General features: G+C 65.1%; 104 protein-coding genes, 2 tRNA genes, 1 other RNA gene, 3 pseudogenes and 1 riboswitch (1 of these 111 running past the window's edge). Of the genes and pseudogenes, 50 read left to right on the forward strand and 60 right to left on the reverse strand.

Translation table 11 applies throughout. The features are described 5' to 3' along the window. Window positions 1-137 carry the end of a hypothetical protein gene (locus AC5V87_RS37420; RefSeq protein WP_495369455.1) on the forward strand. 190 nt of this gene lie to the left of the window's left edge, so the window shows 137 of its 327 coding nt (coding positions 191-327); the start codon falls outside the window, past its left edge; the stop codon is at window positions 135-137. Between the two features lie 65 nt (window positions 138-202). On the opposite strand, the gene AC5V87_RS37425 is transcribed toward AC5V87_RS37420, so the two are convergent. From AC5V87_RS37425 to AC5V87_RS37435, 3 genes and pseudogenes are all read right to left on the reverse strand, one after another. After that, window positions 203-562: a hypothetical protein gene (locus AC5V87_RS37425; RefSeq protein ID WP_495369456.1), complete on the reverse strand. Its 360-nt coding sequence runs from the start codon at window positions 560-562 to the stop codon at window positions 203-205. Further along, the gene (locus tag AC5V87_RS37430) at window positions 555-932 is read right to left on the reverse strand and encodes an acetate--CoA ligase family protein (protein ID WP_495369457.1); all 378 of its coding nucleotides are present in this window, start codon (window positions 930-932) and stop codon (window positions 555-557) included. Before AC5V87_RS37430 ends, AC5V87_RS37425 begins: the two co-directional genes overlap by 8 nt. A 107-nt stretch (window positions 933-1,039) precedes the next feature. Further along, a pseudogene (locus AC5V87_RS37435) lies at window positions 1,040-1,729 on the reverse strand (acetate--CoA ligase family protein); the annotation flags it as partial. Between the two features lie 14 nt (window positions 1,730-1,743). Here AC5V87_RS37435 and AC5V87_RS37440 point away from each other — a divergent pair. Then, window positions 1,744-2,184, forward strand: a complete 441-nt coding sequence (locus AC5V87_RS37440) for a hypothetical protein (RefSeq protein ID WP_495369458.1) — start codon at window positions 1,744-1,746, stop codon at window positions 2,182-2,184. On the opposite strand, the gene AC5V87_RS37445 is transcribed toward AC5V87_RS37440, so the two are convergent. After that, on the reverse strand, window positions 2,181-2,963 hold the full coding sequence (locus tag AC5V87_RS37445) for an alpha/beta fold hydrolase (protein ID WP_495369459.1): 783 nt from the start codon (window positions 2,961-2,963) through the stop codon (window positions 2,181-2,183). The genes AC5V87_RS37440 and AC5V87_RS37445 overlap by 4 nt on opposite strands. 497 nt (window positions 2,964-3,460) lie before the next feature. Here AC5V87_RS37445 and AC5V87_RS37450 point away from each other — a divergent pair, with 497 nt between their 5' ends. Both AC5V87_RS37450 and AC5V87_RS37455 read left to right on the forward strand, forming a co-directional pair. Then, window positions 3,461-8,284: an NAD-glutamate dehydrogenase gene (locus AC5V87_RS37450; protein WP_495369460.1), complete on the forward strand. Its 4,824-nt coding sequence runs from the start codon at window positions 3,461-3,463 to the stop codon at window positions 8,282-8,284. 157 nt (window positions 8,285-8,441) lie between these two features. Then, complete coding sequence (locus AC5V87_RS37455; RefSeq protein ID WP_456842143.1) at window positions 8,442-8,762, forward strand: hypothetical protein; 321 nt, start codon at window positions 8,442-8,444, stop codon at window positions 8,760-8,762. A gap of 61 nt (window positions 8,763-8,823) precedes the next feature. On the opposite strand, the gene AC5V87_RS37460 is transcribed toward AC5V87_RS37455, so the two are convergent. After that, window positions 8,824-8,900 (reverse strand) — tRNA-Arg (locus tag AC5V87_RS37460). Window positions 8,901-9,164: 264 nt separating this feature from the next. Next, entirely contained in the window at window positions 9,165-10,664 is a 1,500-nt protein-coding gene (locus tag AC5V87_RS37465; protein WP_456842142.1) for an ATP-binding protein, read from the reverse strand. Between the two features lie 380 nt (window positions 10,665-11,044). On the opposite strand from AC5V87_RS37465, the gene rpmH reads away from it, so the two are divergent. From rpmH to dapE, 10 genes are all read left to right on the forward strand, one after another. Further along, window positions 11,045-11,179 (forward strand): 50S ribosomal protein L34, encoded by a 135-nt coding sequence (gene rpmH, locus AC5V87_RS37470; RefSeq protein WP_008542748.1) that lies wholly within the window; start codon window positions 11,045-11,047, stop codon window positions 11,177-11,179. Window positions 11,180-11,206: 27 nt separating this feature from the next. Then, on the forward strand, window positions 11,207-11,605 hold the full coding sequence (gene rnpA / locus AC5V87_RS37475) for a ribonuclease P protein component (protein ID WP_495369461.1): 399 nt from the start codon (window positions 11,207-11,209) through the stop codon (window positions 11,603-11,605). Window positions 11,606-11,621: 16 nt separating this feature from the next. Then, on the forward strand, window positions 11,622-13,487 hold the full coding sequence (gene yidC / locus AC5V87_RS37480; protein ID WP_495369462.1) for a membrane protein insertase YidC: 1,866 nt from the start codon (window positions 11,622-11,624) through the stop codon (window positions 13,485-13,487). A gap of 134 nt (window positions 13,488-13,621) precedes the next feature. Beyond that, complete coding sequence (gene yihA, locus AC5V87_RS37485; RefSeq protein WP_495369463.1) at window positions 13,622-14,275, forward strand: ribosome biogenesis GTP-binding protein YihA/YsxC; 654 nt, start codon at window positions 13,622-13,624, stop codon at window positions 14,273-14,275. After that, window positions 14,275-14,640: a DUF423 domain-containing protein gene (locus tag AC5V87_RS37490; RefSeq protein ID WP_495372009.1), complete on the forward strand. Its 366-nt coding sequence runs from the start codon at window positions 14,275-14,277 to the stop codon at window positions 14,638-14,640. The genes yihA and AC5V87_RS37490 overlap by 1 nt, the downstream gene beginning before the upstream one ends. 207 nt (window positions 14,641-14,847) lie before the next feature. Beyond that, complete coding sequence (gene argB, locus AC5V87_RS37495) at window positions 14,848-15,735, forward strand: acetylglutamate kinase (protein WP_235541610.1); 888 nt, start codon at window positions 14,848-14,850, stop codon at window positions 15,733-15,735. A gap of 155 nt (window positions 15,736-15,890) precedes the next feature. Continuing rightward, window positions 15,891-16,877, forward strand: coding sequence for a DUF1036 domain-containing protein (locus AC5V87_RS37500; protein WP_495372010.1), 987 nt, complete (start codon window positions 15,891-15,893; stop codon window positions 16,875-16,877). 233 nt (window positions 16,878-17,110) lie between these two features. Beyond that, on the forward strand, window positions 17,111-17,806 hold the full coding sequence (locus tag AC5V87_RS37505; protein WP_495369464.1) for a pyrimidine 5'-nucleotidase: 696 nt from the start codon (window positions 17,111-17,113) through the stop codon (window positions 17,804-17,806). Between the two features lie 187 nt (window positions 17,807-17,993). Beyond that, window positions 17,994-18,839: a 2,3,4,5-tetrahydropyridine-2,6-dicarboxylate N-succinyltransferase gene (dapD, locus tag AC5V87_RS37510; protein ID WP_495369465.1), complete on the forward strand. Its 846-nt coding sequence runs from the start codon at window positions 17,994-17,996 to the stop codon at window positions 18,837-18,839. Between the two features lie 205 nt (window positions 18,840-19,044). After that, window positions 19,045-20,211, forward strand: coding sequence for a succinyl-diaminopimelate desuccinylase (dapE, locus tag AC5V87_RS37515; protein WP_495369466.1), 1,167 nt, complete (start codon window positions 19,045-19,047; stop codon window positions 20,209-20,211). Window positions 20,212-20,368: 157 nt separating this feature from the next. Here the strand turns inward: dapE and truA are convergent, their stop codons facing one another. From truA to def, 3 genes are all read right to left on the reverse strand, one after another. Next, window positions 20,369-21,106: a tRNA pseudouridine(38-40) synthase TruA gene (gene truA, locus AC5V87_RS37520; RefSeq protein ID WP_495369467.1), complete on the reverse strand. Its 738-nt coding sequence runs from the start codon at window positions 21,104-21,106 to the stop codon at window positions 20,369-20,371. Window positions 21,107-21,224: 118 nt separating this feature from the next. Continuing rightward, entirely contained in the window at window positions 21,225-22,160 is a 936-nt protein-coding gene (fmt, locus tag AC5V87_RS37525) for a methionyl-tRNA formyltransferase (protein ID WP_456842135.1), read from the reverse strand. Window positions 22,161-22,283: 123 nt separating this feature from the next. Beyond that, a complete protein-coding gene (gene def / locus AC5V87_RS37530; protein ID WP_456842134.1) occupies window positions 22,284-22,811 on the reverse strand; it encodes a peptide deformylase in 528 nt (175 codons plus the stop codon). 171 nt (window positions 22,812-22,982) lie between these two features. On the opposite strand from def, the gene AC5V87_RS37535 reads away from it, so the two are divergent. From AC5V87_RS37535 to AC5V87_RS37545, 3 genes and pseudogenes are all read left to right on the forward strand, one after another. Beyond that, entirely contained in the window at window positions 22,983-24,182 is a 1,200-nt protein-coding gene (locus tag AC5V87_RS37535; protein ID WP_495369468.1) for a DNA recombination protein RmuC, read from the forward strand. Between the two features lie 135 nt (window positions 24,183-24,317). Beyond that, a pseudogene (locus AC5V87_RS37540) lies at window positions 24,318-24,619 on the forward strand (GIY-YIG nuclease family protein). A 167-nt stretch (window positions 24,620-24,786) separates the two neighbouring features. Next, a complete protein-coding gene (locus tag AC5V87_RS37545) occupies window positions 24,787-26,151 on the forward strand; it encodes an AmpG family muropeptide MFS transporter (RefSeq protein WP_495369469.1) in 1,365 nt (454 codons plus the stop codon). A 129-nt stretch (window positions 26,152-26,280) separates the two neighbouring features. On the opposite strand, the gene AC5V87_RS37550 is transcribed toward AC5V87_RS37545, so the two are convergent. From AC5V87_RS37550 to ffs, 5 genes are all read right to left on the reverse strand, one after another. Continuing rightward, complete coding sequence (locus AC5V87_RS37550; RefSeq protein WP_495369470.1) at window positions 26,281-26,718, reverse strand: hypothetical protein; 438 nt, start codon at window positions 26,716-26,718, stop codon at window positions 26,281-26,283. Between the two features lie 27 nt (window positions 26,719-26,745). Continuing rightward, window positions 26,746-27,348: a recombination mediator RecR gene (gene recR / locus AC5V87_RS37555; RefSeq protein ID WP_027561562.1), complete on the reverse strand. Its 603-nt coding sequence runs from the start codon at window positions 27,346-27,348 to the stop codon at window positions 26,746-26,748. Between the two features lies 1 nt (window position 27,349). Then, complete coding sequence (locus tag AC5V87_RS37560; RefSeq protein WP_027561563.1) at window positions 27,350-27,670, reverse strand: YbaB/EbfC family nucleoid-associated protein; 321 nt, start codon at window positions 27,668-27,670, stop codon at window positions 27,350-27,352. A gap of 122 nt (window positions 27,671-27,792) precedes the next feature. Further along, entirely contained in the window at window positions 27,793-29,631 is a 1,839-nt protein-coding gene (locus tag AC5V87_RS37565) for a DNA polymerase III subunit gamma/tau (RefSeq protein WP_495369471.1), read from the reverse strand. Between the two features lie 96 nt (window positions 29,632-29,727). Further along, an RNA gene (gene ffs, locus AC5V87_RS37570) (signal recognition particle sRNA small type) lies at window positions 29,728-29,824 on the reverse strand. A 183-nt stretch (window positions 29,825-30,007) separates the two neighbouring features. Between ffs and AC5V87_RS37575 the strand changes: the two genes are divergently transcribed. The 9 genes and pseudogenes from AC5V87_RS37575 to AC5V87_RS37615 all read left to right on the forward strand — a co-directional run bounded on the left by AC5V87_RS37575 (window position 30,008) and on the right by AC5V87_RS37615 (window position 36,756). Next, on the forward strand, window positions 30,008-30,856 hold the full coding sequence (locus AC5V87_RS37575; RefSeq protein ID WP_495369472.1) for a transporter substrate-binding domain-containing protein: 849 nt from the start codon (window positions 30,008-30,010) through the stop codon (window positions 30,854-30,856). Window positions 30,857-30,971: 115 nt separating this feature from the next. Beyond that, window positions 30,972-31,634 carry an amino acid ABC transporter permease gene (locus AC5V87_RS37580; protein WP_495369473.1) on the forward strand — a complete coding sequence of 221 codons (663 nt, stop codon included), beginning with the start codon at window positions 30,972-30,974 and terminating at the stop codon, window positions 31,632-31,634. Continuing rightward, window positions 31,631-32,425 carry an amino acid ABC transporter ATP-binding protein gene (locus AC5V87_RS37585; protein ID WP_495369474.1) on the forward strand — a complete coding sequence of 265 codons (795 nt, stop codon included), beginning with the start codon at window positions 31,631-31,633 and terminating at the stop codon, window positions 32,423-32,425. Before AC5V87_RS37580 ends, AC5V87_RS37585 begins: the two co-directional genes overlap by 4 nt. Continuing rightward, window positions 32,425-33,180 carry an SDR family NAD(P)-dependent oxidoreductase gene (locus AC5V87_RS37590; protein ID WP_495369475.1) on the forward strand — a complete coding sequence of 252 codons (756 nt, stop codon included), beginning with the start codon at window positions 32,425-32,427 and terminating at the stop codon, window positions 33,178-33,180. The genes AC5V87_RS37585 and AC5V87_RS37590 overlap by 1 nt, the downstream gene beginning before the upstream one ends. Continuing rightward, window positions 33,177-34,304 (forward strand): muconate cycloisomerase family protein, encoded by a 1,128-nt coding sequence (locus tag AC5V87_RS37595; protein ID WP_495369476.1) that lies wholly within the window; start codon window positions 33,177-33,179, stop codon window positions 34,302-34,304. The genes AC5V87_RS37590 and AC5V87_RS37595 overlap by 4 nt, the downstream gene beginning before the upstream one ends. A gap of 171 nt (window positions 34,305-34,475) precedes the next feature. Next, window positions 34,476-34,895, forward strand: a complete 420-nt coding sequence (locus AC5V87_RS37600; protein WP_027561570.1) for an HIT domain-containing protein — start codon at window positions 34,476-34,478, stop codon at window positions 34,893-34,895. Window positions 34,896-34,905: 10 nt separating this feature from the next. Further along, a complete protein-coding gene (gene nudC / locus AC5V87_RS37605; protein WP_495369477.1) occupies window positions 34,906-35,844 on the forward strand; it encodes an NAD(+) diphosphatase in 939 nt (312 codons plus the stop codon). A 45-nt stretch (window positions 35,845-35,889) separates the two neighbouring features. Continuing rightward, window positions 35,890-36,149 (forward strand): annotated as a pseudogene (locus AC5V87_RS37610) (PfkB family carbohydrate kinase); the annotation flags it as partial. A 97-nt stretch (window positions 36,150-36,246) separates the two neighbouring features. Continuing rightward, a complete protein-coding gene (locus AC5V87_RS37615; protein WP_456842123.1) occupies window positions 36,247-36,756 on the forward strand; it encodes an Lrp/AsnC family transcriptional regulator in 510 nt (169 codons plus the stop codon). 171 nt (window positions 36,757-36,927) lie between these two features. Here the strand turns inward: AC5V87_RS37615 and AC5V87_RS37620 are convergent, their stop codons facing one another. Then, window positions 36,928-38,427 (reverse strand): phosphomannomutase/phosphoglucomutase, encoded by a 1,500-nt coding sequence (locus AC5V87_RS37620; protein WP_495369478.1) that lies wholly within the window; start codon window positions 38,425-38,427, stop codon window positions 36,928-36,930. A 400-nt stretch (window positions 38,428-38,827) separates the two neighbouring features. Here AC5V87_RS37620 and AC5V87_RS37625 point away from each other — a divergent pair, with 400 nt between their 5' ends. Then, complete coding sequence (locus tag AC5V87_RS37625; protein WP_495369479.1) at window positions 38,828-39,454, forward strand: transglutaminase-like cysteine peptidase; 627 nt, start codon at window positions 38,828-38,830, stop codon at window positions 39,452-39,454. Window positions 39,455-39,690: 236 nt separating this feature from the next. Here the strand turns inward: AC5V87_RS37625 and AC5V87_RS37630 are convergent, their stop codons facing one another. From AC5V87_RS37630 to AC5V87_RS37640, 3 genes are all read right to left on the reverse strand, one after another. Then, a complete protein-coding gene (locus AC5V87_RS37630; protein ID WP_495369480.1) occupies window positions 39,691-40,203 on the reverse strand; it encodes a TIGR02281 family clan AA aspartic protease in 513 nt (170 codons plus the stop codon). A 165-nt stretch (window positions 40,204-40,368) separates the two neighbouring features. Continuing rightward, window positions 40,369-42,843, reverse strand: coding sequence for an ATP-dependent helicase HrpB (hrpB, locus tag AC5V87_RS37635; RefSeq protein WP_495369481.1), 2,475 nt, complete (start codon window positions 42,841-42,843; stop codon window positions 40,369-40,371). A gap of 121 nt (window positions 42,844-42,964) precedes the next feature. Beyond that, complete coding sequence (locus AC5V87_RS37640; protein WP_495369482.1) at window positions 42,965-44,281, reverse strand: UDP-glucose dehydrogenase family protein; 1,317 nt, start codon at window positions 44,279-44,281, stop codon at window positions 42,965-42,967. Between the two features lie 193 nt (window positions 44,282-44,474). On the opposite strand from AC5V87_RS37640, the gene AC5V87_RS37645 reads away from it, so the two are divergent. The 3 genes from AC5V87_RS37645 (at window position 44,475) to AC5V87_RS37655 (ending at window position 49,644) form a co-directional block, all read left to right on the forward strand. Then, complete coding sequence (locus AC5V87_RS37645; RefSeq protein ID WP_495369483.1) at window positions 44,475-45,542, forward strand: acyltransferase family protein; 1,068 nt, start codon at window positions 44,475-44,477, stop codon at window positions 45,540-45,542. A gap of 195 nt (window positions 45,543-45,737) precedes the next feature. Then, window positions 45,738-48,863: a DNA polymerase I gene (gene polA / locus AC5V87_RS37650; protein WP_495369484.1), complete on the forward strand. Its 3,126-nt coding sequence runs from the start codon at window positions 45,738-45,740 to the stop codon at window positions 48,861-48,863. Window positions 48,864-49,008: 145 nt separating this feature from the next. Beyond that, a complete protein-coding gene (locus AC5V87_RS37655) occupies window positions 49,009-49,644 on the forward strand; it encodes a LysE family translocator (RefSeq protein WP_456842115.1) in 636 nt (211 codons plus the stop codon). A 181-nt stretch (window positions 49,645-49,825) separates the two neighbouring features. Here the strand turns inward: AC5V87_RS37655 and AC5V87_RS37660 are convergent, their stop codons facing one another. Next, the gene (locus AC5V87_RS37660) at window positions 49,826-50,452 is read right to left on the reverse strand and encodes a glutathione S-transferase family protein (protein WP_456842114.1); all 627 of its coding nucleotides are present in this window, start codon (window positions 50,450-50,452) and stop codon (window positions 49,826-49,828) included. Window positions 50,453-50,637: 185 nt separating this feature from the next. On the opposite strand from AC5V87_RS37660, the gene pyrE reads away from it, so the two are divergent. Both pyrE and AC5V87_RS37670 read left to right on the forward strand, forming a co-directional pair. Further along, on the forward strand, window positions 50,638-51,201 hold the full coding sequence (gene pyrE, locus AC5V87_RS37665) for an orotate phosphoribosyltransferase (protein WP_220014271.1): 564 nt from the start codon (window positions 50,638-50,640) through the stop codon (window positions 51,199-51,201). Between the two features lie 249 nt (window positions 51,202-51,450). Further along, complete coding sequence (locus tag AC5V87_RS37670; RefSeq protein ID WP_456842113.1) at window positions 51,451-52,227, forward strand: DUF2865 domain-containing protein; 777 nt, start codon at window positions 51,451-51,453, stop codon at window positions 52,225-52,227. Between the two features lie 117 nt (window positions 52,228-52,344). Here AC5V87_RS37670 and AC5V87_RS37675 read toward each other — a convergent pair whose 3' ends face one another. From AC5V87_RS37675 to AC5V87_RS37695, 5 genes are all read right to left on the reverse strand, one after another. Further along, entirely contained in the window at window positions 52,345-52,776 is a 432-nt protein-coding gene (locus AC5V87_RS37675) for a hypothetical protein (protein WP_456842112.1), read from the reverse strand. A gap of 341 nt (window positions 52,777-53,117) precedes the next feature. Next, the gene (gene pdeM, locus AC5V87_RS37680; RefSeq protein WP_495369485.1) at window positions 53,118-53,816 is read right to left on the reverse strand and encodes a ligase-associated DNA damage response endonuclease PdeM; all 699 of its coding nucleotides are present in this window, start codon (window positions 53,814-53,816) and stop codon (window positions 53,118-53,120) included. Window positions 53,817-53,969: 153 nt separating this feature from the next. Continuing rightward, window positions 53,970-56,546: a ligase-associated DNA damage response DEXH box helicase gene (locus AC5V87_RS37685; RefSeq protein WP_456842111.1), complete on the reverse strand. Its 2,577-nt coding sequence runs from the start codon at window positions 56,544-56,546 to the stop codon at window positions 53,970-53,972. A gap of 271 nt (window positions 56,547-56,817) precedes the next feature. Then, complete coding sequence (locus AC5V87_RS37690) at window positions 56,818-58,047, reverse strand: ABC transporter substrate-binding protein (protein ID WP_456842110.1); 1,230 nt, start codon at window positions 58,045-58,047, stop codon at window positions 56,818-56,820. 116 nt (window positions 58,048-58,163) lie between these two features. Further along, window positions 58,164-59,090: a class I SAM-dependent DNA methyltransferase gene (locus AC5V87_RS37695; protein ID WP_456842109.1), complete on the reverse strand. Its 927-nt coding sequence runs from the start codon at window positions 59,088-59,090 to the stop codon at window positions 58,164-58,166. A gap of 201 nt (window positions 59,091-59,291) precedes the next feature. Between AC5V87_RS37695 and AC5V87_RS37700 the strand changes: the two genes are divergently transcribed. From AC5V87_RS37700 to AC5V87_RS37720, 5 genes are all read left to right on the forward strand, one after another. Continuing rightward, entirely contained in the window at window positions 59,292-60,329 is a 1,038-nt protein-coding gene (locus tag AC5V87_RS37700) for a ligase-associated DNA damage response exonuclease (RefSeq protein WP_495369486.1), read from the forward strand. Further along, window positions 60,326-61,987: an ATP-dependent DNA ligase gene (locus AC5V87_RS37705; RefSeq protein ID WP_456842107.1), complete on the forward strand. Its 1,662-nt coding sequence runs from the start codon at window positions 60,326-60,328 to the stop codon at window positions 61,985-61,987. Before AC5V87_RS37700 ends, AC5V87_RS37705 begins: the two co-directional genes overlap by 4 nt. Before the next feature lie 225 nt (window positions 61,988-62,212). Further along, the gene (locus AC5V87_RS37710) at window positions 62,213-62,518 is read left to right on the forward strand and encodes a DUF6460 domain-containing protein (RefSeq protein WP_495369487.1); all 306 of its coding nucleotides are present in this window, start codon (window positions 62,213-62,215) and stop codon (window positions 62,516-62,518) included. A 27-nt stretch (window positions 62,519-62,545) separates the two neighbouring features. Continuing rightward, on the forward strand, window positions 62,546-63,280 hold the full coding sequence (locus AC5V87_RS37715; protein WP_495369488.1) for an MBL fold metallo-hydrolase: 735 nt from the start codon (window positions 62,546-62,548) through the stop codon (window positions 63,278-63,280). Window position 63,281: 1 nt separating this feature from the next. Continuing rightward, window positions 63,282-64,607, forward strand: coding sequence for an MATE family efflux transporter (locus tag AC5V87_RS37720; RefSeq protein ID WP_456842104.1), 1,326 nt, complete (start codon window positions 63,282-63,284; stop codon window positions 64,605-64,607). Between the two features lie 130 nt (window positions 64,608-64,737). Here the strand turns inward: AC5V87_RS37720 and AC5V87_RS37725 are convergent, their stop codons facing one another. Further along, window positions 64,738-65,835 (reverse strand): quinone-dependent dihydroorotate dehydrogenase, encoded by a 1,098-nt coding sequence (locus AC5V87_RS37725; RefSeq protein WP_456842103.1) that lies wholly within the window; start codon window positions 65,833-65,835, stop codon window positions 64,738-64,740. Then, window positions 65,832-66,176, reverse strand: coding sequence for a DUF952 domain-containing protein (locus AC5V87_RS37730; protein WP_495369489.1), 345 nt, complete (start codon window positions 66,174-66,176; stop codon window positions 65,832-65,834). Before AC5V87_RS37730 ends, AC5V87_RS37725 begins: the two co-directional genes overlap by 4 nt. Before the next feature lie 191 nt (window positions 66,177-66,367). On the opposite strand from AC5V87_RS37730, the gene AC5V87_RS37735 reads away from it, so the two are divergent. Together AC5V87_RS37735 and AC5V87_RS37740 are read left to right on the forward strand one after the other, a co-directional pair. Next, complete coding sequence (locus tag AC5V87_RS37735; protein ID WP_456842101.1) at window positions 66,368-67,021, forward strand: S24 family peptidase; 654 nt, start codon at window positions 66,368-66,370, stop codon at window positions 67,019-67,021. A gap of 119 nt (window positions 67,022-67,140) precedes the next feature. Further along, window positions 67,141-67,893 (forward strand): carbonic anhydrase, encoded by a 753-nt coding sequence (locus tag AC5V87_RS37740; protein ID WP_495369490.1) that lies wholly within the window; start codon window positions 67,141-67,143, stop codon window positions 67,891-67,893. 63 nt (window positions 67,894-67,956) lie between these two features. Here AC5V87_RS37740 and AC5V87_RS37745 read toward each other — a convergent pair whose 3' ends face one another. The 4 genes from AC5V87_RS37745 to AC5V87_RS37760 all read right to left on the reverse strand — a co-directional run bounded on the left by AC5V87_RS37745 (window position 67,957) and on the right by AC5V87_RS37760 (window position 72,389). After that, window positions 67,957-69,597, reverse strand: coding sequence for a lysine--tRNA ligase (locus AC5V87_RS37745; RefSeq protein ID WP_456842099.1), 1,641 nt, complete (start codon window positions 69,595-69,597; stop codon window positions 67,957-67,959). A gap of 208 nt (window positions 69,598-69,805) precedes the next feature. After that, the gene (locus AC5V87_RS37750) at window positions 69,806-70,717 is read right to left on the reverse strand and encodes an ABC transporter substrate-binding protein (RefSeq protein WP_456843513.1); all 912 of its coding nucleotides are present in this window, start codon (window positions 70,715-70,717) and stop codon (window positions 69,806-69,808) included. 179 nt (window positions 70,718-70,896) lie between these two features. Continuing rightward, window positions 70,897-71,487 carry an SCO family protein gene (locus AC5V87_RS37755; RefSeq protein ID WP_456842098.1) on the reverse strand — a complete coding sequence of 197 codons (591 nt, stop codon included), beginning with the start codon at window positions 71,485-71,487 and terminating at the stop codon, window positions 70,897-70,899. A 380-nt stretch (window positions 71,488-71,867) separates the two neighbouring features. After that, entirely contained in the window at window positions 71,868-72,389 is a 522-nt protein-coding gene (locus AC5V87_RS37760; protein ID WP_456842097.1) for a hypothetical protein, read from the reverse strand. A 264-nt stretch (window positions 72,390-72,653) separates the two neighbouring features. On the opposite strand from AC5V87_RS37760, the gene AC5V87_RS37765 reads away from it, so the two are divergent. The 4 genes from AC5V87_RS37765 (at window position 72,654) to AC5V87_RS37780 (ending at window position 76,173) form a co-directional block, all read left to right on the forward strand. After that, the gene (locus AC5V87_RS37765; RefSeq protein WP_495369491.1) at window positions 72,654-74,312 is read left to right on the forward strand and encodes an FAD-binding dehydrogenase; all 1,659 of its coding nucleotides are present in this window, start codon (window positions 72,654-72,656) and stop codon (window positions 74,310-74,312) included. Beyond that, entirely contained in the window at window positions 74,313-75,230 is a 918-nt protein-coding gene (locus tag AC5V87_RS37770) for a CE1 family esterase (RefSeq protein ID WP_495369492.1), read from the forward strand. It abuts the gene before it with no gap. Window positions 75,231-75,344: 114 nt separating this feature from the next. Continuing rightward, window positions 75,345-75,695 (forward strand): RidA family protein, encoded by a 351-nt coding sequence (locus AC5V87_RS37775; protein WP_011083946.1) that lies wholly within the window; start codon window positions 75,345-75,347, stop codon window positions 75,693-75,695. A gap of 112 nt (window positions 75,696-75,807) precedes the next feature. Further along, window positions 75,808-76,173 carry a nuclear transport factor 2 family protein gene (locus tag AC5V87_RS37780; protein WP_456842094.1) on the forward strand — a complete coding sequence of 122 codons (366 nt, stop codon included), beginning with the start codon at window positions 75,808-75,810 and terminating at the stop codon, window positions 76,171-76,173. Between the two features lie 201 nt (window positions 76,174-76,374). Here the strand turns inward: AC5V87_RS37780 and AC5V87_RS37785 are convergent, their stop codons facing one another. From AC5V87_RS37785 to AC5V87_RS37840, 12 genes are all read right to left on the reverse strand, one after another. Next, a complete protein-coding gene (locus AC5V87_RS37785) occupies window positions 76,375-77,217 on the reverse strand; it encodes an amidohydrolase family protein (protein WP_495369493.1) in 843 nt (280 codons plus the stop codon). Between the two features lie 3 nt (window positions 77,218-77,220). Further along, window positions 77,221-78,198: an aldo/keto reductase gene (locus tag AC5V87_RS37790; protein ID WP_456842092.1), complete on the reverse strand. Its 978-nt coding sequence runs from the start codon at window positions 78,196-78,198 to the stop codon at window positions 77,221-77,223. Window positions 78,199-78,300: 102 nt separating this feature from the next. Continuing rightward, window positions 78,301-79,233 carry a sugar-binding protein gene (locus AC5V87_RS37795; RefSeq protein ID WP_456842091.1) on the reverse strand — a complete coding sequence of 311 codons (933 nt, stop codon included), beginning with the start codon at window positions 79,231-79,233 and terminating at the stop codon, window positions 78,301-78,303. Between the two features lie 94 nt (window positions 79,234-79,327). Continuing rightward, entirely contained in the window at window positions 79,328-80,398 is a 1,071-nt protein-coding gene (locus AC5V87_RS37800; RefSeq protein ID WP_495369494.1) for an ABC transporter permease, read from the reverse strand. After that, window positions 80,398-81,156, reverse strand: a complete 759-nt coding sequence (locus tag AC5V87_RS37805) for an ATP-binding cassette domain-containing protein (RefSeq protein WP_456842089.1) — start codon at window positions 81,154-81,156, stop codon at window positions 80,398-80,400. Before AC5V87_RS37805 ends, AC5V87_RS37800 begins: the two co-directional genes overlap by 1 nt. A gap of 12 nt (window positions 81,157-81,168) precedes the next feature. Further along, a complete protein-coding gene (gene xylA, locus AC5V87_RS37810) occupies window positions 81,169-82,491 on the reverse strand; it encodes a xylose isomerase (protein WP_495369495.1) in 1,323 nt (440 codons plus the stop codon). Continuing rightward, the gene (gene xylB, locus AC5V87_RS37815; RefSeq protein WP_495369496.1) at window positions 82,492-83,946 is read right to left on the reverse strand and encodes a xylulokinase; all 1,455 of its coding nucleotides are present in this window, start codon (window positions 83,944-83,946) and stop codon (window positions 82,492-82,494) included. Window positions 83,947-84,031: 85 nt separating this feature from the next. After that, window positions 84,032-85,075 (reverse strand): LacI family DNA-binding transcriptional regulator, encoded by a 1,044-nt coding sequence (locus AC5V87_RS37820; protein ID WP_495369497.1) that lies wholly within the window; start codon window positions 85,073-85,075, stop codon window positions 84,032-84,034. Window positions 85,076-85,164: 89 nt separating this feature from the next. Then, entirely contained in the window at window positions 85,165-85,629 is a 465-nt protein-coding gene (locus AC5V87_RS37825) for a GNAT family N-acetyltransferase (protein WP_456843512.1), read from the reverse strand. A gap of 2 nt (window positions 85,630-85,631) precedes the next feature. Further along, window positions 85,632-86,144, reverse strand: coding sequence for a GNAT family N-acetyltransferase (locus AC5V87_RS37830; RefSeq protein WP_495369498.1), 513 nt, complete (start codon window positions 86,142-86,144; stop codon window positions 85,632-85,634). Further along, window positions 86,144-86,725 carry a helix-turn-helix domain-containing protein gene (locus tag AC5V87_RS37835; RefSeq protein ID WP_495369499.1) on the reverse strand — a complete coding sequence of 194 codons (582 nt, stop codon included), beginning with the start codon at window positions 86,723-86,725 and terminating at the stop codon, window positions 86,144-86,146. Before AC5V87_RS37835 ends, AC5V87_RS37830 begins: the two co-directional genes overlap by 1 nt. A 334-nt stretch (window positions 86,726-87,059) precedes the next feature. Next, window positions 87,060-87,133, reverse strand: a tRNA-Gly gene (locus AC5V87_RS37840). 348 nt (window positions 87,134-87,481) lie between these two features. Between AC5V87_RS37840 and AC5V87_RS37845 the strand changes: the two genes are divergently transcribed. From AC5V87_RS37845 to AC5V87_RS37860, 4 genes are all read left to right on the forward strand, one after another. Next, window positions 87,482-88,321: a helix-turn-helix transcriptional regulator gene (locus tag AC5V87_RS37845; protein WP_495369500.1), complete on the forward strand. Its 840-nt coding sequence runs from the start codon at window positions 87,482-87,484 to the stop codon at window positions 88,319-88,321. A 55-nt stretch (window positions 88,322-88,376) separates the two neighbouring features. After that, a complete protein-coding gene (locus AC5V87_RS37850) occupies window positions 88,377-88,736 on the forward strand; it encodes a VOC family protein (RefSeq protein ID WP_495369501.1) in 360 nt (119 codons plus the stop codon). A 128-nt stretch (window positions 88,737-88,864) separates the two neighbouring features. Beyond that, complete coding sequence (locus AC5V87_RS37855; RefSeq protein WP_495369502.1) at window positions 88,865-89,263, forward strand: SRPBCC family protein; 399 nt, start codon at window positions 88,865-88,867, stop codon at window positions 89,261-89,263. A gap of 111 nt (window positions 89,264-89,374) precedes the next feature. Further along, entirely contained in the window at window positions 89,375-89,863 is a 489-nt protein-coding gene (locus AC5V87_RS37860; RefSeq protein ID WP_495369503.1) for a hypothetical protein, read from the forward strand. Here the strand turns inward: AC5V87_RS37860 and AC5V87_RS37865 are convergent. The 4 genes from AC5V87_RS37865 to AC5V87_RS37880 all read right to left on the reverse strand — a co-directional run bounded on the left by AC5V87_RS37865 (window position 89,860) and on the right by AC5V87_RS37880 (window position 94,399). Next, window positions 89,860-91,305 carry an MATE family efflux transporter gene (locus tag AC5V87_RS37865; RefSeq protein ID WP_495369504.1) on the reverse strand — a complete coding sequence of 482 codons (1,446 nt, stop codon included), beginning with the start codon at window positions 91,303-91,305 and terminating at the stop codon, window positions 89,860-89,862. The genes AC5V87_RS37860 and AC5V87_RS37865 overlap by 4 nt on opposite strands. 224 nt (window positions 91,306-91,529) lie before the next feature. After that, complete coding sequence (locus AC5V87_RS37870) at window positions 91,530-92,582, reverse strand: hypothetical protein (protein WP_495369505.1); 1,053 nt, start codon at window positions 92,580-92,582, stop codon at window positions 91,530-91,532. 105 nt (window positions 92,583-92,687) lie between these two features. Beyond that, window positions 92,688-93,101 carry a PAS domain S-box protein gene (locus tag AC5V87_RS37875; RefSeq protein WP_456842079.1) on the reverse strand — a complete coding sequence of 138 codons (414 nt, stop codon included), beginning with the start codon at window positions 93,099-93,101 and terminating at the stop codon, window positions 92,688-92,690. A 161-nt stretch (window positions 93,102-93,262) separates the two neighbouring features. Next, entirely contained in the window at window positions 93,263-94,399 is a 1,137-nt protein-coding gene (locus AC5V87_RS37880) for a 2'-deoxycytidine 5'-triphosphate deaminase (protein WP_495369506.1), read from the reverse strand. 80 nt (window positions 94,400-94,479) lie between these two features. Continuing rightward, a riboswitch (SAM riboswitch) is annotated at window positions 94,480-94,559 on the forward strand. A gap of 74 nt (window positions 94,560-94,633) precedes the next feature. Between AC5V87_RS37880 and AC5V87_RS37885 the strand changes: the two genes are divergently transcribed. Beyond that, a complete protein-coding gene (locus AC5V87_RS37885) occupies window positions 94,634-95,821 on the forward strand; it encodes an O-succinylhomoserine sulfhydrylase (protein WP_456842078.1) in 1,188 nt (395 codons plus the stop codon). Window positions 95,822-95,887: 66 nt separating this feature from the next. Here the strand turns inward: AC5V87_RS37885 and AC5V87_RS37890 are convergent, their stop codons facing one another. Genes AC5V87_RS37890 through AC5V87_RS37900 form a run of 3 tightly spaced genes read right to left on the reverse strand, consistent with a single transcriptional unit; the run spans window position 95,888 to window position 98,907 of the window. Then, the gene (locus tag AC5V87_RS37890; protein WP_495369507.1) at window positions 95,888-96,880 is read right to left on the reverse strand and encodes an SGNH/GDSL hydrolase family protein; all 993 of its coding nucleotides are present in this window, start codon (window positions 96,878-96,880) and stop codon (window positions 95,888-95,890) included. 12 nt (window positions 96,881-96,892) lie between these two features. Continuing rightward, complete coding sequence (locus AC5V87_RS37895; RefSeq protein WP_495369508.1) at window positions 96,893-97,675, reverse strand: SGNH/GDSL hydrolase family protein; 783 nt, start codon at window positions 97,673-97,675, stop codon at window positions 96,893-96,895. Next, entirely contained in the window at window positions 97,675-98,907 is a 1,233-nt protein-coding gene (locus AC5V87_RS37900; protein WP_456842075.1) for an OpgC domain-containing protein, read from the reverse strand. The genes AC5V87_RS37895 and AC5V87_RS37900 overlap by 1 nt, the downstream gene beginning before the upstream one ends. Window positions 98,908-99,077: 170 nt before the next feature. On the opposite strand from AC5V87_RS37900, the gene apaG reads away from it, so the two are divergent. Continuing rightward, on the forward strand, window positions 99,078-99,482 hold the full coding sequence (gene apaG / locus AC5V87_RS37905; protein WP_456842074.1) for a Co2+/Mg2+ efflux facilitator ApaG/CorD: 405 nt from the start codon (window positions 99,078-99,080) through the stop codon (window positions 99,480-99,482). 166 nt (window positions 99,483-99,648) lie between these two features. Here apaG and AC5V87_RS37910 read toward each other — a convergent pair whose 3' ends face one another. From AC5V87_RS37910 to AC5V87_RS37920, 3 genes are all read right to left on the reverse strand, one after another. After that, window positions 99,649-100,656: an Hsp33 family molecular chaperone gene (locus AC5V87_RS37910; protein WP_456842073.1), complete on the reverse strand. Its 1,008-nt coding sequence runs from the start codon at window positions 100,654-100,656 to the stop codon at window positions 99,649-99,651. A 303-nt stretch (window positions 100,657-100,959) separates the two neighbouring features. Next, entirely contained in the window at window positions 100,960-101,883 is a 924-nt protein-coding gene (argF, locus tag AC5V87_RS37915; RefSeq protein WP_495369509.1) for an ornithine carbamoyltransferase, read from the reverse strand. Continuing rightward, on the reverse strand, window positions 101,883-103,085 hold the full coding sequence (locus AC5V87_RS37920) for an aspartate aminotransferase family protein (RefSeq protein ID WP_495369510.1): 1,203 nt from the start codon (window positions 103,083-103,085) through the stop codon (window positions 101,883-101,885). The genes argF and AC5V87_RS37920 overlap by 1 nt, the downstream gene beginning before the upstream one ends. Window positions 103,086-103,541: 456 nt before the next feature. On the opposite strand from AC5V87_RS37920, the gene AC5V87_RS37925 reads away from it, so the two are divergent. Then, window positions 103,542-104,054, forward strand: coding sequence for a GcrA family cell cycle regulator (locus AC5V87_RS37925; protein WP_027564820.1), 513 nt, complete (start codon window positions 103,542-103,544; stop codon window positions 104,052-104,054). Window positions 104,055-104,155: 101 nt separating this feature from the next. On the opposite strand, the gene phoB is transcribed toward AC5V87_RS37925, so the two are convergent. The 8 genes from phoB to AC5V87_RS37965 all read right to left on the reverse strand — a co-directional run bounded on the left by phoB (window position 104,156) and on the right by AC5V87_RS37965 (window position 111,931). Next, window positions 104,156-104,863 carry a phosphate regulon transcriptional regulator PhoB gene (phoB, locus tag AC5V87_RS37930; RefSeq protein WP_008143479.1) on the reverse strand — a complete coding sequence of 236 codons (708 nt, stop codon included), beginning with the start codon at window positions 104,861-104,863 and terminating at the stop codon, window positions 104,156-104,158. A 22-nt stretch (window positions 104,864-104,885) separates the two neighbouring features. Then, window positions 104,886-105,602, reverse strand: a complete 717-nt coding sequence (gene phoU, locus AC5V87_RS37935; RefSeq protein ID WP_456842070.1) for a phosphate signaling complex protein PhoU — start codon at window positions 105,600-105,602, stop codon at window positions 104,886-104,888. Window positions 105,603-105,613: 11 nt separating this feature from the next. After that, the gene (gene pstB / locus AC5V87_RS37940) at window positions 105,614-106,432 is read right to left on the reverse strand and encodes a phosphate ABC transporter ATP-binding protein PstB (RefSeq protein WP_456842069.1); all 819 of its coding nucleotides are present in this window, start codon (window positions 106,430-106,432) and stop codon (window positions 105,614-105,616) included. Continuing rightward, entirely contained in the window at window positions 106,429-107,274 is an 846-nt protein-coding gene (pstA, locus tag AC5V87_RS37945; protein WP_456842068.1) for a phosphate ABC transporter permease PstA, read from the reverse strand. Before pstA ends, pstB begins: the two co-directional genes overlap by 4 nt. A 1-nt stretch (window position 107,275) precedes the next feature. Then, entirely contained in the window at window positions 107,276-108,265 is a 990-nt protein-coding gene (gene pstC / locus AC5V87_RS37950; protein ID WP_456843511.1) for a phosphate ABC transporter permease subunit PstC, read from the reverse strand. A 120-nt stretch (window positions 108,266-108,385) separates the two neighbouring features. Further along, window positions 108,386-109,399 carry a phosphate ABC transporter substrate-binding protein PstS gene (gene pstS / locus AC5V87_RS37955; protein ID WP_456842067.1) on the reverse strand — a complete coding sequence of 338 codons (1,014 nt, stop codon included), beginning with the start codon at window positions 109,397-109,399 and terminating at the stop codon, window positions 108,386-108,388. 144 nt (window positions 109,400-109,543) lie between these two features. Beyond that, window positions 109,544-110,842 (reverse strand): ATP-binding protein, encoded by a 1,299-nt coding sequence (locus tag AC5V87_RS37960; protein WP_456842066.1) that lies wholly within the window; start codon window positions 110,840-110,842, stop codon window positions 109,544-109,546. 33 nt (window positions 110,843-110,875) lie between these two features. Further along, window positions 110,876-111,931 (reverse strand): putative bifunctional lysylphosphatidylglycerol flippase/synthetase, encoded by a 1,056-nt coding sequence (locus tag AC5V87_RS37965; RefSeq protein ID WP_456842065.1) that lies wholly within the window; start codon window positions 111,929-111,931, stop codon window positions 110,876-110,878. Window positions 111,932-112,343 lie beyond the last annotated feature (412 nt).

Genomic DNA, 112,343 nt, shown 5'->3' on the forward strand with positions numbered 1-112,343 from the left:
TCGCGGCCATGGCCGCCTTCACCAAAGGCGAGCCGAACAAGGTGCATCATCTCGCGCGCGATCCGGAATTCCTGATCGAGCTGCCGGCGCGCATCGAGATCCATCGCATTCTCATCGACGAACAGGGTCTGCGCTGAACGCCAGCGACGGCGTGGAGCTGACCCGCGCCGCCGCAGCGAGTCTCCGGCCCGGAGTGCCGAACCTATTGCACCTCGATGTTCGCGTCCTTGACCAGCTTGCGCCAGCGCTCCTCCTCCTGCGCGACGTAGCGATCGAGCTCTTGCGGAGCGCTTCCGATCATGATCAGCTCCTGCGCCGTCGTTCGCGCGATGATGTCGGTGCCGCCGCCGGCCGCGAAGGGCACCACGATCTTGATGATCTTCTCGGGAAATTCGGCCCGCGCCGGCGCCGCACCAACCCCCGCCGCGACCGGCAGGACGGCACAGGCGAGGATGGCGAGGTTCAGCCAGCGCCGCACGGCGAAACCCTTCCCGCGAGCGCCGTCGTGATTGGTGAGTTCGCCAAAGGCCATCTGGAGCTCCATCCGATCTTGTTCAGACATTGAGAACAACCAATCCATCGGCTGCCTTCACGCCCTGGCCCGCCGGCAGCACGAAGACCGGATTGATCTCGGCTTCCGCGAGGCGCTCGCCGAGCTGCGCAACCATGCGCGAGAAAGCGACGATCGTTGCGGCGAGCGCTTCGACATCGCATTTCGGCCGGCCCCGAAAACCGTCCAGCAGCGGCCATGTGACGAGATCGCGCGCTATCGCTCGCGCCTCGGCGAGGCTGAGACCGCCTTCCGGCGGAAGCAGACGCATCGTCGTGTCCTTGAACAGTTCGGCGGTGACGCCGCCCGTTCCGAGCAGGATCGCGGTGCCCAGGGGATCGCGATGCATGCCGAGAATGATCTCGACGCCGCTCGACACCATCTCCTGAACCAGGAAGCGTTCAGGCCGCTTGCCGGCTCTTGCCTCGACTCGTCAGCCATCGCCAGCAGGCGGGCGCCAATCGTCTCGACCGTCACATTGACCGCGACGCCGCCGACGTCGCTCTTGTGCGCGATCTCGCGCGAGAGAATCTTGAGCACGACCCGGCCACTGAGGTCGCGCGCCGCCTGCTCGGCTTCGCCTGGTGTTGCTATCACCTTCTCTGCAACGACCGGAATACCGAAGCGGGCGAAGAGTGCTTTCGCCTGCGCCTCATCCAGCGATCCCGCCGGAAAGTCGCTGATATCGGACGTCGCCGCGATCGAGCCGGATGTCTGGATCTCGTTCGGCATTCCAGCCTGCAAAAGCCCGTCGAGTGCAGCGGCGCAGCTCTCGGCGGAGGTGTAGGCCGGGACACCGCGCCGGGTGAGGACGGAGACCACGTCGGGCGCGTAGGGGCTCACATAGGCAATGACGGGCTTGTCGCTGAGCGGCAGGCAATCGTGGATAGCATCAGCCATCAGAGCCGGCGATCCCACCGCCGACGACCCGGCAATGACCGCCAGCGCGTCGTAGGAGGGACTTGCGAGCAGGATCTTGATCGCGGCGCGCAGCAGGTCCGGCTGCAGGCCGGCCAGGGTCACGTCGATCGGGTTGCGATCGAGCGCGGCATGCGATCCTGACTGCAATGCGCGCAATTGCGCGGCCGTTTCCACATCGGGGGCGGGCGTTGCGAAGCCTGCGACGCCGAGGCCTGTGGTCGCCTTGCCACATGAGCAGGCGCGTTGGTCCGGCAGCATGGTCGCATCTGGCCGTGTTTGAAACGCCAGCCGCTTCCGATTGGAAGTCACTATCAAAGGCCCTTGAATGCCGCGCAATTTCCTGCGGCAAGTGGGCGCCGGGATATCTCACTCTCAATGGAGCGATCGTTGGTTATTGGCGACGAATTGATTGCGTTGGAGCTTTCCAGCTCGGCGTCGCCGAACGAGACAGGACCGACGCCTTTCACGAGGTCTATGGCCGCGAAATTCTGAAGCTGGACATCGAACCTCTGCCCGAGACGACGCTCCAGGTCGACATGAACCTGCGCGCGTTACCCGGAATGTCCGTAGCTATGGCGACCGTTTCGCCGATCGTCTGTCGCCATACCAAGTCGATGATCGACAACGTTGATCCGGTGATAGTGCTTAATCTCGAGGGGACTGCGAACGGACGATTTCGTAGTCTGTCGAACGGCTGCCGCGACGAAGCTTAGCCGGGTCTTCGCACGTAGAGCGAGATAAACCGGTCGATCATCGGGTTGATCTGCTCCGGCACTTCCAGCGACAGGAAATGCCCGGAGCCGACGGCTTTGGCCGTGACCAGTTGCGGGCACAGCGCCGCAAAACGATCCAGATCCGCGAGCCGATGGGCCGCTTCGATGTAGAGCACCGGGACCCGGCACGCCTGCGCGCACTCACGCGCGCGATGCACATCCCAAGGGAACAGACTTGTAAACGTGGATACCAGCACGTGCTGCGGCGTCGCCAGAAAGGTCTGTTCGACATGGGCGCGGCATCTGTCGGTCGGCAGACAGGAGTCCTCCACGATTTTCCGGACCTCGTCCGCAAAATCCGCACCCTTCAAGCCCTCCAGATACCCTGTAAAGACCGCTCCTGCCGAGGCCGGGAAGAGCACCCCTGAATCGAGCAGCACCAGGCCCGCAGGAAAGTCCGGATAGCGGGCGGCGATTTCGAGCGCCATGTTGCCACCCATGCTTTGACCCACGATGACCGGCCTTGTGATCTGCTGTCGGTTGCACAGAAAGACGAGATCATCGGCGAAGCCTTCGATTGAATACGCCTGTTGCGGCTTGTCGCTCTCGCCATGTCCCCGCAGCTCGGCGTTCAACGCCCGACCTTGACGGGCGAAATATTCCATCTGCGGCGCAAAATGCGTGCGATCCCCGCCCAGGCCATGGACGAACAGGAATTCAAGCGGTCCCGCCCCGGCGATGTCGAAGGCCAACCGGATGCCGTCATGCACGACTTTCATGGGTCATCTCCGTATTCACCGATATGCCCAGACGTCTCTCTGGCGAATACCTAGTCTAAGTGACGGACCCCGGCCGATAAAGACGGCACCACGGGTTCGCCGCTGTGCCATGATGCTGTGGCCGACCAAGCGTTCCGGTCGCGGTTACGAATAGTGAGCAGCCGTGCGACGATATCGTCCGGCGCAGAAATTCTGGGGTGCCCAGTTTTGGACTGAAATGGCGCGCCCCTGAGAATGCAATCACGAACTCATACACAATTGAAATTCCTCGTCATTTTGCAAGGCACCCAACGGCGCGATGGTCGTCGGCACCGGCTTTCCGCCCCAAAGCGCGCCTCGCAACTCCGCGCGCCATGACGGCTGCGGAATGCTAATATCGTCGAAGCCGCAAGACCGATGATTTCGCCGAGGCGATTGAAATGCGGTCGAGAAGATGCGCTCGAAGAGGCGCACTCAAGAAGAACGCCCGACCGTAGTTGCGGTTCGTCGGCTGGGACATGGAGGACGCTATGGCATGGCGTGACGACAAGGCCCGGGCAACTCTGATCCGCGAGGCAGCCGGAAGCGTGCAGCCGGGCAAGGCCCCCGCAAGCTTTGCCGAGCTTCTGTTCGCCTTCACCAATGTCGAGGATCTCGCCAGTCACGATGCCTCCTCACTTGCCTTCCTGGCCGAGCAAGCCTGGGAGCATGTGCAGCGGCGCACGGCAGGGCGTGCCGATATCCGCGTCGTCAATCCGCTGATGCCGGACGGGCGCGAGATCTCCGTGCTCGAAATCCTCAACGACAACATGCCCTTCCTGTTCGATTCCACCATGGCGGAGCTCACCGAGCAGGGTATCGAAGTCACCCTCGTCGCTCACCCCATCATCGCGGTGGAGCGCGATGACCAGGGCAGGCTCCTGCGCTTCTACGGCGAGGCACTGCCGGAAGGGGCAAAGGGCGCTCGAGAGAGCCTGATACACCTCCACATCACCCGCCTGGACGCCGACGCGGACCGCGAGAGGCTGATTGACGGCCTCACCAGGACGTTGAGCGACGTGCGCGCCTGCGTCGCGGACTGGCGCGCCATGCGCGACCGCGTCGAGGACGCGGTCAAGACGTTCTCGTCCAATCCGCCGCCGCTGCCGATCGACGAGGTCGCCGAGGCCAACCAGTTCCTGCAATGGCTGTGCGCGGACAATTTCACCTTTCTCGGCGTGCGCGAATATCGCTTCTTGCCCGGCCGCGATGCGTCGGACGACGTCGCGACCGGCGAGGGCCTCGGCATCCTCCGCGATCCCGACGTGAAGGTCCTGCGCCGCGGCAGCGAAATGGTGGTGATGACGTCGGAGATTCGCGAGTTCATGCGCGAGCCGACCCTGCTCATCGTCATCAAGGCCAATGTGAGCAGCCGCGTTCATCGCCGCATCCGGATGGATTATGTCGGCATCAAGCTCTATACGCCCGACGGCCGGCTCGAGGGTGAATTGCGAGTCGTCGGCCTGTTCACCTCGGGTGCCTATACGCGCTCGGCACGACAGATCCCCTATGTTCGCCACAAGGTATCGCGGGTGCTCCAGCGCGCCGGCTTCGACCCGAACAGCCATTCCGGCAAGGCTCTCCAGCATATTCTCGAAGAATATCCGCGCGACGAGCTATTCCAGATCGACGTCGATACCCTCTTCGACTTCGTTATGGAGATCCTGATCCTCTATGAGCGTCCCCGCGTCCGGGCGCTGGCGCGGGTCGACAAGTTCGACCGCTTCGTTTCGATCCTCGTGTTCATTCCGCGCGACAAATACGACACCAACGTGCGCATGCGCGTCGGCACCTTCCTGTCGCAGCGCTACAAGGGGACACTGTCGGCCTCCTACGTGTCCTTCCCCGAAGGAGCATTGGCGCGCGTCCACTACATCATCGGACGCTATGAAGGTAAGACTCCCGCCGTCGAGCGCGCTACGCTGGAAGCCGGGATCAGCGCCATTGCCGCGACCTGGGCCGACAAGCTGAAGGCGGCGCTGGCTGCGTCTACCGACGGCATGCGGGCGCGCATGCTCGCAAATCGCTACGCTCAAGCCTTCAGCGGCGGCTATACCGAGGTTGCCACGGCAGAACAGGCAATCGCCGATATCGCCACCGTCGAGAAGCTCACGCCGGCCCGCCCGGTGACGATCTCGGTTCATCGCTTCGAGGAGGACGATCCCAGGCGCTTCGGGCTCAAGGTGTTTTCGGATGCCGCCCCGCTGTCGCTGTCCTACCGCGTGCCGGTGATCGAAAATCACGGCCTGCGCGTGGTCAACGAACGCACCTATCAGATCGTGCCCGGCAACAGACCCGAGCCGGTCTGGCTGCACGACATGACGATCGAGACCAGCGATGGCCTGCCGATCGAGATCAATCCGGACTTCAGCCATCGCCTGGAGGCCTCGATCATGGCTGTGGTCACGGATCGCGCCGAGTCCGACGGGTACAATGCCTTGATCCTGCGCACGGCCCTGGGCTGGCGGGAAGTCTCGACCATCCGGGCGCTGTCGCGCTATTTGCACCAGATCCGCGCACCGTTCACCCAGGACTATATGTGGGAGACCTTGCGCAAGAACGCCGCGATCACGGCCAACCTCGTCGCGCTGTTCCAGGCCCGCCGCGATCCGCGCCTCGTCCTGACCGATCGCGAGCGTTCGGCGCGCGAGATCACTCTCCTTGCCGAGATCCAGGAACAGCTCAAATCCGTCGCCTCGCTCGATGAAGACCGCATCCTGCGCCGTTTCACCAATCTGGTGCAGTCGACCATCCGCACCAATTTGTGGCAAGTCGGCCCGGACGGACATCCGCGCCCGGTGATCTCCTTCAAGTTCGACGCGCGCAAGATCGAGGATCTGCCCGCTCCCCGACCGCTCTACGAGATTTTCGTCTATTCACCGCGCGTCGAAGGCATTCACCTGCGCTTCGGCAAGGTTGCGCGCGGCGGCTTGCGCTGGTCCGACCGGCCGCAGGATTTCCGCACCGAGATCCTCGGCCTCGTGAAAGCGCAGCAAGTCAAGAACGCCGTGATCGTGCCGGTCGGCGCCAAGGGCGGCTTCGTGCCCAAGCGCCTGCCGCCGCCCTCCGATCGCGAGGCGTGGCTCGCGGAGGGCACCGAAGCCTATCGCATCTTCGTGCGTTCCCTGCTCGAACTCACCGACAATCTCGACGGCGACATCGTGGTGCCACCCGACTTGACCGTGCGGAATGACGGCGACGATCCCTATCTGGTCGTCGCCGCCGACAAGGGCACCGCCACCTTCTCCGACATCGCCAACGCGATCTCGGCCGAGAAGAACCATTGGCTCGGCGATGCCTTCGCCTCCGGCGGCAGCCAGGGCTACGACCACAAGAAGATGGGGATCACGGCGCGCGGCGCCTGGGAGGCGGTCAAGCGCCACTTCCGCGAGCTCGGCACCGACATTCAGACCATGCCTTTCACCGTGGTCGGCGTCGGCGACATGTCCGGCGACGTCTTCGGCAACGGCATGCTGCTCTCGCCGGCGACGAAGCTCGTTGCGGCGTTCGATCACCGCGACATCTTCATCGATCCCTCGCCCGATCCGGCGATCAGCTTCAGCGAACGCAAGCGCCTGTTCGACCTGCCGCGATCGAGCTGGCAGGATTACGACAAATCGCTGATCTCGCAGGGCGGCGGCGTGTTCTCGCGCGCGCTCAAGGCGATCCCGCTCGCGCCGGAAGTACGCAGCCTGCTCGATCTCGACAAGGAGCAGGCAACGCCCTTCGAGGTGATGACGGCGATCCTGAAGGCGCGCGCCGACCTCTTGTGGTTCGGCGGCATCGGCACTTACATCCGGGCGTCGACGGAGAGCGATGATCAGGCCGGCGACCGCGCCAACGATCCGATCCGCATCACCGGGACCGAGGTTCGCGCAAGGGTGATCGGCGAAGGCGCCAATCTCGGCGTCACCCAGCGCGGCCGCATCGAAGCGGCGCAGAAGGGCGTCAAGCTCAACACCGACGCGATCGACAATTCGGCCGGCGTGAACACATCCGACGTCGAGGTCAACATCAAGATCGCATTGGCGCGCCCTGAGCGCGAGGGACGCCTCAGCCCGGCTGACCGCAACACCCTGCTTGCCGCGATGACCGACGAAGTCGGGGCGCTGGTCCTGCGCAACAACTATCTGCAGACGCTGGCGCTCTCGCTCGCCGAACGCAAGGGCATGGCCGAGACGGGCTTCCTCACGCGCCTGATGCAGTCGCTCGAGCAGCGCAGCCTGCTCAGCCGCGCCGTCGAATTCCTGCCTGACGACGCCGCGATCGCCGAACGGACGAGGCGCGGGCAGTCCCTGACACGGCCCGAGCTCGCCGTGCTGCTCGCCTACGCCAAGCTGACGCTCTACAGTGACCTGCTCGAAACCGGCGTGCCTGACGATCCTTATCTCGCCCGCAGGCTGTCCCAGTATTTTCCGCGCGAGGTTCTCGACAAATTCCCGGCCGCGGTCGAGCACCATCGACTCCGACGCGAGATCATCGCGACCAGTCTCGTCAATGCCGTGATCAACCGCGGGGGCCCGGCATGTATCGTGCGCCTGACCGACGAGACCGACGCCGATATCTCGATCATCGTCATGGCCCAGGTGGCGGTGGACGCGATCTACGAGCTCAGGCGACTCAATGACGCGATCGACGCGCTCGACAACCGAATCGACGGGCAGTTGCAGCTCAGCCTCTACGCGGCGGTCCAGGACCTCCTGCTTTCCCGCATGGTCTGGTATGTGCGCAATGTCGATTTCAGGGATGGCTTGAGCGCCGTCATTGCCCGGTTTGGCCCTGCCGTCCGCGAGATCGCGGCCTCGCTCGACAATGCCCTGCCAGCGGACTTGCAGGCCGCACGCAGCAAGCGCCGCCAGGACCTGATCGATGCCGGCGTCCCGTCCGACCTTGCCGGCGACCTGGCCGATCTCGATGCTCTGGTCCCGGCGCCTGACATCGTGACGGTCGCCGAGCGCACCAGCCGCAGCATCGGTGATGCCGCCGCGACGTTCTATGCCGCCGAGGCCAATTTTCGTCTCGACCGCATCACCGCGGCCGCGCGCAAAGTGCCGGCCGGCGATCATTTCGAGCGTCTCGCCATCGACCGCGCCATCGACCTGATCGCCGCTGCCGAAAGACGCCTGGCCGCGGACATGCTGACGATCGGCCAATCCGGTCAGCAGGCTGCGGAGACATGGCTTGCTGCTCATCCCGAGGCGACACGCATCCGCCGTGCGGTCGAGGAGATTGCCGCCGGCGGCCTGACGCTCGCCAAGCTGGTGGTGGCGGCGAACCTGCTGGGGGATCTGGTCAAAGCCTGAGGGCGTGCGAGACGGCGATGCAAGACGTGCAATGCTAAAGCGCGATCCGGAAAAGTGCGCCGCGCCTTTCCGAAAAGATCATGCTCAAACAACAACCTAAAGCGCGATGACGATTCCTCCTGATCCCATCGCGCTTTAGCGCAGGACGGGGGAACCAATGATCCACGCCACTTGCCACACCGCCGACAATGTCCGCTGCATCGAGTTCGATGCCACGCCGTGGTTCAGCGAGGCGGATGATCCGAGCATTATCGATTTGGCCCAGCGAGGATGGACCAGCACGGCGATTGCAGAGTCCCTCGAGCACCGACGAGGATACGAAGGCTTGCACGATCTCGTCGAGTACGCGGCGAAGCGACTGCAATCGGAGTCCCTGGAGGACCCGACCTGGGAAACCTTCGCGTGCGTCGTCGATGGACCTGAGGCCGTCGCCTGGCTCAAGCAGAACCGGCCCAACGTCGCGGCAAGAATCCCGTAAGCCACGGAAAGCGCAGCAAAGGCCACCATTGATTGGCGGTGTAGCAAGCGAAAGCGGAAAATGGCGCGCCCGGAACGATTCGAACGTCCGACCCTCAGATTCGTAGTCTGATGCTCTATCCAGCTGAGCTACGGGCGCGTTTTTCGCGAACGGTGCGGGCAGGACCCGCAGGCAGCCTCCGGACAGCGCCGGAGGGGTGCGAAAGAGCGCTCTGACTAGCCGCTCTTGTCCCGATTGGCAAGGTCCGGGATGGGGAGATTTTGCAGGGAGATGACGATCTCCACCTGGTCGTTCCGGGGCTCGCGCAACGAGAACCCGGAATCTCGAGCCTGAAACCTCGGGATTCCGGGTTCGGCGCTTTGCGCCGCCCCGGAATGACATCCAGCTCGGCCTCTGGCCGAGTTACGCCCGCTGCCGCTCGTTGCGAATGGAGAGGAGTTCCACGGGACGGTCGGGGATGACGATGCGGAAGGTGGCGCCGATCGTGCCTTCCACCAGGTGAATGTCGCCGCCATGGGCGCGGACCAGCTCGGCGGCGATTGCCAAACCAAGGCCGCTGCCGCCAGGGCGGCCGGAGGTCTGGAACGCCTCGAACAGGTGCTCCTTCGTCTTCTGCGGCACGCCTGGACCGGTATCGGAGACCTCCAGGATTGCGACGGCGCCTTCGCGCTTTCCCGTGATCCGGATCTGTTGCACGCCGCCATCGCCCGAGGAATGGCTCTCCAGCGCCTGGGCGGCGTTGCGGACGAGGTTGAGCAGAACGCGGAACAGTTGATCGGGATCGGCATCGACGGCGAGCCCGCGCTCGATCGCGGCGACCCAGGCGATCGAGGCGTCGTTGGCAAGCCCTGCCGTCTCGCGCACCTCGAGCACCACCGGCTCGATCAGGATCATGCGGCGGTCGGGCGCGGCCTCCTGGGCGCGGCCATAAGAAAGCGTCGACTGGCAGAACGCGATAGCGCGCTCGAGCGAGCGCACCAGTTTGGGCGCAAAGCGCTGCACCCGGGGATCGGGCACGCTGGCGAGCTGGTCGGAGAGCAGCTGCGCGGAGGCAAGCAGATTGCGCAGATCGTGGTTGATCTTGGAGACGGCGAGGCCGAGCGCGGCAAGCCGGCTCTTCTGATTCAGCATCGACATCAGATCGCGCTGCATGTCGGACAATTCGCGCTCGGCGACGCCGATCTCGTCACTGCGCTGGCTCGGCACGATGATGCGGGCCGAGCTTTCCGGATTCTCGTGGAAGCCGACCAGGCTCGCGGTCAGCCGCCGCATCGGCCGTACGAACAGATAATGCAGCGCCAGATAGACGAGGCCCGCGGTGAGCACGCCGATGATAAGCGCCACCACCACGACGTTGCGGGAGAAGCGGTACATCGACTGCCGCAGCGGCAATTCGTCGGTCACGATCTCGACGAACTGGGCATTGCCGACGCCGGGCCCGACGATGCGGATCGGCTGGTTGCCGGTCTCCAGCATCATCTGGAACGAGCCGGTGATCGCCTCCCACACGCTCATGTCGCGCAGGTCGACGTCATGCTCGATCGTGGCAGGAAGATTGTCGCTGGCGAGCAGGCGGCGCTGCTGGCCCATCTTGATGGCGACGGCGCGGGCATTGATGCTCTTGAGGATCTCGCGCGAGAGCGAATCGGGGACCATGCCGAGCGGGGCCGCATCCAGCACCAGCGCCGCCGTATTCGCCGCGGCGACGCGATCGTTGAGGCGGTTGACCCAGAAGTTGGCGATGGCGGGCACGTAGAGCAGGATGGCCGCGATCATCACCAGGGGCACGGTGAGCAGCAGCAGCTTGCCCGACAGCCCAAGCCCGTCGGGTCCCCGCGGCCGCGCCGCCGCCGGGTCCCGCTGATCCGCATCCTGGATCGGCTGGAGGTCTGTCGCTGCCACGAAATTCGTCCTCGCTGCCTTGCCCGGTGAACGACTTGCTTGGTGAACGATCTGGCTGAGGAAGGATGCGGTCCGCCCCCGGCCCGGTCAAATTACAGATCGCTAATCTGCCGATGTGGGATCTAATCACGGACGTGGCGAGTCGCTACCTCAAGGGTTAAAAACCCCGCACAAACAGCGATATTCACCGGAACAGCGCGCTCTTGCGGCGTTGACGAAAACAAGACGCTCCCTTATAAGCCGCGCGAATTGTCCGCGATGACCCGGTGTGACGCCGGGAGCGGCTCTCTTGGGGCCGAAAAGGGCCCGTTTTGGGCCGCATCTTCCGGACTTTACCATCAATTCTACAGGCAAATTGCCCGGTCAGCGGAGAAAAACCCGTGAAGCGGACTTATCAACCCAGCAAACTGGTGCGCAAGCGCCGTCACGGTTTCCGTGCCCGTCTCGCCACTGCCGGCGGCCGCAAGGTCCTCGCCGCCCGCCGCGCCCGCGGCCGCAAGCGTCTGAGCGCCTGAGCCGGACCCCCATTTTGGGATTTCATCATGGATCGGCTGAGGCAGCGGGCGGATTTCCTCGCCGTTGCCAATGGCGCGCGGGTGAATAGTCCCGCGTTCGTCCTGCAAAGCCGCCGCCGCGACGACCTTGGCCCTGTCAGGATCGGCTTCACCGTCAGCAAAAAGAACGGCAACGCCCCCGAGCGCAATCGCATCCGGCGCCGGCTTCGCGAATTGGTGAAGCGGCTCGATCCGCTGTCGATGCAGCCCCATCATGATTATGTACTGGTCGGCCGAAGGGACGCGCTCTCGCGCGACTTCGCCACCATGCTCGACGATCTGCGCATAGCCTTCTCGAAGCCCGCGCGGCATACGGCCAAAGGCCCCTCGAAGGGACGCGGCCCGAGGCCAGGCGCCAGCGCGCCAGCCAGCCGCAAACCGGATTGATGACGAGACAATAGAGATGACCGACAATCGCAATACCATCCTCGCCGTCATTCTGTCGGGCCTCGTCCTGATCGCCTGGCAATATTTCTACAACGTGCCGCAGATGGAGAAGCAGCGCGCCCAGCAGCAGGCGCAGGCCGAGCTCCAGAAGAACACGCCGCAGCCGACCGCCTCGGCGACGCCAGGTGGCGCGCCGGCAACGCCGGGTTCGACGCCGCAGGCCGGCAATGCGCCCGCGCCCGCCGCGACGCCTGGCAACCAGCAGGCCCAGCCGGTCGTTGCCCGCAGCGCCGCGATCGAAGCCAGCCCGCGCGTCAAGATCGACACGCCGCGCCTCTCCGGCAGCGTCTCGCTGAAGGGCGGCCGCATCGACGACCTCGCGCTGGTGCAATATCGCGAGACGGTCGACCCGAAATCGCCGCCGATCATCCTCTATTCGCCCTCGGGCACGGCTGAACCCTATTACGCCGAATTCGGCTGGGTGGCCGCAACCGGCGTGACCGCCAAGATGCCGGATGCGCAGACCATCTGGCGGCAGGACGGCAGCGGCAGCCTGACGCCGACGACGCCGGTGGTGCTGAAATGGGACAATGGCGAGGGCCTCACTTTCCGCCGCACCATCTCGGTCGACGACCATTATCTCTTCACCATCAAGGACGAGGTGAGCAATGTCGGCAACGCGCCGGTTACGCTCTATCCGTTCGCGCTGATCTCGCGCCACGGCACGCCGCAGGTCTCGGGCTATTACATCCTGCATGAAGGCCTGATCGGCTATCTCGACGGCCTGCAGGAATACGCCTACAAGAAAATCGACGAAGCCAAGTCGGTGAACTTCAAGGCCACCAATGGCTGGCTCGGCATTACCGACAAGTACTGGGCTTCGGCGCTGCTGCCGGACACCAATGCGCAGCTGCAGGCGCGCTTCTCGTCGAACCCGACCGGCAATGTCCACACCTACCAGACCGACTATCTGCTCGATCCCGTCACCGTCGCGATCGGCGGCACAGCCACCGCGAACGCGCGGCTGTTCGCGGGCGCCAAGGAAGCCGGCGTCGTCGGCGTGTTCCCGTTCGCCGGCCTCGGCGGCTACAACAAGGAGCTCGGGCTCAACCATTTCGACCTGTTGATCGACTGGGGCTGGTTCTACTTCATCACCAAGCCGATGTTCCTCGGCCTCGACTTCTTCTACCGCTTCTTCGGCAATTTCGGCATCTCGATCCTGCTCGTGACCGTGATCGTGAAGCTGTTGTTCTTCCCGCTGGCGAACAAGTCCTACGCCTCGATGGCAAAGATGAAGTCGATCCAGCCGCAGCTGCAGGCGCTCAAGGAGCGCTACCCCGACGACAAGGTGAAGCAGCAGCAGGAGATGATGGAGATCTACCGCAAGGAGAAGATCAACCCGGTCGCCGGCTGTCTTCCCGTGGTGATCCAGATCCCGGTGTTCTTCTCGCTCTACAAGGTGCTGTTTGTCACCATCGAAATGCGGCACGCGCCGTTCTACGGCTGGATCAAGGACCTTTCGGCGCCGGATCCGACCAACCTCTTCAATCTGTTCGGGCTGATCCCGTTCGATCCGACCACGATCCCGGTGTTCGGCCATTACCTCGCGCTCGGCATCTGGCCGATCATCATGGGCATCACGATGTGGTTCCAGATGAAGCTGAACCCGACGCCTCCCGATCCGACGCAGCAGATCATCTTCAACTGGATGCCGCTGATCTTCACCTTCATGCTGGCGGGCTTCCCGGCGGGCCTCGTGATCTACTGGGCCTGGAACAATTTGCTCTCGGTGCTCCAGCAGAGCTTCATCATGCGCCGCAACGGCGTGAAGGTGGAGTTATTCGACAATCTCAAGGCGACGTTCGCGAGGAAGGCGACGTAGGTCCCTCTCACACAGTCATTCCGGGATGGTGCGAAGCACCAGACCCGGAATCTCGAGATTCTCAGGCGCGCAATTGCGCACCGGAGTTCGATGCTGCGCATCGCCCCGGAATGACAGGAAGCAAAGAGCTTCGCATGACCGACGACAATGATGCGAAGCTGATCGAGGCCGGGCGAAAACTGTTCGCGCGCGACTGGCAGTTCATCTGGGCCTCGCCGTCGATCCAGACGTTGCCACCGATGGCGGGACTGGAGATCGCCTTTGCCGGGCGCTCCAATGTCGGCAAGTCCAGCCTGATCAATGCGCTCACTGGTCGCAACACGCTGGCCCGCACCTCGCATACGCCGGGCCGCACCCAGGAGCTGATCTTCTTCGAGGTCCCCGGGAAAAGCGATCTGCGCCTCGTCGACATGCCCGGCTACGGCTATGCCAAGGCACCGAAAAGCCAGGTCGCATCCTGGACCGAGCTGATCCACAAATTCCTGCTGGGTCGCGCCTCGCTCGCGCGCGTCTATGTGCTGATCGACGCGCGGCATGGGCTGAAGGACGTCGATCTCGAAGTGCTGAAGACGCTCGATCGCTCGGCGGTCAGCTATCAGATCGTGCTGACCAAGGCCGACCAGGTGAAGGCCTCCGAGCTAGAAGCGCGCATCGCCGAGACCGAGACTGCTCTCGCCAAACATCCGGCCGCGTTCCCGAGCGTGCTCGCGACCTCCTCGCGCAACTCGACCGGCATGGCCGAGTTGCGGGCCGCGATGGCGAAGCTGCTGGAAGAGCGGGCGTCGTGATGGTGGCGCACCGCCTCGCGATTGGGCTTGCCGGTTTGATGGGCGCCGCCGGCGTCGCGCTGGCCGCCGCCTCCGCTCACGGCGCGGATGCCAGCCGCCTCGCCTCCGCCAGTGCCATGCTGCTGTTTGAAGCGACTGCCATATTGGCCGTGATCGCCCTGCTCGCACGTGGGCTCCTGCATGGCGGAATCGGGCTCATTGCTGCATTCGGCTTCGTGATTGGCACCGCGCTTTTCGCGGGGGATCTGACCTTGCGGCAGTATGCCGGGCACTCGCTGTTTCCCATGGCCGCACCGACGGGCGGAACGGTGATGATTTTGGGTTGGCTCGCGGTGACGCTGGCTGCGGTGGTCGCGAGAAAGTAGGTCTCGTGCCCCGGACGCAGCGCAGCGCTTCAGCGGTGCGCTGCTGAGCCGGGGGCCCATGCCGCTTTCTGGGGCCCGGCTCAGCGGCGCGGCACTACGCGCCGCACCGCGTCCGGGACACGAGAGCGGCATGCCAGCAACGCTTTGCGCCGCGCCCGCCAATCGGATAGAACGCGCACCGACAGTCCCGCCAGCGAGATCCGCCCCATGACCGACATCTCTCCGCTCGACCAGGCCCGCATCCTGTCCGAAGCGCTGCCGCACATGCAGCAGTATGACGAGGAAACCATCGTCATCAAATATGGCGGTCATGCCATGGGCGACGAGGAGACCGCGAAGAATTTTGCCCGCGACATCGTGCTGCTGGAGCAGACCGCGATCAATCCGGTGGTCGTGCATGGCGGCGGACCGCAGATCGCGACCATGCTCAAGCGCCTCGGCATCGTCTCGGAATTCGCCGCCGGCCTGCGCATCACCGACAAGGCGACCATCGAGATCGTCGAGATGGTGCTGGCCGGCTCGGTCAACAAGCAGATCGTCGGCTACATCAACGAGGCCGGCGGCAAGGCCGTGGGCCTGTCGGGCAAGGACGGCAACATGGTGAAGGCGTCGAAGACGACGCGCACCATCATCGATCCGGACTCGCATATCGAGAAGGCGGTCGATCTCGGTTTCGTCGGCGACCCCGAGAAGGTCGACCTCACGCTGCTCAACCAGCTGATCGGCTACGAGCTGATTCCGGTGCTGGCGCCGCTCGCGACCTCGCAGGACGGCCAGACCTTGAACATCAACGCCGACACCTTTGCCGGTGCGGTCGCCGGCGCGCTGAAGGCAAAACGCCTCTTACTGCTCACCGACGTGCCCGGCGTGCTCGACAAGTCGAAGAAGCTGATCCCGCAGTTGTCGGTCAAAGACGCGCGAAAATTGATCGCCGACGGCACCATCTCCGGCGGCATGATCCCGAAGGTCGAGACCTGCATCTACGCGCTCGAGCAGGGCGTCGAGGGCGTCGTCATCATCGACGGCAAGATGCAGCACGCGGTGCTGCTCGAGCTCTTCACCAACCAGGGCACGGGCACGCTGATCCACAAGTGAAGAGCGAGCGGACAAAGAAAACCGTCATGGCCGGGCGTGTCCCGGCCATCCACGACCTTTCGTTCCGCGCCAAGAACGTGGATGCCCGGCACAAGGCCGGGCATGACGAGCGGAAGACGAGGCCACACCGCCGCTCCCCACTCACCCGCATCCTGATGACGCTGCCTGCCGCAGCCGTCTCGTTCTTCTTCTCCTCCGCGCCGGCTTTCGCCGACCTCAAGATCTGCAACCGCATGTCCTATGTGGTCGAGGCCGCGATCGGCATCGACGACAAGGCGGCGACCGCGACGCGTGGCTGGTTCAGGATCGATCCCGCCGCCTGCCGCGTGGTGGTGCAGGGCACGCTGACTACCGACCGCATTTTGCTCAACGCGCGCGCGCTCGGCGTCTATGGCGCCTCACCGATCCCGCAGAGCGGCAGCGACATGCTGTGCGTAGCGCAGGACAATTTCGTCATCGCCGCCGCGCGGCAGTGCCGCAGCGGCCAGACACAGGTCCCCTTCACGCAAGTGACGCCGACGCGCGGCGACGACGGCAATGCAGTCGCCTATCTCGCCGAGGATTCCGAATATGACGACGAGCAGGCGCGCCTTGCCGGCATCCAGCGCCTCCTGGTGATCATCGGCTACGACGTCGGCGCCATCGACGGCGTCGACGGGCCGAAGACGCAAGGAGCGCTCGCCGCATTCCTGAAGAGCCGCGGCCTGTCGTCCGACGCCGTATCGTCGCCCAATTTCTTCAAGACCATGGTCGATGCGACGCAGACGCCCTCGTCGAGCGGCCTGACATGGTGCAACGACACGCCGCACAAGGTGATGGCGGCGGTTGCGACCGACGACGGCAAGTCGGTGACGAGCCGCGGCTGGTACCGCATCGATCCCAAGACCTGCCTGCATCCCGACGTGACGGGCACGCCGAAGCGGATCTTCAGCTTTGCGGAAGCCCTCGATGCCGACAACCGTGTTATCAAGCTCAAGGATAAGCCGTTGAACTGGGGCGGCGACAAGCAGCTCTGCACGCGCGAGACCAAGTTCGAGACCGTTGAGCAGACCGATTGCGGCGCGCGGGGGTTTGCGGCGACGGGATTTGGCGCGGTGGACATGTCGAGCGGCGGCAAGACGCTGCGCTTTGCGATGCCGTGATGGTCTTGCTGTGATCAGGTCGTCGTCGCCACAACTACCCCGTCGTCCCTGCGAAAGCAGGGACCCATAGTCCTAGGGAACAGTGTGACCCACGATGGTAGTTGCCAGTCTTCGCCAAACTCGATCCCGTGGTTATGGGTTCCGGATCGGCGCTCCGCTTCGCTGCACTTGTCCGGGACGACAGCAGAGAATGCGGCTACGCTTGGCCGGAACGACGAGTTGAGAATGCCGACATGAAATCTCCCCGCACGTTCACCCATATCGACACCTGGGTGTTCGACCTCGACAACACGCTCTACCCGCATCACGTCAATCTGTGGCAGCAGGTCGATGCACGCATCGGCGAGTTCGTGTGCAACTGGCTGAACGTCGGCCCGGAGGAAGCGCGCAGGATCCAGAAGGATTATTATCTGCGCTTCGGCACCACCATGCGCGGCATGATGACCCTGCACGGCGTGCGTGCGGACGATTACCTCGCCTATGTGCACAAGATCGATCACTCTCCCCTGGAGCCGAATCCGCAGCTTGGCGAAGCCATCGCAAAGCTGCCGGGACGAAAACTGATCCTGACCAATGGCTCGGTCGACCATGTCGATGCCGTGCTGGCGCGGCTCGGCCTCGCCAGCCATTTCGACAGCGTGTTCGACATCATCGCGGCCGGCTTCGAGCCGAAGCCGGCACCGCAGACCTATCGGAAATTTCTGGCCGACCACGCCGTCGATCCGACCCGGGCGGCGATGTTCGAGGACCTCGCCCGCAATCTCACCGTTCCCCACGCGCTCGGCATGACCACCGTGCTGGTGGTGCCTGACGGCACCAAGGAAGTGGTGCGCGAGGATTGGGAGCTGGAGGGACGGGACGCAAACCATGTCGATCACGTCACGGATGATCTGACGGGATTTTTGGCGCGATTGTCCCACCCCCAATAGCCGTTATTCCCCGCGAAAGGGGGGTATCCAGTAATCACCGCCATCTCGGTTTATCACGACGGCCGCGGCGTACTGGATCACCCGCTTTCGCGGGTGATGACAGCGGGCCAAGCTTGACTCTCCCGGCCCAAATCCCGAAAAAGCGCCCCAATCCATCAAAATTCCCTGATCCGAAGAGGAAAGCCCGATGTCCCTGTCCGCCCTCGAATCCACCATCAACAGCGCCTTCGACGCGCGTGACGGCATCTCGACCTCGACCAAGGGCGAGGTACGCGAGGCCGTGGACCAGGCGCTGGAGACGCTGGACAAGGGCGAGGCGCGCGTTGCCGAGCGCGGCGCTGACGGCAAGTGGAAGGTCAATCAGTGGCTGAAGAAGGCGGTGCTGCTGTCCTTCCGCCTCAACGACATGGACGTGATTCCCGGCGGCCCGGGCAAGGCCAGCTGGTGGGACAAGGTGCCCTCGAAGTTCGAAGGCTGGGGCCCGAACCGTTTTCGCGATGCGGGCTTTCGCGCGGTGCCCGGCGCCGTCGTCCGCCGCTCGGCCTTCATCGCCAAGAACGTCGTGCTGATGCCGTCCTTCGTCAATCTCGGCGCTTACGTCGATGAGAGCACCATGGTCGACACCTGGGCGACCGTCGGCTCCTGCGCGCAGATCGGCAAGCGCGTGCACATCTCCGGCGGCGCCGGCATCGGCGGCGTGCTCGAGCCGCTCCAGGCCGAGCCCGTCATCATCGAGGACGACTGCTTCATCGGCGCGCGCAGCGAGGTTGCCGAAGGCGTGATCGTGCGCAAGGGCGCGGTGCTGGCGATGGGCGTGTTCCTGGGCGCCTCGACCAAGATCGTCGACCGCGAGACCGGCGAGGTCTTCATGGGCGAAGTGCCGGAATATTCGGTGGTGGTGCCCGGCGCGCTGCCCGGCAAGCCGATGAAGAACGGCGAGATCGGTCCGAGCACCGCCTGCGCCGTGATCGTCAAGCGCGTCGACGAGCGCACGCGCTCGAAGACCAGCATCAACGAGCTGCTGCGGGATTAAGCGCGCCACGAACGTAAACCTATCACCGTCACCCTGAGGTGGCCGCCTCTTCGGGGGCCCTCGAAGGGCGACGGCCCGGCTGCCGGCTGCATCACGGCCGTTCATCCTCGAGGCTCCCGGCGCGATGCCTTGCATCGCGCCACTCTCACTCAGGCTGACGGGTTTAGTCTAGCCCACCCGGCGGCATGCATGTTAAGCGGAGCGCATGACAGATGCTCTCTCGATTGCCCGCGATCTCATTCGCTGCCCCTCGGTAACCCCTGAAGATGCCGGCGCGCTCGGCGTGCTTGAGAAAGTGCTGGGCACAGCGGGCTTCATTTGCCACCGCGTAACCTTCAGCGAGGAAGGCACCGCCGACGTCGACAATCTCTATGCGCGGATCGGCACAGACGGCCCGCACATCACCTTTGCCGGCCACACCGACGTGGTGCCGCCGGGTGACGAGAGCGCCTGGAGCGTCGGCGCGTTTTCCGGCGAGGTGAAGGACGGTTTTCTGCACGGCCGCGGCGCGGTCGACATGAAGGGCGGCATCGCCTGCTCGGTCGCAGCTGTCCTGGAGCATCTCGCCGCCAATGGGGGCAAGCCGCGCGCGGACGGGACGGGCTCGATTTCGTTCCTGATCACGGGTGACGAGGAAGACGTCTCCATCAACGGTACCATCAAGCTGCTCAAATGGGCCGCCGAGCGCGGCGAAAAATTCGATCATTGCGTGCTCGGGGAGCCCTCCAATGTCGAGACGCTCGGCGACACGATCAAGGTCGGCCGCCGCGGCTCGCAATCGGGCACACTTTACGTCGAAGGCGTGCAGGGCCACGTCGCCTATCCGCACCGCGCCTCCAATCCGGTGCCGGATATTTCCCGCTTGATCGTCGCGATCTCCGACGAGCCGCTCGACCATGGCAGCGCGCAATTCCAGGCCTCCAATCTCGAATTCACCTCAGTCGACGTCGGCAACAAGGCCTACAACGTCATCCCCGGCGAGGCCCGCGCCAAATTCAACATCCGCTACAACGACAACCACACCCAGGCGTCCTTGCGCGAGCTGGTCGAGACGCGGCTCGCCAAAGCCTGCGGCAACCGCATCAAGGCCCGCATCGTCTGGGAGCCGTCGAACTCCAACGTGTTCGTGACCAAGCCCGGCCCGTTCACCGATCTCGCGGTGTCGGCGATCGAGGAGGTGACGGGGCGCAAGCCGGAGCTGTCGACGAGCGGTGGGACGTCGGATGCGCGGTTCATCTCGAGCTATTGCCCGGTGATCGAGTTCGGGCTCGTGGGCCAGACCATGCACCAGATCGACGAGCGCGTGCCGGTGACGGATCTGGAGAAGCTGACGAAGGTGTATCGCGGGATTTTGGCGCGGTATTTTGGGTAGGCGCGGCTGTCGCCCAGCACACCACTGTCATCGCCCGCGAAGGCGCGCAATCCAGTATTCCAAAGGCAGCAGCGATAGAGTCGAGAGGCCGCGGCGTACTGGATGCCCCGCCTTCGCGGGGCAGGACACTGAGCGTGAAGCGGGAGCTCCCACCTCTTCAGTAGTCCACCCTCATCAAATAAAGCCCCTCGGGCGGGGCGACGATGCCGCAGGCGGCGCGATTGCGGGCTTTGAGCGCTGCGGAGAGGTCGTCCGCGGTCCAGCGGCCCTCGCCGACCCAGACCAGCGATCCCACCATCGAGCGGACCTGGCTATGCAGGAACGAGCGTGCCGACGTCACGATGGTGATCTCGCGGCCGTCGCGCAGCACGTCGAGCTGGTCGAGCGTCTTCTCCGGCGACTTGGCCTGGCACTCGGTGTCGCGGAAGGTGGTGAAATCGTGCTTGCCGAGCAGGCGCTGCGCTGCCGCATGCATCGCATCGGCATCGAGCCGGCGCGGCACCCGCCAAGCGTGGCCGACGTCGAGCGCGAGATTGGCGCGGGTGTTGATGACGCGATAGCGGTAGTGGCGCTTCACGGCCGAGAAGCGCGCCTCGAATGTATCAGGGACGATCTCCGCCTCGAGCACCGCGATCGGATGCGGGCGCAGATGCGCATTGAGCCCGTCGCGAAAGCGGCCCGGCGGAAACTGCTTCTCGACATCGACATGCGCGACCTGGCCGCGCGCATGCACACCGGCATCGGTTCGGCCGGCGCCGTGCACGCGCAAATCCGCGCCGGTCATCGCCTTCACGGCCGCTTCCAGCGCGCCCTGCACCGACGGCAGCGTGTCCTGGATCTGCCAGCCGAAGAACGGCGCGCCGTCATATTCGATGGTGAGCTTGTAGCGGGGCATCTCAATCCGGGTGGTGTCATCATCCGCGAAGGCGGATGATCCAGTACTCCGAGACATCTCTGCTCAGGCGAGAAGCCTCGGCGTACTGGATACCCCGCCTTCGCGGCGTATGACAGCCTTAGGTGAATTTGGCTCCCGCCCTCAGCGGCACACCGCGCAGGAAGTCCGCGGCCTGCATGCGGGCCTTGCCTTCGCGCTGCAGCTCGATGATGCGGATCGCGCCCTCCCCGCAGGCGATGGTGAGGAGGTCGTCGAGCACCTCGCCCGGCGCGCCCGAGCCTTTCGCCAGCTCGCAACGCAGGATCTTGACGCGCGCATTGTCGGCTAGGCCGTCAAGTTCGGTCCAGGCGCCGGGGAACGGGGACAGGCCGTGGATGTGGCGGAGCACCGCGCGCGCCGACTTCGTCCAGTCGATCCGCGCCTCGGCCTTGTCGATCTTGGCGGCATAGGTGACGCCGTCCTCGCTCTGCTTTTTGAGCTGGAGCCCGCCGCGTTCGAGCGCGGCCATGGTGCGGACCATCAGATCGGCGCCGAGACGGGAGAGGCGATCGTGCAGGTCGAGCGCGGTCATGGTGTCGGTGATCGGAAGCCTTTCGGCCATCGCGACGTCGCCGGTATCGAGGCCGACATCCATCTTCATCACCATCACGCCGCTTTCGGCGTCGCCGGCCATGATCGCGCGGTTGATCGGCGCGGCGCCGCGCCAGCGCGGCAGGAGCGAGGCGTGCAGATTGTAGCAGCCGAGCTTCGGCGCATCGAGTATCGCCTGCGGCAGGATCATGCCGTAGGCGACGACGACGGCTGCATCGGCGTCGAAGGCGCGAAATTCTTCCAGCGCTTCCGGTGTCCTCAACGTCTTCGGCGTCAGCACGGGCACGCCGAGCTTTCGCGCGGCTTCCTCGACCGGGGTCGGCTGCAGTTGCAAGCCGCGCCGCCCGCCCGGCTTCGGCGCGCGGGTGTAGACCGCCGCGATCTCGTGGCCGTGCGCGACCAGCTCGAGCAGCGTCGGCACGGAGAAATCGGGCGTGCCCATGAAGATGAGGCGGAGGGGCATGGGGAAACCTGCGAACGACGCAAATCCAGTGACGGGTCGTTCCGGGGCGGCTCGAAGAGCCGAACCCGGAATCTCGAGGTTCCGGGTTCGATGCTGCGCATCGCCCCGGAACGACGCAGAGCCCTACTCGCCCGCGCGCTTGGCGGCTTTCTCGAACTTCTTCATCACGCGGTCGCGCTTGAGCTTCGACAGATAATCGACGAACAGCACGCCGTTGAGATGGTCGATCTCGTGCTGGATGCAGGTGGCGTAGAGGCCTTCGGCATCCTCCTCGTGCACCTTGCCGTCGAGATCGGTGAAGCGCACGCGCACCTTCGCGGGGCGCTCGACCTCCTCGTAATATTCGGGGATCGACAGGCAGCCTTCTTCGTAGGTGGACAGCTCCTCGGAGGACGCGATGATCTCGGGGTTGATGAACACGCGCGGTTCCGGCTTGGTCTCGCCGTCCTGGTTGGGCTTGGCGAGGTCCATGGTGATCAGCCGCAGCGGCTGCGCGACCTGGATCGCCGCAAGCCCGATCCCGGGAGCGTCGTACATGGTCTCGAACATGTCGTCGGCAAGCTTGCGGATCTCCGGCGTGACCTTCTCGATCGGCTTGGAGACCAGTCGCAGCTGCTTGTCCGGCAGGATGATGATTTCTCGTAGGGCCATGTCGGCGATTTAAGCCGCGCGCCGGATGCGGTCAATGCGGCCAGGAACCCGGCTCACGCTCCACTCACGATAAAACTTCAGGTTTCGTTAACCATAAAATTTAGGGAGTTCTTTACCAAATACGTTCCCTCTTCGTTCGCGCCTCAATGCGAATCGGCTAGAAGGGCTGGCATGAACGAGATCATTTTCTTGGCTGGCGACTGGCCGGTGCGCACCATCGATGCGCTGATCGGCTTCGGCGCGCTGGTCCTCATCCTGCTGGTTGTGATTGCGGTCGTGATCGCGCGCTCGGGACGGCGCGGCGCGGAACTCGCCACGGCCCAGGCGATCCGGGCCGACGAGCTCGAGGAGCGCCTGGCCCAGGTGCTGCGCGCCCAGGCCGAGGCCTCCGGCCGGGTCGACGCCATGACCCAGGCGCTGGCCGGCCGCCAGGCCGAGATGGCCCGGGCGGTCAATGAGCGGCTGGATTCGGTGACCCACCGCGTCGGCCAGTCCATGGAACACTCGACCCGCAACACCATGGAGAGCCTGCGGGCGCTGCACGAGCGGCTCGGCATCATCGACAACGCGCACAAGAACCTCACCGACCTCACCACGCAGGTGACCACCTTGCGCGACGTGCTCGCCAACAAGCAGTCGCGCGGCGCCTTCGGCCAGGCGCGCATGGAGGCGATCGTCCAGGACGGTCTGCCGAAAGGGTCTTACGAGTTCCAGTTCACGCTTTCGACCGGCAAGCGCCCGGACTGCGTCGTGTTCCTGCCCGACCAGCGCCCGCTCTGCATCGACGCCAAATTCCCGCTGGAGGCGATGACGGCGCTGCACGATGCCCGCACCGACGAGGAGAAGCGCCTCGCCACGCAGCGGCTGCGCGGCGACGTGATGAAGCATGTCAGCGACATCGCGGAGAAATATCTCGTCGCCGGCGAGACCCAGGAGATGGCGCTGATGTTCGTGCCGTCGGAATCGGTCTACGCCGAGATCCATGACGGTTTCGACGACGTGATCCAGAAGGCCTATCGCGCCCGCGTGGTGCTGGTGTCGCCCTCGCTCCTGATGCTCGCGATCCAGGTGATGCAGCAGATCATGAAGGACGCACGCATGCGCGATGCCGCCGACCTGATCCAAACCGAGGTGATCAAGCTCGGCGACGATCTCGGCCGCCTGCGCGAGCGCGTGCTGAAGCTGCAGAAGCATTTCGCCGACGCCAACGAGGACGTCCGCCAGATCCTGATCTCCGCCGACAAGATCGAGAAGCGGGCGGGGCGAATCGAAGAGCTCGATTTCAGCAAGACCGACGCGCCGGAAAGCCCGCGGCTGGTGGCGACGGGCGCGGGCGAGCTGTTTCCGCGGAAGCTCCAGGCGGGGGAGTAGAATTGTAGTACATTGTCACGCCCCGCGAAGGCGGAGGCATCCAATACGTCGCAGCGATTGTGGTTGAACCGAGACGCTGGTGATTACTGGATCGTCCGCCTTCGCGGACGATGACAGCGCAGTGGGAGGCGGCAGATGGGCACACGCCACTACTACGTCTACTTCCTCGCCAGCGGGATTGGCGGTACGCTGTACATCGGCGTGACCAATGACCTCATCCGCCGCGTAGCGCAGCACAAGTCCAAACTCATTGAGAGCTTCACTGAAAAGTACGACGTCGCCCGGCTTGTCTACTTCGAGCAGTTCGACGATCCCGAAAACGCGATCAAGCGGGAGAAGCGGCTGAAGAAGTGGAACAGGGCCTGGAAGGTCCGATTATCGAGCAGCACAATCCGAATTGGGATGATCTCTATCACGAGATAGCCGGGCCGCCATGACGCTGTCATGCCCCGCGAAGGCGGGGCATCCAGTACGCCGCAGCGGGTGTGATTGAGCCGAAATGCTGGTGATTACTGGATCGTTCGCCTTCGCGGACGATGACAAGAGGGGAGTTAAGAGCTCCCGCCTCACTGACCGCCCCTCCAGAATCTGCTAACACCGCCCCATGACCGCACCCGAGGTGACCTCCCCCGCCGCTAGCCCCGCCCCCGCGACCTCATGGCGCGAGAGCCTGGGCGTGTACCTGCAATCGCGGGTACTGATCGTGCTGTTCCTCGGTTTTTCCTCGGGGCTGCCGCTGGCGCTGTCGGGCTCGACGCTGCTGGTGTGGATGCGCGAGGCCGGGGTCGATCTGGAGACGATCGGAAAACTTGCGCTGGTCGGCACGCCCTACACGCTGAAGTTTCTCTGGGCGCCGCTCGTCGATGCGCTCCATGTTCCGATCTTCACCCGCATCTTCGGGCGACGTCGCGGCTGGCTCCTGTTCTCGCAACTACTGCTGATCGTCTCGATCCTGCTGCTTGCAATGACCGATCCTGCGCGCTCGATCCTACTCGTCGCCCTTGCCGCGCTGCTGGTGGCCATGACGTCTGCAACGCAGGACATCGTCGTCGACGCCTTCCGCGTCGAAAGCCTGCCCGAAAGCGAGCAGGCCGCGGGCATGGCCTCCTATGTGGCGGCCTATCGCATCGGCATGCTGGTCTCGACCGCGGGCGCGCTGTTCATCGTATCCGGCTTCGAAGGCACGGGCATCGGGCGGCCCAGCGCCTGGATGTGGGGCTATATGACCATGGCCGCGCTCGTGCTGATTGGCACCATCACCGCGCTGGCCGCAACCGAGCCGGAACAATCGGTCCGGGCGGAAGCAGCATCGAAGTCGGAAGCCGCTTTCAACCGCGTCCTGCATGCAACGATCGGCGCCTTTTCAGAATTTCTGTCACGCAAGGATGCGCTGGCGGCGCTTGCCTTCGTCGTGCTGTTCAAATTCACCGACGCATTCTCCGGGACCATGACTGCGCCGTTCGTGATCGACCTCGGCTTCACCCGCAACGACTACGCGGCGATCGTAAAGGGCGTCGGGCTGGCCGCGACCCTGATCGGCGGCTTTGCCGGCGGCTTCGTTGCACGTCGCTATTCGCTCGCAACGAGCTTGTGGATCGGCGGGGTGGTGCAGGCGATCGCGAACCTCTCCTTCTCGTGGCTCGCACTTATCGGCACCAACCAATGGGCGCTGGCATTCGCCATTACCTGCGAGAACTTCACCAGCGCGATCGGCACCGTGATTTTCGTCGCGTACCTGTCCGCGCTCTGCCAGAACCCGCTGCACACCGCCACGCAATACGCGCTGCTGACGGCGCTTGCCGCGGTGGGGCGGACTTATCTTTCAGCAGGCGCGGGCTATGTGGCCCATGCGACCGGCTGGGCGCTGTTCTTCGTGATCTGCGTGCTGGTGGCGATCCCGAGCCTGGTGCTGCTGGCCTGGCTGCAGAAGCGCGGGCATTTCGAGGCGCTGGGACCGGTCAGGGTTTAGGCCCATCTCTCTCCTTCGTCATTGCGAGGAGCTCTTGCGACGAAGCAATCCAGACTGTTTCCGCGCAGAAAGTCTGGATTGCTTCGCTTCGCTCGCAATGACGACGGAGAGAGAGAGCAATCGCGCCTCCTACTGCTTCCTGATCAGGCTCCATTTCGTGATCACGGCCTCGCTCATCTGGCCGGGATCGCTGGCGCAAGCGACCTCGTCGACCTTGACCGAGATCTCCTTGCCGACGAACGATTTCAGCTGCGCGGCCTGCGCGTCGCTGGAGGTGACGAGCTGGAAGGTCTCGGGCCCGGTCTCGAGATTGCACAGCCCGCTCGGCGGCGGCAGGCGGCGCGGCTCGGAGGCGATCTGGTACATCGCAACCCGCTTGCCGGCGTTCTTGACGTCGCGCACCTTCAGCGCATTCAGCTCGCCCGAGAGCACGTCGCCATTGTTGATCGGCTTGCCGGGCTTGGTCGGCGGCGGCGCCCCGTCGTCCTGCTGAGCGGAGATAGCGGGGGTCACCACCGTCATCATCATCAGGGCCAAAGCCAGCCGTTTGGCGAATCGTTTCGTCATGTCGTCCGTTCCGTGAACTCTGGATTGTTAGAACAGGGTCCGCTGCCGCATGGCGGCCGATAGCGTACCTTCATCGAGATAATCAAGCTCACCGCCGACCGGCACACCGTGCGCGAGTCGGGTTACTTTGACGTTGGCGTCCTGAAGCAGGTCGGTGATGTAATGCGCCGTGGTCTGGCCGTCGACGGTGGCGTTCAGCGCCAGGATGATCTCGTGCACCTCGGCGGCATGCGCCCGCGCCACCAGCGCGTCGATGGTGAGGTCCTGCGGACCGACGCCGTCGAGCGGCGACAAGGTCGCGCCCAGCACGTGATAGCGGCCTTGGGTCGCATTGGCCCGCTCCAGCGCCCAGAGATCGGCGACATCGGCGACAACGACGATGATGGCAGGATCGCGCTTCGGATCGGTGCAGACGGTGCAGGGATTTTGCGTGTCGATGTTGCCGCAGGTCTTGCAGACCTGGACCTTGTCGAGCGCGACCTGCAAGGCCGAGGACAGCGGCATCATCAGCGCTTCGCGCTTCTTGATCAGATGCAGCGCCGCGCGCCGCGCCGAGCGCGGGCCAAGGCCCGGCAGCCGCGCGAGAAGCTGGACCAGCCGCTCGATCTCGGGACCTGCAACCGCGCCCATCTTACTGACCGAACAGCCCCGGCGGCAGGCCGAGCCCGCCGGTCAGCGCCTGCATCTTCTCCTGCATCGCCGTCTCCGCCTTGCGGCGGGCATCGCCAAAGGCGGTGACGAGCAGGTCTTCCAGCACTTCGCGCTCTTCCGCCTTCATCAGCGAGGGATCGATCTTGACGCCCTTGACGTCCATCTTGGCGGTCATGCGCACGGCGACGAGACCGCCCCCGGAGATGCCCTCCACCTCCACGTTGCCGAGCTGCTCCTGCATCTCCTGCATCTTGGATTGCAGCTGCGCTGCCTGCTTCATCATGCCGAGAAAGTCAGCCATGGGTGCTCGTCCTTGTTGGCGCCATCCATCGTCATCGCGCCCTAGCTTGTTGTTTGAGTATGATCTGGTCGGAAAACCGCTTCGCACTTTGCGTTACGCGGCCCTTCGGGTCCGGATCATGCTCAGAGATCGTCGTCGCCGTCGGAATCGTCGGGCGGATCGTCAGTGCCATAGTCGGCATTAATATTGGATTCCGGCGCCTCGGGGGCAAGCCTGCGGACCTCGACGACTTTCGCGCCGGGAAAACGCGACAGCACCTCCTGCACGCGCGGATCGGCCTCCGCGGTGCGGGCATGCTCCTGCTTAGCGGCCTGGTTTACCGAGCGCAGCGTCGGCTGGCCCTGCTCGTTGGAGACGATCACGGTCCAGCGGCGGCCGGTCCAGAGCTCGAATTTCTTCGCAAGCTCTGAGATCATGGTCTTGGAGGCGTTGGGCTCGAGCGCGACCTCGAGCCGGCCCTCCTCGAAACGAACGAGGCGCATGTCGCCCTCGAGCGCGCCCTTGGTCAGGAGGTCGCGCTTCTGCCCGGCAAGCGCGACGAGCTGGGTGAAGCTGGTGATACGAAGCTGAGGCGCCGCACCTTGCGGATTGGGCGCGGGCGCCGCCATCTGCGGCCGGGCAGCGCCGCCGAATGCGGTCGGCGGTGATGTCGGCATGCGCACCGGCGCCGCTGAGGTCACGGGCGCTGCGGAGGCCATTGGTGCAGCCGGCGCACTGCGCGCGCTACTGCCGCCGCTCGCGACTGGTGAGCCGCCGCCATTCTGCTCCAGCATCCTGATCGCCTCGTCCGGCGTCGGCAGGTCGGCGACATAGGCGATGCGCACCAGCACCATCTCGGCGGCCGCGGCGGGCCGCGTCGCAGCCTGCACCTCGGTGATGCCCTTGAGCAGCATCTGCCACGTCCGCGACAGCACCCGCATCGAGATCTTCGCGGCGAAATCCTTCGCGCGGACGCGCTCGGTCTCGCCATAGGCGACGTTGTCAGCAGTCGCCGGCACGATCTTCACCCGGGTGACGAAGTTCACGAACTCAGCGAGATCGGACAGCACGACGATCGGATCGGCCCCGACATCGTACTGGTCGCGGAACTCCTTGAAAGCCGCGGCGATGTCGCCGCGCACCAGCGAATCGAACAGGTCGATGACGCGGGTGCGGTCGGCAAGGCCCAGCATCTGCCTGACCGCATCGGCCTTCACCTGCCCCGCCGCATGCGCGATCGCCTGGTCGAGCAGCGACAGCGAATCGCGCACCGAGCCTTCCGCGGCGCGCGCGATGATGCCGAGCGCCTCCGGCTCGATCTCGACGCTTTCCTTCGCGGCGATGTTGGCGAGGTGCTTCATCAGCACGTCGGCCTCGACGCGGCGCAGGTCGAAGCGCTGGCAGCGCGACAGCACGGTGACCGGAACCTTGCGGATCTCGGTGGTCGCGAACACGAACTTAGCGTGCTCCGGTGGTTCCTCCAGCGTCTTCAGGAAGGCGTTGAACGCCGCCGTCGACAGCATGTGGACTTCGTCGATGATGTAGACCTTGTAGCGGGCGCTGGCCGGCGCATAGCGCACGCTGTCATTGATCTGGCGGACGTCGTCGACGCCGGTATGCGAGGCCGCGTCCATCTCCAGCACGTCCATGTGCCGGCTTTCCATGATCGCCTGGCAATGCACGCCCAAGATTGGCATGTGGATGGTCGGCCCCTTCACCGAGCCATCCGGCATCTCGTAGTTGAGTGCACGCGCGAGGATGCGCGCGGTGGTGGTCTTGCCGACGCCGCGGACGCCGGTGAGAATCCAAGCCTGCGGAATCCGCCCGGTCTCGAACGCGTTGGAGACGGTCCGGACCACGGCCTCCTGGCCGATCAGATCGTCGAACGAGGAGGGGCGGTATTTGCGCGCCAGCACCCGGTAAGGCGCGTTGCCGGCCGGGCCGGCGCTATCGGGATTGGAAGGGGCGCCAGCGTCGATCATCGGTCGATCCGCAATGAAATGTCTCTCGGCCGGCTTTTGCGGAAAGGAGCGCGCGCTGGCGGGAAGCCCGCCGGCGCAATTCGCTCGGAAAAACAGGTAGGAGACTGACGAGCGACCCGATCCGGACCTCGTTAGGGCTGCTTCCTTCCGGACCTGACCCGGTTGGCGAGTGGCTCGTCCACCGCCAATCTCCCGGTCCCTATTTGGGGCCAAAGGAAGCGGAAAGCAAGCGGGTATCGCCCTGAACCGTCTGGGTTTGCCCAGCATCCGGGCAAATCCGGATCTGCCCAGCCGATAGGCTGTGCTTTCACTGATGGGACCACCTTGCTAAGAACGCTGCCGGAACTCCACCCAACCAGAAAAGCGATTGATCCCAATGGTTACACGTCGTGATGTTGCATCGATTGTCGGACTTGGCGCGGTCACCGCAGCCGCGCTGGCCGCCCCAGCCGTGGCCCAGACCGCGGCCGACCCGAACGAATCGACCTTCGCCCGCATCCGTCGCACCAAGAAGATGCGGATCGGCGCGGTCGGCGGCGGCGCGCCCTATTACATGAAGGACCTCGCCACCGGCCAGTGGAAGGGTTTCTACATCGACATCGCCAAGGGGCTCGCCGACGACATGGAGGCCGAGCTCGAGATCACCGAAACCACCTGGGGCAATTCGGTGCTCGACCTGCAGTCCAACAAGATCGACATCTTCTTCGGCCTCAACCCGACGCCGAAGCGCGCGCTGGTGGTCGATTTCTCGGTGCCGGTCTTCAACAACGCGTTCGGCATCCTCTGCAAGAAGGACTTCAAGCCGAAGAGCTGGGCCGAGCTGAACTCGCCCGACGTCAAGATCGCCGTCGACCAGGGCTCCTCGCACGACCAGGTCGTCAGCCGCCTGACGCCGAAGGCGCAGATCTCGCGGCTGAAGACCGCCGACGATGCCACCGCTGCGCTGCAGACCGGCCGCGTCGACGCGCAGTGCCTGATCACCATGCTGTCGCTGACCGTCTTGAAGAAGAACCCGTCGCTCGGCCAGTTCGTGCTGCCGACGCCGATCTTCGCGACCACGTCCAACGCCGGCTTCCGCCGCGAGAACGACAAGACCTTCCGCGACTACGTCAACACCTGGATCGACTTCAACAAGGGCCTCGGCTTCATCCGCAACGCGATCATCACGAATATGGAGCTGGTGGGCGTGACCGAGGCGGACATCCCGCCGGGCGTGTCGCTGTAACATCAGCACCGTCATTCCGGGGCGATGCGCAGCATCGAACCCGGAATCTCGAGATTTCCGGGTTCGCCCTTCGGGCGCCCCGGAATGACAGTACGCACGACGAGCAAAAACACGCATGTATCAGTGGGACTTCGGCATCCTCTGGAGCTATCGCTGGCTCTTTCTCAACGGGCTTGGCGTCACTGTCGGCTTCACCGTGATCATCGTCGTGTGCGGGCTGCTGTTCGGCCTGCTCGGCGCGTTCGGCAGCCTGTCGCGCTTCAAGGCGGTACGGCTCGTCGCGCTCGCCTTTATCGAGGCGTTCCGCTGCACGCCGATCCTGGTGCAGCTGATCTGGTTCTACTACGCGCTGCCGATCCTCGCCGGGGTCGAGATGACGCCGATCACGGCATCCGCGCTGGCGCTCTCACTCTATGGCGGCTCGTTCTATTCGGAGATCATCCGCGGCGGCATCGTCTCGATCGACAGCGGCCAGTCGGAGGCCGGCGCCGCGCTCGGCATGACGTCGAGCCAGACGATGCGGCGCATCGTGCTGCCGCAGGCGATCAAGCGCATGATCCCGGCGCTGATGAACCAGTCGATCATCCAGTTCAAGAACACCTCGCTGGTCTCGGTGCTCGCGGTGCCTGACCTCGTCTATCAGAGCCAGGTCGCCGCCCACGACAGCTATCGGCCGCTCGAGACCTACACGGCGGTCGCGGTCGCCTATGCGGCGATCCTGATTCCGCTCACCATCATCGTCCGCCGCGGCGAGAAGCGACTGGCGGTGAGCGAATGACCGAGACGCCGAAAATCGAGATCCGGGCCTTACGCAAAAGCTTCGGCAGCAACGAGGTTTTGAAGAACATCAATCTCGACGTCGCCAAGGGCGGCGTCGTGGCGCTGATCGGCCCGTCCGGCTCCGGCAAGTCCACGCTGCTCCGCTGCATCAACCTCCTGGTCGTGCCCGACGGCGGCAGCGTCCGTGTCGGCGAGACGCGCTTTGCGTTCGGCGATGGTTCCAAGCTGCCAGACGTGAAGACGCTGGCAAAATTCCGCGCCACCACAGGCATGGTGTTCCAGCACTTCAACCTGTTCCCGCACATGACGACGCTCCAGAACGTGATGGAGGGGCCGGTCACGGTGCGGCGCATGGCCAAGGCGGATGCCGAGAAGCTCGCGCGTGCTCAGCTTGCAAAAGTTGGCCTTGCCGAGAAGGCCGACCAATATCCGGCGACGCTGTCCGGCGGACAGAAGCAGCGCGTCGCGATCGCGCGTGCGCTGGCGATGGAGCCTGACGTCATGCTGTTCGATGAAGCCACCTCGGCGCTCGATCCCGAGCTCGTCGGCGAGGTGCTCAACGTGATGCAGCGCCTCGCCTCCGAAGGCATGACCATGGTGATCGTGACCCACGAGATCGCCTTTGCCCGCGAGGTCGCCGACCGCCTGATCTTCATGCGCGACGGCATCGTCGTCGAAGAAGGTCCGGCGCGGCAGGTGATCGACAATCCGCAGCAGGCCGCGACGCGCGCCTTCCTCAGCCATTTCCACCGCACCGGCGCGTTGCCGCCGGCCACGCCGGCATCGTGATGCAAAATATCCATCGGGTCTATCTCGTCACCGGCGCCGCCAGCGGCATCGGCCGCGCCACCGCAAGACTGCTCGCTGATCCCGGCATCGCGCTCCTGCTGCACACCCGCTCCAACGCCGAAGGTCTCGACGCCACTGCGGCGGAGGCCGAAGCGAAAGGCGCCCTTGTCGCCAAATGCCTTGGCGATCTCGCCGACGAGACTGCTGCCGCCAACGCCGTCGCCGCTGCGCGCGCCGTTTTCGGCCGGCTCGACGGATTGATCCTGGTCGGCGGCCATGCCCGCCGCGGCAGCGCCATCGGCACGCCGGCGGAAGAGTTTCGTAAGGCGATGGACGAATCTGCGCTGGCGTTCACGCGCATGGTCGAGGCCGCGCTGCCACTGTTACGGGCCGGGCAGGACGCGCGGATCGTGGCGGTGTCGTCCTTTGTCGCACACGCGATCCGGCCCGAATTCGCGCCGTTCGCGGCCACCGCCGCAAGCCGTTCCGCGCTGGAAGCGCTGGTGCGGCTGACTGCGATCGAGCTTGCCAAGGACGGCGTCACCGTCAACGCGGTTTCGCCCGGCCTCATCATCAAGGACAAGCCGAGCGAGAGCCGGCTGTCGCCCGAGCAGATCGCGGCTACCGAAGCGCTGATCCCGATGCGCCGCCGTGGGCGGCCGGAGGAAGTCGCCGAGATCATCGCCTTCCTGGCATCCCCGAAAGCATCCTACGTCACCGGCCAGGTCTGGCACGTCAATGGAGGCCTGACATGACCGAAGCAACCATTGCACGTCTGCGCCTGTTCCTGATCGAGAGCCCGATCAAGATGGCGCGCCTGCAGGGCGTCGGCAACGTCAATGGCACCGTGAAGCGCGTGCTGATCGAACTGACCTCGAGTGACGGCATTGTCGGCTGGGGCGAGGCCGCGCCCTGGGAGGTATTCACGGGAACGCCGGAAGCGGCATTCTCCGCGCTCGACATCTATCTGCGACCGATCTTGCGCGGCAAACCCGTGCGCCGCATCCGCGCGCTGATGGCCGAGCTCGACCGCGCGCTGGTCGGGCACGCGGAAGCAAAAGTCGCGATCGAGATGGCGCTGCTCGACATCCTCGGCAAGGCGTCGGGCCTGTCGGTCGCCGACCTCCTCGGCGGCCGCGTGCGCGACACGATCCCCCTGTCGTTCTCCATTGCTGATCCGGATTTCGCTGCCGATCTCGAACGCATGCGAAAGATGGTTCCTGAAGGCAACGTCATCTACAAGGTCAAGACCGGCGTGAAGCCGCATCGCGAGGACCTCGAGCATCTCGAAGAGATCCGAAATGAGTTCGGTGACAAGGTCGATCTGCGCGTCGACTACAACCAGGCGCTGGCGCCATTCGGCGCGATCAAGATCCTGCGCGATGTCCAGGAATTCGCGCCGACCTTCATCGAGCAGCCGGTGCCGCGCAAATTTCTCGACGTGATGGCGCAGCTCGCCGCGGCGCTGGAAACGCCCGTGCTCGCGGATGAGAGCTGCTTCGACCGCCGCGACATGATGGAGGTGGTGCGCCGCGAGGCCGCCGATGCCGTCTCGATCAAGCTGATGAAGGCCGGCGGCCTGTTCGAGGCGCAGGCCATCATGGCAATCGCCGACATTGCCGGCCTGCCCGGCTATGGCGGCACGCTGTGGGAGGGCGGCATTGGCCTTGCCGCCGGCACGCAGCTGATCGCGGCGACGCCAGGCATCTCGCTCGGCTGCGAGTTCTACATGCCGCATCACGTGCTGACCGAGGATGTGCTGGAAGAGCGCGTCGCCAACCGCGGCGGCCACGTCGTGGTGCCCGAGGGCCCCGGCCTCGGCATCCGCGTCAGCGACGCCTCCATCCGCGCCAATGCGCGGGTGCTTGCGGAGGCGTAAGCCACCGGCGCGGCCACAAACTCGGTTGTCGTCCCCGGGCAAGCGTCAGCGCAGACCGGGGACGACGATCGCGTATGCGGCGGCCGCGTAGCGCAATCCTTCCCCTAACGGACCCCATATCGTATGGTCTGAACCAACCAGCCCGCCCGCGCGGGCCATCCGGAAACGCATATGTCTGATCCCGCCTGGTCGCTGCATTCCCGTCTGAAAGAGGACACCATCGACATCGGCGATCTGCCGCTGTCGAAGGTGCTGGTCATCAAGGACGCGCACTATCCCTGGCTGCTGCTGGTGCCGCGGCGGGTCGATGCGGTCGAGATCATCGATCTCGACGAGGTGCAGCAGGCGCAGCTGATGACCGAAATCTCCCGGGTCTCGCGCGCGCTCAAGGAGATCACCAAATGCGACAAGCTCAATGTCGCAGCGCTCGGCAACCTCGTGCCGCAGCTTCACGTCCACATCATCGCGCGCCGCACCAGTGACGCGGCCTGGCCGCGGCCGGTCTGGGGCGTGATGCCGCCGCTGGCACACGATGCTGCCGAGGTTCAGAATTTCATCAGCGCGCTTCGCCGAAAAATCTGGTTGGGTTGAAAGAATAACAATGTCAGCATTCGACGCATTTCCGCTGGGGCAGCCGGCCTTCGTCACCAATGTCCTTAATCGCGCCGCGCATCTGCGCCGCGACGATGAAAAGCTGTTCGCGCTGGAGCAGAAATCCTCATCGCGTGCCTATGTCGTTTACCGCGACTCGCTGCTGGTGAAGCGCGAGGGTGACAAGGTGCGCGCGCAGCTCGGAATCGACGAGGCGCTGAAATGCGACGCCAATCCCGGCACAATCTTCCTGGGGCTGCGCGATGGCGCCGCGATTTTCGGCATGGGTCTATCGCAGGCCGCCGCAGAGAAGCTGATCGGCCGCGAGGATTACACCGTCACCGAGCTGCGCGGCATGGCGATGCAGGGCGTCATCCCGCCCGACGAGCTCTCGGCGATCGCGATGGCGAAGTCGATGGTCGGCTGGCACCAGCGCCACGGCTATTGTGCCAATTGCGGCGCGCGCAGCGCGATGAAGGAAGGCGGCTGGAAGCGGGATTGCCCTGCTTGCAAGGCCGAGCATTTTCCGCGCACTGACCCGGTCGTGATCATGCTGGTGGCGTCCGGCGACAAATGCCTGCTCGGCCGCCAGAAGCAGTTTCCGCCGGGCATGTTCTCGTGCCTCGCCGGCTTCGTCGAGGCCGCCGAGACGATCGAGGATGCGGTGCGCCGTGAGATCCTCGAAGAATCCGGCATCCGCTGCACCGACGTGCAGTATTACATGACGCAGCCCTGGCCCTATCCGTCGTCGCTTATGATCGGCTGCAGCGCGCGGGCGCTGAACGAGGACATCGTCGTCGATCACTCCGAGCTGGAAGACGCGCGCTGGTTCACGCGCGAGGAAGCGGCCAAGATGCTGACGCGGACCCATCCGGACGGACTCGCCGGGCCACACCCCTTCGCCATCGCCCATCATTTGCTCGGCCGCTGGGTGCACGACAAGAGCTGACCGCCGATGGCGCTACCTGCGACCGCGCCGCGCATCCTCTGCATCGGCACCCGCGGCACGATCTGGCCGAACGAGGCGGGCGCGCTGGAGGAGACACCGGCATTCCCGGTGGAGGCGGTCGATACGCTGGGCGCCGGCGACATCTTCACGGCGCCTTGACGCTTCGCCTCGCCGAGCGGGCCGGCGTGCGGCAGGCGCTGCGATTCGCCGCGGCTGCCGCAGCGCTGAAATGCAGCCGCCATGGCGGTGGCCTGGCTGCCCCACAACGTATTGAAATTGAAGAGGTTTTGCGCCGCCTGCCCTAGAGCAATTCCACTGCTACGCCGAGAATATGGGCTTGCTGTGGAAAGATTTTCTCTATATCAGGGAAATCCGCCCCTGAAATGGAACAAAGTTCTTCAAATGACTGACCTCGCCGTCCACCTGCCCGAGACCAGCCGCCGCCTCGACGCCATCGACCGCAAGATCTTGATGGTACTCCAGGAGGATGCCTCCCTCTCGGTCGCCGAGATTGGCGACCGTGTCGGCCTGTCCTCGACCCCCTGCTGGAAACGCATTCAGCGGCTTGAAGCCGACGGCGTGATCCTGAAGCGGGTTGCCCTCGTCGACCAGAACAAGATCGGGCTCGGCATCTCCGTATTCGTCTCGGTCGAGAGCGCCGATCATTCCGACGCCTGGCTGAAGAAATTCGCCGAAGCCGTCAGCGCCATGCCCGAGGTGATGGAATTCTATCGCATGGCCGGCGACGTCGATTACATGCTGCGCGTCGTGGTCGCGGACATGCAGGCCTATGACGTGTTCTACAAGAAGCTGATCAGCGCCGTGCCGCTGAAGAACGTCACCTCGCGCTTCGCCATGGAGAAGATCAAGTCGGTGACCGCGCTGCCGATCCCGGCGGTCGTGGCGGCGTAGAAAGCTCGCGTATCGCCACAGAGTAAACTGTCATCGCCCGGCTTGACCGGGCGATCCAGTACTCCGTGACGCCAGCAATAATATCGAGAGGCCACGGCGTACTGGATCACCCGCCTTCGCGGGTGATGACAGCAGTGAGTGCGGCGAGCGCGAGCGCTCTCCGCTCCCACCTCAAATCTTCTGATTATACTCGCCAACCTCCGGATGGTTGCGCAGCACGCTGTTCACCATCTCGAACATGTCGTGCATACGCTGCTCGGAGACCGGGCTTTCGACCACGACGACGAGCTCGGGCTTGTTGGAGGAGGCGCGCACAAGGCCCCAGCTGCCGTCCTCGACGGTGACGCGTACGCCGTTGACGGTGACGAGATCGCGGATCGCCTGCCCGCCGATCTTCGCGCCCGTGGTCCGCAGATCCTCGAAGTGCTTCACCACCTTGTCGATGACGCCGTATTTGACCTCGTCGGCGCAATGCGGCGACATGGTCGGCGACGACCAGGTTTTTGGCAGCGCATCCTTCAGATCCGCCATCGACTTGCCGGGGGCGCGGTCGAGCATGTCGCAGATCGCGATCGCCGAGACCAGGCCGTCGTCATAGCCGCGGCCGTAGGGCTTGTTGAAGAAGAAGTGGCCCGACTTCTCGAAACCGGCGAGCGCGCCGGTCTCGTTGGTGCGGCGCTTCATGTAGGAATGGCCGGTCTTCCAATAGGCGGTCTTCGCGCCCTGCTTCTGCAGGATGGGATCGGTGACGAACAGGCCGGTCGACTTCACGTCGACGATGAACTGCGCGTCCTTGTGGATCGCCGACATGTCGCGGGCCAGCATCACGCCGACCTTGTCGGCGAAGATCTCCTCGCCGGTGTTGTCGACGACGCCGCAGCGGTCGCCGTCGCCGTCGAAGCCGAGGCCGACATCGGCCTTGTGATGCAGCACCGCGTCGCGGATCGCGTGCAGCATCTCCATGTCTTCGGGATTCGGATTGTATTTCGGGAAGGTGTGATCGAGCTCGGTGTCGAGCGGGATCACCTCGCAGCCGATCGCCTCCAGCACCTGCGGCGCGAACGCGCCGGCGGTGCCGTTGCCGCAGGCGGCGACGACCTTGAGCTTGCGCGTCAGCTTCGGTCGATTGGTGAGATCGGCGATGTACCGCGCCGGATAGTTTTCGTGGAACCGGTAGGAGCCGCCGTCCCTGTTCTTGAATTCGGCATTGAGCACGATTTCCTTCAGCCGCGTCATCTCGTCGGGACCGAAGGTCAGCGGACGGTTGGCGCCCATCTTCACGCCGGTCCAACCATTGTCGTTGTGCGAGGCCGTGACCATGGCAACGCAAGGCACGTCGAGATCGAACTGCGCGAAATAGGCCATCGGCGTCACCGCGAGGCCGATGTCGTGCACCTTGCAGCCCGCCGCCATCAGGCCGGAGATCAGCGCGTATTTGATCGAGGCCGAATAGCCACGGAAATCATGGCCGGTGACGATCTCCTGGCTGACGCCGAGCTCGGCGATCAGCGCGCCCAAGCCCATGCCCAGCGCCTGCACGCCCATCAGGTTGATTTCCTTCTGAAACAGCCAGCGCGCGTCGTATTCACGAAAGCCGGTCGGCTTCACCATCGGCTCGGATTCGAAGCCGTAGGTATTGGGCAAAAGTACGGATTTCGGCTTGGGAAACATTGAGACAATCTCGCGAAGGGCTAGGATTGCCGCAGCTTTAGCGAATGCCGGGCTGCAGCGGAAGGAGGGAATGGCAGCTTATGGCTGATAATTGCGGCAGTTTGGTCACGGGAAAACCTTACTGCTGCTTGGCGATGCGCACGTCGCACGCAAGAATGGCAGGATTCTGCCATGATCGATCACACCCTCAGATGCGCTGTCGCGCCTCACGGTCTCGGATCGAGGGATCGTATTGAAGCCGACCGGGCCGGCCGCGGATGTCCACTCAGGGTTACTCCACCTCGCCCTCTCATTTATCCGCAATCGCCATGGCGCAGCACGCGGCCTGACTGATCAATTGGATCATTAACGGAAGCCTCGTCTCGAGCTCTCTCCCCACGTTACGCGTAGGAGACAAGCGATGCGCACGGCGTCGATCCTGGTCGCAATCGCGGCCGGCACGGCCTTGTCGATCTGCCAAATGATGGCCGCTCATGCGGCCAACGAGAGGCTGTTGGACCGACCGGCCGGCCCTCCGCCGCAACCCCTCAACATCAGGTTTGGCAATCCGACGCTTGGACCGATGGCCCACACCAAATTCTGCTTGCAATATCCCGACGAATGCCGCGCTCGCCTGCCGTTTCGTGGCGGTCCGGTTCACTTGACTGAAGAGCGATGGGCAGATCTGAAGGAGGTTAACGAGGCCGTGAACAAGGCCATCATCCCCGAGCCGAATGAGCTGGGCCTGGAGGGGGAAGTCTGGCTGATCGATCCCGACCGCGGCGACTGCAACGACTACGCCGTCAGCAAGCGCCACAAGCTACTCAGCCGGGGCTGGCCCCAGCGGGCGCTTCTGCTCAGTGAGGTCGTGAGCGTCTGGGGCAAGCACCATCTGGTTCTGGTCGTTCGAACGCGGAGCGGCGATCTGGTGCTGGACAATCTGACGACGCAGATCAGACCGTGGCTGCGCACGCCCTATCGCTGGATTCGAATCCAATCGCCGAGCGAACCGCGATACTGGAACATCGTCGCGCCGCGCATCGTCTAAAGCGCGATGAGATCAGGATAAATCGTCATCGCGCTTTAGCTCGATGTTTGCGCATGATCTTTTCGGAAAACCGCTGCGCACTTTTCCGGATCATGCTTTAAAGCGCGACGAGACTTGGATCAATCGATGCGCGCTCAGGACACCTCTCCCGTAGGGACAGTGAACTACGGACGGCCCGCCGAACCTAGTTCGTCATGCTCTACTGGGCGCATGACCCGCAAGAGCGTGGAGCGAGGCTATTGCTCCAGCATCATCTGGCCGTTGGCGTATTCGAATCGCTTGAGGCGGGAGAGGAAGGAGAGGCCGAGCAGGTTCTCCGACAGCGCCTCGTCCGGGAGCACCATGGCATCGACGTCGCGCACGACGAGGCCGCCCACATCAAGCATGGCGATGCTGGTGCGCGCGGCCTTGATGGTGCCGTTGGCGGTGGAGACCGTAGCGTTGTACTCGCTGCGCGTCGGGCGGAGGCCGAAGCGCGCGGCGGAGGTCTCGTTGAGCGCGACGACGGAAGCGCCGGTGTCGACCATGAAGCCGATGCGCTGGCCCTCGATGCGCCCCTCGGTCTGGAAATGACCGCGGCCGTCGCGCGGGATGTTGAGCGTGCGGCCGCCGGCCGGCGCCGCGGCCGCAAGAGCGACCGTCGTGCGCGGCGCGGAGGTCGCGGAGGCCATGCTCATCTTGTCCGCCATCTGCGCCATGAAGGTGCCGAGGCCGATCATGACGGCCGCGATGATCACAATGTTACGCATCACACCACTTCCGAGCCGGAAAGCCCGATTTCACCACGCCACACGCCCGCCCGCGAGCGAAGCCGCAGGCAGAACGGTGCCATTTTGGCGAAAAGGATGAGCGAACGGTTAATGCGGTGGTGGCTCGACGCTCTCCCGCAAACGCGGGACGAGGGAGAAGACACATCACGTCCCGCGCGGCTTCGCCCGCCTTGTCGGCGCGGCGCTGGCGGGATCGTCCGGCCAGGGATGGCGCGGGTAGCGGCCGCGCAGATCGGAGCGGACCGCGGCGTAGCTGCCGCGCCAGAAGCCGGGGAGATCGCGCGTCACCTGCACCGGGCGCTGCGCCGGCGACAGCAGCTCCAGCACCAGCGGCACCTTGCCCGCGGCAATCGAGGGATGGGTGTTGAGGCCGAACAACTCCTGCAGCCGCACCGCGATGGTCGGCCCCTGCTCCGCCTCATAGTCGATCGCGAGCACGCTGCCGGTCGGCGCCTCGAAATGCGTCGGCGCTTCGCGGTCGAGCCGCGCGCGCATCTCCCAGGGCAATAGCGCCATCAGCGCGTCGGAGAGATCGCCGGCCGAGATGTCCTTGAGCGCGATCTTGTCGTAGAGCGCCGGCATCAGCCAATCGTCGCGCCGCGCGATCAGTCCGTCGTCGGATAGGTCCGGCCAGCTCTCGCCTTCGGCCTTGCGCAGAAACATCACTCGGTCGCGCCATTGTTTTGCGGCCTTCGACCAGGGCAGCCGGTCGAGGCCGGCGGCGATCAGCCCGTCGGCAAGAATGCGCGCAGTGTCCTCCGAAGGCGACACGGCAAGCATGACCTCGGAGAGCGTGATCGCATGCAGCGCGCGCTTGCGTCGTGCACGCAGCGCCATCGCGCCGCGATCGAACGAGATCTCGTCGACGCTCTCGATGTGCTCGGCGAAATGCTGTTCGATCTCGGCCTGTGTGATCTGCGCGGCGAGCAGGATGCGGCCGCTCGCGGCCGTGCCGGTCATCTCGCCGATCGCGATATAGGGCGCGCGGGCGAGCGACGACGTTTGCTCCACCGCAGCGCCACGGCCATTGGCGAGCAGGAAACTGCCATTGCCGCGGTTGCGCGCGACACGGTCCGGGAAGGCATAGGCGAGCATCAGACCGGTGGAGAGATCAACCTGCTCGCGCGCCTTCTCCGACGCCGCCACCTGCGAGGCCCAGCGCCGCGCGAGATCGCGGGCGCTGGCGGCGCGCGGCGAGCGGTCGCGGCGGAACTGGTCGCGCCGGTGCTCGAGATCGACGCTGTCGCCGCCAAGCCCACGCTCGGTAATGATCGCCGCGATCTCGGCGGCGGCTTCACCGCTGCCTGCGCGATGCGAATCCACGATCATGCGTGCGAGCCGCGGCGGCAGCGCCAGCGCGCGCAGGCTCTTGCCCTCTGCAGTGATGCGGCCGTCGCGATCGAGCGCGTTGAGCTCTTGGAGCAGGCTCCTGGCCTCTTTCCAGGCCGGCTGCGGCGGCGGATCCAGGAATGACAGCGCGGCAGGGTCTGCGACGCCCCATTGCGCGAGGTCGAGCACCAGCGAGGACAGGTCGGCGCTGAGGATCTCCGGCTGGGTGTAGGGCGCGAGCGAAGCCGTCTGCGGCTCGTCCCAAAGCCGATAGCAGACGCCGGGCTCGGTACGGCCGGCGCGGCCGCGGCGTTGGTCCACCGCCGCGCGCGCGGCGCGCACGGTTTCGAGCCTGGTCAGGCCGATGTCCGGCTCGTAGCGGGGCACCCGGGCAAGGCCAGAATCGACCACGATGCGGACGCCTTCGATGGTGAGCGACGTCTCCGCGATGGAGGTCGCCAGCACGACCTTGCGCATGTCCTTCGGCGCTGGCGCAATGGCGCGATCCTGCACGGCGGCGTCGAGCGCGCCGAACAGCGGCACGATCTCGATGCTGGCGTCCTGCACGCGCTCGCTGAGGAAATTCTGGGTGCGACGAATTTCGGCAGCGCCCGGCAGGAAGGCCAGCACCGAGCCGCTGTCGGCGCGGAGCGCGGACGCAATCGCATCCGCCATCTGCCGCTCGATCGGCGCGTCGGCCTTGCGGCCGAGATAGCGCGTCTCGACCGGAAACGCCCGGCCTTCGCTCTCGACGACAGGTGCATCGCCGAGCAGCTTTGCGACCCGGGCGCCGTCGAGCGTCGCCGACATTACGAGGATGCGTAAATCTTCGCGCAAGCCGAGTTGTGCGTCCCGCGCCAAAGCGAGGCCCATGTCGGCGTCGAGCGAGCGCTCGTGGAATTCGTCGAACAGGATGGCGGCGACGCCTGAAAGTTCGGGATCGTGGAGGATTTGGCGGGTGAAGATGCCTTCTGTCACGACCTCAATGCGCGTGGCGCGCGAGATCTTCGAGCCGAAACGAACGCGGTAGCCGACGGTTTCGCCGGCGCGCTCGCCGAGCGACTTGGCCATGCGGTCGGCGCTGGCGCGCGCGGCGATGCGGCGCGGCTCCAGCACGATGATCTTCCTGTCTCTGGCCCAGGGTGCATCGAGCAACGCCAGCGGCACGCGCGTGGTCTTGCCGGCGCCGGGAGGGGCGACCAGCACGGCAGCGTTATGCGCCTCCAGCGTGCGCGAGAGGTCGTCGAGCACGGCGTCGATCGGGAGGGGAGTGTCGAAGCTGCGAGGCAAGAAATCATCCGCTCGTCATGTCCGGGCTTGCCCCGGGGCATCCACGTTCTTGGATTAGAAAACAGACGTGGAAGGCCGGGACAAGCCCGGCCATGACGGAATTATGCACTCTCGTGGAGCGTCAGCCCTGCACCGGCGGGCGCCCGACACTCTCGTAGGTGAAGCCTGCGGCTTCCATCTCTTCCGGGCGGTAGATGTTGCGGAGGTCGACGATGACGGGCTGGGCCATGGCGCTCTTCAGCCGGTCGAGATCGAGCGCGCGGAACTGGACCCATTCGGTGACGATGACGACGGCGTCGGCGCCTTGCGCGCAGGAATAGGCGTCCTCGCAATAGGTGATGCTGGGCAGCTCACCCTTCGCCTGCTCCATGCCGACCGGGTCGAAGGCCTTGACGGTCGCGCCCATGTCGATCAGGCCGGTGACCAGCGGGATCGACGGCGCATCGCGCATGTCGTCGGTGTCGGGCTTGAAGGTGAGGCCGAGCACCGCGATGGTCTTGCCGCGCAAGGAGCCGCCGAGCGCCTGGCTGACCTTCCGCGCCATCGCGCGCTTGCGGTTCTCGTTGACCGCCAGCACGGATTCGACGATGCGCAGCTGCACGTCGTGGTCCTGGGCGATCTTGATCAGCGCCTTGGTGTCCTTGGGAAAGCACGAGCCGCCGAAGCCGGGACCGGCATGCAGGAACTTGGTGCCGATGCGGTTGTCCAGGCCAATGCCGCGGGCGACCTCCTGGACGTTGGCGCCGGCCTTCTCCGAGAGATCGGCGATCTCGTTGATGAAGGTGATCTTGGTCGCGAGGAACGCGTTGGCGGCGTATTTGATCATCTCCGCGGTGCGGCGCGCGGTGAACATCAGCGGTGCCTGGTTCAGCGACAGCGGACGATAGAGGTCGCCCATCACCTTGCGGCCGCGCTCGTCGGAGGTGCCGACCACGATGCGGTCGGGGAACTTGAAGTCGCGAATCGCCGCGCCCTCGCGCAGGAACTCGGGGTTGGAGGCGACGACGACGTCGGCGTTAGGATTGGCCTCGCGGATGATGCGCTCGACCTCGTCGCCGGTGCCGACCGGCACGGTCGACTTGGTCACCACCACGGTGAAGCCGGACAGCGCCTGCGCGATCTCCCTCGCGGCGGCGTAGACATAGGACAGATCGGCGTGGCCGTCGCCGCGGCGCGAGGGCGTGCCGACCGCGATGAACACGGCGTCGGCCTCGGCAACCGGCTTCGACAGATCGGTGGTGAAGTCCAGCCGCTTGGCCTTGACGTTGCTGGCAACCAGCTCATCCAGACCGGGCTCGTAGATCGGGATCTCGCCGCGATGAAGGCTGGCGATCTTCTTCTCGTCCTTGTCGACGCACGTGACCTCGTGACCGAAATCCGCAAAGCAGGCCCCGGACACCAGTCCCACATAACCCGTGCCGATCATCGCGATTCGCATGAAAAACCCTGTTCTGGCTGGTTAACAAAACCCCAACTCGGGGCGGTTTAGCACTTTCCGATGGGGAGGGAACAGCCCGCATGCAAAAACCGGCACGCAGCTTGAACCGGTAAAGAAGTCGGAAACCCACTGGGATCCAAACTGCCCCACGCCCATACGGAGCTGGGCGGAACACGCCTCGAAACGGGACATCATGGCATCATCAGGCACAATCGCAGCAAGCAGGAGCCCGAAGGCCCCGAGGGCCGGGCGTGTCGACTGGGTCGATTACGCCAAAGGCATCTGCATCATCATGGTCGTGATGATGCATTCGGTGCTGGGGGTGGAGCTCGCCGCCGGCAAGACCGGTTTCATACATGTCCTGGTGGCCTTTGCAAAGCCGTTCCGGATGCCCGATTTCTTCCTGATCTCGGGCCTGTTCCTGCCACTGGTGATCGATCGCGACTGGCGAACCTATCTCGACCGCAAGGTGGTGCATTTCGCCTATTTCTATGTCGTCTGGGTGACAATCCAGTTCGGCTTCAAGGCGCCCGCCTTCGCCGCGGAATCGAGCTGGCGTGACGCGGGCCTGTTGTATCTGGAATCCTTCATCGAGCCGTTCGGCACGCTGTGGTTCATCTATCTGCTGCCGGTGTTCTTCGTCGTCACAAAACTGACACGGCGAATCCCTCCGCTTGCGATCTGGATCATTGCCGCCGCGCTGGAGACGGCGCGCATCGCGACCGGCTGGACCGCGATCGACGAATTCTGCGCGCGCTTCGTCTACTTCTATTCGGGCTATCTGTTCGCGCCTTACGTGTTCGCGCTGTCGGACCGCGCGCGAAAACATCCCGCGCTGGCACTCGCCGGGCTCGCGACCTGGGCGCTGGTCAATGCCGGCCTCGTCGCTATTGGCGCGAGCGAGTGGAAGATCGTCTCGCTCGGGCTCGGTTTTGCCGGCGCGTGCGCGATCATCACGATGGGCACACTGCTGGCGCGCGCGCATTGGCTCAATTTCTTCCGCTTCTGCGGCGAGCATTCGATCGTGATCTATCTCGCCTTTTTCCTACCGATGGCGGCGACCCGCACGCTGCTTTTGCGCACTGGCATCATTGCCGACATCGGCACGGTGTCGCTGATCGTGACCATCGTCGGCGTGATTGGATCGCTGGCGATCTGGCGGGCCGCGCTGCGCATGGGCGCCCACTTCCTGTTCGAGCGGCCGGATGCGTTCTGGATCGCGCCGAAGAAGGCGGGGCCGGTGCCGCAGGCGGCGGAGTAGCTGCGCTCACGGTGTCGTGGCCCGGCTTGACCGGGCGACCCAGTACGCCGAGACGTCAGTGATGGAGCCGAGAGGCCGCGGCGTACTGGATTCCCCGCTTTCGCGGGGAATGACAGCGGGGGATAGTCGCGCGACCAGCCCAAAATTCGCGCTTCCGAGGCTGTCAAAACCCGCAAAAATTCATACATTGCGGCCATGCCCAAAACATCCCCGAAAACCACCGCCAAAGCTGACACCAAGGCTGCGCGCAAGACTACGGAAGCCGAGGCTACCGAAGCCAAGACTACGGAAGCCAAAGAGGCCGCCGGCAACAAGCCCGCTGCTGCCAAGGCTGCTGCCAAACCGGTTGCGGCGAAGGCGGTTGGGAAGGGCGACCACGTGTTCCTGGTCGACGGTTCCTCCTACATCTTCCGCGCTTATCACGCGCTGCCGCCGCTGAACCGCAAGTCGGACGGCTTGCAGGTCAATGCCGTGCTCGGCTTCTGCAACATGCTGTGGAAGCTCTTGCGCGACATGCCCGAGGACAACCGGCCGACGCATCTGGCGATCGTGTTCGACAAGTCGGAAATCACCTTCCGCAACAAGATCTATCCCGACTACAAGGCGCACCGGCCGCCGGCGCCTGACGACCTGATCCCGCAATTCGCGCTGATCCGCGAGGCCGTGCGCGCCTTCGACCTGCCCTGCCTGGAGCAGGTCGGCTTCGAGGCCGACGATCTGATTGCGACCTATGTGCGGCAGGCCTGCGAGCGCGGCGCGAGCGCAACCATCGTCTCCTCCGACAAGGACCTGATGCAGCTCGTCACCGACTGCGTCACCATGTACGACACCATGAAGGACCGCCGCATCGGCATCCCCGAGGTGATCGAGAAGTTCGGCGTGCCGCCGGAGAAGGTGGTCGAGGTGCAGGCGCTGGCCGGCGATTCCACAGACAACGTGCCTGGAGTCCCCGGCATCGGCATCAAGACCGCCGCGCAGCTGATCGTCGAATATGGCGATCTCGACCAGCTTCTGTTCCGCGCCGGCGAGATCAAGCAGCCGAAGCGGCGCGAGGCGCTGCTCGAGAATGCCGAGAAGGCGCGGATTTCGCGCAAGCTCGTGCTGCTCGACGACAAGGTCGATCTGGACGTGCCGCTCGACGATCTCGCTGTCCACGAGCCCGACGCGCGCAAGCTGATCGCCTTCCTGAAGGCGATGGAATTTTCCACGCTGACGCGCCGCGTCGCCGACTATTCGCAGATCGATCCCGCCAGTGTCGACGCCGATCCCGGCTATGCGAGCGGCGCCAGCGTGTTCTCGCCGCTGCCGCCTTCGGACGTCGTGCCCGCGCCGGGGTCTGGCGCGGCGCCGCAGGCCCGGCCGAACGAGCCCAACAAATCGGCGAGCAAGGAGGACAAGGCCGCGAGCCCGAAGGGCGGGCCGATCTCGCTCGCCGCGGCGCGCGAAGAGGCGCTACGCAAGCTTCCGGTCGAGCGGGCCAGGTATCAGGCGATCAAGTCGCTGAAGGAGCTCAATGCCTTCGTTGCGCGCATCCATGATACCGGCCATGTCGCGATCGAGATCAAGGCGAACTCCATCGACCCGATGCAGGCCGACTTCTGCGGGATCGCGCTGGCCCTGGCGCCGAACGAAGCCTGCTACTTGCCGCTGGCGCACAAACAGGCCGGCGGCGGCGCCGGCCTGTTCGACGCGGGGCTTGCGCCCGACCAGGTCGGGCATGACGACGCCATCGAGGCGCTGCGGCCGGTGCTGGAATCACCGGGCATCCTCAAGATCGGCTTCGACGCCAAGTTCGCCGCCGTGATGCTGGCGCAGCATGGCATCACTCTGCGCAACATCGACGATGCGCTCCTGATCTCCTACGTGCTCGACGCCGGGCGTGGCTCGCATGCGCTGGAATCGCTGTCCGAGCGCTGGTTCGGCCACGCCATGCTGAAGGAAAGCGAGCTGCTCGGCAGCGGCAAGGGCAAGATCACCTTCGACCAGGTGCCGATCGACAAAGCCGCGCCGCTGTCGGCGGAACGCGCCGACTTGGCGCTGCGCGTGTGGCGCGTGCTGAAGCCGCGCCTCGTCGCCGAGCACATGACCGCCGTCTACGAGACGCTGGAACGGCCGCTGGTCCCGGTGCTCGCGCGCATGGAGCGGCGCGGCATCTCGATCGACCGCCAGGTGCTCTCACGCCTGTCGGGCGAGTTCGCCCAGACCGCCGCGCGCGTCGAGGCCGAGATCCAGAAGATCGCGGGCGAGCCGGTCAATGTCGGCAGCCCCAAACAGATCGGCGACATCTTGTTCGGCAAGATGGGATTGCCAGGCGGCAGCAAGACCAAGACCGGCGCGTGGTCGACCACGGCGCAGGTGCTCGACGATCTCGCCGAGCAGGGCTACGACTTCCCGAAAAAGATATTGGAGTGGCGCCAGGTCTCGAAGCTGAAATCGACCTATACCGACGCGCTGCCGACCTACGTCCATCCGCAGACCCATCGCGTGCACACGACTTACGCGCTGGCCGCGACCACGACGGGCCGGCTGTCGTCGAACGAGCCGAACCTGCAGAACATTCCGGTGCGCACCGAGGACGGGCGAAAGATCCGCCGCGCCTTCATCGCAACGCCGGGGCACAAGCTCGTCTCCGCCGACTATTCGCAGATCGAGCTGCGGCTGCTCGCCGAAATCGCCGATATTCCCGTGCTGAAGCAGGCGTTTCGCGACGGGCTCGACATTCACGCCATGACGGCATCGGAGATGTTCGGCGTGCCGATCGAGGGCATGCCGAGCGAGATCCGCCGCCGCGCCAAGGCGATCAATTTCGGCATCATCTACGGCATCTCGGCGTTCGGTCTCGCCAACCAGCTTGGCATCGCCCGCGAGGAAGCCTCGGCCTACATCAAGAAATATTTCGAGCGCTTCCCCGGCATCCGCGCCTATATGGACGAGACCAAGGAGTTCTGCCGGCAGCACGGCTACGTCACCACGCTGTTCGGCCGCAAGTGCCACTACCCCGACATCAAGGCCTCGAACGCTTCGGTGCGCGCCTTCAACGAGCGCGCTGCGATCAACGCGCGTCTCCAGGGCACCGCGGCCGACATCATACGCCGCGCCATGACGCGGGTTGAAGATGCGCTGGCCCAGAAGAAGCTCTCGGCGCAGATGCTGCTCCAGGTGCATGACGAGCTGATCTTCGAGGTGCCGGATGCCGAGGTCGAGGCGACGCTGCCGGTCGTGCAGCACGTGATGCAGGACGCGCCGTTCCCGGCCGTGCTGCTGTCGGTGCCGCTGCATGTCGATGCGCGCGCGGCAAACAATTGGGATGAAGCGCATTGATCTCTCCTCACCTCTCCCCGTGAGAGCGGGGCGAGGGAGCGCACCGCGCGCGTAGCGCGAAACTCAATTGTCCTCCGTGCAATTGCGCGGTGGCCCCGCGCGCCCGCTCATATTAGAACCGTGCCATCACCCGCACCGGTTCACCATGCCCCACGCCTCCGCTCTGCTCAGCTTCGCGCTCGTCTGCCTTGGTCTCGTGCTCACGCCTGGGCCGAACATGATCTATCTGATCTCGCGCTCGATCACGCAGGGGCCGGCCGCAGGCATCGTCTCGCTCGGCGGGGTGGCGCTGGGCTTCGTGTTCTACATGCTGTGCGCGGCGTTCGGCATCACGGCGCTCTTGCTCGCGATCCCCTTTGCCTATGACGCGCTCCGCTTTGCCGGTGCCGGTTACCTGCTCTGGCTCGCCTGGCAGGCGGTGAAGCCGGGCGGGCGCTCGCCGTTCCAGGTGAAGACGCTTGCCATCGACAGCCCGCGCAAACTGTTCGCGATGGGCTTCGTCACCAACCTGCTCAACCCGAAGATCGCGATGCTGTATCTGGCGCTGCTGCCGCAGTTCATCGACCCGATGGCCGGCAGCGTGCTGACGCAGTCGGTGGTGCTGGGCGCGATCCAGATCGCGATCAGCGTCAGCGTCAATGCGATGATCGCGCTCGCGGCGGGTTCGATCGCGCTATTCCTGGCGAGCCGGCCGAGCTGGCTGCTGATGCAGCGCTGGCTGATGGGCACCGTGCTGGCCGGACTTGCCGTGCGCATGGCGGTGGAAGCGAAGAAGGTGTGAGACCTGTTAACCTCTCCCCGCTTGCGGGAGAGGTCGAATTCGATCGAGATCGAATTCGGGTGAGGGGTACAGGTCTCGCCACCATCTCGCGTAGGGAAAGCGGCCCCGAACCCCAACCCTTTCAGCGCGAGCGAAGCTCGTCGTGGCCCCGTAAGAACGGGGAGAGGGAGAAAATCCACCCTCAATCCAGCTTCGCCTCCATCCCCCGCTTCACGGCAGGGCGCGCCATCAGCGCGTCGTACCAGCGCTTGACGTTGGGGAAATCGGCCAGCTCAACCTTGTGGCGAGGATGGCGCCAGGCCCAGCCCAGGATGGCGAAATCGGCAACGGAGAGGTCGCCGGCGACGAAGTCGCGGCCATCGAGCCGGCGGTCGAGCACGCCATAGAGCCGGCGGGTCTCGGCCATGTAGCGCTTGAGGCCATACGCGCGGTCCTGCTCGTTCTCGAGCGCGATGAAGTGATGCACCTGGCCGGGCATCGGGCCGAAGCCGCCCATCTGCCACATCAGCCATTCATAGACGGGGATGCGCGCACCAAGCGATTTCGGCAGGAATTTGCCGGTCTTTTCGCCGAGATAGAGCAGGATCGCGCCGGACTCGAAGATGCTGACCGGCTTGCCGTCGGGGCCCTCGGGGTCGAGGATCGCGGGGATCTTGTTGTTGGGCGACAGCTTCAGGAAGCTGGGCGCCATCTGCTCGCCCTTGGTGATGTTCACCGGGACCACCTTGTAGGGCAGCCCCATTTCCTCCAGCGCGACCGAGATCTTGCGGCCGTTCGGCGTGTTCCAGGTGTGCAGCTCGATCGTCATGCCCAATGTCCTTGCCTCGTTCCCTTCCCCGAAATGTTCGGCATCCAACTACCTCGGCGCTGGCATCCCCACAACCGGCGGGCCGGGATGGCCGATCCCTGTTGACGGGGGATGCCCCCTCTGGAATGTCGCGGCCGTCGCGGATAAATTCCGCCTCCTCCAAAAACGCTGTTTGAGGGACCGCCGTGTCGAAATCCGCCTCCCGCGCCCGCCTGTTCGAAATCATCCGCCGGCGCTCCTTCGGCCGCGGCGAGGTGACGCTCGCGTCGGGCCGCAAGAGCGATTTCTACTTCAACCTCAAGCCGACCATGCTCGACCCCGAGGGCGCGACGCTGCTCGCCGAGCTCACCTATGAGGCGCTCAAGGACGACCAGCTCGATTTCATCGGCGGGCTCGAGATGGGCGCGGTGCCGCTCGCCGGCGCGCTGGCGCAGATCTCCTGGATCAAGGGCCATCCGATCGCGGCGTTCTTCGTGCGCAAGAAGCCGAAGGAGCACGGCGCAAGACTCGCGATCGAGGGCCTACCCAAGGGCGAGACGCTCGCCGGCAAGCGGGTCGTGATCGTCGAGGACGTCACCACGACCGGCGGCTCGGCGATGAAGGCGGTGGAATCCGTGCGCGAGACCGGCGCCGAAGTCGTGCTGGTGCTGACCATGGTCGACCGTGAGGAAGGCGCCACCGACACGTTCGGCGCAGCCGGCCTACCGTTCCGCTCGCTGTACAAGGCGTCGGAATTTTTGAAGGCGTAAGGCAGCACAACTTTGTCAGCCGTCATGCCCGGGCGTGTCCCGGAAGCAACGGTCGGTCGGAAGCTGTGCCTGGCCTTAAAGAGGCCACCGCCTCGTCTTGAAACCGCCTCCGCTCAACTGCTCATTTACCATCGCGCACTATGGTGAATCATGTGCTGAGATCTCACAAGATCTCGGCCTGTTCAGTAGCGTCGGGTGGAGTGAGCATTGCGTACACACTTGTCCCATGCGCGGCGACAGCGTCGCGCAATGCTTGTAGCCAGCCTCCTTGCGGCTCCAATGCTCGCGGCCCCCGCCCCGGTTTCGGCCGAAGGCCTGTTCGACTTTTTCTTCGGCGGCCTGCAGCAGCAGCGGCCGCAGCGCGAGGTGCCGCAGCAAGGGAACTCCTACGCCGATCCCTTCACCGGCCAGCAGAACGCCGCAACCTCGCAATATGTGCCGCCGACACGCGCGGCCGCGGCCGGCGGCTCCGGCCCGGCGTTCTGCGTGCGCAGCTGCGACGGCAAATATTTTCCGCTGATGCGCGGCCTCGCCTCGCCCGCGCAGATGTGTCAGGCGTTCTGTCCCGCCAGCGCGACCAAGGTGTATTTCGGCTCGTCCATTGACGGGGCCTATTCGCAAACCGGCGAGCGCTACGCCGACAGCGAGAACGCGTTCGCCTACCGCAAGGCGCTGCGGTCGGACTGCACCTGCAACGGCCGCGAACCGGTCGGCCTCGCGCCGGTCGATCTGGCGCTGGACTCCTCGCTGAAAGCCGGCGACGTGATCGCCACCAGTGACGGTCTCGTCGCCTATACCGGCATCCGCGTCGGCAACGACCAGGCCGCGGACTTCACGCCAGTTGCCTCCTATCCCGGTCTCACCGCGCAGGTCCGCGCCCGCCTCGGCGAGATGAAGGTGGCGCCGGTGCGCGCCGAAACGGTGTCGGCGGATGCGCCGGCTCCGGCCGAGATCGTGCGCGAGGCGCTGCCCGACGTGACGGTGCCGAAGACGCCAAAGTCGGCGAAGCGGGCGGGGTTGGATTAAGCCCGACTGCATCCAATTCGTCATTGCGAGCGCAGCGAAGCAATCCAGAAATGTACCCGCGGAGGCATTCTGGATTGCTTCGTCGCTTCGCTCCTCGCAATGACGGAGGTTGCAGCACTACCTCCCGATGATCACCCCGATCACGTTCGGCGCGGCCAGGTATTTCTCCTCGATCGCCGCGCGCGCGGCGGCGCGGTTCTCGGCCGTCAGCAGGCCGCGCTTCTCGGCCAGAATCATCCAGCAGAAGCCCCACCAGTCGGTCAGCATGCCCTGATCGTCGACGAGGTCGTAACCCTGCTCGGCTGCGAAGATGCGTGCATGCGCTTCGTCCAGCGTATCGAGGAACAGATGGTCCTCGGGCGAAAACAGATCGTCGCTGATGTCGTCGATCGTGTAGCCCCAGATCGACTGGCACACGGCGTTGAATTCGCGGTCGAACTGGTCGTCGTCGACGGCAAAGCGCCGCGCTGTCTGATGCAGCCGCGACAGCGAGCGCGCGAAGTCGGCGATGCGGGTGAGAGCAAACTGATCGAAGGCAATGTTGGACATGTAGTCCTCGCAGAGTCTGACAGACGCTAGATATTGTGTCGGCAGCGCGCCGAATCACAATGATATATCAAAGACTTGCCAAAATGTTCTTAATTTGTTCCAGTGCCACCTAAATGCTGTGTGTGGTCGCCCGAAATGCAGGTGCTCAAATCGCCCTCTGCGGATAGCCGGAATCGAAAGGGGCCGCCTTGCGACAGCCCCTTGCCGGTTGCAATTCTTGTTCGGGATGCGAAATTCCAGCCCCGGCGGCAGCCAAGTTAGAGCTCGCAAACGACTTCGGCGACTCCGGATAAATACCGAACGTAGCGCTGTCCCAATTTCGGTTGGCAAACCCCGGGAACTCAATGACAGCGCGAGGCCGCGATCGCATGGACGCGGCGATCGCCGAGCAGATGGGCGACGAAACCGCTCTTTGGAAAAATCTTTGCGAACGCCGCATCGCGGATGCTGAGGCCGCCGGCATAGGCGCCGAAGGCCGGCATCACGGCGCGCATTCCGTCGCTGGCGAAGCAGCGGCGCTCCATCGAACGGCCGCGTGCGGAGACGCGGGCCTTCGGATGCAGATGGCCGGCGATCTCGCCATCCGCGCCGGTCGGCTCGTGGCGGAACGTGATCGGGCCGATCGCGACTTCGTCGGCGATGGTGCCGCCGAGATCGCGCGGCAACATGGGATCGTGATTGCCCGAGATCCAGATCCAGTCGCGGCCGGTCTGGAGCGTGGCGACGGCATCGCGATCGTCAGGCGACAGCCGCTCATGCGCGGTGCGGTCGTGAAAGCTGTCGCCGAGCGCGATGACGGTGCGCGGGTTATGGCGGGAGATGACAGCAGCGAGACGGCTCAGCGTGGCCAGCGTGTCGTAAGGCGGCAGCAGCACGCCGCGCGTGGCGAAGCTGGAGCCTTTTTCCAGATGCAGATCGGAGACGACGAGCAGGCGCTGCTCGTCCCAGAACAGCGCGCCGGAGAGATCGGTGTGGAGCGAGACGCCGGCAACATCCACGTGCCGTGTGTTCGTCACCGAAAATGCGACTTGCTCCGTCATGACCGGGCATAAACGTTCGAAGAACGGCGTCGCTTCCGCTCGCCTACGCCCGGCCATCCACGCTCTTGCCGCAACAAGAAAGACGTGGATGCCCGGGTCAAGCCCGGGCATGACGATGTGGATGGGGTTGCGCGCCTCACTGGCAGAAATTCTCTACGACATCGCCTCTTTGACGAGTTCGTCGGCGGCTTCCGCCAAAAGCTCGTCTGCAGCTTCGCCATAAACTGACTCGCGGCCGATTTCCAGCATCACGGGGACGGCGAGTGGGGAGACGTGGTCGAGTTCCCGGTGGGTGATGCGGCCCTGGATGCGGGCGAGCATGTCGCCGAGGCGGCGCAGGTCGAGCAGGCCCGTGGCGGCATCGGCGCGGGCGGCGCGCAGCAGGACGTGGTCGGCTTGGTGTTTCCGCAAGACGTCGTAGACCAGATCGGTCGAGAACAGCACCTGGCGGCGGCTCTTCTCTTCGCCGGTGTGGCGGCGCGCGATCAGGCCGGAGATGATCGCGCAGTTGCGGAACGTGCGTTTCATCAGCGCGGATTCGGCGAGCCAGGCCTCGAGGTCATCGCCGAGCATATCGGGGGCGAACAGCGCGTTGAGGTTGACCCGGCCGTCGCGAATCATGAAGGAGAGATCGCCAAGCCCCCAGATCGCCACCGCATATTCATTGGCGACGAATCCGAGCGGCCGGGCGCGGGCGCGCTCGAGCCGTCGCGTCAGCAGCATGCCGAGGGTCTGATGCGCGAGCCGACCCTCGAAGGGATAGCAGACGATGTAATGCTTGTTGGCGCGCGGAAAGCTCTCGACCAGGAGCTCGCGCACCGCGGGCACGCGCGAAACATCCTTCTGCAGCGACAGCCAGTCGCGCACCTGCTCCGGCAAGCCTTTCCATGCGCGCCCGTCGTCGAGCAGGCGGCGAACGCGTTCGGCAAGATAGGTCGAGAGCGGGAACTTGCCACCCATATAGGACGGCACTTTCGGATCCTTGTCATGCGCGCGCGAGACATAGACCTGATCCTCAACCAGGGTCTCGTAGCGCACCACCTCGCCGCTGAACACGAAGGTGTCGCCGGGGCTGAGGCCCTCGATGAAGGCCTCCTCGATCTCGCCGAGCAGCCGGCCGCCGCGCGCGATCACGCCGGTCGATCCGCCTGCTTTTCCCTGGCTGCCGCCGCGGGAGCGCACCAGGCGCACTTTCAGCATATCGTCCTCGACGATGGTGCCGACATTCATCCGATAGCTCTGCCGCACTTTCGGGTTAGCAACGCGCCAGCGGCCCTCCTTGTCCTGCTTGATACGGGCGAAGCGCTCATAGGTCTTCAGCGCGTAGCCGCCGGAGGCGACGAAATCGACGACATCGTCGAAATCCTGCCGCGACAGGTTTGCGTAGGGCGCCGCGGTCCGGACCTCGCCATAGAGCTCGTCACTGAAAAACGGTTCGCCACAAGCGCAGCCGAGCACGTGCTGAGCCAGCACGTCGAGCGCGCCGGTGCGCAAGGGCGGCGTGTCCTGCGCATTCTCCGCGATGGCGTCGATGGCGACGCGGCACTCCAACACCTCGAACCGGTTGGCCGGCACCAGCACGGCGCGCGAGGCTTCATCGAGGCGATGGTTGGCGCGGCCGATGCGCTGCATCAAGCGCGACGATCCCTTGGGTGCGCCGATGTTGACGACGAGATCGACGTCGCCCCAGTCGACGCCGAGGTCGAGCGAGGAGGTGCAGACCACGCCGCGCAGGCGCCCTGCCGACATCGCGTCCTCGACCTTGCGGCGCTGCGCAACGTCGAGCGAGCCGTGATGCAGCGCGATCGCAAGGCCGTCGTCATTCATGCTCCAGAGATTCTGGAACAGCATCTCGGCCTGGCTGCGGGTGTTGACGAAGACCAGCGTGGTCTTGTTCGCCTTGATCAGCTCGTAGATTTCCGGAAGCGCGTGGCGCGCGCTGTGGCCGGCCCAGGGCAGGCGCTCGCGCGTATCCAGCATCTCGACCTCCGGCGGAGCGGCGCCGCCAGCGACGACGATGTCGGCGGCGACCTTCCCGCCTTCGGGCTGCGGCACCAGGAAGCGCGCGAGCTGATCCGGCTCCGCCACCGTCGCCGAAAGGCCGATCGCGCGCATCTGCGGCGCAAGCCGCCACAGCCGCGCGAGCCCGAGCGAGAGCAGATCGCCGCGTTTCGACGTCACCAGCGCGTGCAGCTCGTCGAGCACGATGCGCTTGAGCGAGGAGAACAGGAACGGCGCATCGTCAGAGGAGAGCAGCAGCGCTAGCTGCTCGGGTGTCGTGAGCAGGACGTCCGGCGGATAGCGCCGCTGGCGCTGGCGCCGCGACACCGGCGTGTCGCCGGTGCGGGTCTCGACCTTGATCGGGAGGCCCATCTCGGCGATGGGGCGCTCGAGGTTGCGGGCGATGTCGACGGCGAGCGCCTTGAGCGGCGAGATGTAGAGCGTGTGAAGGCCGCTACTGCGCTGCACGGTGCGACCGGTAGAGACGACGGCTTTCGTCGGCGCCGCGAGGGCGGCACTCAGCTCCACCAGCGTCGGCAGGAATCCCGCCAGCGTCTTGCCGGCGCCGGTCGGCGCGATCAAGAGCGCGGAACGGTCCTCGCGCGCCTTCTCTAGCAGTGCGAGCTGATGCTCACGTGGTGACCAGCCCCGGGCCGCGAACCATTGCTGGAAGCGCTCGGGCAGCAGCGCGGAGGGCTCGGCCGGGGATTTGAGGATGCGGGGCGGCACGGCATCACAGGTAAGCCGTAGGGGTGAGTTCGTCGAGGGGGTGGGAGAGCGAGATGCATCTCCGGCGTCATGGCCGGGCTTATGCGGGCTTGTCCCGGCCATCCACGTTCTCACCCGCGGTGACAAAGACGTGGATGCCCGGGACAAGCCCGGGCATGACGAGTTTGTGAAGCCAGCGTGAGTCCAACTGCCTCCGTCCCTGCGGAGGCTCCCGCTCACCCTACCCTCTCCCGCAAGCGGGGAGAGGGGAAGAGAGAGCGGTGCGCCTTCCCTACTCCGACATCGGCTTGTCGGAGATGTCCCAATCCTTGCCGCTGAAGGTGGAGATGAACAGCGTCTTCATCGGCGTGTAGTCCTCGGGCGTGTAGCTGTAGGTGACGCCGTCGAGGAAGTAGGGCGAGTGGAAGCCCGCGAGTGTGGAGGCCTGCTTCAGCACGTTGGCGCGGGTGAGATCGTCGCCGCAGCGGCGCAGGATCTCGCCCATGGTCACGGCCTGGCCGTAGCCGGCAAAGGCGATGGTGTTGTCGGGATCGATGGTCGGCATGTACTTTTTGCGCAGCTCCTCGAACGCCATCACGTCGGGGTCCTTCTCCCATTTGGGCAGGCCGACCTCTTTGTTGTAGCGGATGGCGACGATGCCGGTGGCGTTCTCAAGGCCCGCAGCGTTGAGGATAGAGCGGCCGGTCGAGCCGGCCGACAGCAGCTGCAACGGCTTCCAGCCGAGCTCGGCGACTTTGCGGATCGACTGCGAGGAGGCCTTCCCGGTGGAGATGTTGTAGAAGACGTCCGCGCCCGACTTCGAGAGATTGATCAGTTGGGAATCGACCGTCGGATCGGTGAGATCGTAGGTCTGCTCCATGATCACCTGCGCAGTGCCGCCGGCATCGGCCAGCACCTTCTTGAACGGCCCCAGGAAGTCGCGGCCGAAATCGTCGTTCTGGTAGAGGATGCCGACCTTGGCATTCGGCTTCACGCTGACCACGTGCCGCGCCAGTATGCGCGCCTCGGTCGGGTAGAGCGGCAGGCCGGCCATGGTCCATTTGAACTCTTTCGGATTGTTCCACTTCGACGCGCCGGTGTTGAGCAGCAGCTGCGGTACGCCCTTGGAGTTCAGATATTTGTGCACGGAGGTCTGCGGTGCGGTTCCGAGCGAGCCGTAAAGCGCCAGCACCTCCTCCTGCTCGACCAGGCGCCGCGTCGCCTCGACGCATTTCGGCGCGCTGTAGGCATCGTCCATGGTGAGGAACTTGATCTTGCGTCCGTTGATGCCGCCCTTCTCGTTCAGCATCTGGAAATAGGCTTCGCCGATGCGCCCGAGCACGCCGTAGAGCGAGCCGGGACCGGAATGCGGCACGGTCTGTCCGATCTTGATCTCGGTGTCGCTGGCACCCGCATCGTATTTCTTCTCCGCCGCCCGGACATACGGCGCGGGCAAGGTGGAGGCAGCGATGGTGGCGAGCGCGCCGGCGCTGAAATCGCGCCGCGATGGATTCCTGGTCATTGTTGGCTTCTCCCTGGTGCGTGCATTGTGCTGGGAAGGCAGCATCGCTCGCAAGTGGGAAGTCGTCGCTTTGCGACGCAATGACACTCAAATCATTCGAGTTGCAGCGCCTAGACTCAAGTTTTCTCGGCGACGACGACGAGGCCGCGCACCGGCTCGTTGTTCTCGTTGCGTGGCGAGGCCGGCTCCAGCGTCAGCAGCATGAGGCCGGCTTTCGCAATGGCGCCGCCGACATATTCCGCCGAGTGGGCATAGCGCAGACCTTCGCCGAGCACGATGCCGCTCCCGTCGTGCGTCTCCAGCGTGAAGGCGAGCACGCCGCCGGGTACGAGCACGCGCTTGGCCTCAGTCAGCACGGGCGCGAGATCGGAGAGATAGACGAACGCGTCCGCGGCGACGACGAGATTCGCGCTGGCATCAGGCTTGGTGCGCAGGCCTTCGATCATGTCGGCGACCTCGAGCTCGGCATAGAGCCCGGTGGCGCGCGCCTCCTTGATCATGCCGGGCGAGAGATCAATGCCGATGAAATGGTCGACCTGCTTTGCGAAGGCAGCTGCCGCAAGTCCCGTGCCGCAGCCGAGATCGATGGTGCGCTTGAAGAAGGCCGGCTTCTTGGCGGCGACGCGCGCGGCCAGCACCGCCTTGAAGATCAGTGCAGGGGCGCGATAGCCGAGATCGTTGATCAGCGCGTGCTCGAAGCGAGGCGCATATTGATCGAACAGCGCCTGCACATAGGCCTTCGGCATCTGCGCCATTTCAGTATCGCCGAGCCGCATCAGATGCAGGCCGGCGCCATGCTGATCCTCCGGGTCGGAAGCGCGCGCTTTCCGAAACGCCGCGATCGCCTTGTCGCGCTCGCCGAGCTGCTGACGGATCTCGCCGAGCGTGAACCAGGCCGAGGTAAAATTCGGCGCAAGCTCGATCGCCTGCTCCAGCAGGTCGGCGGCGGCGGGCAGGTCGCCCTTGAGCTGGAGGTCGCGCGCGAACTCGAAACGGCGGTCGGCCATGAGATCGCCGGAGGTCAGGAACAGGCGGAGCGGCATGGGGAACTTGGCTCGTCATTGCCGGGCTTGTCCCGGCAATCCATCAAAAAAGCAACTCTTTAAGAGGATGGACGCGCCGGTCCCGCCTCCGCCAAATGGCTTCGGCGGGCTTTTACACCACCGGGCCGGCGAAGCCTAGCGGACACGGCAAGCCCGCGCATGACGGGTTAATATCGGGACACCGCTGCCTATATCACTTCCATGCGTCCTCAAGAGATCCTGCTGCCAGTTGCTGCCGGGCTGTGCTGCAAGCCCGGCGGCTTCCACATCGATCCTGTCCGTCCCGTGGAGCGGGCCGTCATCACGCACGGCCATTCGGACCACGCCCGTGCCGGCCATGGCGCCGTGCTGGCGACGCAGGAAACGCTGGATATGATGCGGCTGCGCTATGGCGAGAATTTTGCCGGCTCGATCCAAGTCATCCGCTATGGCGAGGAGATCCGGCTCGGCGACGTCCGGGTGAAGTTTCATCCGGCGGGGCATGTGCTGGGCTCGGCGCAGATCGCAGTGACCTGCAAGGACACCTGCATCGTCGCCTCCGGCGACTACAAGGACGCGCCCGACCCGACCTGCGCTTCGTTCGAGCTCGTGCCCTGCGATGTCTTCATCACGGAGGCGACTTTCGGCCTGCCGGTGTTCCGGCACGGCAATGCGGCCGATGAGGTGAAGAAGCTGCTGGCCTCGGTCGCACTGTTTCCGGAGCGTGCGCATCTCGTCGGCGCCTATTCGCTCGGCAAGGCGCAGCGCTTGATCGCGCTGCTGCGGCAGGCCGGCTTTGACGCGCCGATCTACCTGCATGGCGCGATGGAGAAGATCACCGAATACTATCAGAGCCGCGGCATCGAGCTGGGCGAGCTCAGGCCGGTGAAGGGCATGAAGAAGGCGGCGCTCGCCGGCACCATCACGCTGGCGCCGCCCTCGGCGACGTCAGATCTCTGGACGCGCCGCTTCCCCGATCCCGTCACCGCGTTCGCCTCGGGCTGGATGCGCGTGCGCGCCCGCGCGCGGCAGCGCGGCGTCGAGCTGCCGCTGGTGATTTCCGATCACGCCGATTGGGACGGCCTCACCGCGACCATTGCGGCGACCGGCGCGGGCGAAATTTGGGTCACGCACGGGCAGGAAGACGCGCTGGTGCATTGGTGCCAGTCGCAAGGCCTCCGCGCGCGGCCGCTCGATCTCGTCGGCTATGGCGACGAGGAGGAGACCGAGACGCCGCTCACTGACGAGGCCGAGGCATGAACCGCTTCGCCGAATTGCTGGACCGCCTCGCCTACGAGCCCGGCCGCAACAACAAGCTGCGGCTGATCACCAGCTATTTTCGCGAAGTCGGCGATCCCGACCGCGGCTATGCGCTGGCGGCACTGACCGGCGCGCTCAGCTTCAAGCACGCCAAGCCGGCGCTGATCCGCGATCTCATCGCAACGCGCACCGATGAGGTGTTGTTCGGGTTGAGCTACGACTATGTCGGCGATCTTTCGGAGACGGTGGCGCTGATGTGGCCGAAGGCATCGCTGGCCGCTCACAACAACCCGCCTTCGCCGACTCTCGCAGAGGTTGTCACCACGCTGCGCACGCTCGGCAAGACCGAGCTGCCAAAGCAGCTCGAGCGCTGGCTCGACGAGCTGGATGAAACCGGCCGCTGGGCGCTCTTGAAACTCGTCACCGGGGCGCTGCGCATCGGAATTTCCGCGCGGCTGGCGAAGACAGCCGCTGCAGCACTGGGCGACAAGGATCCGCATGAGGTCGAGCTGATCTGGCCGGGGCTCGCGCCGCCCTATCTCGACCTGTTTGCCTGGCTGGAAGGCCGCGCCGACAAGCCGGTCAATCGCGATCCCGCGCCGTTCCGCCCCGTGATGCTGGCACACGCGATCGAGGAGACGGATTTCACGACACTGGATCCCGCCGACTACATTGCCGAATGGAAATGGGACGGCATCCGCGTGCAGGCGGTGGCCGGCCGCGACGAGCGCGGCCACATCACCGCGCGGCTCTACTCGCGCACCGGCGAGGACATCACGGGGAGCTTTCCGGATCTCGTGCCGTCGCTGCGGCTGCCCGGCGCGATCGACGGCGAGCTATTGATCCTGCGCGAGGGCCGCGTCCAGAGTTTCAACGTCCTGCAGCAGCGGCTCAACCGCAAGGTCGTCTCGCCGAAGCTGATCAAGGAGTTTCCGATCCATCTTCGCGCCTATGATCTGCTCGGTGACGACGAGAACGATCTGCGCGAATTGCCGTTCGCAGAGCGGCGCGAACGGCTCGAGACATTCATCGCAAAGCTCCACGATCCCCGCATCGATCTCTCCCCCACCGTCCCCTTCGCAAGCTGGGAGGCGCTGACCGCCGCGCGTGCCGACCCGGCAAGCGCCGGCGCGGGCGAAGACGCGGACGCGGTCGAAGGCGTCATGCTGAAGCGGCGGGACGCGCCTTATCTGCCGGGCCGGCCGAAGGGACAATGGTGGAAGTGGAAGCGCGACCCGCACATCATCGACGCCGTGCTGATGTATGCGCAGCGCGGCCACGGCAAGCGGTCGTCGTATTACTCCGACTACACGTTTGGCGTCTGGACCGAAGGCGAGAGCGGCGACGAGCTGGTGCCGGTCGGCAAAGCCTATTTCGGTTTCACCGACGAGGAGCTCTTGCAGATCGATCGTTTCGTTCGCCGCAACACCACGGAAAAATTCGGCCCCGTCCGCCATGTCGTGCACGAGGCGGACAAGGGCCTGGTGCTGGAGGTCGCTTTCGAGGGCCTGCAGCGTTCGCCGCGGCACAAATCCGGCGTCGCGATGCGCTTTCCCCGCATCAGCCGCCTGCGCTGGGACAAGCCGCCGCGGGAGGCGGATAGGCTGGAGACACTGGAGAGGATGTTGAAGGCGGAGGCGGCGGAGATTGAGGTGTGAGCCGGGCGAGGCTTGAGGCTGGACGCAGCCGCGACGGCAGTACGCCCCTCTCCCGCTTGCTTGCGGGAGAAGTTAAGGAGCCCGCGGCCAGCGGCGTGCCACAACAGAAGCTCTGGCGCGCTTGCCCGAATTAAACTCCCGTAACCCGATTGACGCCCCTTCACGGGTTCCCCATGTCCCCCGCCGTGCCTTATAATGGGATCGAATCCGCCCGAGGAGTTTGCGATGGTCCAAGACGTCAGAGATTTGCCGGCCGGCCGCAGCGACGGCCTGCACCGCTTTCTCGGCGGCTCGCCGCTGGCGGTCGCGTTTCGGCTGGTCCTGCTCTCGATCCTGGTCGGCGTCGTGCTCGCCGCGATCGGTTTCGATCCCTGGAATATCATCTACAGCATTCGCCTCTTGTTCCAGCGGCTCTGGGATCTCGGCTTCGACACTGTCAACTGGCTGTGGCGCTACTTCCTGCTCGGCGCGGTCATCGTGATCCCGATCTGGCTGCTCTCGCGCATCTTCGGCGCCCCGCGCGGCCGGTAACGACTTGCTTCGGGGAGTGCGCAGCCGATGCAACTGCGTTTCGTCGGCTGCGGTGACGCCTTCGGCTCCGGCGGCAGGCTCAACACCTGCTTTCATGTCTCGGGGCGCAGGGCGAACTTTCTGATCGATTGCGGCGCGTCGGCCCTGCCGGCGCTGAAGCGGCTCGCGATCGACCGTAACGAGATCGATCTCATCCTCATCACGCATTTCCACGGCGACCATTTCGCCGGTCTGCCGTTCTTCCTGCTCGACGCACAGTTCTCGCGGCGGACGCGGCCGCTGACGATCGTGGGCCCGCAGGGTCTCGAGACGCGGCTCAGCCAAGTGATGGAAGCGTTGTTCGAGCATTCCTCGAAGACAAGACAGCATTTTGAACTCAAGATCATCGAGCTCGCGCCGAAGCAAAGCCGAAGCTTCGACGCGGTGACGGTGACGCCCTACCCGGTCGTGCATGGCGAATCCGGCGGCCCCTTCCTTGCCTACCGCGTCGAAGCCGAGGGCCGCACGCTCGCCTACAGCGCCGATACCGAATGGACGGAGGCGCTCATTCCGCTGGCGCATGGCGCGGACCTTTTCATCGTCGAAGCGTATATGTACGAGAAGGTGGTCAAGAATCATCTCAGCCTGAAGACATTGGAACAGCACCTGACCGCCATCGGCGCCAAACGTCTGGTCCTCACCCACATGAGCGACGACATGCTGTCGCGCCTGGACGACATCGAGCATCTCGCCGCCGAGGACGGCATGGTGCTCGTGTTCTGACATGCACGCGCCTGTCCCCCTCAAGATCGGCTCCCGTCAGGTGTTCGCCATCGCCGGCCCCGCGATGGTCGCGAACCTGACGACGCCGCTGATCGGCGTGGTCTCGACCACCGCAATCGGACGGCTCGATGATGCCGCCCTGCTCGGCGGCGTCGCGATGGCCTCCGTGATCTTCGACTGCCTGTTCTGGCTGTTCGGCTTCCTGCGCATGAGCACGCTTGCCTTCACCGCGCAGGCGCTCGGTGCGGGCGAGACGCGCGAGCAGACCGTAATCCTGGTGCGCGGCTTCATCGTCGCAGGGCTGATCGGCGCGGCGCTGATCGCACTGCAATTGCCGCTTGCTGGCGTGCTGCTCGACCTGATGGGCGGCAGCGAAGGCGTCACGCGCGCGGCAAAAACCTATTTCACGATCCGGATCTGGTCCTCGCCATTCGCCTTCGCCAATTACGTCATCCTCGGCTGGCTGGTCGGGCAGGCCCGCGCCAATCCGGCGCTCGCGCTCCAGGTCGTCATCAACCTCATCAACATGGCGGCGACGATCCTGCTGGTGCTGGTCTACGACACCGGCATCGCGGGTGCGGCGATCGCTGCGCTGCTGTCGGAGAGCGTCGGCTTCGCGCTCGGCGTCGTGGTTTGCCGGCGCTATGCGCATGGCGGCTTTGCCGTTCCCCGCGCAACGCTGTTCGACCGCGCCAAGCTGATGCGGATGCTGGCGGTGAATTCCGACATCCTGATCCGCACCGCGGCGCTGATCAGCGTGTTCCTGTTCTTCACCGCCAAGGGTGCGCGCGCCGGCGACGTCACGCTGGCCGCGAATTCGGTGCTGAACAACTTCCTGCTGGTCAGCGCCTTCTTCCTCGACGGCCTCGCCAATGCGGCCCAGCAGCTCTGCGGCCGCACCTTTGGCGCGCGCGATGCCAAAGGCTTTGCGGATTCAACCCGGCTGGTGCTCTCGTGGGGCCTCGGCTTCGCGATGATCGTCGCGGTGGTGTTCGCGCTGCTTGGGCCTGATATCATCAACTTCATGACCGCGAGCGAGGACGTCCGCCACGCCGCGCGCGCCTTCCTGCCGTTCATCGTGCTCGCGCCCATCCCCGGCGTGTTCGCCTTCGGCTTCGACGGCATCTATGTCGGCGCGACCTGGGCGCGCGAGATGCGCAACCTGATGCTGGCCTCACTCGCGATCTTCCTCGGCGTCTGGCTGGCGCTGCAATCTCTAGGCAATGCCGGGCTGTGGTGCGCGCTGATCGCATTCTATATCGCCCGCGGCGGCTTGCAGGGCGCAAGATATCCGGCGCTGTTCAGGGCGACGTTTTTAAAGCCGTAGCTCTCGTCTCCCGGACGCGGCGCAGCACGCAGTGATGCGACGCAGAGCCGGGACCCAGCAGCCTTTGGGCCCCGGCTCTGCAGCGCACCGCTGAAGGAGCGCTGCGCTGCGTCCTGGGCACGAGACTGCCTTACATCCCCGGCCAATCTTCCGCCGTGAGCGTCGCCGCATCGGCGCCGACGATCTCCGACAGCGAATCCCGCCCCGTGCGCAGTAGCGTCGAGGTGAGGTCGCGCTTGATCTCGTCGACGAGGCCGAGGCCCTTGTAGACCAGTGACGAATAGAGCTGGATCAGGCTCGCGCCGGCGCGGATCTTCGTCAGCGCGGCACCGCCGGAATCGACGCCGCCGACGCCGACCAGCGGGAAGGCGCCCTCGACCCGCACATAGGTCTCCGCAACCATGCGCGTCGACAGGCGGAACAGCGGCCGGCCGGAAAGACCGCCCTGCTCCTTGGCGCGTATCTCCTCGCGCAGCGTGCTCGGCCGCGCGATGGTGGTGTTGGACACGATCATGCCGTCGACCTTGCGCGAGCGCGCGACCTGCACGACGTCGTCGAGCTGGGCGAGGCTCAAGTCCGGCGCGATCTTGAGCAGCACCGGCGTATCGCCGGCCTTCTGCCGCACCCGCTCGCGCGCGTCGATCACCCGCGCAAGCAGGTCATCGAGCAGCGCGCCCTCCTGGAGATTGCGCAGGCCCGGCGTGTTCGGCGAGGAGACATTGACCGTGAAGTAGCTCGCGACCGGCGCGAAGGTCTCGATCAGCTTGACGTAGTCGCCGACGCGGTCAGGCGAATCCTTGTTGGCCCCGACATTGACGCCGACGATGCCGCCATGCTGCGCGCGCGCAGCGAGCCGGCGCAGCGCAATTTCGGCGCCGTCATTGTTGAAGCCCATCCGGTTGATGACCGCTTCGTCGCGCTCGAGGCGAAACAGCCGCGGCCGCGGATTGCCTCCTTGCGGCTTCGGCGTGACCGAGCCGATCTCGACGAAGCCGAAGCCGAGCCGCAGCAACGCATCCGGCACCTCTGCGCTCTTGTCGAAGCCCGCGGCCATGCCGACCGGATTGGGAAAGTTGAGCCCGAAGGCGCGCACCGCGAGCTTGGCATCGTCAGGACGCGGCTTGACCGGCGGCAGGAAGCGCAGGCCCTGGATGGCGAGGCGATGCGCATCCTCCGGATCGAGCCAGCGCAGCACCGGCAGCGAGAAAGCGTCGAAGGCACGGATCACGGCAGAAGCTCCGGTGTGTCGTGGCCGCCGTCGGAGCGCATGTTGAGGTTCGTCACCGCGATCACGGCGCCGAGATCGAGTTCGCCATAGAGATGCGGAAACAGCTCGTCGTTGCGCGAGCGCTCCCAGCGCAACTCGCTGCCGAGCGCATCGCCGTCGACCTCGATCAGGAACAGCGCGCGCTGGCCGAAATAGTGCTTGCGCAGGGTCTCGGGAACCTGGGAGGCAGTCGAGAAATGGATGAAACCGTCGCGCGCATCGTCCGCGCTGCCCCGGTACACGCCCTGCCGTTCCGCCTCGCGCCAGGCCGAGGCCGGACAGATTTTGTAGATCTTGACCACCGCTTACGCAGCCCTGTTTGCTCTTTGAGTCTTTTGAGTTTTTTTCGTCTGTCGGGGTCGTTCGAAACCCGGCGAGACCGTAAAGGCGGCCCCCTCCGAACTCAAGAGTTAGCCACCGCCTCTTGCGCGAAAAGCGGAAAACCGGTTGATTTGCGGACAGTTTTCCTGGGTTGCGACGGGCTGGACCTTCCATGGTCAGGCAGGCCAAAGCGCAGAGGATACTGACTCACGACCAGATCTGGGTTGCGCTGGATCGGCTGGCGGAGCGCGCCGGCCTGTCGCCGTCGGGCCTCGCCAAACGCGCCGGGCTCGATCCAACCACCTTCAACAGATCGAAGCGCGTCACCTCCGACGGCCGCGAGCGCTGGCCCTCGACCGAATCGATCGCGAAGGCGCTGGCGGCGACCGGATCCTCGATCGACAGCTTCGCCAGGCTGATCGGTGACGAGGCGGGCGAGGACCGCTCCGTTCCGCTGCTCGGCTTCGCGATGGCGGGCGCGAGCGGCGCTTTCGACGAATCAGGTTTTCCGTCCGGCAAGGGCTGGACCGAGGCAGCGCTTCCCAATGCCGAAGACGGCCGCACTTTCGCGCTGGAGATTTCCGGCGATGCGCTTGCACCTGTGTATCGCGACGGCGACATCATCCTGGTCTCGCCCGGCGCGCCGGTCCGCAAGGGCGATCGCGTGGTGGTGAAGACGAGGACGGGCGAGGTGACGGTCGCGACACTGAAGCGTCGCACGGCGAAGGCGCTGGACTTGCAGCCGCTCGAGGCGATGCAGGGCGAGCGCACGCTCGCGACGAGCGATGTGGCGTGGCTCGCGCGGATCGTGTGGGCGAGCCAGTGATGGCGTCGTGACCGCACCATGACACCGGCCGCATCTGCAGCGGCGATCTTGCGACTCACCGCCCCTCTCGCCTAGGTTGCGCACGCATTGCCGATCAAGTTCATCTGAGGGGGAATATGATGAATCGCCGCCACGCATTGAAAGCGCTCGCGGGTCTTGCGCTGTGTCCGCTCTGCAAGCCGGGCTTCGCCGCCGAAGGCGCGCATTGGAGCTACGAGGGCGCCGGCGGTCCGGCCAAATGGGGCGATCTCGACGCGGCCAACAAGGCCTGCGCGGTCGGCCTGCAGCAATCGCCGATCGACATCGAGGCGACGATCAAGTCGCAATTGCCGGCGCTGAAGCTGAACTGGGGCAAGAGCGCCGACACCATCGTCAACAACGGCCATACCATCCAGCTTAATTTCGCCGAAGGCAGCATGCTTCTTCTCGGCGAGGTCAAATACAAGCTGCTCCAGGTCCACTTCCATCGGCCGAGCGAGCACATGATCGGCGGCAAGAATTTTGCGATGGAGGCGCATTTCGTCCACCGCAACGATACCGGCGGCCTCGCCGTGGTCGGAGTCTTGATGACGGAAGGCAAGGCGAATGCCGCCTTCGCCAAGATCGTCAAGACCATGCCGGCGGCGGAAGGCCCCGTGGTGAAAGCGGATGCCGGCATCGATCCGCATGCCATGTTGCCGCCGAAGCTCGGCTATTACCGCTATTCCGGCTCGCTGACGACGCCGCCCTGCTCGGAGGTGGTGGAATGGCTGCTGCTCGCCGACCCCATCCAGGTGTCGGCCGCCGATGTCGCCGCGTTCGCAAAACTCTATCCGATGAACGCGCGGCCCGTGCGGAAGGACAACCGGCGCTTCGTGCTGCGGTCGATTTGAGTTGCGACTCCAATCAACGTCGTCGTCCCGGCGGACGCCGGGACGACGACGAGAATGCATTGTCTACGCGCTGCGCGCCAGCGCACCGTCGATCATGTTGACCGCGTTCTGCACGCCGTAGACCGCGACGAAGGAGCCGAAGCGCGGGCCTTTCTCCTGGCCGAGCAGCACCTGGTAGAGCATGTTGAACCAGTCGAGCGTGACGCCCGGACGGCCATCCTTGCCCTTCTTGATCTGGTCGAGGAACGGCTCGCGGCGGCCGATCTCGTAGACGACGTTCTGGATGTCCTCGGCAGATGCATCCTGCGGCAGCTGCGAGAGCGCATCGCGCAGATCCTGCAGCGCGGCGCGCTCGGTCTCGGTGGGCGTGCGGAACTGCTTCGTCGGCGCGACGAAGTCGCGATAGTAGTTGATGGCGTAGCCGACCATCGCATCGAGCTTCGGATGCGTCTGCGGGGTCACGCCGGGACGATAACGGCCGATGAAACCCCACAGCGTCTCGGCATTCTCCGCATTGGACGACGACACCAGCGTCAGCAGCAGCTGGAAGGTGACGGGCATGTCGCCCTGCGGCGGACGGCCGTTGTGGATGTGCCAGACCGGATTGCCCAGCTGCTGCTTGTCGTCCTGCTTCGGAAAGCCGTCGATGAACTGCTGGTAGTCGTCGACATTGCGCGGGATGACGTCGAAGTACAGACGCTTGGCCGCCTTCGGTTCGCGGTACATGAAGAGCGACAGCGATTCCGGCGAGGCATAGCGCAGCCATTCGTCGATGGTGAGGCCGTTGCCCTTCGACTTCGAGATCTTCTGACCCTTCTCGTCGAGGAAGAGCTCGTAGTTGAAACCTTCGGGCGGCGTGCCGCCGAGCGCCTTCGCGATCGCGCCCGAGAGCTTCACGGAGTCGATCAGGTCCTTGCCGGCCATCTCGTAGTCGACACCGAGCGCGACCCAGCGCATCGCCCAGTCCGCCTTCCACTGGCACTTGACGTTGCCGCCGGTGACTGATGTCTCGACCTCCTGGTTGGTATCAGGATCGACATAAGTCACCGTTCCCGCTGCGACGTCGCGGCGGATCATCGGCACCTGCAGCACCACGCCGGTGGTCTTGCTGATCGGCAGGAACGGCGAATAGGTCGCGCGGCGGTCGGGCCCGAGCGTCGGCAGGATGATCGCCATGATCTTGTCGTAGGCGGCCAGCATCTTGAGCAGCGTCGCGTCGAAGCGGCCGGACGTATAATAGTCCGTCGAACTCGCGAACTCGTAGTCGAAACCGAAATGGTCGAGGAACTTGCATAGGCGTGCATTGTTATGCGCGCCGAAGCTATCATGCGTGCCGAAGGGATCGGGCACGCGCGTCAGCGGCTTGCCGAGATTAGCTTCCAGGGGTGCCCTGTTCTTCACGTTGTCCGGCACCTTGCGCAGGCCGTCCATGTCGTCCGAGAAGGCGAGCAGGCGCGTCTTGATCTTGTCCTCGGTGAGCACGCGGAAGGCATGGCGCACCATAGAGGTGCGCGCGACCTCGCCGAAGGTGCCGATATGCGGCAGGCCGGACGGACCATAGCCGGTCTCGAACAGCACCTCGTCCTTGGGGCTTTTCTTCAGCCGCGCGACAATGGCCTTCGCCTGCTCGAACGGCCAGGCGTTGGATTGTTCGGCGAGCGCACGCAGGTCGCTCGGGTTCGCAGCGAGATCGATAACGGACATCAGGGGGCCTCCGGGCCGCGGAAAATAGCGATTTCCGGGCAGAATGCAAAAATGGTCTTGATCGTCATTCCGGGGCAATGCGTCAGCATCGAACCCGGAATCTCGAGCTTCCGGGTCTGGTCCTTCGGACCATCCCGGAATGACAAGTCAACAATCTCGAGATTCCGGGTTCGCGCTTTGCGCGCCCCGGAATGACGGCGTTGGTTGACTAGAACGGGCTCACCGAGAAATAGCGCAGCCAAAGATCGGTGTAGCGGCCTTTTTCCCAGACGCGGAACAGGGCCCAGTTCAAGGCTTGGCGCAGCACGTCGTTGCCCTTGCGCACAGCAATGCCGATGCCCTCGCCGAAGAAGCGGCTCTCGACGAAGGGGCCGCCGGAGAAGGCGCAGCAATCGCCGGAATCGGTGCCGTTGATCCAGAACGCCAGCGAGATGGCATCGCCGAAGATGAAGTCGACCTCGCCCTTGCGAAGTGCGGCGCGTAAGCTCTCGTCATTGGGATAGCCGTGCAGCTCGGCGTCTGTGAACATCGCCTTCAGATAGGCTTCATGCGCCGAGCCGGCGATGACGCCGACCTTCTTGCCCTCGAGATATTCCGGGCGGATCTCCGGCATCACCGCGTCCTTGCGCGAGACGAAGCGCGCCGGCACGCGGTAATAGGGATCGGTGAAATCGACGCGGGCGCGCAGCTGCGGGCTCACCGCCATCGAGGCGATAATGGCATCGCCCCGGTTGGAGGAGAGCGCGTCGACCAGCGTCTCGAAGCGGCGCATCTGCACCGTGCAGGTGACCTTGATCTCCTCGCACAGGCTGCGTGCAAGGTCGACGTTGAAGCCGGCCGGGTTGCCGTCGGCACCGGTGTAGTTGAAGGGCGGATAGTCGGTCTCGGTCAGAAAGCGGATCACGGTCAGGCGCGACAGGTCCGGCCGCTCCGGCCGGCGCCGCGGGTCCCAGAAGCCGGGAACCGCCTGCGGCGCGGCCTGGGGCGCCGCCGGAGGCTGCTTGGCCGGGGCCTGGGCGTTCGCGCCGGGCAAGCCCGCGAGCAGGCTGACGGCGGCGGCCAGTCCGAGCAGGGCGCGGCGCACGATTTTGGACGGTTTTGCCTGTCGCGACGGGGCCATCGGCGGGAAAGTAATGAATTTCATTGAGATCGGAGGGCCTTATAGACCATCCCGCCGAGAACGCGAGCGCCGATTGTGGCCACTTGGTCGTCTGCCCGGGCCTTGTCCCGGGCACCACGCTCCCTGGCGAGCGCGCGAAGGCGTGAATGGCCGGGTCGAGCCCGGCCATGACGGCTGAATCAAAGATACCGCTTCAAATCGGCCGCGGCCTCTTCCGGGGTCCGTTTCAGATTGAACGGCGAGACGAAGCGGCCGTCGCGGTCCATCAGGTAGACCAGCGCTGTGTGATCCATGGTGTAGTCACCGTCCTTGGTCGGGACCTTCTTGGCGTAGACGCGGTACGAGGTGATCACCTTGGCGGTCTCGGCGGGATCGCCGGACAGACCCTCGAGGTGTGGATCGAAGCTCGACAGATAGTCCTTCATCGTCGCCGGCGTATCGCGCTCGGGATCGACCGAGATGAAAACGGCGTTGACCTTGTCGGCATCCTTGCCCATCGCACGCAGCACTTCCGAGATCTCGAACAGCGAGGTCGGGCAGACGTCGGGGCAATGAGTGTAGCCGAAGAAGATCAGGGTCGGCTTGCCCTTTAGGCTCTTGTCGGTGACGGCCTTGCCGTTCTGGTCGGTGAGCTGGAATGGGCCGCCGATCGCGGCCGGCTGGGCCACCTTGCTGACTCCGCCCATGGCCCAGAACATGATCAGCAGCCCGAGGACGAGGCTTGCGGCGAAGGCGGTCGCGATCACCAGCGGACGGGCGGCGGAGCTCATGAGCGGAAAACTTCCTGTCGCGGATCAGAAGCAGGCGGCAAAGCCAGTCCTGATCATTTCGAAGAACACCTGGCTGCCATAGTGGAACCAGAGCGCCAGCCCGCCGAGCACGACCAGCCCGCCCGCGCCTGCGAACAGCAGCACGGACGGCGTCCGCCCGGCAGTGGGCGAATTGTCCGATACAGGATGCGCGGGGTGCAGCGGTTGAGCCATGACAACGATGGGGGGCGAAGGCCCCCGGTTTCCAGGCCTTCAAATAGGCTTTAGCCCGCCTGCGGGCAAGGCGCGGCCAAGCAGGCAGGGCGCCGCCAAGCAGGTAAGACGCCGCCAAGCAGGTAAGACGCCGCCGGCGAGCCAAACGACCCGTCGTGCCTGTGGTGTCAGTGAAGAAGTTGGCCCCGGGCGGTCTCGACCTGCTCCGGTTGCGGGAGGGACCGGCGTGCCGGCTTGATCGCCAAAGCCTGGGCGTCCATGTAGCAGGGCTTGTACATGGCCTGGAGCTGCTTGCCCCTCAGGAACAGCATGTGCGGGGTCAGGCCGCCGCGCTGCGCGATCCAGCGCTTCACCTGCGACGGATACATCGCATAGAGCATCTGGGTCGCTTCGGGATTGGTGACGGCGCGGCCATTGGCGCCGAAATCCCAGGCGGCGTGGAAGCCGAGCGTCGCACTCGAGGTGACGCAGATGCGGTTATGCGGGATGGCGCCGAGGACGATCGTGCAGGCCGAGGCGCAGAGGCCGTCGATGATGACGGTCTCGCCCGATTGCCTGAGGTCCTGGTATTTGTCGACGTAGGTTCCAATCCGGCCGCCGCGGTCATCCGCGATCCGGACCACCGCGTGAGAAGCCCCCATGCCCGCGATCAAGAGAACCGCCGCAAGCAACCCCGTCAGAAACTTCATTGTCCCCCGCCCCGGTCGAATTCGAATCTGCGTGTCAGGTGGTGATGCAGTGCTAGCGTCCGTCGTAACCAAGGTTTTGTCTAGGCAGGCCGGCTTGATCAAAACAAATTCAAATCCAGTGTTGCGTCCGCGCTGCACCTGGCCGGTCTCTATCCCAAAGTGGAACAAGTTAACGAGGTCTTACGCGCCACGCCCTTGATCTCAGTTACGACCGCTGGCTTCAATCCGGGCAACTACAGGGGGGAACTCTTGGAGGGGGAAAGCATGGCTGAGAAAACAGACATCATCGTGGTCGGCGCGGGACTGTCGGGACTCGTGGCCGCGACCGAGATCGCTGATGCAGGCAAGCGCGTGATTGTCGTCGACCAGGAAGGCGAGCAATCGCTCGGCGGCCAGGCGTTCTGGTCGTTCGGCGGACTGTTCCTGGTCGATTCGCCGGAGCAACGCCGGCTCGGCATCAAGGATTCCTTCGAGCTTGCGATGCAGGACTGGATCGGCACCGCCGGCTTCGACCGCGACGAGGACTACTGGCCGCGCCAATGGGCCGAGGCCTATGTGGCTTTCGCGGCCGGAGAGAAGCGCGCCTGGCTGCGCGCGATGGGCCATCGAATATTCCCAGTCGTCGGCTGGGCCGAACGCGGCGGCTATGACGCGATGAGCCACGGCAATTCGGTGCCGCGCTTCCACGTCACCTGGGGAACCGGGCCCGGCATCGTCGAACCGTTCGAGCGCCGCGCGCGCGAGGCGGCGAAGAGCGGCCGGCTCAGCTTCAAGTTCCGCCATCGCGTCGATGCGCTCTCCATCAGCAACGGCACCGTAGATGGCGTCAGCGGTGTCGTGCTCGCGCCTGACAATGTCGAGCGCGGCAAGAGCTCCTCGCGCAATGTGGTCGGCGAGTTCGCGCTGAAGGCGCAGGCGGTGATCGTGGCTTCCGGCGGCATCGGCGGCAATCATGAGCTGGTACGGCAGAACTGGCCGCAGCGGCTGGGCGAGCCGCCAAAATTCATGATCTCCGGCGTGCCCGAGCACGTCGACGGCCGCATGATCGGCATCACCGAGAAATCAGGGGCGCGGCTGATCAACCGTGACCGCATGTGGCACTATGTCGAAGGCATCCAGAACTGGTCACCGATCTGGCCGCGCCACGGCATCCGCATCCTGCCCGGCCCCTCCTCGATGTGGTTCGACGCAACAGGCACGCGATTGCCGGCGCCGCTCTTCCCGGGCTCCGACACGCTCGGCCAGCTCAAATACATCATGTCGACCGGCTATGATTATTCCTGGTTCATCCTGACCCAGAGCATCATCAAGAAGGAATTCGCGCTGTCGGGCTCAGAGCAGAACCCTGACCTCACCGGCAAGAGCTGGCGCATGACCTTGCGCCGCGCCACCAACAAGGGCGCGCCGGCACCGGTGGAAGCATTCAAGAACCATGGTGTCGACTTCATCGTGCGGGACAAGCTGGATGATCTCGTCGCCGCCATGAACAAGCTCGCGGGCAGCGATCTCCTCAAGCTCGAGCACATCAAGATGCAGATCGAGGCGCGCGACCGCGAGATCGCCAATCCTTACGTCAAGGATGCGCAGGTGATGAACATCCACAATGCGCGGCGCTATATCGGCGACAAGCTGATCCGCACCGCCTCTCCGCACCGCATCCTCGACCCCGCGCAGGGACCGCTGATCGCGGTCAAGCTCAACATCCTGACCCGCAAGACGCTGGGCGGCTTCGAGACCGATCTCGACTCCCGCGTGTTCGGCCAGGAGGGCAGCGTCATTCCCGGTCTTTACGCGGTCGGCGAAGCCGCCGGTTTCGGTGGCGGCGGCGTGCACGGCTATCGTTCGCTGGAGGGCACGTTCCTCGGCGGCTGCCTGTTCTCCGGCCGCAATGCCGGCCGCGCGGCGGCGAAGGCGGTGGGGTAGATGCGGCGGTGGATCCAGATCGGCGCGCTTGTTGCGAGTCTCGCCGCCGGCCCGGCTGCGTTCGCCGACACCATCGACGTCAACGGCGTGATGCGGTCCTACACCGTGCAACTGCCGGCCATACGCGCCGTGCCGCTCGTGATCGTGCTGCACGGCAAGACCCAGCGCGGCGCCGACATGATTTCTCGGACGGCGTGGCCGCAGGTCGCGAAACGTGAAGGCTTTGCCGTGGCGTTTCCTGATGGCCTCAACCATGCCTGGGCCGATGCGAGGACCAAGGCGGGACCCGCGCTTCGTGGTCCGCCGCCCGGCACCGACGACGTCGCCTTCATCGCAAAGCTGGTCGAGAAGCTAGTGGCAAACGGCACGGCTGATCCGAAACGCGTCTACGTCACCGGCATCTCCAATGGCGGCGCCATGGCGATGACGCTCGTTTGCGCCCGCGCCGATCTGTTTGCGGCGGCCGCGAGCGTGGTCATGAATCTCACCGATGAAGCCGCGGTCACCTGCCATCCGTCGCGGCCGCTGCCGATGCTGATCATGAACGGGACGGCCGACCCGCTGGTGCCGTACGAGGGCGGACGTGGATCGAGCTATTTTGCCGCAGACGGGTTCTGGTCGACCGAGGAGACGCTTGCCTTCTGGCGCAAGCTCAATGGCTGCGAGATCGATGATGGCGAAGTAACGGACTTGCCCGACAGGGCGGGCGCGGACCATTCCACTGTGACCCGGATCGCCTCACGCTGTCCCAGGGGACACGATGTCGTGCTCTATCGCGTCAAGGGCGGCGGCCATCGCATGCCTGGCTTCGCTGCGGATGCGCGCTTCCCGAGGGTCGCAACCGGCCTGCTCGGACCGCAGAACGGCGATATCGATGGCGCCGAGACGATCTGGACTTTTTTCAGTCAGTTTCCATGAACGGCGCGTGCGTGTCCGGCAACGCATGCGTGCCGGGCAACGCATGCGTGCCTGGAGTGGCACGCTGCAGGGGGCTGCGCTAGACAGGGCCGCCATTCCCACCAGGAGATTCCAATGAGCATTCAGCGTTTCGAAACCGGCCCGCGCATGAGCCAGGTCGTCGTGCACGGCAACACCGTTTATCTCGCCGGCGTCGTCGCCAGCAAGGCCGCCGGTGAAAGCGTGACAAAGCAGACCCAGGACATCCTGGCCACCATCGACGGCCATCTCGCCAAGGCCGGCACCGACAAGTCGAAACTGCTCTCGGCCACGATCTACATCACCGACATGAAGACGTTTGGCGAGATGAACGCGGTGTGGGATGCCTGGGTCTCGCCCGGCAACACCCCGGCCCGCGCCACGGTCGAAGCCAAGCTGGCCGCGCCGCAATACACCGTCGAGATCATGGTGACTGCGGCGAAGTAATTTTCGCGTTGCGAATTCGCGCGCGCGGATGACCTCCGAGGTAATCGATCGGCGCGCGCAAACCTTCGATAGTGACGGTCAGCCGGACACGGCGTCATCGAAGGAGAGCTACATGACCGACCACACCGCCATCGCCCACTGCTATATCGATCTCTGGAACGAGCGCGCGACGAGCCGCCGTCGCGAGCTGCTGAGCGAGACCTGGACGGCGGATGCGAGCTATGTCGATCCGCTGATGAAGGGCGACGGTCCTGATGGCATCGACGCGCTGATATCAGGCGTGCAGCAGCGCTTTCCCGACTTCAAATTCAAGCTGATCGGCGAGCCCAACGGCTACGGCGACCATCTGCGGTTCTCGTGGGGGCTTGGTCCTGACGGCGTCGACAGCCCGATCAAGGGGACGGATTTCGCTGTGCTGAAGGACGGCCGGATCAGGAGCGTGACCGGATTTCTGGACCAGGTGCCCGCGGGGGCGTGAGGGACACTGCGCGTTACTACGCCCTCTCCCCTTGTGGGAGAGGGCATCACCGCTCGCAGACACTGGCTGACTGGGGTGAGGGGTATCTCTCCGCGCGCGAGTCTTGAGAGGTGAGTTCGCGGAGAGAGAACCCCTCATCCGGCGCTTCGCGCCACCTACTCCCGCAAGGGGGAAGGAAGGAAGAAGCGCATCGACTGCAAATCAAGCCAACCGATACGCCGCCCTCGCATTCAGCCCAAACGCCTTCTCCCGCACATTCGGCCCAAGCTTCGCCAGGCACGCCTCCAGCGCGCCCTTGATCTCGCGATAGCTGCCCGCAAGCAGGCACACCGGCCAGTCGGAGCCGAAGATCAAACGGTCCTCGCCGAAACATGTTGCGGCGTGCGCGACGAACGGGAACAGCCGCTCCGCATCCCAATCGTCCCAGGCCGCTTCGGTCGCGAGGCCCGAGATCTTGCACCAGACATTGCCGCAGGCAGCCAGCGCCTTGATGCGATCGGCCCATTCGTCGCTGCCGCCATCGGCGATCGGCGGCTTGGCGGCGTGGTCGAGCACGAAGCGCGCTTCGGGGAAGGCCTGCGCGGTTGCGATCGCGGCCGGCAATTCGCGGGTGCGGACCAGGAAATCGTAGGTGAGATCGCTCGCGAAGATTGCGGTCAGGCCGCGCTGGACGTCTTCGCGCAACAGCCAATCCGGATCGACCTCGTCATGGACCTGGTGGCGGATGCCGATGAGCTTGTCCCCGCCGGGCAGGGCGCGGAGCCGATCTAGCGTTTCGACGAGATTGCCATCGGTCAAATCGGCCCAGCCGACGACGCCGATCACAGAAGGCGTCGCATGCGCAATGCGCAAGAACTCCTCCGTCTCCTCCAGCGCGGAGCGGCACTGCACCACGATGCTCGCGTCGATGCCGTTTGCCGTCAATAACGGCGCGAGATCGGCCGGGCCGAAGGCGCGGCGGATCGGCGCAAGCTCGGGCCCATCCATCCAGGGATAGTCGGCGCGGGCGGGATCCCAGAAATGCTGGTGCGCGTCGATGATCATGGCTCACGCTCCACCAGGCAGCGGCGCACGTGCGTCGACGAGGTTTCGCGCGCGCAGCTCCTGCCAGAAGGCTTGCGGCACCGCCCGCTCTGACATCGCGATATTGTCGGAAACCTCGGACGCATTGCGTGCCCCCATCACGGCGACCGTGATGGCCGGATGGGCCACGCAGAACTGGAGCGCGGCGGCCTTCAGCTCGGTGCCGTGCTTGCGGCAGAGTTCGTCGAGTTCGAGCGCCCGCGCGACCAGCGACGCATCGGCATCATGATAGTTGAACTTCGCACCCGTGTGCGGATTGGCCAAAATGCCGCTGTTGTAGATGCCGCCGAGCAGGATGCCGACGTTCTTCGCCCGGCAGACCGGAAACAGCGCATCCAGTGCGCCCTGGTCGAGTAGCGTGTAGCGGCCGGCGAGCAGGAAGCAGTCGACCGGCACGGCTTCGGCAAAGCGGACCAGCATTTCCGACTGGTTCATGCCGGCGCCGATCGCCTTGACCGTGCCGTCCTCGCGCAGGCGCTGGAGCGCGCCGAAGGCACCGGTGACGGCGTCGTCATAGTGGTCGTCGGGATCGTGCACGAGCAGGACGTCCACTCGGTCGAGCCCGAGGCGAGCAAGACTCTCCTCCACCGAGCGCATCACGCCATCGTAGCTGAAGTCGAACACCGGCCGCTCGCGCGGCGTGCCCTTGTAGTGCTCGTCCTCGGCGGCGCCGCCTTCAGGGGCACGCAGCAGGCGGCCGACCTTGGTCGAGATGACGTAGGAGTCGCGCGGCTGTTGCCGCAGGAACGCGCCGAGCCGCCGCTCGGCGAGGCCAAAACCGTAGAGCGGCGCGGTGTCGTAGAAGCGGATGCCGGCCGACCAGGCGCGTGCGATCGTCGCCTCTGCATCGGCATCGCTGACGGGGCTGAACAATCCGCCGAGCGGGGCGGAACCGAGACCGAGTGACGTGACGTCGAGCGAACCGAGCCGCGACCGTTTCATTTCAATCTTCCAGTTTTCTTCCGGCAGTGCAAAGATCATCTCCCCCGCCTGCGGAAATCGCAAGCGGGGGAGGCACGCAGGAGCACGGGGCTGGCGACGCTCCTACTTCAGCATCTGCGCGACGTTGTCCTTGGTAACGAGGTCGAGGCCGGTGTAAACGATTTCCGGCACCTTCTCGCCCTTCTTGATGGCCAGCAGCGTGTCCATCGCCTTCTCGCCCATCTCGAACGGACGCTGGCCGACCAGCGCGTTGGCATAGCCGTCGCGCAGCAGCTCGAGCTGCATCTTCAGCGTGTCGGCAACGACCAGCGTGAACTTGCCGCTGTCGATATCCTTTTTGTTCCTGGAGGCGAAGGCCTTGAAGCCCTCGGGGGCGAACATCGGCCAGCCACCAATCGGAACGATCGCGGCGAGGTCAGGCGTTGCGGTGCGCATGTCCGTCATCTGCTGCACCGCCAGTGCCGGATCATCGTTGCAGAACGTCGGCGAGCCCGCGACCTCGGTCCATTTCGACCCCTTCAGCGCCTCGCGCACGCCGTCGACACGCTCGGCGAGATTCTTGGCACCGGGCCCGCCCGAGACCATCGCGTATTTGCCGCCATCGGGCCGAAGCTTAAGCAATTCCTTGCCGAGCGCGACGCCGAATTCCTTGTTGTTGGTGCCGATATAGGCGATGCGCTTGGAGCCGGGGGCATCGGCATCGAAGGTGATGACGGGGATGCCGGCGGCGGTCGCCGCCTCGATCGACTTGGTCATTGCCGCGACGTCGGCGACAGAGATGGCGAGGCCGTCGACCTTCTGGGTGATGAAGTCCTGGATGATCTGCGCCTGCGTCGCCGGCTCATGCTCGACCGGCCCCTTGTAGATGCACTCGATGTTGCCGAGCTCCTTTGCCCGTTTCTCGCAGCCGTCGCGTGCGAAGTCGAAGAACGGATTGTTCATCGCCTTGGGCACGATCACGAAGCGGTAGTTCGCGGCGAATGCCGGGGTCGCCATCATCGCGACCGCAATGCCGGCAAGAAGAAGTTTCCTCATTGTCTCCTCCACCCTTGTTTGATGCCCATCCTCTCGAATTCGTTCGGGAAGCGGATAGGCGGCATTCTCGTTGCCTTCCCGGAACGACGTCACGTCAGGTCATCCGCGAGCGGATGCGATCGACCAACACGGCCAGGATGATGATCACGCCCACCAGCGTCTGCTGCCAGTACGAGCTGACCTGCGCCAATACCAGACCGTTGCGGATCACTTCCAGCAGCACGCAGCCGACGATGGCCCCGAGCGGACCGCCGATGCCGCCGGCGAGGTTGGCGCCGCCGATCACGGCCGCCGCGATCACATTGAGCTCGTAGGAGGTCGCCATGTTGGCGGGCGCCGATCCGAGCCAGCCGGAGATGATGATGCCCTGGAGGCCAGCGGCAAGCGCGCAGATCACGTAGACCTCGATCTTCACCCGCACCACCGGAATGCCGGTCAGCTCCGCCGCCTTCTCGTTGCCGCCGAGCGCGAAGACGTGGCGGCCGAACGACGTGTGATGCAGCACCATCGCCATCGCCAGTGCGAGGATCACGAGATAGATGAACGGCGCCGGCACGCCGAGCACGTCGCCCGAGGTCAGCGCATAGAAATAATCGGCATCCGGCCCACCCGGAAAACTGCCGCGCCCGTTGGAGACGACATAACCGAGCCCGCGCACGATCGAGAGCATGCCGAGCGTGGTGACGAAGGGTGACAGGCCGAGCACGGCGATGCAAAAGCCGTTGACGAGGCCCGCGATCAGCGCAACGCCGAGGCCGGCGAGGATCGACACCAGCAGGATCAGGCCGGGAACGTTGGCCAGCACGGTCTTGCCGTCGGCTGCCATGTGCACCAGCGGCGAGCCGGGGGCCGACAGCTCGGTCATCACCATCGAGGCGATCATGGCGGAAAAGCACATCATCGATCCCACCGACAGATCGATGCCGCCGGTGATGATGACGAAGGTCACGCCGAGGGTGGCGATGGCGATGAAGGAAAAATTCTTCGCCACGTTCTGCATGTTGCCTTCAGTGAAGAAGTACGGGCTGGCGAAATGCATGATCACCAGCAGCACCGCGAGCGCGAGCAGGACGTAGCCGGTCTGGGAGGCGAAGATGCCGCGCTGCCACCACCTGATCTTGCCGACGTTGGAGAACGTGATCGGGGATTCCATAGGCATGGCCATCACGCCGCCTCCTTCGCGCCGGTGATGAGGGCGGTGACTTCCTCAGGGCTGGTCTCCTGGATCGGCTTGTCGGCCCGCTTCTCGCCGCGGCGCATGACGATGACGCGGTCGCACACCGCGAACACGTCGGGCATGCGGTGTGAGATCAGCATCACGGCGACGCCCTGCTCCTTCAGCCGGTGAATCAGGCCGAGCACCTGCTCGACCTGGCGCACCGAGATCGCGGCGGTTGGCTCGTCCATCATCACCAGCCGCGCATTGGAGAGCCGCGTCCGCGCGATCGCGACCGCCTGGCGCTGGCCGCCCGACATCTGTTTGACGAGATCGTCCGGCCGCGTCTCCGAGCGCAGCTCGCCGAACAATTCCAGTGCGCGCGACGCCATGGCCTTGTGGTCGAGCAAGGCGATGGGTCCGAACTTGCGCTTCAGCTCGCGGCCGAGAAACACGTTGGCGGCGGCGGTCAGATTGTCGGCGAGCGCGAGATCCTGATAGACGACCTCGATGCCGACGGCGCGGGCATCGACGGGCCGGTTGAAATGCACCGCACTGCCGGCGAAGCGCATCTCGCCGTGGGTGGGGCGGAAATTGCCGGCGATGATCTTGACCAGCGTCGACTTGCCGGCGCCGTTGTCGCCCATCAGCCCGACCACTTCGCCCGGCAAAACCTGCATGTCGACGTCATGCAGCGCGCGGATCGCGCCGAACTCCTTGCCGATGCCGGAGAGCTCGAGGACCGGTGTCGCGTCAGCCTTGGTCATCAGCAGCCTTCCTCAGACGTAGCGGTTGACGAGAGATTCCAGATATTCCTGCCGGCCCGAGCGCGGCTGCGGATCGAAGCCGGGCCTCATCGCACGGTCGGCGAGATCGGCGAGCGAAAGCTGGCCGCCGAGAATGGCGCGGCCCTCGGGGCCGGCCCATCCCTCATAGCGCGTGGCGATCGGCGTCGTGAGCACGCCGGCATCGAGCATGTCGGCGGCGGCGATGAACGCGCGCGCGCAGGCATCCATCGAGCCGACATGGGCGTGGATGAGATCATCGGGGTCGATCGACTGGCGGCGGATCTTGGCGTCGAAATTCAACCCGCCGGAGGTGAAGCCGCCGCGGTTCAGGATCTCGTGGAACACCAGTGCCAGCTCGCCGACGTTCATCGCGAACTGGTCGGTGTCCCAGCCGAGCAGATCGTCGCCGCGGTTGATATCGAGCGAGCCGAACACGCCAAGCGCCTCGGCCAGCGCGACCTCGTGATGGAAGGAGTGGCCGGCGAGGATGGCGTGGTTCTGCTCGATGTTGAGCTTGACGTCGTTGAGGAGGTCGTAGCGTTCGAGGAAGCCGTAGCAGGTCGCGACGTCGAAATCGTATTGGTGCTTGGTCGGCTCCTTTGGCTTGGGCTCGATCAGGATCGGGCCCTTGAAACCTATTTTGTGCTTGTGCTCGACGACAAGCGAGACGAAGCGGCCGAGCTGGTCGAGCTCGCGCTTGAGATCGGTGTTGAGCAGCGTCTCGTAGCCTTCGCGCCCGCCCCACAGCACATAATTCTGGCCGCCGAGCCGGTGCGTCACCTCCAGCGCGGCGCGGACCTGGCCCGCTGCATAGATGAAGATGTCGGGGTCCGGATTGGTCGCAGCGCCCGCCATGTAGCGGCGATGCGTGAACAGGTTTGCCGTGCCCCAGAGCAGGCGGACTTTCGCCGAGGCCATCTTCTGTTCGAACACATCGGCGATGGCGTTGAGGTTGGCGACGGACTCGCTGAGCGAATCGCCTTCCGGCGCCGCATCGACGTCGTGGAAGGTGAAGAACGGTACATCCAGCAGGCGGAACAACTCGAAGGCGACATCGGCCTTGGCGCGCGCCATGGCCATCGCATCGGTGCCGTGGTGCCAGGGGCGCATAAAGGTCTCGCCGCCGAAGGGATCGCCGCCGGGCCAGCACAGCGAATGCCAGTAGCAGACCGCAAAGCGCAAATGATCCTCGAGCCGGCGACCACGCACGATGCGGTCCTTGTCGTACCAGCGGAAGGCATGCGTGTTCGCCGCATCCTTTCCGGCAAAGGCGACAGGCGTGCTGGCATCGAAGAATCTGGCTGGCGCGTTCACTTAAATCGTCTCCTTCAATACGGGATAAAGCGCGCGCCAGTGGCGATAGGCCTCGTCGTAGGCGGCGGTCACGGATGGGCGGGGTACGAAACTCGCAAGCCGCCGTGGACGTATGCAGACATCGGCCGGAGCTTCACCGGTCGCGGCGAGTCGACCAAGCCGCGCAGCACCGAGCGCCGCACCGACCTCACCTTCCTCGACGCGGTGGACGGGAATGCCGAGCACCTCAGCGCAGATCTGCGCCCACAGCGGCGAGCGCGAGCCGCCGCCGACGAGATCGAGTTCGGTGATCGGCCCGCTCGCCGCGCTCAGCGCCGCCAAATTGTCGCGCGCGGCGAACGCGACGCCCTCGAGCACGGCCTGCACGATCTGGCCGCGCCCGGTCGCAGCCCTCAAGCCGACGAAAGCGCCGCTCGCGGCGGCATCGTTGTGCGGCGTGCGCTCGCCATCCAGATAGGGGAGGAATTTGATCGGGCTTGGCCCGTCGACGTGCTCGCCAAGCGGCGCGAGAAGCGCGGCCGCCGGCGTCTCCATCACGGCGGCGAGCCAGGCGAGCGAAGCCGCCGCCGATAGCATCACGCCCATCTGGTGCCAGAGGCCAGGCAGTGCGTGGCAGAAGGCATGCACGGCCGACGCAGGCGCCGGTGCGAATCGATCCGTGACGCGGAACACGACGCCCGATGTGCCCAGCGACAGGAAGGCGTCGCCGGGCGCGATCGCGCCAAGCCCGATCGCACTCGCCGCGTTGTCGCCGGCACCGCCGGCCACCACGACGTCCTTCGCCATGCCCCAGCGACGCGCGTATTCCGACGCAAGCGTTGCACTGACCGCACTGCCTTCGACGAGGCGGGGCATGTGGTGAAGATCGAGCCCGGTCGCGTGCAGCAGCAGGGCCGACCAGCGGCGCTCGCCGACGTCGAGCCAGAGTGTGCCGGCCGCGTCCGACATGTCCTCGACCATCTCGCCGGTCAGCCGATAGCGCACATAGGCCTTCGGCAGCAGCACCTTTGCGATGCGCGCGAACAACTTCGGCTCATGCCGCGCGACCCAGAGCAGCTTTGGCGCGGTGAAGCCGGGCATGGCCAGATTGCCGGCGATCATGTGCAGCGACGGGCAGCGTCGCTCCAGCGCGGCGCATTCGGCTTGCGAGCGGCCGTCGTTCCAGAGGATGGCGGGGCGCAGCGGCCGTCCGTTCTCGCCAAGCAATGTCGCGCCATGCATCTGGCCCGATAGCCCGATGCCCGCGACCTGCGCGACCTCGCGCGGATGATTGCTCGCGAGGTCGTCGACCGCGCCGATCGCGGCATCGACCCAGGCGTCGGGATCCTGCTCGGACCAGAGCGGCGCCGGGTGCGACAGCGCAAGGTCGCGCGCCGCCGTCGCGACGACCGCGCCGGCTGCGTTCACGAGCACCGCTTTCACACCGGATGTGCCGATGTCTAGTCCGAGATACACGCCATCCTCCCTTCTTGCCTGCCACCGGCCTGCGATCTTGCGTCGCCTTCGCCGCAACGGGCCTTCCTGAAAATCCATCCTGCCGCTACGGCAGATTGTCCCTCATCACGATGTCGATCCTGATCTTCTCCTGCTCGCGCAGGATCGGCTCGCCGCGGGCGAGCGCCAGCAGCACCCGCACGGCGGCGCGCGCCTCATGTCCCGGGTTCTGCGAGATCGCGGCATCCATCACGCCCTGGAGCAGCAGCCGGCGCGTCAGCGCGGTGACGTCGTGCCCGACAAACACGACCTTGTCGCGGCCGGCCTCGCTCAATGCCTTGGCAACGCCGTGTGTGCCGGCGCCGACGTTATAAAGGCCGACAATGTCAGCATGCCTGCCCAACAGCCGCGCCAGCAGCTGCTCCGAACGATCGTCCTCATCGCGCCCTTCCAGCACCGGCAGCACGTTGAGGTCCGGGAATTCCGAGGCCATCACCTGATTGAAGCCAAAAATGCGCTCGGCGTGATCGCGCAGGCCCTGCGAGCCCGCAACGATCGCGACCTTGCCGGACCGCCCGCTGGCCAGCCGCCCGACCAGCGCGCCGGCGGTGCGGCCCGCGGCGATGTTGTCGATGCCGACATAGTGGTGCCGCCGCGACGACGGCACGTCCGAAACCAGGGTGACGACCTTGGTGCCCGCCTCGACGAGGTCGTTGATGGCGGCGCGGACACCGGGATGATCCAGCGCCACCACGGCAACGCCGTCGTAATCGCCGGCCAGCGCCTCCAACGAGGCGGCGAGCACGGAGGGATCGAACACGTCGGTCGCGACCATCTCGACGCTCAGGCGACGGGCCGAGAGCCAGGCCGACATCTCGCCGAGATAGGCCTCGATCTGCTGCATGAACGGGTTCGGCCCCGAGGGCATCACGAAGGCGAAGCGGCGCGCTCGGCCGCGGGCAAGCTCGGCGGCGGCGACATGCGGCTGGAAGGAATTGCGCTCGATCGCCTCCCTGACGCGCCGGACCGTGTCCGGCCGCACGCCGGGCCGGTTGTGCAGCACGCGGTCCACCGTCGCGAGGCTCACGCCCGCCTGCCGGGCGATATCCTTCAGCGTCAGCGCGGTGGCGGTGAGAACGTCTTCAGCCATGGCTGAAGGCTAGCAGAGGTGTTTTGAGGTACGCAACTCATTTTGAGGGACAGGAGTACATTCTCGTGCCGCGGTTGCGTCATGCGGCGCTAGCCGCCGGTCAGGTCGAGTGTCAGGAACAGGCTGTTGGGATCCTCGACATAGCCCTCGAACGGCCCGCAAAGCACAAAACCGTGCGCCCGGTAGAGCGCGTGCGCGGGCTTGAAATAATCCCAGGAGCCGGTCTCGAGGCTGAGCCGCGTCAGGCTGCGGGCGCGGGCTTCCGCGATGATGTGGCGAAGCATCTGGCCCCCAAAGCCGCGCCGCCGGGCGGTCCAGAGCGTGTGCATCGACTTCACCTCGCCATGGTCGGTCGAGAGCATCTTCAGCGCACCGGTGGCAACCAGCGTGTCGTCGTCCCAGCCGGTCCAGAAGGCGACGTCGCTCGCGCGAAGGCCGGAGAGGTCGAGCGCATGCGCGCTGCCGGGCGCCGTGTGCGCCCGCGCCGCCGTAACGTGGTGATCGAGCAACGCAATGACCCGCGGATCGAAGGTGTCCCCGGTGCGGATCTGCATCATTACGGTCTCACGCCGCTTGCGAGCTGCTTCTGCATGAAGACGAGATCGAGCCAGCGGCCGAACTTGCAGCCGACCTCCGGCATGCGGCCGACCTCGGCAAAGCCGAGCGAGGCATGCAGGGCAATCGAAGCGGCATTGGCGGCCTCGATGCCCGCAATCATCGCATGCTTGTTCAGCTCCGTGGCGCGTTCGATCAGCGTCGCCATCAGGCTGCGGCCGACGCCGAGCCGATGGTACCGCTCGCCGACATAGACCGAATTCTCCACGGTATGGCGGTAGCCAGGAAACGGGCGGAAATCGCCGAACGAGGCGAACCCGACGACGTCCCTGCCCTTCATCGCGACCAGCACGGGATAGCCGGCTTCCTGTCGCGCGAAAATCCACGCGCGCCGCGAAGCCAGGTCAGCCGGTCCATCGGTCCAGACCGCCGTGGTGTTGAGCGCGGCATAGTTGTAGATGGCGAGGATGTCCGCAGCATCCTCCAGCGTGGCGTCCCGCACGATCAGCGGCATCACATTTTCCCGTAAGAGGTGCCGCGCCGCGTGATGATGACGTAGCGTGCATCCTGTTTGGTTTCGTTCTCGAAGGTCACGGCCCGCATCACGTCGAAGTCGAGACAGTCGCCATCACGCAGGCGCACGGATTTGGCGTCGATATGCACGCAGACCGCGCCCTCCAGCATCAGGAGTTGCTGGGTGAAGGCGTTGCGGCCCCAGGGGCTGTAGGACACACGCGCGCCGGCCGGCAGGTCGACGACGATGATCTCGATGCCGCTGGCCGCATCCGGCGGCGAGGCATGACGCCGCCGGTAGCCGCTGTCGGGATCACGCCAATGCGGCTGGTCGGCGACGCGCATCAGGCGCTCCGGCGGCTTCTCCGCGAGCGCGACGACGTCGCTGAGCGTGACGTCGAGCGCGGCGCAGAGCTTGTTGAGCAGGGAAGCCGTCGCACTGCTCTGCGCCCGCTCCACCCGCCCGATCATGGCCCGACTGACGCCGGAGCGCGCTGCCAACTCGTTCAACGTCATGCCGCCTTGCGTCCTCAACGTCTTCAAGCGCCGACCGATCGCACGGTCGAGTTTCTGCTGGTCCATTGGTCCTGACCTTCATTGGCAGCATCAGCCGGCGCAAAGGACCGCGTCCGCCGCAGCATGGGGAAGCTTAAGCCGGCGAGCGGCCAATGCCGGGCTCATGAGGCTAATATATTAGAATCTTGGCCCGGTTCACGAGCGTTTTGGCTCGCTCTTGCGCGTTCTGCGCGGCAAAGACGACGCCGCCGAAGGTCTGATTCAAAAGCTTGGATTTCGCCAAAATTCTTTTGACAGATGCCCACGCGGAAAATCACCACGAGACCAATTGCGGTCCATCCAAATTCGCCAGCGCTGAATAGGATACGGCCGCCACCAAGTCTCTGAGCTTTGAAAGCTTTGGAGCGGGCGAAGGGAATCGAACCCTCGTATGCAGCTTGGGAAGCTGCCGTTCTACCATTGAACTACGCCCGCTTATGCGTGTCTTGCGCCCGTCCTGATTAGCCGAGACAACGCCTCCCGCCAAGCGGTTTGGCGCGTCCGACCGGACGCTTCTTAGCGTTTTGGCAAGATTTTGGGTGCGCGCGATTGTGGCGGTGTTATGATCGATCTGTCGGGGGAAGACGTGCATTGATTGGGGCGTGTGCATGGTGGGGCGCGCTTACGCGATATTCGACACGGCGATCGGGCGCTGCTGCCCGTTGCCCCGCCGCGAGCGCCCGGCTAAGGCGCGATCCTGATCGCACCCTAGCTTTGTCTTTTTCGGCATGATCTTGTCGAACAACCGCTACACACCTGTCCGATCATGCCTAGATAGGCGTCATGGACGCCACCACCCTGCTGACGACACGCTCGATGACCGTCTCCGAGTTTCGCTGCGATGCGGGACCGGACGACAAGCCGTTTCCGGAATGCCGCACCGGCCATTCCATCGCCTATGTCCGCTCTGGCAGCTTCGGCTGCCATTGCCGCGCCGGCTTCTTCGAGCTGGTGGCAGGATCGATCCTGGTCGGCGCGCCCGGCGAGGAATACACCTGCACGCATGAGCATGTCTCGGGAGACGTCTGCCTCGGCTTCTTCTTCAGCGAGAGCCTGGTCGACGCGCTCGGCGGACGCCGCGAGACCTGGCAGGTCGGCGCGACGCCGCCACTGCCCGAGCTGATGGTACTTGGCGAGCTCGCCCAGACGGCGGCAGATGGCAACAGTGATTTGGGTCTCGACGAGATCGGCCAGATCCTCGCCGGCCGCTTCGTTGACGTCGTCTCGGGTAAGGCGCGCAAGCCGGCGACGCCGACCGCACGCGACCGACGCCGCGCGGTTGAGGCCGCGCTGTGGATCGACGACAATTCGCATACCGAGGTCGACCTCGAACAGGCCGCGAAGCAGGCGGGCCTCAGCCCGTTCCATTTCCTGCGGCTGTTCTCCGCCGTGCTCGGCGTCACCCCGCATCAATATCTGGTGCGCTCGCGGCTGCGGCATGCGGCGCGGCTGCTCACGGACGAGGACATCACGGTCACGGACGTCGCCTATGACGTCGGCTTCGGTGATCTCTCCAACTTCGTCCGCACGTTTCATCGCGCCGCCGGCGTATCGCCGGCGAAGTTCCGGCAGGCTTCGAAGGGGATGCGCAAGATTCTCCAAGAGCAGCTCGCCCTCAACTGACTAGTTTCGTCTCCGGCGCGCGCCAGTTGCGGCGCGCTTTGCAATGGAGACGACCATGTACGACCACATCGGATTGCGCGTTGCCGATATCGACGCCGCCACGCGCTTCTACAGCGCGGTGCTGGCGCCGCTCGGTTACGTCCTGTGCTCCAGCGGAGACGGCTATGCCGGCTTCGGGCCGAAGGGCGAGCCCGCGCTATGGCTGCATCTGAACAAGGGGCGCAAGGCCGACGGCGCGCATATCGCGTTTCGCGCCAAGGACCACGACGCGGTCAAGGCGTTCCACAGTGAGGGCCTGAAGAGCGGCGGTCGCGACAATGGCGGCGCCGGGCCGCGCAAAGATTACAGCCCGACATATTATGCGGCGTTCTTGATCGACCCTGATGGCAACAATGTCGAGGCGGTTTGTGTGTGAGGCGCGACCAAACGCGCCACCTACGCTGTCGTTCCGGGATGGTGCGTAGCACCAGACCCGGACTCCCGAGATTCCGGGTTCGCGCTTTGCGCGCCCCGGAATGACTCCAGCAAAAATGGGAATCCTCCATGGCCTCCATCCACAACGACATCCCCCTTCCCGCCTCCGCGAACGACGTCTGGGACGCGGTGCGCGATTTCGGCGCGCTGCATCAGCGGCTGGTGCCGGGCTTCGTCACCGCCTGCACGCTCGACGACGATGCACGCATCGTTACCTTCGCCAACGGCTCCGTCGCGCGCGAGGTGCTGGTCGATTGCGACGATGCGCGGCAGCGGCTGGTCTATGCGATCAACAACGAGCGGCTGAAGCATTACAGCGCCTCAGTGCAGGTGATTGCCGAGGGCGACAAGAGCTGCCGCCTGATCTGGATCATCGACATGTTGCCGAACGAGCTTGCACCCTATGTGCAGGGCCAGACCAGAGAGGCGATGGCCGCCATGCACAAGGCGTTTCCGCGCCCCGCCTGAACGCTCTGTGACTTCCGGCACAGAGCCTTCCCCGCGCCGGCCGTAACCATGACCGCGTGCGTCCGGTTGGCTCCGCTCTTCCGGCGGCGCCGCGCACGCGAGGAGCAGGCCATGAGAGGTGCGGACAAGGTGATCTGCCAGGCGGCCGCCGTGATGCTGCTGTTTTCGATTTCGAGCGCGCCGGCAAAGGCGCAGTTCCTCGGCGGCGGTGCCGGCGGCGAGGACATGATGACCCAGATGGCGCCGATGCTGGAGATGATGAAGGCGAAGATGGGCAAGCGCCGCTTCGCCATGCTGATGCAGACCATGGGCCCGATCATGAGCCGCATGATGGAGAACGGCGGCGGGTTCGGCGGCATGATGGGCGGCGGGGGTTTTGGAGGCTTTACCGGCGGCAATCTCGGCGGCGGGTTCGGCGCGCCAAATTATAGCGGTTACACGCCGATGGGCGGCGGCGCCATGCCGGCCGGCTTTGGCGGCATGGGCGGCGGCGATATCATGGGCATGCTCGGCGGCGGCGACATGATGGCAATGATCCCGCAATTGATGCGGCTCGCCAATGCCGGCGGTAGCGGCCATCGCCGCCACAGGCATCGCTAGTCCGCTGCGGCTGACAGCGCCGGCCTGATCGCGGGCTTGCTCTCGCGCGGACCCCAGCGCGTCAGCACGACGCTGGAGCATGACAGCAGGCCGAGCACGACCATCGAGCTTGCGGCCAGCCAGAAGAAACTCTGTGCGGTCGCCTCATGCGTCGACAGCCACCAGCCGGCGGCCGAGATGTAGGTCAACCGCGCAGTCTGCGCCAGTACCGGGCCGATCACCTTCGCCGCGCCTTGCGAGGAGAAATACATCGTCGTTGCAAGGCCGAAGAACGCATAGAACGGCCCGACCGTCGAGAGATATTGATGGCTCGCCGCGCGCACGGCCGCGCTGTCGGTGAAGATGTTGACCCAGAGATCGGGGAAGATCGCAACCAGGCATGCCGGCGTACCGACGGCCATGAAGGCGGCAGCGCTGGCGATCCAGGCGATGCGCCGGGCCCGCGCGATGCGGCCCGCGCCGATCGCCATGCCGACCATCGGCACGCAGGCGATGCCGAACGAGAACGCGATCGAGGTCAGCAAAAATTCCAGCCGCGCGCCGATGCCGTAGCCGGCGAGGATCGCGGTGCCGAACTTCGCCAGCATGTGGGTGAAGATCGAGATCGTCAGCACCGATTGCAGCGGCGAGAAGCAGGCGATGGCGCCGACCTTTAGGATGTCGAAGAACATCGCCCATTGGATGCGCAGGCCGCGCAGCTTTGGTGCGATCCGCGCGCGGCCGGAGAACAGGTACCACCCCATGATGCAGACATTCATGGAATAGGCGATCAGCGCGCCGGCCGCAACGCCGCGCATGCCGAGTTGCGGCACCGGGCCCAGCCCGAGACCGAGCGTGCCGCCGAGCACGATCTGCCAGGCCGCGGAGTTGAGGATGAGGAACGACGGCAGCTTCATGTTGCCGGTGCCGCGCAAGACGCCAGCCATGGTGTTGAGCAGCCAGGGCAGCACGGCGCCGCCGAAGAACACCTGCGTGTAGGCGACCGCATGCGTGAGCACATCGCCGCGGCCGCCGAGCATCTCCAGGACCCTGGGCCCGAAGATCAGCATGCCCAGCATGAAGACCAGGCCGAAGCTGATGCCGATCAGCATCGCATGCACCGCGAGCGTGCCGGCGCGCTCGCGGTCGCCGGCGCCGAGCGCACGCGCGATGGCGGAGGCCACCGCGCCGCCCATGGCGCCGCCGGACATCGTCATGGTCAGGATCACTGTCGGAAACACGAGCGCCATCGCGGCCAGAGCCTCGACGCCAAGCCGGCCGATATAGGAGGTCTCCGCGATCACCGTACAGGTGCCGGCCGATAGTGCGATCACGTTGGGCCAGGCGAGTGCGAGCAGCGTGCGCAGGATCGGCCCGTCGGTCAGCGCACTCTTCACGGGCGGCGAAGGCGACGGCAGCGGGCGCTCTTGCTCATCGACCGGGATTTCGGCGATGTCGGACATGTCCTCTCCCGGGCGCAGGCGCCATTCGCGGCGCGGCAATGAACAGGTGTGCCAATCGATGTCTTCGCGCGGAAGGCGCTGCGGCGGTTGTTAGCACGGTAATGGCCGATTCCTCCTGCGTCAGGTGCAGGCGTGCCCTGCGGCAGCGCATTTCAGCCCGTGGAATTGTGAATCTCAGTTTCCTTGCGGGCGCATCGAACCACGAAGGCAACGCAAGCGCGGCATTACCCAATCGTCCAGATCAGCGATGGACGCCCGCCTGCGGCGGTGCGCAGCCGCACGCCGATGTGCCGGCCGCATCCCGCGGCGAGGCCCTCGAACAATCCTTCGAGCACCTTGGCACAGGCGGGGTGATAGTCGGCGACGTCGTCCATCAGCTTCCAGCTCTGCTGGCGGATTTCGAAGCTGCCTTCGGAGCGGGTCGTCTCGGCCGCATCATCCTGCGCAGCGACCAGCGCATTCAGGAACGATGCGAATTCGCCCGCGTCACCGCGGCTCATCGAGAGCGCGGCCGCGACCTCATCGAAATACTGCATGCCGATCAGCTTGCCCGTGAGATGCAGGAGGTAGCCGGCATCCTCCGGCCCGAACAACTGCACCATCACGGGAGCCGCCGTGCGCACATATTCCATCGCGTAGTTGCGATAGGCTTTTTCAAGCCGCGGCTTTGGCCAGCTCGCGACAGGCAGGGCCGGCGCGGTCCTGGCATCGAACAGCGGCGCGTCCAGATGCCGAGCGAACACGAGGCGCTGGTCGAGCTCGAGCGGATAGTCATACTGATGATAGTAACCTTCGAGCCCGTCTTGGCCGTCGACGCTCTGCTTCGTGCAGACGAAGCCGAGGCGGAGATCGCCGAGCGCGACGCCGTTGTTGGCGTGCCAGCCGCGCAGCATCGCGCGGCTCACCTCGCCCGGCACGCCGCAGATCGCGGTGCCCCTCCAGATCCAGCGCGGCGGCGGATAGCGGATCCAGGCCTTTGTGTCGCTCTCATACATGTATTCGACATGGACGCCGCCGATCCAGTTGGAGAGGTAGTGATATTGCGCGGCACCCACCGCCGGCGGCAGATGATCGATCCCGAGCTTCTTGAGCCCGGGCAGGAAGCGCTCCTGCTGCTGGCGGCGAAACACGCGGAAGACAAACTCCGCCGCATCCGCCGTGCCGCGTCGCGTGACGACGGTGAGGATGAGGCCCGTGAAATAGGCGTGGTAGAGCTCTGCGACCGCGCGCCAGCGCTTCCATTGGGCGTGCTGCGCGGCATCTGATGCGGCGGTCATGTTTCGCTCCCGATCGTTGTTGCGATCGAGTGTGTCACTGCCTCCGGTGACAGACAAGTTCACGCGGATGCAAGGCCCTCTGCGCGACAGCCTGTCAATTCCGCATCACGAATTTTGTACGGCTTTCGCGGCACGCTCGCGCTCGACGCGTTCGGTGACGTCGCGCGCCATTGCCACCGATCCCTGCACCGCACCGCCGGAATCCCGCACCAGCGCGAAGGTCATCTCGATATAGAGCTTGCGCCCGCTCTTGTGCAGCGCGCGAGTCAGCGTCGGCCTGCCCGCAAGCTTCATCGTCCCGCTCGCGAGCGCGGCCTCAAAACCCTTCCAGTGCGCGGCGCGCAGATGCTCGGGAATGATGAGGTCGAGGTTTTGGCCGAGCGCTTCGTCGGCGGAGAAGCCGAACAGCGCGGCCGAAGCGCGATTCCAGCGCATGATCGTGCCGGAGCGATCGGAATAGATCAGCGCGTCCGCGACGTCGTTGAGGATGCTTGTGTCGAGGTGGGATTGATCGCTCATGTGATGTCTTCCCGCCAGCATTCTGCGTCACCGCCCGCCCAGTGCGCAATTGCGCACAGGGGCGGGCGATCCGATACTCCGAGGCGGCAGTGACTGAGCGGACAAGCCGCTGCGTACTAGATGGCCCGGGTCAAGCCGGAGCATGACAGTAGATTGTGGAACTACACCCGAAAATGCTTCGATAGTTTGAGGCCCTGCGCCTGGTAGTTGGAACCGATGCGCTGGCCGTACATCGCATCGGGGCGCGCCAGCATCTTCTCGTAGACGAGGCGGCCGACGATCTGACCGTGCTCCAGAATGAACGGCACTTCGCGCGAGCGCACTTCGAGCACGGCGCGCGCACCCTGCCCGCCGGCGCCGGCGTAACCGAAGCCGGGATCGAAGAAGCCGGCATAGTGCACGCGGAATTCCCCGACCAGCGGATCGAACGGCACCATCTCCGCGGCGTAATCCGGCGGCACCTGCACTGCTTCCTTGGAGGCGAGGATATAGAACTCGCCGGGGTCGAGGATCAGGCTGCCGTCGGGGCGCGCGGAGATCGGCTCCCAGAAATCCTCCACCGCGTAGCCGGCGCGGCGATCGACATCGACGACGCCGGTGTGGCGCTTGGCACGATAGCCGACGAAGCCGCTGGCTTTCTCCCCCGAGAGATCGACCGACAGGGCGACGCCGCCGGAGAGATCGGCATCGTCGATGTCGACGAGGCGCTCGGCGGCATGCAAGCCGTCGAGCTCGTCGGCATTGAGGATGGCGTCACCAGTGCGGAAGCGCACCTGCGACAGGCGCGAGCCTTCGCGCACCAGTACCGGAAACGTCTTCGGGCTGATCTCGGCATAGAGCGGACCATGATAGCCGGCGCCGATCATGTCGAAGCGGCGGGTGCCGTCGGCGATGACTCGGGTGAAGACGTCGAGCCGGCCGGTCGAGCTCTTGGGGTTCGCGGCCGCGACGATCTCCGGCGGCAGCGCCAGGCTTTCCAGCAGCGGCACGATGTAGACGCAGTTGGTCTCCAGCACCGCGCCGTCGGCGAGACTGAACTCGTGCAGCTTCAACTCGTCGATGCGCTCGGCGACGGTGGCGCCGGGGCCGGGCAGGAAGCTGGCGCGGACGCGATAGGCGATGTCACCGAGGCGCAGATCGAGGCTCGCCGGCTGGATCTGGCTTTCGACGAAGTCGTATGCGGGCAGGATGAGGCCCGCCTCCGCCATCGCCGCGATCATGCGGTCGGGCAGGATACCATTGGCGTCGGCGGCAACCGTAAAGCTCAACCGGGGGTCCTCATGAAGGGGCAAACGCATCCGGACATGCCGGAAATACTAGCCTTTTACGGCTATCCGATGGACGCCTTGACGGAAAGGGCATTGCGGAATATGAGCATCACTTATCCCGTGGTGATTTGAGCCGGCCGGCTTGCAGCCACGTTAAATAAGTCGCTAAACAGGCCGGGGACCTCTGTGATCCCGGCCCGTGGAGATATCCAGGCCGGTTTTTTTGTGGCCGTTTTCAACGAGACGGTCATGTCGGAGGGTCCTATGTCGAAGTCGCCTACCACCTACCGCCCCGAAACCCGCCTGGTCCATTCCGGCACCCTGCGTTCGCAATATGGCGAGACGTCGGAGGCGCTGTTCTTGACGCAAGGCTACGTCTACAACAGCGCCGAGGAGTGCGAGGCGCGGTTCAAGGGCGAGGACCCCGGCTTCATCTATTCGCGCTACTCCAACCCGACAATCGCGATGTTCGAGCGCCGCATGATCGAGCTCGAAGGCGCCGAAGCTGCCCGCTCGGCGGCAACCGGCATGGCCGCTGTCACCACCGCGATCCTGGCGCCACTGAAGGCCGGCGATCACGTGGTCGCCTCGCGCGCGCTGTTCGGCTCGTGCCTCTACGTCGTCCAGGACCTGCTGCCACGCTACGGCATCGAGACCACGCTGGTCGACGGCCTCGATCTCGACCAGTGGCAGCGCGCGCTCAAGCCCAACACCAAGACGTTCTTCCTGGAGAGTCCGACCAACCCGACGCTCGACGTACTCGACATTCCCGGCATCGCCGAGATCGCGCACAGGGGCGGCGCGCGGCTTGTGGTCGATAACGTGTTCGCGACCCCGATCTGGCAGAGCCCGCTGGCGCTCGGCGCCGACGTCGTGGTCTACTCCGCGACCAAGCACATCGACGGCCAGGGCCGCTGCCTCGGCGGCATCATCCTGTCGTCGGAAGCGTTCATCGCCGAGCACATCCATAATTTCATGCGCCAGACCGGCCCATCGATCTCGCCGTTCAACGCGTGGGTCCTGCTCAAGGGCCTGGAGACGCTGGGCGTGCGCGTGCGCGCGCAGACCGACACGGCGGCGCGGATCGCCGAGGTGCTGGCGAGCCATCCGAAGATTTCGCGGCTGGTCTATCCCGGTCGCGCCGATCATCCGCAGGCGGCGCTGGTGAAAAAGCAGATGCGCGGCGGCTCGACGCTGATCGGCTTCGAGGTCAAGGGCGGCAAGTCCGCGGCGTTCCGCGTGCTCAACGAGCTCAAACTTGCGAAGATCTCGAACAATCTCGGCGATGCCAAGAGCCTCGTCACGCATCCGGCGACCACGACGCATCAGCGCCTGAAACCGGAAGACCGTGCCGCGCTCGGCATCAGCGAGGGATTCATCCGCTTCTCCGCGGGCCTCGAGCATGCGGACGATCTGATCGAGGATCTGACGGCAGCGCTGGAGAAGGCCTGACGGGCGAATGGCGAATAGTGAGCGGCGAATAGAATCTCTGTTCGCTCCTCGCCATTCCTATTCGCTCTACATCGGCCGGTACGTCCGCACGTCCGCGGGCACGTTCACGCCGATCTTGATCTGGCCGACGGAGCGGATGATGTCGTCGCCGAGCAGCTGGGCGAAGCAGGCATAACCCCAATCGTTCATGTGCAGGCCGTCGGCGATCACGAAGCTCTCGACCGGGATCGACTGCTTCTCGTGCCAGTCGCGCATCACCTCGAAGCGCGGGAAGATGCCGACGTGACGAAGCTCGGCGACCTTGCCGAGCAGCTTCACCATCTTGCCAGCGCTCTCGGCGCGCTGATTCACGGCCGGGGAATATTGCGGATCGACCAGCACGATGTCGGCGCCGCCGGCGGCCTGGATGCGGGCGATGCCGTCCTCCACCATCTTGGCGGTGTCGCCGGGATCGAGATTGCGCAGCACGGCGTTGGTGCCGACCTGCCAGATCACCAGATCCGGATGCACGTCGATCACCTCCTTCTGCAGGCGCTTCATCATCTCGGGCGCATCCTCGCCGCCGACGCCGGCATTGACGACGGTGATGTTGGCGGTCGGATATTGCCGGCGCAGCTGCGCGGCGAGGCGGTTCGGATAGTTGAACTCCGGCGAGCTCGCGCCAAATCCCGCGGTCGACGACGAGCCGAACGCGACGATGAGAACGGGCTGGCCGGCGACGAGCTTGCTTGCGACATGCGGCAGCGAGCCCATCGCCTTCGAGCCGCCCTTCGGCGGCAGGCAAGGCACGCGGCTGAAGATGTCGCTGGCGGATTTCGCCACCTGCTTCACCTTGTCGATGGCGCGCGAGGTGATGCCGCGCTGCTCAGGCGAGGTCGCGCCGACGGTGGTCTGGGCAGGCGATGCGGGAGCGGGATTAGCCGATTGCGCGGGCGTCGCCTGCGCCTGCGCGGCTTGCGCCTGGGCGCGCGTCTGCGAGACCGGGGTCAGCAACAGCAGCGCTGCCGCTAAGGGCGCAGCCAGCGATGCCGTCAGGCAAAAAGGGCGGAAGGTACTCATTAACGCTAGTCCTCAATTCTGCTGCTGGGCAGGCCCCAGATGGGCAGCGTCGATCACGAACTGTGCCAACGCCCGGCCGAGGCAATCATGGACCTGTTTCGCTAGCTCCGGCCCGCGGGACGGGCTGAACAGGTCGAACTGCCCCTGATCATTCCACTGCCGCATGATCGCGAAACGATCGAACAGCGGGATATCATGCTCCTGCGCCACCACCCGCATGTTGTCGAGATATGGCGGCACCGAGATCATGGTTTCAGTACGCGGGCTGTACTGCAAATTCATCAAGACGACGTCAGCCCCTGCATTTTGCAGCGCGGCAACCCCTTCGGTCACAGCGCCGCGGAAATCGTCGGGATCGATGGCTCGGATAGCATCCACGGTCCCGGTCTGCCAGATGACCAAAGTAGGCCTTTTTGCTTCCATCAGCTTAACGAAGGTTCCGGCCGCCTCCTCGGCCGTTTTCTTGCTCTGTATTTCTACGGAGACGTGCACGGCCGCCGACGGCGGGAGCATTTCCTTCAGGATCGCCTGCATGCGCGCCGGATAGGACGCGTCCTCGGAGGCCGGAATGGTGGTCGAACGGCTGCCGATGACCAGGATTTCAAGGGGTTTGCCTGATTTGACGACCTCGGCGACCCTGGGAAGCTGGCTCTCGCTGGTGAGCAGATAGGATGGCAATTCGCAGGCTGCGGGCGCGGCAGGAGCGGCAGCAGGCGCAGCATCGCCCGCGCGCGCGTGGGACGCGGCGAGGCTACCGCATAGCAGGATCAGGCTCAGGAGAACCTTCGCCTTCATCAGCCCCCTCCCGCCAGATCGGCGTTGCCGACGGCGTTTTTGGTTTTCGCACCGCTCTTGTCAGCCACGCGCTTGTACCACGAAATCACCGAAGCCACGCCCCACATGATCAGGATTCCGCAGAGACTAATCAGCGCATGCATGACCGCGCCGCCGGAGACTTCGGCCAGGATGAAATGGCCGGCAAAGGCGAGGAAGACGCCGAGACAGAAGATCTCGAGGGAGTGCTGGCCGCACAGGATCAGCGGGCGCAGCCAGGGCGATCTCAGGCCCGGCCACTCCCGCGGCAGAAAGCGCACGGTGAGCGCCGCCAGCGCCAGGAAATGCGTGAAGCGCAGCACATCGAGATCGGTCTTGTCGATCGGGTACATCCATTGCTCGAGCCGTTTCGGCATGAAATGCGACAGCTGCGGCACGTACCAGGTCAGCGTCACGTAGAACGCCGCGACGATATAGGCGATCGCGATCCACATCGTCACCGGCGAGGCCAGGATACGCGACATGCGCCGCGCACCTCCGAGCGCGCACCATGCGCCGAACACGAACAGCAATTGCCAGGCGAGCGGATTGAACGCCCAGAAGCCGTTCGGATAGGCGGAGAAGTAGAGATCGAATTCCCAGGTCACCGCATAGAGCGCGGCCGAGAGCGCGAGCGTGACGTCGGGCTTCCACTTCATCGACCACAGGATCAGCGGCAACGCCAGCATCAGCACGATATACAGCGGCAGCACGTCCATGTTGACGGGACGGAAGCGCAGCAGCAGCGCCTGCACGATGGTGATGTCGGGCTGCTTGAGAAAGTCCATGATCCCCATTTCTTCGGTGTAGAGCGGGTTCTCGAAGCTGGTCGCCACATAGGAAATCTCGGCGAGGAAGATCGTGAACAGGAAGACGTGGGCGACGTAGATCTGCCAGACGCGCCGCAGGACACGCGCGGTGGCGATGACGACGCCGCTCTCCAGCATCGCCCGGCCGTAGACGAAGGCGGCGGTGTAGCCGGAGATGAAGATGAAGATCTCGGTGGCGTCGCTGAAGCCGTAATTGCGGATCGTGAACCAGGTCAGAAGGCTCGGCGGCAGATGGTCGATGAAAATCAGCCACAACGCGAGGCCGCGGAACAGGTCGAGCCGCAACTCGCGCTCGCCGATGGCGGGCAGCGAGATGGCCGGCGCGGCCGCGCGCGGTTTTGCGGTTCCCGCGATCGATCCCGTCACTTGGTCGGCAATGGTCATTGGGGCCTAGAAACCCTTGCGCAAGTCGCGACGCATGAAGGAGTTTACAGGTCCGGGCATCGTCTCGCAAAGCGGCCGGATCACATTTGGGGTCTACTTCCTTGCGAATTCTGGCGGGACGATGTCGCGAAAACCGCCTCAGGCGTTTGGTTCCGGACCCGGATTTCGTTATGATGGCAGCCATGTACCGCGCCGTGACCCGTCAGATCGAAGTGACCGTCGAGCCGAACTTTGTTCCGGAGCAGTCGTCGGCCGACCGCTCGCGCTTTTTCTGGTCCTACACCATCGTCATCACCAATTCGGGCGACGAGACCGTGCAGCTCAAGACGCGGCACTGGATCATCACCGACGCCTCCGGCCGCCAGCAGGAGGTGAAGGGCGAGGGGGTCGTCGGCGAACAGCCGATCCTGGCTCCTGGCGAGCGCTTCGAATACACCTCGGGCGTCCCGCTCTCGACCGCCTCCGGCTTCATGACCGGCCGCTACCAGATGGTCAGCGAAAGCGGCGAACGCTTCGAGATCGAGGTGCCGACATTCTCGTTGGACAGCCCGGACAGCAAGCGGGTGCTGAACTAGGACGCGCAGTTCGCCGCAACGCTCACAACTGTCATGCCCCGGCTTGACCGGGGGCATCCAGTACGCCGCAGCCTCTCGCTTCCATCACCACCGTCTCGGAGCACTGGGTCGCCTGCCTTCGCGGGCGATGACCCTGAGTGGGTGCAATACGAAAACAACAGACGCCTTACGCGTCCTCCACACCCGCCTCATGCGGCGTGAACTGGTACACCGAGCTGCAGAACTCGCAGGTCACGACGACCTTGTCGTCCTTGACCATCGCGGCGCGATCGTCCGGCGAAAAACTCTTCAGCATGGACGCGACCGCATCTCGCGAGCAGGAGCATTGCGCCTTGAGAGACAACGGCTTGAACACGCGCACGCCGCGCTCGTGGAAGAGGCGGTAAAGCAGCCGCTCGCCGGACAGCTCGGGATCGATCAGCTCGACATCCTCCACGGTCTCGATCAGTGAGCGTGCCTCGACCCAGGCGTCGTCCTCGGCAACGCTGTGCACTTCGGCGCCTTCAGGGGCATCGCCGGGATGCAGGTCGGCCTGCCGCGCGCGCTCCGGGGCTTTCGGCAGAAACTGCATCAGCATGCCGCCGGCGCGCCAGCGATGCTTGCCGCCATCGCTACTGCGCCACTCCTCGCCGACCGCAAGGCGCACCTTGGTCGGGATCTGCTCGGAGCGCAGGAAATATTCGTGAGCGGCGTCTTCCAGACTACCGCCGTCGAGCGCGACCAGACCCTGGTAACGGCTCATGTCGGGACCCTGGTCGATGGTCATGGCGAGATGACCGCGGCCGAGCAGCGTGCCGGAGTCCTTGGCGACACCAAGGCGCGCGGCATCGAAGCGCGCATAGGCGCGCAGGCGATCCGGCGCCTGGTAGTCCACCACCAGGAACGACACCGGACCGTCGGTCTGGGCCTGGAGGATGAAGCGGCCCTCGAATTTCAGCGCCGAGCCGAGCAGCGTCGTCAGCACGATGGCCTCGCCGAGCAGCTTGCCGACCGGCGCCGGATAATCGTGCTTGGTCAGGATCTCATCGAGCGCGGGCCCGAGCCGCACCAGGCGACCGCGCACGTCGAGCGCGTCGACCTCGTAGGGCAGCACGGCGTCATCGATCGGAACCGCTGATGGCGCGCGAACCGGGCCTTCAGGCCCGGTCTTCATGTCAGGGGATTGGAAAACCATGGCGCTTTATCTGGGGTCGGAGGTGGTGGAATGGAAGGGCCGCGAGGGGCGGTGTGTTCCGGATGCAGTCATGATCGCACACGATCCTGCAGATTCGATGTCGTCCCGAGGCGCGCGACTTATCCGCCGAAGCTCGACGAGCGAAGGCGGAAGCGCGAACCCGATACCCATGGCCACAGGCCTGGGTTTGGCGAAGACTGTCGGCCTCTAGCCGTCCGCCGCGCGAGAGATTCCGCGGTATGGATCCCTGCGTTCGCAGGGACAACGATAGTGTGTGAGGCGCCCGCCGGGGCTTCAGCGAGATTACGTCACCGCGTCGAAGCACCAGGCCAGAATGCCCTTCTGCGCGTGCAGGCGGTTTTCAGCCTCGTCGAACACGACCGATTGCGGGCCGTCGATCACGTCATCCGTGACCTCCTCGCCGCGGTGGGCCGGCAGGCAGTGCATGAACAGCGCGTCGGGCTTGGCCAGCGACATCAGCTTGGCATTGACCTGATAGGGCTTGAGCACGTTGTGCCGGTGCTCGCCTTCCTTGTCGCCCATCGACACCCAGGTATCGGTGACGACGCAGTCGGCGCCCTTCACGGCGGCCTCAGGATCGGTGCCGAGCACGATCGGCGCATTCGTCGCCTTGATCCAGTCGCGCATCACCTTCTTCGGCGCGAGCTCCGGGGGCGTTGCGACGTTGAGCTTGAACTTGAAGCGCTCGGCGGCGTGAGCCCAGGACGCCAGCACGTTGTTGTCGTCGCCGGTCCAGGCCACCGTCCGGCCCTCGATCGGGCCCCGATGCTCCTCATATGTCATGAGGTCGGCCATCACCTGGCAGGGATGCGAACGCCGCGTCAGGCCGTTGATGACGGGCACGGTCGCATGTTGCGCAAGCTCCAGCAGCGCCTCGTGGTTGAGGATGCGGATCATGATGGCATCGACATAGCGCGACAGCACGCGCGCAGTGTCGGCGATGGTCTCGCCACGGCCGAGCTGCATCTCGGCTCCGGTGAGCATGATGGGCTCGCCGCCGAGCTGGCGCATGGCGACGTCGAACGAAACGCGGGTGCGAGTCGAGGGACGCTCGAAGATCATGGCCAGCGTCTTGCCTTCGAGCGACTTCACCGGCTGGTGCGCCTTCTGCTTCGCCTTCATCGCGGAGGATGCGGCAAGCATGCGCTTGAGCTCGGTCAGCGGCAGCTCGTTGATGTCGAGGAAATGCTTGGGTGAACTGCTCATCAGCTTGCCGCCCGCTTGTTGCCGGCAAGGGCCGTGCAGGCGCGCTCGAGCCGCACGACGCTATCCTCGATCTCGGCTTCTGTGACGACCAGAGGCGGCAGGAAACGCACGACATTGTCGCCGGCGCCGACGGTCAGCAATTTTTCGTTGCGCAGCGCTGCGACCAGATCGGCGGAGGGCACCACGGCCTTGATGCCGATCAGGAGCCCCTCGCCGCGCACCTCGCTGACGACGTCGGGGTGACGGTCGATCACGGAGGCGAGCTTCTGCTTGAGCAGCAGCGACATCTTCTGCACGTGATCGAAAAAGCCGGGCTTGAGCATGACGTCGAGAACGGCGTTCGCAGCCGAGATCGCGAGCGGATTGCCGCCAAAGGTCGAACCATGCGAGCCGGGGCCCATGCCAGCCGCCGCCACCGCGGTCGCCAGCACTGCGCCAATCGGGAAGCCGCCGCCGAGCGCTTTCGCCAGCGACATCACGTCAGGCGTGACGCCGGTGCGCCGATGCGCGAACAGATCGCCGGTGCGGCCCATTCCGGTCTGCACCTCGTCGAACGCGAGCAGCAGGCCCTTCTCGTCGCAGAGCTGGCGCAACGCCTTGAGGAAGGCGGGCGGCGACGAACGCACGCCGCCCTCCCCCTGGATCGGCTCGATCAGGATGCCGGCGGTCTGCGGACCGATCGCCTTCTTTACGGCCTCGATCTCGCCATGCGGCACCTGGTCGAAACCGTCCATCGGCGGGCCGAAACCTTCGAGATATTTTGCAGCTCCCGTCGCAGCCAGCGTTGCCAGCGTGCGGCCGTGGAAGGCGCCTTCGAAGGTGATGATGCGGTAGCGCTCGGGATGACCCTTCGAGAAGTGATGATGGCGGACCAGCTTGATCACGCCCTCCAGCGCCTCGGCGCCGGAATTGCAGAAGAACACGAAATCCGCAAAGCTCTCGCTGCATAGGCGCGCGGCGAGCTTCTCGCCATCGGGGCTCTGGAACAGGTTCGACATGTGCCAGAGCTTCGTCGCCTGCTCCTGCAGCGCCTTGACCAGCGCGGGATGAGCATGGCCGAGCGCATTCACCGCGACGCCCGATGTGAAGTCGAGATAGCGCTCGCCGTTGGTCGCGATCAGCCAGCAGCCTTCGCCGCGCTCGAAACCGAGGTCGGCCCTGGCGAAAACGGGGAGCAAATGCGGCGCGGCGCTGTTGGTCATGACGATCACTTGGATGTTGCGGACGGCCTGAGTGCGTTGCGCAACGCACCATTGACCGGCCCGGAAAACGAAACGTGCCGCCTTTTAAGGGCGGCACGCACGACTATCTTATGCTTGGTGAGACGGGTGTCAATGCCGCCCGAAAAGCCCCAGGAAACGCTGAATCCGTAGTCTTGCGGTGCCGATTTTGCGGGATTTTTCACCACGGAACATGTGGAAGCGAGTCGGCGGACTCTTGCGCGCGAGTCACGCCATATTGTAGCGTTTGGACTGTCAGATACGACATCTCGTGCAGCAGTTCTGATCCCAAGAGTCCTCATGTACCGGCGTAAACGTTCGGGCGCACCTTGTGTGCCCGGCGAGCCTTAAGGGATTCTGGCGGCACGGGTTTTTCAAGGCTTAGGCATTCGCTGTGAGGCCCCAGGATGGCTGGCCGGCAGCGAGGGAAAGGGTGCAATGACGGTTTTGACCTGGTCCGATGATCGCGTCGAGCAGCTGAAGAAGCTCTGGGAGGCCGGACTTTCGGCCAGCCAGATCGCGGCCGAGCTCGGCAATGTGACCCGCAATGCCGTGATCGGCAAAGTGCACAGGCTCGGCCTGTCCGGCCGCGCCAAGAGCCCCTCGTCGGCCGCGCCCCGGCCGCGCAAGGCGCGTCCCGCGCAGCACATGATGCGCGTGAGCCGCCCGATCTCGCGCGGCAACACCGCGCTGGCGCAGGCCTTCGAGGTCGAGGTGGAGGCCGAGCCGGTCACCTACGACAACGTGGTGCCGATGAGCCAGCGGCTGTCGCTCCTGGAGCTGAACGAGGCGACCTGCCACTGGCCGGTCGGCGATCCATCGAGCCCGGATTTCTTCTTCTGCGGCGGCAAGGCGCTCTCCGGCCTGCCCTATTGCGCGCAGCACTCGCGCGTCGCTTACCAGCCGGCGGCGGATCGCCGCCGCGCGCCCGCGAAGCCGGGCACGCGCTGAGCACTGCTTCAACGACATCGTCCCGGCACGCGGCCGGGACGATCCGAAGCAAAAAAGCGCGCCGCTCGGCACGCTTTTACTTTGCTCGCTTGCAGCCGTTCTTACGTCTGCTCCGCTTTCGCGAAGCGATCGTCCAGCGCGTAGCCGGCGCCGCGGACGGTGCGGATCGGGTCCTGCTCGCGGCCGAGATTGAGCAGCTTGCGCAGACGGCCGATATGCACGTCGACGGTGCGTTCGTCGATGTAGATGTCGCGGCCCCAGACGCTGTCGAGCAGCTGCTCGCGCGAGAACACGCGGCCGGGATGCTCCAGGAAGAACTCCAGCAGGCGATATTCGGTCGGACCGAGATCGATCGGCCGGCCCGAGCGCGCGACGCGACGCTTGTCGCGGTCGAGCTCGATGTCGCCATAGGCGAGCACGGTTGCGAGCCGCTCCGGGCTTGCGCGCCGCAAGAGGCCCTTCACGCGCGCCAGCAGCTCCGGCACGGAGAACGGCTTGACGATGTAATCGTCGGCGCCGGTCGCAAGACCCCGCACCCGCTCGCTCTCCTCGCCGCGCGCGGTCAGCATGATGATCGGAAGCTGCTTGGTCTCCGGGCGGGTGCGCAGCCGTCGGCACAGCTCGATGCCGGAGAGGCCCGGCAGCATCCAGTCGAGCACGATCAGGTCGGGGATGTGCTCCTTGAGACGGGTGTCGGCGTCGTCACCGCGCATCACCGTCTCGACGTCATAGCCATCGCCTTCGAGGTTGTAGCGAAGCAGCTCGGTGAGAGCTTCCTCGTCTTCAACCACCATAATGCGCGCGCCCATGGTGTCGTCGCTCCTTGACTCTTCAGCTATTCGGGATCGTCGTGGCAAAGGTCGTCATGTCACCCTTCGGCCGCTTGTCGGTGATCGCCTGGCCCTCGATCATGTAGAACACGGTCTCGGCGATGTTGGTGGCATGGTCACCGATGCGCTCGATGTTCTTGGCGCAGAACATCAGGTGAATGCAGAACGAGATGTTGCGCGGATCCTCCATCATATAGGTGAGAAGCTCGCGGAACAGAGAGGTGCAGATGGCGTCGACTTCCTCGTCGCCCTTCCACACCGCCATCGCCGCCGGCAGGTCGTGCGCGGCATAGGCGTCCAGCACCGACTTGACCTGCTGCTGCACGAGGTCGGTCATGTGCTCGAGGCCGCGGAACAGCTTCAGCGGATGAAAGTCCGTCTCCAGCGCCGCGACGCGCTTGCCCATGTTCTTGGCGAGATCGCCGATGCGCTCGAGATCGGTGGCGACGCGCATGGCGCCGACGATCTCGCGCAGGTCCACCGCCATCGGCTGGCGGCGGGCGATGGTGAGCACGGCGCGCTCCTCGATCTTCTTCTGGAGCGCGTCGATCTCGGCGTCGGTCGCGACCACGCGCTGGCCGAGCACGACGTCGCGACGGATCAGCGCGTCGACGGAATCGACGATCATGCGCTCGGCGAGGCCGCCCATCTCGGCGACCAGGCGGGTGAGCTCCTGGAGGTCGGTGTCGAAGGCCTTTGCGGTATGTTCAGAACCCATATCCCGTCTCCTCAGCCGAACCGGCCGGTGATGTAATCCTGCGTGCGCCGATCGCTCGGCGAAGTGAATATCTTGCTGGTATCGTCGAACTCGATCAACTCGCCGAGATACATGAAGGCGGTCTTGTCGGAGACGCGGGCCGCCTGCTGCATGTTGTGGGTGACGATCGCGATCGTGTAGTTCTCGGACAGCTCCTGGATCAGCTCTTCGACCTTGGCGGTCGAGATCGGGTCGAGCGCCGAGCAGGGCTCGTCGAACAGGATCACCTCGGGCCGCACCGCGACGGTGCGGGCGATGCAGAGGCGCTGCTGCTGGCCGCCGGAGAGCGAGAGGCCGGACGCATTGAGCTTGTCCTTGACCTCGTTCCACAGCGCGCCGCCGCGCAGCGCCTTCTCGACGCGGTCGTCCATCTCGGACTTCGAGATCTTCTCATAGAGACGGATGCCAAACGCGATGTTCTCGTAGATCGTCATCGGGAACGGCGTCGGCTTCTGGAACACCATGCCGACGCGGGCGCGCAGCAGGTTGAGGTCCAGCTTGGGGTCGAGGATGTTGGTCTGGTCGAGCATCAGCTGGCCGGTGGCGCGCTGGCCCGGGTAGAGGTCGTACATCCGGTTGAAGATGCGCAGTAGGGTCGACTTGCCGCAGCCCGACGGGCCGATGAACGCCGTGACGCGATTGGTGCCGAGCGTCAGGTTGATGTTCTTCAGCGCGTGGTGCTCGCCGTAATAGAAGTTGAGGTTGCGCACCGTCACCTTGGCCGGGGCCTCGGGCAGCGGCTGCGAGCCGTGCTGAACGGGCGTACTGACGGTAACTGACATATCGCTCATTTTGCGGTCCTCTCGGCGCTCAGGATGCGCGCGCCAATGTTCAGGGCAAGCACGGTCAACGTGATCAGCAGGGCGCCGCTCCAGGCGAGCTGCTTCCAGTAGGCATAGGGGCTCTGCACGAAGTTGTTGATGGTCACCGGCAGGTTGGCCATCGTCTTGTTCAGGCTCAGGCTGAAGAACTGGTTCGACAGCGCGGTGAAGAGCAGCGGCGCGGTCTCGCCGGCGACGCGGGCGGTGGCCAGCATCACGCCGGTGATGAGGCCCGAGCGCGCCGCGCGATAGGCGATGCGCTTGATCACCAGCGAGCGCGGCAGACCGAGCGCGGAGGCAGCCTCGCGCAATGCGTTCGGCACCAGCAGCAGCATGTCCTCGGTCGTGCGCAGCACCACCGGAATGACGATCACGGCGAGCGCGAGGCAGCCGGCGATGGCCGAGAAGCCGCGCATCGGCACCACGACCGCGCCGTAGATGAACAGGCCGATGATGATCGAGGGCGCCGACAGCAGGATGTCGTTGATGAAACGGATCACCGAGGTCAGCTTGTCGTTGCGGCCGTACTCGGCGAGATAGGTGCCCGCGAACAGGCCGAGCGGCGCGCCGATGCCGACGCCGAGCGCGGTCATGATCAGCGAGCCGACGATGGCGTTGAGGAGGCCGCCCTCGGTCGAGCCGGGCGGCGGGGTGTTTTCGGTGAAGACCTGGAGGTTGAGCCCGGTCAGGCCGTTGTAGAGCAGCGTCAGCAGGATCAGCGCGAGCCAGGTGACGCCGAAGGCGGCGGCGGCAAGGCAGAGCGCACGGATGACGATGTCCATGCGGCGGCGGCGTGCGTAAATCGGGTTCATGTTACTTCCCCGCCTTCTTTTCGAGACGCAGCAGCATCAGGCGCGCGGCGGCGAGCACGAAGAACGTGAGCACGAACAGCAGGAGGCCGAGAAGGATCAGGCCGGACTGGTGCAGGCCGTCGCTTTCGGCGAACTCGGACGCGATCGCCGCCGAGATCGTGGTGCCCGGGGCGAAGATCGACGAGGAGATGCGGAACGAGTTGCCGATGATGAAGGTCACCGCCATGGTCTCGCCGAGCGCGCGGCCGAGCGCCAGCATGACGCCGCCGATGACGCCGACGCGGGTGTAGGGGATCACCACGCTGCGGACGACTTCCCAGGTGGTGCAGCCGACGCCGTAGGCCGCTTCCTTCAGCACCGGCGGCACCGTCTTGAACACGTCGACCGAGATCGAGGTGATGAAGGGCAGCACCATGATGGCGAGGATCAGCGAGGCATTGAACAGGCTGAGATAGGACGGGGGACCGGCGAAGATCGCGCCGAGCACGGGGATGCCGTCGGAGATCTTGATCATGAACGGCTGGTAGGTGTTGGCCAGGAACGGGCCCAGCACGAAGAAGCCCCACATGCCGTAGATGATCGAGGGGATGCCGGCGAGCAGCTCGATTGCCATGCCGATCGGGCGGCGCGCCCATTGCGGGCACAGCTCGGTGAGGAAGATGGCGATGCCGAGACCGACCGGAATGGCGATCAGCATCGCGATGAACGAGGTGACGAGCGTGCCGTAGATCGGGCCGAGCGCGCCGAGCACGGGGGGATCTGCCGACGGCGCCCAGCGCTGCGTCCACAGGAACGAGAGGCCGTATTCCTTCATCGCCGGGAAGGCACCGACGATCAGCGAAACGATGATGCCGCCGAGGATCAGCAGCACGGAGATCGCGCTGAGCCGCGTGATCCAGTAGAAGGTGAGGTCACCGAGCTTGAACGCGCTCAACGCCTTGGCGCGATCGTACGGTCCGGCGGCATCAACTACATTGCTCTCGACAGCCATCTCTGCCACGCCGATCCCCTGTACCTGTTTATATACGCTTGTTGTCGGTGCTGCGCTCCGGATGCAGCGCGAGGCCGATCCGGAGCGGACGTCTTTGAGGTCCCGGCAATCGAGAGCGCCTTAGCTCTTAATGTCGGCCGACCAGGTCTTCTCGATCAGCTTCACGACGCTCTCGGGCATCGGGATGTAGTCGAGCTCCTCGGCGGCCTTGGCGCCGTTCTTGAACGCCCAGGTGAAGAATTTGATGGCTTCCTTCGACGCCGCCTTATCCGCCGGCTCCTTGTGCATCAGGATGAAGGTCGCCGCGGTGATCGGCCAGGACTTGTCGCCGGGCTGGTCGGTCAGGATGACGTAGTAGCCGGGAGCCTTGGCCCAGTCGGCGTTGGAAGCAGCCGCCTGGAAGGCTTCGACGGTCGGCTGAACCGTCTTGCCGGCCTTGTTGATGAGGGCGGTGTAGGTCAGCTTGTTCTGCTTGGCATAGGCGTACTCGACATAGCCGATCGAGTTCTTGGTCTGGCTGATGTTGCCCGACACGCCTTCGTTGCCCTTGGCGCCGACGCCGACCGGCCACTCGACCGCGGTGCCCTCACCGACCTTGCTCTTCCAGTCCGCGCTGGCCTTGGAGAGATAGTTGGTGAAGTTGAAGGTGGTGCCCGAGCCGTCCGAGCGGCGGACCACGGTGATGGCATCCGACGGCAGCTTCACGTTCGGATTGAGCTTCTTGATCGCGGCGTCGTCCCACTTGGTGATCTTGCCGAGATAGATGTTGGCAAGGGTCTCACCGTCGAACACCAGCTCGCCGGCCTTGACGCCCTCGATATTGACGACGGGAACGATCGCGCCCATCACCATCGGCCACTGGACGAGGCCGTCCTTCTCGAGCTGCTCTGCCTTGAGCGGCGCGTCGCTGGCGCCGAAGGTCACGGTCTTGGCCTGGATCTGCTTGATGCCGCCGCCCGAGCCGATCGACTGATAGTTCAGACCGTTGCCGGTCTCCTTCTTGTAGGCGTCAGCCCATTTCGAATAGATCGGGAACGGGAAGGTCGCACCGGCACCCGTGATGTCGGCAGCAAAGGCTGCCGTCGTCGTTGCGGCGACCAAGCCAGCAGCGACGATAGTTTTGATGAAATTCATGCTGGTCTCCATACAGGGGAACGAAGCGCCATCCGCGCCCGATCGCGCTCCCCGCGCCGCCCCTTTAGGAGCGGTCGGCTGTGCTTTTACGAAGGTTTCGTGACAGTTGGATGACACCACCAAGCGACTGGAATCGCTTTGATTTCAGCTCTGTGTCAGGTTCTTCACCTGAGGAAAACAGGCGGTGAAGGTGGCGCCCTGCCGGGGCACACTTTCGATCAAAAGCCGCCCGCGATGACGGTTAAGAATATGTTTGACCAGCGATAATCCGAGCCCGGTCCCGCCCTGCGAGCGGCTGTCGCCGACGTCGACCCGGTAGAACCGCTCGGTCAGGCGCGGCAGGTGCTCGGGCGCGATGCCGGGACCGAAATCGCGCACAAGGACCCGGATTTCCTGGGTTCCATCCGTGTCTGCCGGAACCGTCAGCGACACGATGACCCGGCCGCCCGAGGCGCCGTATTTGAGCGCGTTCTCGATCAGGTTCTCGAACAGGCGCAGCAGCTCCTCGCGATCGCCCGCGATCATGACGGGGGTCTCCGGCAGATGGGTCTCGACCTCGACCTGGCGCTCCCGCGCCAGCGGCTCCAGCCCGTCGGCGACCTGGAAGATGATCGGCAGCAGGTCGACCAGAGTGTCGGGCCGCACATGGGCCGACAATTCGACCCGCGACAGCGAGAGCAGATCGTCGATCAGGCGCGCCATGCGGGTGGCTTGGTTGTGCATGATGCCGAGAAAGCGCTCGCGTGCTTTCGGATCGTCCTTGGCCTGGCCCTGCAGCGTGTCGATGAAGCCGGACAGCGCGGCCAGCGGTGTGCGCAGCTCGTGGCTGGCATTGGCGACGAAGTCGGCGCGCATCTCCTCGACCCGGCGCAGCGGCGTCTGGTCGTGGAAGGTCATCAGCATGCATTTGTCGGCGCCGCCGAAGGTGGTCGGAACCGGCACCGGGGTGATGATCAGCTCCATCCAGCGATCGACCGGAACGTGGTCGAGGTAGGTGGCGCGCCGTGGCTCGGTGGTCGCGATCGACTCGCGCAGCGCGGTGATGATCTCCGGCGAGCGCAGCGCGAACTGGGCGAGCTCGTTCTTGCGCAGCGCCGGCGCGAGCTGGGCGGCTGCGGCATTGAGATGGATGACGCGGCCGGCGCGGTCGAGCAGCACCGCCGGATCCGGCATGCCGGCGACCACCGCGGCCACCGCCGCGCTTTCGACCGGGTTAACGCGGCGGGTGTCGTCGCGCGAGGCGGCGTTGTCGTGCAGCCGCCAGGGGATCAGCGCCGCAGCGGCGATGCAGAGGAATACTGTCGCGGCGCGGATCACCGACAATTCGCCGAGCGAGACCACGACCGACAGCGCCAGCGCCGCGGCGATCAGGATGACGGTGGAATGGCGCAGCCGGTCGGACCAGGGCTGCGCGGAGGGAGACGATGGGGCGTCGATCGCCATCGGTGCGGGCTTCTCCTAAGGACTCGACGCCGTTCAGGCGCCGCTGTCGCTGCGCTCTCTCACATAGGCGGCTTCGCGCGCCGGGCCGGGGTCGAGCTTGAGCGCCGCCTGCTGCAAACGCTTCGATCGTGCGCCGATTATGACTTCGCGAAACGTCAGCAAGATTACAGATATGACGAAGGGGGACAGATAATAGAGGACGCGGAACAGAAGCATGCCGCCGAGGAGTTCCTCGCGGTCCATCTGCCAGAGGCCGACCAGCATGGCGGCGTCGAACACGCCGAGGCCGCCGGGCGAGTGGCTGGCAAAGCCGAGCAAGGTCGCCGAGACGAAGATCACGGCGACCACGACGAATCCGAGATTGGGCTCGTCCGGGACCAGCACGTACATCGCGAGCGCACAGAAGCCGAGATCGACGATGCCGATCGCGATCTGGAGCAGCGTCAGCGGGCCGCCCGGCAGCACCACGGTCCAGGGACCGCGGCCGACCACCCGCGGCTGGGTCCAGACCCAGACCACATAGGCGACGAGGGCCACGATGATCATCATGGCCAGCGTCCGGTTCAACCAGGCCGGAAGCTGGTCGATCGAGGCGGCAGCCTCCGGATGATAGGAAATGCCGAGGCCGAGCACGGCGGCGTTGCCGAGCCAGAAGGTCAGGCCGGCGAGAAAGCAGATTTTTGCGACGTCGATCGCGTTCAGCCCGTAGGCCGAGTAGATGCGGTAGCGCACTGCGCCGCCGGTGAAGACGCTGGCGCCGACATTGTGCCCGATCGAATAGCTAGTGAAGGCGGCGAGCGCGTTGACGCGATAGGGCACGTGGGAATGACCGATCGCGCGCACCGCGAACAGGTCGTAGAAAGTCAGGGTGAAATAGCCGGCGGCGACGAACAGGGCGGCCATGGCGATCTGGCTCGGCTCGGTGCTTTTGATTGCCTCGAGGACCTCGTTGAAGTCGATGCCGCGCAACATGTGGTAGAGCACATAGCAAGCGATGCCGATGACCGCGACGCTGATCACAACTCCAAGTTTGTGCAGGATTTGCTTCTGGCGCAGAAACGACATCGCCCTGCGTATGGCTTCCAGCATCTAGACCTCGAACAACGCTTCAGCGGCCGGGGTGGCCGGCGAACAGGCGGACGACGCACTGGCACTCAACGAACGCTCGCCGCCGGCTCCGGCATCGCGCATGCCCCCCGCCCCTCCACTAGCGCGTTTTGGGGCCGAGTGGAATTCGACAATTCGAACAAAAACTCGTGCCTTCAATGTTTTAGGCAGGCTGCGGGCTCCGGATGCACGGTTTGGCGCTTTCGGCGGCAAGGCTTGAGGCGAATCTCCATAGCAATCCTGCGCAAGCGCCATGAAGTTTTGATGATTTCAGCCGCACAATGTTCCGTCACGTTTTAAGCCGACGTCAATCTATGGCCCGTGCCCGCCTGTGAAAGAGGGGCCGGCCGACTGTTGTGCCGCGGATTTTTGCGATGGGCTGCAGGCTGTTGGG

This window comes from Bradyrhizobium sp. SOJA106, assembly GCF_059448745.1.

Excerpts from the sequence above, each read along its gene's own strand:
- AC5V87_RS37425 (WP_495369456.1), bottom strand. The coding sequence starts at position 562 with ATGTCTGAACAAGATCGGATGGAGCTCCAGATGGCCTTTGGCGAACTC.
- AC5V87_RS37430 (WP_495369457.1), bottom strand. The coding sequence starts at position 932 with ATGGTGTCGAGCGGCGTCGAGATCATTCTCGGCATGCATCGCGATCCC.
- AC5V87_RS37445 (WP_495369459.1), bottom strand. The coding sequence starts at position 2,963 with ATGAAAGTCGTGCATGACGGCATCCGGTTGGCCTTCGACATCGCCGGG.
- AC5V87_RS37450 (WP_495369460.1), top strand. The coding sequence starts at position 3,461 with ATGGAGGACGCTATGGCATGGCGTGACGACAAGGCCCGGGCAACTCTG.
- AC5V87_RS37455 (WP_456842143.1), top strand. The coding sequence starts at position 8,442 with ATGATCCACGCCACTTGCCACACCGCCGACAATGTCCGCTGCATCGAG.
- rnpA (WP_495369461.1), top strand. The coding sequence starts at position 11,207 with ATGGATCGGCTGAGGCAGCGGGCGGATTTCCTCGCCGTTGCCAATGGC.
- yidC (WP_495369462.1), top strand. The coding sequence starts at position 11,622 with ATGACCGACAATCGCAATACCATCCTCGCCGTCATTCTGTCGGGCCTC.
- yihA (WP_495369463.1), top strand. The coding sequence starts at position 13,622 with ATGACCGACGACAATGATGCGAAGCTGATCGAGGCCGGGCGAAAACTG.
- AC5V87_RS37490 (WP_495372009.1), top strand. The coding sequence starts at position 14,275 with ATGGTGGCGCACCGCCTCGCGATTGGGCTTGCCGGTTTGATGGGCGCC.
- argB (WP_235541610.1), top strand. The coding sequence starts at position 14,848 with ATGACCGACATCTCTCCGCTCGACCAGGCCCGCATCCTGTCCGAAGCG.
- AC5V87_RS37500 (WP_495372010.1), top strand. The coding sequence starts at position 15,891 with ATGACGCTGCCTGCCGCAGCCGTCTCGTTCTTCTTCTCCTCCGCGCCG.
- AC5V87_RS37505 (WP_495369464.1), top strand. The coding sequence starts at position 17,111 with ATGAAATCTCCCCGCACGTTCACCCATATCGACACCTGGGTGTTCGAC.
- dapD (WP_495369465.1), top strand. The coding sequence starts at position 17,994 with ATGTCCCTGTCCGCCCTCGAATCCACCATCAACAGCGCCTTCGACGCG.
- dapE (WP_495369466.1), top strand. The coding sequence starts at position 19,045 with ATGACAGATGCTCTCTCGATTGCCCGCGATCTCATTCGCTGCCCCTCG.
- truA (WP_495369467.1), bottom strand. The coding sequence starts at position 21,106 with ATGCCCCGCTACAAGCTCACCATCGAATATGACGGCGCGCCGTTCTTC.
- fmt (WP_456842135.1), bottom strand. The coding sequence starts at position 22,160 with ATGCCCCTCCGCCTCATCTTCATGGGCACGCCCGATTTCTCCGTGCCG.
- def (WP_456842134.1), bottom strand. The coding sequence starts at position 22,811 with ATGGCCCTACGAGAAATCATCATCCTGCCGGACAAGCAGCTGCGACTG.
- AC5V87_RS37535 (WP_495369468.1), top strand. The coding sequence starts at position 22,983 with ATGAACGAGATCATTTTCTTGGCTGGCGACTGGCCGGTGCGCACCATC.
- AC5V87_RS37545 (WP_495369469.1), top strand. The coding sequence starts at position 24,787 with ATGACCGCACCCGAGGTGACCTCCCCCGCCGCTAGCCCCGCCCCCGCG.
- AC5V87_RS37550 (WP_495369470.1), bottom strand. The coding sequence starts at position 26,718 with ATGACGAAACGATTCGCCAAACGGCTGGCTTTGGCCCTGATGATGATG.
- recR (WP_027561562.1), bottom strand. The coding sequence starts at position 27,348 with ATGGGCGCGGTTGCAGGTCCCGAGATCGAGCGGCTGGTCCAGCTTCTC.
- AC5V87_RS37560 (WP_027561563.1), bottom strand. The coding sequence starts at position 27,670 with ATGGCTGACTTTCTCGGCATGATGAAGCAGGCAGCGCAGCTGCAATCC.
- AC5V87_RS37565 (WP_495369471.1), bottom strand. The coding sequence starts at position 29,631 with ATGATCGACGCTGGCGCCCCTTCCAATCCCGATAGCGCCGGCCCGGCC.
- AC5V87_RS37575 (WP_495369472.1), top strand. The coding sequence starts at position 30,008 with ATGGTTACACGTCGTGATGTTGCATCGATTGTCGGACTTGGCGCGGTC.
- AC5V87_RS37580 (WP_495369473.1), top strand. The coding sequence starts at position 30,972 with ATGTATCAGTGGGACTTCGGCATCCTCTGGAGCTATCGCTGGCTCTTT.
- AC5V87_RS37585 (WP_495369474.1), top strand. The coding sequence starts at position 31,631 with ATGACCGAGACGCCGAAAATCGAGATCCGGGCCTTACGCAAAAGCTTC.
- AC5V87_RS37590 (WP_495369475.1), top strand. The coding sequence starts at position 32,425 with ATGCAAAATATCCATCGGGTCTATCTCGTCACCGGCGCCGCCAGCGGC.
- AC5V87_RS37595 (WP_495369476.1), top strand. The coding sequence starts at position 33,177 with ATGACCGAAGCAACCATTGCACGTCTGCGCCTGTTCCTGATCGAGAGC.
- AC5V87_RS37600 (WP_027561570.1), top strand. The coding sequence starts at position 34,476 with ATGTCTGATCCCGCCTGGTCGCTGCATTCCCGTCTGAAAGAGGACACC.
- nudC (WP_495369477.1), top strand. The coding sequence starts at position 34,906 with ATGTCAGCATTCGACGCATTTCCGCTGGGGCAGCCGGCCTTCGTCACC.
- AC5V87_RS37615 (WP_456842123.1), top strand. The coding sequence starts at position 36,247 with ATGACTGACCTCGCCGTCCACCTGCCCGAGACCAGCCGCCGCCTCGAC.
- AC5V87_RS37620 (WP_495369478.1), bottom strand. The coding sequence starts at position 38,427 with ATGTTTCCCAAGCCGAAATCCGTACTTTTGCCCAATACCTACGGCTTC.
- AC5V87_RS37625 (WP_495369479.1), top strand. The coding sequence starts at position 38,828 with ATGCGCACGGCGTCGATCCTGGTCGCAATCGCGGCCGGCACGGCCTTG.
- AC5V87_RS37630 (WP_495369480.1), bottom strand. The coding sequence starts at position 40,203 with ATGCGTAACATTGTGATCATCGCGGCCGTCATGATCGGCCTCGGCACC.
- AC5V87_RS37640 (WP_495369482.1), bottom strand. The coding sequence starts at position 44,281 with ATGCGAATCGCGATGATCGGCACGGGTTATGTGGGACTGGTGTCCGGG.
- AC5V87_RS37645 (WP_495369483.1), top strand. The coding sequence starts at position 44,475 with ATGGCATCATCAGGCACAATCGCAGCAAGCAGGAGCCCGAAGGCCCCG.
- polA (WP_495369484.1), top strand. The coding sequence starts at position 45,738 with ATGCCCAAAACATCCCCGAAAACCACCGCCAAAGCTGACACCAAGGCT.
- AC5V87_RS37655 (WP_456842115.1), top strand. The coding sequence starts at position 49,009 with ATGCCCCACGCCTCCGCTCTGCTCAGCTTCGCGCTCGTCTGCCTTGGT.
- AC5V87_RS37660 (WP_456842114.1), bottom strand. The coding sequence starts at position 50,452 with ATGACGATCGAGCTGCACACCTGGAACACGCCGAACGGCCGCAAGATC.
- AC5V87_RS37670 (WP_456842113.1), top strand. The coding sequence starts at position 51,451 with ATGCTTGTAGCCAGCCTCCTTGCGGCTCCAATGCTCGCGGCCCCCGCC.
- AC5V87_RS37675 (WP_456842112.1), bottom strand. The coding sequence starts at position 52,776 with ATGTCCAACATTGCCTTCGATCAGTTTGCTCTCACCCGCATCGCCGAC.
- pdeM (WP_495369485.1), bottom strand. The coding sequence starts at position 53,816 with ATGACGGAGCAAGTCGCATTTTCGGTGACGAACACACGGCACGTGGAT.
- AC5V87_RS37690 (WP_456842110.1), bottom strand. The coding sequence starts at position 58,047 with ATGACCAGGAATCCATCGCGGCGCGATTTCAGCGCCGGCGCGCTCGCC.
- AC5V87_RS37695 (WP_456842109.1), bottom strand. The coding sequence starts at position 59,090 with ATGCCGCTCCGCCTGTTCCTGACCTCCGGCGATCTCATGGCCGACCGC.
- AC5V87_RS37700 (WP_495369486.1), top strand. The coding sequence starts at position 59,292 with ATGCGTCCTCAAGAGATCCTGCTGCCAGTTGCTGCCGGGCTGTGCTGC.
- AC5V87_RS37705 (WP_456842107.1), top strand. The coding sequence starts at position 60,326 with ATGAACCGCTTCGCCGAATTGCTGGACCGCCTCGCCTACGAGCCCGGC.
- AC5V87_RS37710 (WP_495369487.1), top strand. The coding sequence starts at position 62,213 with ATGGTCCAAGACGTCAGAGATTTGCCGGCCGGCCGCAGCGACGGCCTG.
- AC5V87_RS37715 (WP_495369488.1), top strand. The coding sequence starts at position 62,546 with ATGCAACTGCGTTTCGTCGGCTGCGGTGACGCCTTCGGCTCCGGCGGC.
- AC5V87_RS37720 (WP_456842104.1), top strand. The coding sequence starts at position 63,282 with ATGCACGCGCCTGTCCCCCTCAAGATCGGCTCCCGTCAGGTGTTCGCC.
- AC5V87_RS37735 (WP_456842101.1), top strand. The coding sequence starts at position 66,368 with ATGGTCAGGCAGGCCAAAGCGCAGAGGATACTGACTCACGACCAGATC.
- AC5V87_RS37740 (WP_495369490.1), top strand. The coding sequence starts at position 67,141 with ATGAATCGCCGCCACGCATTGAAAGCGCTCGCGGGTCTTGCGCTGTGT.
- AC5V87_RS37745 (WP_456842099.1), bottom strand. The coding sequence starts at position 69,597 with ATGTCCGTTATCGATCTCGCTGCGAACCCGAGCGACCTGCGTGCGCTC.
- AC5V87_RS37750 (WP_456843513.1), bottom strand. The coding sequence starts at position 70,717 with ATGGCCCCGTCGCGACAGGCAAAACCGTCCAAAATCGTGCGCCGCGCC.
- AC5V87_RS37755 (WP_456842098.1), bottom strand. The coding sequence starts at position 71,487 with ATGAGCTCCGCCGCCCGTCCGCTGGTGATCGCGACCGCCTTCGCCGCA.
- AC5V87_RS37760 (WP_456842097.1), bottom strand. The coding sequence starts at position 72,389 with ATGAAGTTTCTGACGGGGTTGCTTGCGGCGGTTCTCTTGATCGCGGGC.
- AC5V87_RS37765 (WP_495369491.1), top strand. The coding sequence starts at position 72,654 with ATGGCTGAGAAAACAGACATCATCGTGGTCGGCGCGGGACTGTCGGGA.
- AC5V87_RS37770 (WP_495369492.1), top strand. The coding sequence starts at position 74,313 with ATGCGGCGGTGGATCCAGATCGGCGCGCTTGTTGCGAGTCTCGCCGCC.
- AC5V87_RS37775 (WP_011083946.1), top strand. The coding sequence starts at position 75,345 with ATGAGCATTCAGCGTTTCGAAACCGGCCCGCGCATGAGCCAGGTCGTC.
- AC5V87_RS37780 (WP_456842094.1), top strand. The coding sequence starts at position 75,808 with ATGACCGACCACACCGCCATCGCCCACTGCTATATCGATCTCTGGAAC.
- AC5V87_RS37785 (WP_495369493.1), bottom strand. The coding sequence starts at position 77,217 with ATGATCATCGACGCGCACCAGCATTTCTGGGATCCCGCCCGCGCCGAC.
- AC5V87_RS37790 (WP_456842092.1), bottom strand. The coding sequence starts at position 78,198 with ATGAAACGGTCGCGGCTCGGTTCGCTCGACGTCACGTCACTCGGTCTC.
- AC5V87_RS37795 (WP_456842091.1), bottom strand. The coding sequence starts at position 79,233 with ATGAGGAAACTTCTTCTTGCCGGCATTGCGGTCGCGATGATGGCGACC.
- AC5V87_RS37800 (WP_495369494.1), bottom strand. The coding sequence starts at position 80,398 with ATGGCCATGCCTATGGAATCCCCGATCACGTTCTCCAACGTCGGCAAG.
- AC5V87_RS37805 (WP_456842089.1), bottom strand. The coding sequence starts at position 81,156 with ATGACCAAGGCTGACGCGACACCGGTCCTCGAGCTCTCCGGCATCGGC.
- AC5V87_RS37820 (WP_495369497.1), bottom strand. The coding sequence starts at position 85,075 with ATGGCTGAAGACGTTCTCACCGCCACCGCGCTGACGCTGAAGGATATC.
- AC5V87_RS37825 (WP_456843512.1), bottom strand. The coding sequence starts at position 85,629 with ATGCAGATCCGCACCGGGGACACCTTCGATCCGCGGGTCATTGCGTTG.
- AC5V87_RS37830 (WP_495369498.1), bottom strand. The coding sequence starts at position 86,144 with ATGCCGCTGATCGTGCGGGACGCCACGCTGGAGGATGCTGCGGACATC.
- AC5V87_RS37835 (WP_495369499.1), bottom strand. The coding sequence starts at position 86,725 with ATGGACCAGCAGAAACTCGACCGTGCGATCGGTCGGCGCTTGAAGACG.
- AC5V87_RS37845 (WP_495369500.1), top strand. The coding sequence starts at position 87,482 with ATGGACGCCACCACCCTGCTGACGACACGCTCGATGACCGTCTCCGAG.
- AC5V87_RS37850 (WP_495369501.1), top strand. The coding sequence starts at position 88,377 with ATGTACGACCACATCGGATTGCGCGTTGCCGATATCGACGCCGCCACG.
- AC5V87_RS37855 (WP_495369502.1), top strand. The coding sequence starts at position 88,865 with ATGGCCTCCATCCACAACGACATCCCCCTTCCCGCCTCCGCGAACGAC.
- AC5V87_RS37860 (WP_495369503.1), top strand. The coding sequence starts at position 89,375 with ATGAGAGGTGCGGACAAGGTGATCTGCCAGGCGGCCGCCGTGATGCTG.
- AC5V87_RS37865 (WP_495369504.1), bottom strand. The coding sequence starts at position 91,305 with ATGTCCGACATCGCCGAAATCCCGGTCGATGAGCAAGAGCGCCCGCTG.
- AC5V87_RS37870 (WP_495369505.1), bottom strand. The coding sequence starts at position 92,582 with ATGACCGCCGCATCAGATGCCGCGCAGCACGCCCAATGGAAGCGCTGG.
- AC5V87_RS37875 (WP_456842079.1), bottom strand. The coding sequence starts at position 93,101 with ATGAGCGATCAATCCCACCTCGACACAAGCATCCTCAACGACGTCGCG.
- AC5V87_RS37880 (WP_495369506.1), bottom strand. The coding sequence starts at position 94,399 with ATGCGTTTGCCCCTTCATGAGGACCCCCGGTTGAGCTTTACGGTTGCC.
- AC5V87_RS37885 (WP_456842078.1), top strand. The coding sequence starts at position 94,634 with ATGTCGAAGTCGCCTACCACCTACCGCCCCGAAACCCGCCTGGTCCAT.
- AC5V87_RS37890 (WP_495369507.1), bottom strand. The coding sequence starts at position 96,880 with ATGAGTACCTTCCGCCCTTTTTGCCTGACGGCATCGCTGGCTGCGCCC.
- AC5V87_RS37895 (WP_495369508.1), bottom strand. The coding sequence starts at position 97,675 with ATGAAGGCGAAGGTTCTCCTGAGCCTGATCCTGCTATGCGGTAGCCTC.
- AC5V87_RS37900 (WP_456842075.1), bottom strand. The coding sequence starts at position 98,907 with ATGACCATTGCCGACCAAGTGACGGGATCGATCGCGGGAACCGCAAAA.
- apaG (WP_456842074.1), top strand. The coding sequence starts at position 99,078 with ATGATGGCAGCCATGTACCGCGCCGTGACCCGTCAGATCGAAGTGACC.
- AC5V87_RS37910 (WP_456842073.1), bottom strand. The coding sequence starts at position 100,656 with ATGGTTTTCCAATCCCCTGACATGAAGACCGGGCCTGAAGGCCCGGTT.
- argF (WP_495369509.1), bottom strand. The coding sequence starts at position 101,883 with ATGAGCAGTTCACCCAAGCATTTCCTCGACATCAACGAGCTGCCGCTG.
- AC5V87_RS37920 (WP_495369510.1), bottom strand. The coding sequence starts at position 103,085 with ATGACCAACAGCGCCGCGCCGCATTTGCTCCCCGTTTTCGCCAGGGCC.
- AC5V87_RS37925 (WP_027564820.1), top strand. The coding sequence starts at position 103,542 with ATGACGGTTTTGACCTGGTCCGATGATCGCGTCGAGCAGCTGAAGAAG.
- phoB (WP_008143479.1), bottom strand. The coding sequence starts at position 104,863 with ATGGGCGCGCGCATTATGGTGGTTGAAGACGAGGAAGCTCTCACCGAG.
- phoU (WP_456842070.1), bottom strand. The coding sequence starts at position 105,602 with ATGGGTTCTGAACATACCGCAAAGGCCTTCGACACCGACCTCCAGGAG.
- pstB (WP_456842069.1), bottom strand. The coding sequence starts at position 106,432 with ATGAGCGATATGTCAGTTACCGTCAGTACGCCCGTTCAGCACGGCTCG.
- pstA (WP_456842068.1), bottom strand. The coding sequence starts at position 107,274 with ATGAACCCGATTTACGCACGCCGCCGCCGCATGGACATCGTCATCCGT.
- pstC (WP_456843511.1), bottom strand. The coding sequence starts at position 108,265 with ATGGCTGTCGAGAGCAATGTAGTTGATGCCGCCGGACCGTACGATCGC.
- pstS (WP_456842067.1), bottom strand. The coding sequence starts at position 109,399 with ATGAATTTCATCAAAACTATCGTCGCTGCTGGCTTGGTCGCCGCAACG.
- AC5V87_RS37960 (WP_456842066.1), bottom strand. The coding sequence starts at position 110,842 with ATGGCGATCGACGCCCCATCGTCTCCCTCCGCGCAGCCCTGGTCCGAC.
- AC5V87_RS37965 (WP_456842065.1), bottom strand. The coding sequence starts at position 111,931 with ATGCTGGAAGCCATACGCAGGGCGATGTCGTTTCTGCGCCAGAAGCAA.